The organism is Rothia similimucilaginosa (assembly GCF_029850875.1).
Lineage (GTDB): Bacteria > Actinomycetota > Actinomycetes > Actinomycetales > Micrococcaceae > Rothia.
The window spans coordinates 57,672-173,014 of record NZ_JAOVAM010000002.1; the positions used below are offsets into that span (position 1 = coordinate 57,672).

A 115,343-nucleotide genomic window follows, 5' to 3' on the forward strand; every position below is an offset into this window, starting at 1 on the left:
ACGGCAGATGGTCCGAGGTGGAGCACGTCATGGACGCCGTTCACCGTAAGTACTCGCAGGAAAGCCTCAAACCCGCCTCCGGAGTTGCCTCACCCCAACGGAAAGCTGAGCAAGAGTCTGAAGAAGGGAAAAGAGGCTGAGGGAAACCACCACGGAAAGGGCGGCACCCTCCGTAGAAGACCTTAAGTTGCTTTTGCCTAAAAAAGAATGCGCCAACCTCATCCGGCGCGGTACGATGGGAAGCATACGACGGGAAGAAGCGCTATCGCGCCAGCTGATACATCGGCTAACCCGGTTATGACCCGGTTGATACCGACGTCATCTTGAGCAGAGACACCTCAAAGGAGAAAACGATGGCACTGTCTGAGCGTGAACAGAAGGTTCTGGACCAGCTTGAAGAACTCATGAGCAATGAGGATCCGCACTTTGCCTCCTCCATGTCTTCAACCGGCAATACTGCGCCGGTTTTTAGTGCTCGCCATTTGGCTCTCGGCATTCTCTTCGTTCTCATCGGTCTGGGTATCATTATTGGCGCGGTCGCATCTAACATGATTTGGTTGGGTGTATTTGGCTTCCTCTTCGCGGCTGGTGGCGTGTACTTTGCAACTACCAGTAAGAAGACCCCGGTTGATTCCTTCCTCGGCGGTAAAGCAGAAGGCGCAGCGCGTGTACGTCAGCGTGAACAGAAGGAGCGGTCCTCCTTCATGAACCGACTGGAGGACCGTTGGGACGAACGCAACAACGGTAAGCTCTAACACTGATTTGTCTCAATAAATTTTTTTGCGGCTAAGTGTCCGTACTCTACTACACTCTCAAGACTTCGTAGGCGGAGGTAAGAATGCTCTTACCTCCGCTTTTTCTATGCCGGAACTAGTGAGAGATGTACGTATGAGGAATTGGGTAGAGGGAGCACACCAAATCCTGAAATCAGCCCCCGTCACTGAATCTGGGTATGGCAAATATGATGAGGGTGGAGCGCTGAGTGCATACGCCCGAACCTGTGTAGAAGCTGTGCACCAGCGTTAAAAATGCAGAAGAGAGCATAAAAACACTAAAAGATACTCTGCCGGGTGGGGTAGGTGGTGCAAAGTGGGGTAAAGTGGAGGAAGAAGCTGAAAAGTCAGTCCTATCGCCGTGCCCTCAAACACGCGGTGGAGGCGCTGGTTTGGCACACCCTACCACCGGCACCTGCAGGATTGTGGAACAGCCCCGCTCCCGCAGACTTCAGCACAACGGCACACATCGGGGAGGTGAAGTGAATGTTCCTAGGTACCTACTCACCACGAATGGACGCCAAAGGACGCATCATCCTTCCCGCCAAATTCCGTGAGGAACTCTCAGCAGGCCTCGTTCTGACCCGCGGTCAAGAACGATGCCTGTATGTTTTCCCCGCCGCAGAATTTGAACGTATCCACGAACGGATGCGCACCGCACCCCTGCCAGGACGAGCCGCCCGAGACTTCCTACGAGTTTTCCTCTCCGGAGCCTCAGACGAACTGCCCGACAAGCAGGGACGCATCACCATCCCTCCGATACTGCGCCAGTACGCAGGACTGACCGACAACCTCGTCGTCATCGGATCCGGTACCCGCGCAGAAATCTGGGATGCCGCAGTCTGGGAAGAATACCTCGCCCGCACCGAAGCTGAATTCGCCTCCCTCGACGAGGACCCATTCAGCCCGCTACTCTAACCAGCATTCTGCTGGTGTGACGGCTATTGCCCGGCATCTCTCTATCGCACCGCACCATTCTTCCGTAAGCTTTCCCGCAGGACAAATTCTCACAGGAGCACCCATGAGCGTAGAACACGCCCCCGAAACCGGTACGACCGACTCCGGTACTGCCGCCAAGGTCACCGGCGCATCCATTGAGAACCTCTCCCAGCGCGAAGCCAGCGAACGCCACGTACCCGTCATGCTGGACCGCTGCATTAACCTGCTTGCCCCCGGTGTCGAACGTGCTGTTGAGGAACGCGGCACCGCCTACGTCATTGACGGCACGCTCGGCATGGGTGGTCACTCCGAGGCACTGCTTGAACGCTTCGAAAACCTTGTGCTGATCGGTATTGACCGCGACCTGCAGGCACACGCTATCGCCGGTGAGCGTCTGGCACGCTTCGGTGACCGCTTCGTACCTGTTCACGCTGTCTACGACAAGATTGACTGCGCCATGGAAGCCGCTGGCGTGCAGGGCATCGATGGCATCCTGATGGACCTGGGGGTCTCCTCCATGCAACTGGACGAACGCACCCGAGGCTTCGCCTACTCCTACGACGCGCCCCTGGACATGCGCATGAACTCCGAAGACGAGCTCACCGCCCGCATCGTCGTCAACGAATACAGCGAAGATCAGCTGCGCCGCATTATCCGCAACTGGGGCGAAGAGAAGTTCGCATCGCGTATCGCCCGCGCCATCTGCACCGCCCGAGCCAACGCACCCCTGGAAACCACCGGTGAGCTCGTGCGTATCATCCAGAAGGCTGTGCCCGTCGCCGCGCAGCGCATCGGCGGCCACCCCGCCAAGCGCACCTTCCAGGCGTTGCGCATCGAAGTGAACCACGAACTGGAAGCCCTCGAACGCGCCGTACCGGCGGCCCTGGACGCGCTCAACCTCGGCGGCCGATTCGTCGCCATGAGCTACCACAGCCTCGAAGACAAGATCGTCAAGAGGGCACTGACCGCAGAAGCATCCTCCAAGGCACCCAAGGGCTTCCCGGTAGAGCTTGAAGAGCACAAGCCCACCGTCAAAATCATTACCCGAGGCGCCGAACCGCCTACCGACGAGGAAATCGAACAGAACTCTCGCGCCGCCAGTGCCAAGCTGCGCGCCGCCGAGAAGATCCGCATCCCCGCCAAGTAGAAGACAGAAAGCGAAGAAGAGTGAGCACCCAGCACGCATCCCCGCGCCCCACCCGCACCCAGGGCGCCCCGCGGAGTCGACGCGCCGGTTCCTCGCGCCCTGCCGCCGGTACCTCCGGCGCCGTTGGCTCTACCCGCGCATCCTCTACAGGTGGCTCCACCGGGGCGAGCCGCGCCTCCACCCGAGCTCACTCCGGTCGTACCCGCACCGCGCGTCTGGAGCCGGTCACCGCAGCCCAGCCGGTGGTTCGTCCCGCCAGCACCGCGGCTTCGCACGGCGGTAAGCGCACCTCGACGAATGCGAGCCGCGTGCCCTCGAGCGTGCGCGCGGCAGCCCGTACCGAGGAGACCCGTGAGGAGAAGCCGAAGTCGCGTCACCCGCTCTCGACCGTGCGCCGCCGAGCCCGTAAGCTCAGCCCACCCACCATGCTCGCTGTTTTTGCGGCAATTCCGCTGACCCTGATTTTTATTCTGCTGCTCAACGTGCTGATTGTGACCCGACAGTACGACATGGTGGATTTGCGCGCGCAGGAACAGCGCCTTGTGCAGGAGAACCAAGCGCTACAGCAGGAGATTGGTTTCAAAGAAGCCCCGCAGGATTTGGCGATACGCGCCAGTACCCTGGGTATGTTTGTCAGCTCTTCGCAGGCGACCCTGAACCTGAAGTCCTCCACGATTGAGGGCACCCCCGTCCCGGCTGCAAGCCCCACCGGCATTGGAGGATCCAAGCAGGAGAACCTGATTTCGCCGCCGGCAGCGGGTTCGAATGAAAGCTACGCCAAGGGCATTGTGGATGCTGACAAGTCTATTCAGCAGCGCCACGCTCAGGCGAGCGCCGCGGCAAAGACATCTGCAAGCGCCTCGGCAAGCCCCGCTCAGCAGGCTAATCCTGCACCTGCGAATAGCGCACCTGCCAGCCCGGCTGCTTCCGCCGCACCGAGCACTGCCCAGCAGCCCAGCCCTGCCGCTAGCCCCGCGGCAAGCCAACCCGCGCGATAACCCAACTGACCACAGGATGCGTAGCATCACCGATAGACTAGACCAGCGAAAGGACACACCGCATGAGCTTCGACGCGCGCCGTAATGCGAACGAATCTGCATCCGGTCAGCCGGACCTGACCCGCCGTGGCTTTGTAGCCGGCGCTGCTGCCACCTGCGCTCTGGGCGTCATCGGTGCAAATCTGTTTATCCGCCAGGGCTTTGATCCCGGTGCGGTGGCGAATGCGTCCCGTCAGAAGCGTCTGCGCTCACAGGTACTACCTGCTGTGCGCGGGCAGATTCTCGATATCAACGGCAATGTCATGGCGCGTACCGTGCAGCGCTATAACCTGACCGCTGACCAGAGTGCCGTGGCTACCTTCAAGCGTTACAACGAGGACCGCACCCAGAAGATTGAGGTCACCCCCAACCAGCTGGTGTACGAGATGGTAGATATTCTCAAGACCGTTGACCCAGGCGTTACCGACGAGTTCATCAAGTCCAAGCTGGACGGCACCTCCAAGTACTCGGTGATTAAGGCGAATATCACCCCGGAAATTTTCAACAAGATTGATGCCCTGGGCGCGCCCTTCATCTACGGTGAGGCGTTCTCCCAGCGCCTGTATCCCAACGGTAGTGTGGGTGGCTCCGTGGTCGGCAAGTACAACATTGTTGAAGAGGCTGACGGCAACGGTAAGGGCGGTACGGTATCTCGTAACTTCTCGGTGGGTATTGAACGTGTCTTCGAGAAGGAGCTTGCCGGTACCCCCGGTGAGCGTACCTACGAGATTAGTGCTGATGGTGTGCGTATCCCCGTGGCGAAGGAAGAGCAGCGCCTGGCGGTGGACGGTAAGAATATTCGTCTGACCATTAACCGTGATGTGCAGTATTTTGCGCAGCAGGTGGTACGTGCTCGCGCTGAGGAGCTGAAGGCTGAATGGTGTACCGCCATTGTTATGGATGTGCGTGACGGCTCCATTTTGGCTCTTGCTGATTCCTCCACGATGGACCCGGGTGCGGCAACCATTGAGGATGCGGCGGACATGACTCCGCGCGCTATTTCGCAGAACGTGGAGCCCGGTTCGACCGAGAAGATGCTGACTTCTTCGGCGCTGATTGAGCAGGGCCTGACGACTCCGACTAGCGTGTATGATGTGCCCGCGACCCTCACGATTGACGGCCAGACCTTCAAGGATGCGTTTGAGCACGGGGCGCAGCGGCGTACTTTCTCGGGCATTATTACTGATTCGATGAATACCGGTACGGTGCTGGTCGGTCAGAAGCTCAGCAAGGAAGAGCGCTACAACTGGTTGAAGAAGTACGGCGTCGGCGAGTTTACCGGCATTGAGCTGACCGGTGAGGAGCAGGGCCTGATTGCTGATTGGCGTGATTGGGATGGCCGTCAGCAGTACACTGTGCTGTTCGGTCAGGGTGTTGCGCAGACTCCGCTGCAGACCGCCATGATTTTCCAGGCGCTGGGCAATAAGGGCGTTCGTCTGAAGCCGCGCATTGTGGACGCAATTATTGACGCGGACGGCACCGAACATAAGCGTGCCGTGGAGCCTGGTGAACGCATGGTGAGCGAGCAGACTGCCGCCTCCTGCCTGACCCTCATGGAGAATATGGTGGAGCAGGGCCACGCCCGTCCGGCGAAGGTGACCGGCTACCGCGTGGGCGGTAAGACTGGTACCGCGGAAGCTCCGAGTGAGAAGGGCGGCTATGACGGCAACACGACCTCCTTTATTGGCGTGGCGCCGATTGAGAACCCGCAGTTCTTGGTGGCGGTGACCATGCAGCGTCCCGAGGGTAGCGTGGGTACGAACGGTACGACGGCTGAGTTCTCCAAGATTATGGAGAAGACCCTGCACACCTATAATGTGCCGCGTTCTACCGGTGAACCGGAGTTGATTCCGCTTTTTGCTGAGGATAGCCCCAATAAGACGAGCTAAAGGCGAGCGGGGGAGAGGTACCGGCAGCTGATTCGTGATGAAGAAGCTCCGATACTGAACACCTGTCGAAGCCTAAAGCCCGTAGAATATTGAATGACCCTGTGTGCCTTGAGCGCATTGACCATACAGAGCTCACCGCTTCGGACAGCGGGGAGGAAAGAAGGACGATGGATACCGCATCTCACGCACCCGGCCAGAACCTGCTGGGCGGCGACGCTCAGACTCTGCGCCCGAATTCTGTGCGCCCGGTGAGTTTGGCGCACCTTCGCGAACATCTGCAGGGCTTGGGTGCTCAGGTGACCTTCCAGCTGGCTAACGGCGTTCAGGGGTCTGAACCCGGTGAGTCCGTTGAGGTTACCGGTATCAGCATGGACTCCCGAGGCGTGCGCCCGCAGGACCTGTACGTGGCTCTGCCCGGTGCGAAGGTGCACGGTGCACAGTTCGCTGAGGCTGCGTTGAAGCTGGGAACTTCCGCTATTTTGACGGATACTGCCGGTGCGCAGCTGCTGGGTAAGGCGCCAGTGCCGCTCTTGGTGACTGAAAACCTGCGTGAGTACGTCGGTCCCTTGGCGGCGCTGATTTATGGTTCAGCGTCGTTCCCTGCTACTCACCGTTATGCGGTCACCGGTACGAACGGTAAGACCACCTCCACCTACATGCTGGAGTCGGTGTTCCGCACCGGCCTGGGTGTGAAGACCGGTCTGATTGGCACTATTCAGATTCTGATTGATGGTGTCTCGGTTCCTTCGAAGATGACCACCCCGGAGTCTCCTCACGTGCATTCTCTGCTGACGATTATGGGTCAGCAGCAGGTACGTTGCGCGGCGATGGAGGTGTCTTCGCACGCGATTGATTACCACCGTGTGGACGGTGTGAAGTATGCGGTTGCAGGCTTTACGAACCTGACTCAGGATCACCTGGATCTGCACGGCACCATGGAGCACTACTTCGATTCGAAGGCTCAATTGTTCACTCCCGAACGTGCCGAGCTGGCTGTGATTACTGCTGATGACCAGTGGGGTGAGAAGATGTTCTCCACCGCTTGTGAGCAGATGGGTGCGCAGCAGGTTCACCGTCTGGTGACTGCTCGCGGAGCCGGTCTGGCTGAGGTGCCCGCTGAGTTTGGTGCCCGCGATTGGGCTGTGGTGAAGGTTCAGCGTGAGGGCCTGGGCCACCGCTTCCACGTGGCTAATGGTGCCGGTGAGAGCGTTGAATGCTGCACCGGTCTGCCCGCTGACTTTAACGTTTCGAATGCGGCGCTGGCGGCGCTCATGGCGTACCTGGACACTGACTCCGCTGAGCGTGAGCGTCTGCTGCCCGAGCTGGCCTCCGGTGCAGCTCTGACCCCGGTGGTGCCGGGTCGTATGCAGCTGATTTCTTTGGCTCCGCACGCGATTGTGGACTTCGCTCACAACCCGGACGGTCTGACTCGCGCTCTGGAAGCGATGGGCCGCCCCGGTGAGGGTAAGGTCATGATTGTTTTCGGTGCGACCGGTGAACGTGACGAGCTCAAGCGCCCGATTATGGGTGCGATTGCGGCACAGCACGCAGATATTGTGATCGTGACTGATGATGACCCGCACGGTGAGGCACCCGAGCCGATTCGTGCCGCCATCGAGGAGGGTGCGCAGAGGGCTGAGAACCGCCGAGCCACCCAGATTCTGAATATCGCTCCGCGTGCCGCCGCTATTGACGCGGCAATTACCCTGGCGGGCGAGCACGATGCCATCCTGATTGCTGGCCGCGGCCACGAAACCGAACAGGATGTTGACGGCGTGGATATCGCTCTGGATGACCGTGTTGAAACTGCTCGCGCCCTGCGTGCGCACGGTTTCGAGATTCTGCCTGATTACCAGCTCATGCTCGATGAAAATGACTCTAAGACCGCTGAAGGTATGGTGAAGAATGATTAAGCTCAGCGCCGCCCAGATTATTGAAGCAACCGGCGGCACCGCTATCGGCTTGGATGGTCGTGAGGAGCAGGTGTTCGCAGACTTCGCCACTACCGACTCCCGTGAGGTACAGACAGGTACCCTGTTCGTGGCGAAGCCCGGCGCGGTCACTGACGGCCACAGGTTTATTCCAATGGCGTTTGAGAAGGGTGCGACCCTGGCACTGGTTGAGCGTGAAGTACTCGACGAGCAGGGTGTGCCGTACCCGAGTGTCCAGGTCCCGGATGTGGTGCTGGCGATGGGCGATTTGGCGCGCTACTCCATAGAGCAGATGCGCGCTCAGGGTGAGCTGACTGTTATCGGTATCACCGGTTCTGCCGGTAAGACCACCACCAAGGACCTTCTTGCCGCCATTTTCACCCCGGAGGGCCCGACCGTTGCCCCGGTCGGCTCCTACAACAGTGAGGTAGGCGTGCCCCTGACCGTTTTCCGGGCAGATGAGTCCACCCGCTACCTGGTCATTGAGATGGGCGCGGATCACGTGGGTAACATCGAGTACCTGGCGAATATTACGCACCCCGACCACGGCGCAATCCTGAAGGTTGGTACCGCGCACGCTGGCGAGTTCGGCGGAGTGGACAATATTGAACGCACTAAGGGTGAGCTGGCTGAGGGCGTTCAGCCGACCGGGTCCCTGGCTCTGAACGCTGATGATGAGCGCGTGCTACGCATGGCATCGCGTTCGGTTGCCCCCATTACTTACTTTGGCGTGGGCGAGAAGACCGAAGCGAACGGTCACCCCTACGAACGCTATGTTGCGGCGCTGAACCTGCGTACTACCGATGCCGGTTGCCCCGAGTTCACTCTGCGCCTGCCTGACGGTGGCGAGTACGAGATTTCCTCGCAGCTGATCGGTGAGCACCACGTGCACAACCTGCTGGCTGCGGCGACAATCGCCTACAACAGCGGCATTTCGGGTGAGAAGATTGCTCGCGCGCTCAACAAGGCGGCGGCAGCTTCGAAGTGGCGTATGGCTCGCACCGACCGTGCTGACGGCGTGACCGTCATTAACGACGCGTACAACGCGAACCCCGAGTCGATGGCGGCTGCACTGCGTACTCTGGCGCAGCTGGGCCGCACCATTGACCCGGTGACCGGTCAGCCGCACCGCACCTGGGCTGTTCTGGGTGCCATGCTGGAGCTCGGAGACGCCTCCGTGGAGGAACACGACCGCATCGGCCGCCTCGTGGTGCGCATCAATATTTCTAAGCTGATTGCTGTGGGTGACGAAACGAAGCCCACCTATAATGCGGCTCACCTGGAAGGCTCATGGGGTAATGAAGCGACCTGGGTTAAGACCCCGGAAGAAGCAGAGCAGATTCTGCGCGCCGAGGTTCGCTCCGGCGATATTGTGCTCTTTAAGTCCTCGAACGGTGCGAAGCTGGGCATTCTGGGCGACCGGGTTGCTTTCGCTGAGTACACCTTCGGCGCTGAGGAGGAGCAGACACCGACCTGGCTTTCTGCCGGTGACTTTGTTGAAACCACCGATTTGAGCGACCACCTTGCCGCTCATCTGGACGGCGCAGCTGACGCCGACCGTACGTCGGCTGAACAGACCACGAAGGAAGGGTAGCGCTTTATGATTACCGTGCTCATTGCTGGAATCTTTGGGTTCCTCATTTCCCTCACCGCGCTGCCGGTGTTCATTAAGAAGATGAAGTCTCTCAAGCTTGGCCAGCTGATTCGTGAGGAAGGACCGGCAGCTCACCAGCATAAGGCGGGTACCCCCACCATGGCGGGTCTGATTTTTATCCCCGCGGCGATTCTCGCCTACTTCTTGACCCTGGCGGTGAGTGCCCTGTTCTTCGGTACCACACCGGTACCGACCGCTACCGCGTGGCTGACCATTGCCTTCACCCTGGGTATGCTTGGCGTGGGCGCAGCGGACGACATCATGAAATTCCGTCACAAAGGCAATGAGGGCCTGACCGAGAAGCAGAAGACCATCGGTCTTCTGGGCGTGGCCCTGCCCTTCGCGTACTTGGCGTTCCAGTTCCCGAACGAGTCGGGTGCTCGCCCGGCGTCTACGGCTATCTCGTTTGTGCGTGACCTGCCCATTGATTTGTTTGCGGCGGGTGCGGTCTTTGGCAGCATCCTGATGGTTGCTTGGATTACCATCATTTCCCTGTCCGGCACGAACGCGGTGAACTTCACCGATGGTCTGGACGGCCTGGCCGGCGGCATCATGATGACTATTTTCTCCGGCTACCTGACCATAAGCATCTGGCAGTACGTGCACGCTTGCTCCGCTGGTGCTGGTACCGCCTGCTACGATGTGCGCGACCCTGGTTCGCTGGCGCTGATTGCCGCATCCCTGGTGGGTTCGCTGGCTGGCTTCCTCTGGTGGAATGTGTCGAAGGCGCAGATTTTCATGGGCGACTCCGGATCCCTGGCACTCGGTGGCGCTATGGTTGCTTTCGCATTGTTTACCCGCACCGAGCTGCTCCTGCTGGTTATCGCTCTGATTCCCGTGCTGGAAGTGTTCTCTGTGATCGTGCAGAAGTTCGTGTTCAAAACCAGCCGTAAGCGTTCGGTGGCAGCGGGGGAGAAGCCCCTGCACGCGCACCGTTACTTCCGTATGACTCCATTCCACCACCACATGGAGAAGGTCGGTGTCAACGGCAAATACTCAATTGATAAGAAGGGCATTGTCCCCGGTACCGTCAGCAGCGGCGAAGTGAACTCCGTGTTCCGCCTCTGGGTTATTAACGCCCTCTGCGTGCTCGTTGCTCTGGCGCTGTTCTTCGGTGACTGGTTCTCGCAGACGTCTGGAGTGATTCACTAATGTCAACTAACGAACAGCCGGTTGCCGCTCGCATCGAAGCGAACGCCGCCGCTATTGCGGTGAACCCGGTGTATGAGAATGAGCGACTCGCGGAGCTGACTCACTGGGGTTCTCCCTGGGCTAACCTGCGCGTGGTTGTGGTGGGTATGGGTACCAGCGGCGACGCCGTGACCGATGTGCTCGCCCAGTTGGGTGCACATATTGTTGTCATCGACGGGGTTGATACCCCGGAGAAGCGTGAACGCATTGACCTGTACGCTAACGCCTACGGCAATGTTGAGGGCCTGTTCGGCCCCGAGCACATGCGTGCACTGCCCCTGGTGGATGGTCAGGAACCCGAGCTTGTGGTGACCTCCCCGGGCGTGCGTCCCGACCACCCGGTCATGCTCGACGCGTATGAGCGTCGCATCCAGATTTGGGGCGATGTGGAGCTGGCGTGGCGCCTGAATGAGCGTAGCGACCGCCCGACCCCCAAGTGGCTGTGCCTGACCGGTACGAACGGTAAGACCACCACCGTGGGTATGGTGGATTCCATCCTGAATGCAGCCGGTAAGAAGTCTATTCAGGTGGGTAATGTCGGTATGCCCATCGTGTACGCCACTGCCGATGATGAACCCTATGAGTTCTTCGCCGTGGAACTCTCCAGCTTCCAGCTGCACTGGACCTACTCGATGTCCCCGTACGCTTCTGTGGTTCTGAACATTGCTGAGGATCACGTGGACTGGCACGGCTCCTTCGACGGCTATAAGGCTGATAAGGCTCGTGTGTACGAGCATACTCAGGTTGCTTGTATTTTCAACACCGATCACGTGGAAACCTTGCGCATGGTTGAGAATGCGGATGTTATTGAGGGTGCCCGCGCGATTGGATTCAGTTCTACTGAGATGCCCGCCGTATCGATGCTGGGACTGGCTGAGGATATCATGGTGGACCGCGCCTTCTTGAAGAACCGTTATAACGAGGCGTATGAGCTGGCGGTTCTGGAGGATTTGGCTCCGGCACCGGGTAAGATGCCGGCGAAGCACACCGTGGAGAACGCTCTGGCGGCTGCGGCGCTGTGCCGTGCGGCTGATATTGACCCGAAGGCTGTTGGTGCGGGCCTGCGTTCCTTCAAAACTGGTGCGCACCGTAACCAGCTGGTGGGCTACGCGAACGACATCATGTGGGTGAATGATTCGAAGGCTACGAACCCTCACGCTGCAAATGCGTCGATGAGCGGCTACCCGTCTCTGGTGTGGATTGCTGGTGGTCTGTCGAAGGGCGTTGAGTACGATGAGCTAATTGCTGCCCACGCTCAGCGCCTGAAGGCTGTGCTGATTATCGGTACTGACACTGCGGCGTTGAAGTCTGCGTTGGCGACTCATGCCCCGCAGGTTCCGACCTACAATATGACTGCCGCTGTGGCTGATTCTTCGGACGGAGTTACCGTGATGAATGCGGCCGTTGCGAAGGCTGCTGAGCTGGCGCATCCGGGGGATACTGTGCTGATGGCTCCCGCGTCTGCGTCGATGGACCAGTTCAAGAATTATGCGGTGCGCGGTGAGGCGTTTGCGAATGCTGTTGCCGCTCAGCTGGCAGACTCTTAGGACGTTGCCTGTAGGGGGTGTCTCGGGTGACCGGGGTGCTTTCTGCGGGTTCTTCTCGGGGGTGGGATGGTCATGGTGTCCCACCCCTGAACCTTTTTCGTGTATTCGCCACGACGGATCCGTGGCAGTTGAGGCCTATAGGAGGGCATGTGAGTACCAGCGCATCTTCGGCGCGTTCGGCTTCTTCGACGCGTTCGACAGCGAGTGGTCGTTGGGCGTCTTTGCGAGCCGGTTTGGAGGATTTCTCTGCGCCGTTCCGTGCTCGTGCCGATAGGCTGTATCGTCGTGGTTTGAAGGCTGACCTGTGGGATGTACCGGTGATGCTACTGGTGACCACCCTGGGTCTGGCTATTTTTGGCTGCATTATGGTGCTGTCGGCGTCGAGCGTCACCATGATTTCGCAGGGGCAGTCGCCGTTTTCACAGGTTTCCTCGCAGATCATGTTCTTGGTTCTTGGTGTGATCGCGATGGTGGGTATTACGCGTATCCCTGTTGGGTATTACCACAAGAAATTTGTGGTGAACGCGATGCTGATTTCCGCGTTGGTCATGCAGCTTGCTGTGGTGGTTGTTGGCGTTGAGGTGAACGGTAACCGTAACTGGCTGAAAATCCCCGGCGTTGTGCAGATTCAGCCATCGGAATTTTCGAAGCTGGCGATTATTATGTGGCTGGCATGGGTGTACAGCCGTCACGGCGATATTTCTCACAGCATTTGGCGTACTCTATTCCCCTCGATTTATGGTGTGGGCGCCCTGGTGCTGCTGATTATGCTCGGTGGCGATATGGGTACCGCCATGGTGTATGGCTTCATCTTTGTGGGCATGATGTGGCTGGCGGGTGCTTCTCGTAGCTCGTTGCTGAAGATTGGCGGCGCGTTTGCGATGCTGGCGCTGTTGGGTGTTTTCAGTAGCGCGAACCGTGTGGCTCGTATCTTCGGTATCTGGGGTTCGTGTACGAACGCTAACTGCGATCAGGCGAATTCTGGTGAGGTGGCGCTGGCAACCGGTGGTTTCCTCGGTGTTGGTCTGGGCCAGTCGCGTCAGAAGTATAACTACCTGGCTGAGGCGCATAATGACTATATTTTTGCCATTATTGGTGAGGAGCTGGGTCTGCTGGGCACTTTGGCAGTTCTGCTGCTGTATGTAGGTCTGGTGTACTGCGCAGTGCGTATTATGCTGCGCACTACTGACCCCCTGGTGCGTTTGGCTACGGGCGGCATCATGATTTGGTTGAGCTCTCAGGCGATTATCAATATGGCCATGGTGTCCCGTATTTTACCGGTGATTGGTGTGCCTCTGCCGTTTGTCTCCTATGGTGGTTCGTCGCTGTTGTCCTCGTTGCTTGCGGCGGGTTTGTTGTTGGCGTTTGCGTGGCAGACTCCGATGCGTGGCGCAGCGGCACCGTCGAATATTGAAACCCAGAGTGCGCGTGAGGTTCGTCGTGCGAATGCTGACTGGAAGCGTCGTACGCCGTTGCAGATTGTGCTGAATCAGGAGGAGGCAGCTCGTGCGGCTGCCGGTGGCCACCTACTGAAGGAACATAACCCGTTTGCGCTGATGTTTGGTCCGGAGAGTACGTTGCGCCGCTGGTTGGGTTTTGCGCCGGATCAGCAGCGTGAGTTGGCACGTATGGCTCGTGAGCAGGAGAAGAAGCGTATCCGTCAGGAGAAGGCTCGTATACACGAGGAGGAGGTTCGTCGTCGTCAGGAGGCGGCGCAGGCTCGTGAGGAAGCTACCCCTGTGAAGGCGGAGCAGAAGGCCGAGGCCCAGAAGCAGAAGGTCTCTCAGAAGCCTGCACCGACGAACCCAGCTCCGAAGAAGGCATCCGCTCAGCCTCGTACCGGTCAGCAGGCTCGTGTTGCGAGTGGGCTGCCCACGCAGGGTCGTCCCGCTCAGGCTCGCCTTGCTCAGAAGGCGACCGCTGCGAAGCCTGCAGACCAGATGCCCTCGGCTCCGAAGCAAGCTGCACCGAAGCAGGCTGTACAGCAGCGCTCCGCTCAGCCTCGTACCGCTCAGCAGCCTGTTGCTCAGAAGCGAGTGCAGCAGCCTCGTGGTGCTCAGCTCCGTAGCGCGCAGCACCGTCCGTCGGGTTTGCTGCCTGCGGGTCTGCAGCCGTTGCATCCTGAGGATCGTCAGCGTCGTGCCCAGCGACAGGGCAACCCTCGACAGGGTGCTCCGCGTCAGGCAACGCCGCGACAGGGCGCCCAGGCAAAGGGTGTTCCGAAGGATGACGCTCAGCAGGTGCAGCGTCCGGCTCAGGGCGCGGCTCGGAACTCGGCTCAGCGCGGCACCCGCAGGCAGAGTTAGCCTCTGCAGGGTGAAAGGCTCGCGGCCGGAGCATGCTGTTCGGGCTACTATTTGAGCCTCCACTTGCACTGAATAAGAGATAAAGCCCTCGCCGTTGAGTCATAGCTCGACGGCGGGGGCGCTCTATTGAACAGATGCGATAGCGTAAAATAATCCTGTATCGATGTGTTGGGAGAAAGATCTATGACGAAGAAGACGCGCTCTATAGTCTTCGCCGGTGGTGGCACCGCCGGTCATATTAATCCGATGCTCGCGATTGCGCGTGCGGTTCGTGATCTTGAGCCGAACGCTAAGATTCTGATGCTGGGCACTGCGGACAAGATGGAAGCCGAGCTGGTTCCGGCAGCTGGTTTCGATATTGAGTTTATTCCCCGTGCGGCGTTCCCCCGTAGCATCAACCGTGCAGCTTTTGCTTTCCCCGCTAAGTTCTTGGGTGGCCTGTCGAAGACCCGCCGCATCCTCAAGGATGTAGATGCGGATGTGGTCGTTGGCGTGGGTGGCTACGTGTGCCCGCCAGCGTATTTGTCGGCGTTGAGCACTAAGATTCCCGTGGTGATTCACGAGGCGAACGCGAAGCCCGGTTTGGCGAACCGCCTGGGTGGCACGTTCGCTAAGTTCACCGGTGTTGCATTCCCTAACACTCCTTTCCCGCGCGCAACCCTGGTAGGTATGCCGATGAAGGATGAGATTGCCTACCTGAACCGTGAGGCGCACCGTTCGAAGGCTCGCCGTAACCTGGGTCTGGACCCGCAGAAGCCTACCGTGATTGTCACCGGTGGTTCGCTGGGTGCGCAGAGCCTGAACAATGCGGTGGCGGCGTGCCGTGACCACTTTGCGGAGTGGGACTTCCAGATTCTGCATATTACCGGTAAGGGTAAGACTGTTCTGGATGAGAATGGTGAGCCGTTGAGTGAGCCGAATTACCGTCAGATTGAGTTCAGCAACGGCATGCAGGATGTGTACGCTGCCGCTGATCTTCTGCTGGTGCGTTCGGGCGCGGCGACTGTCAGTGAGGTTGCTGCAGTGGGTGTTCCCGCGATTTTTGTGCCGCTTCCCATTGGTAATGGTGAGCAGGCTCTGAATGCTCGTTCTCTGGTGGAGGCGTCTGCGGCTCTGCTGGTGAAGGATGCAGAGGTCACCGGTGAGTGGTTTGCCCGTGAGATTCCGGCTCTTATGGCGAATCCGGAGGAGTTGGAGCGCATGGGCGCTGCGGCGTATGAACTTGGTATCCGTGACGCGGCACGCGTTATGGCTGAAGCAGTATTGAAAGCAGCTGAGAAGTAATGACTGAATTGATGAATCTTGAGATGGTGCTGCCGGCACCGCTGAACCCGCCGTTCCCTGAGCGTGCGAAGATGAGCGAGTTGGGTCGTGTGCACTTCATCGGCATTGGTGGTGCGGGTATGAGCGCTATTGCCGTTTTGATGCTGCAGGCTGGTGTGACGGTGAGCGGATCTGACCGCGCCGAGTCGGCTACTGTTGAGTCTTTGCGTGCTGCGGGTGCTCGTGTGGCTGTTCCTCAGCAGGCTGAGAACATTGTGGATGTTGATACCGTGGTGATTTCTACTGCGATTCGTGAGGATAACCCGGAACTTGCTGCCGCTCGTGCGCAAGGTCTGCGTGTGCTGCATCGTTCTGAGGCGCTCGCCGCTGTGATGGGTGAGTCTCAGGTGGTTGCTGTTGCCGGTACTCACGGTAAGAGCACGACCAGCTCCATGATTTCTGTGATGTTTGATCAGCTGGGTGCACAGCCGTCCTTCGCGGTGGGTACTGTGATTACTGGTCGCGGCACGAACGCCCATCTAGGTACTCAGGGCCCCGAGTCGATTTTTGTGGCTGAGGCTGATGAATCGGACGGCTCGTTTGTGCGTTACCGCCCGGCTATTGCTGTGGTGACGAATGTTGAGCCGGACCATCTGGATTTCTATAAGACGGACGAGCGTGTCTTTGAGGCGTTCAACCGTTTTGTGGGTTCGCTGGCACCTAACGGTGTTGTGGTGACCTGCGCCGATGATGAGGGTGCGACGGCTTTGGCGGTTCATTCTCGTGCGGCGGGTGTTTCCGTTGTGACCTACGGTGAGTCTGAGGATGCTGACTTGCGCATTAGCGAGATTACCAGCGCGGGTTCTTCCTCTTCTTCGCACCTTTCCTGGTCTTTTGAGTGCCGCGGTGTGCGTTATGAAGGCCAGCAGAATCTTGCGCTGAAGGTGCCCGGTATTCATAACCAGCTGAACGCTTCGGCTGCTTTTGCTTCGGCGTTGATTTCTGGTTACGAGGCTGTTGATATTGCTCGTGCGCTGGCTGAGTTTGTGGGTGCTGACCGCCGCTTTACCCTGCGCGGTGAGGTTGCTGGTGTGAAGGTCTTTGATGATTACGCGCACCACCCGACTGAGGTTTTCCGTGCCCTGGAGACCGGTCGTACCGTGGCTGATGGTCATAGCCTGTACGTGATTTTCCAGCCGCACCTGTTCTCTCGTACTCGTGAGTTCGCGAAGGAGTTCGCGGAGGCCCTGTCGGTGGCTGACCGCGCTCATGTGCTGGATATTTACCCTGCTCGCGAGTTGCCGATTGAGGGGGTAACCAGTGAATTGATTACCGGTGCTGGTTTCTCTGAGGTTCGTTACGCTACCGCTGAGGGCGCTATTGAGGATATTGTGACCTGCGCTCAGGACGGCGATATTGTGATGACTGTGGGCGCTGGTGACGTGACCGCTTTGGGTGCGCGTCTGCTGGAGTCCTTGGGGATCCGTCACGGTGGCGAGTCGAAGAAGTCGGAGGCTTAGGCTGTGCCGATGAGTTCTGGTCTCTCTGCGGAGGGGCATTCCTCCTCGCGCGCGCCAAAGGCTCCGCGTTCGCGTGCTCGTCTGCGTGCTCAGCAAGTAGCTGAGAATGCGAAGACTGAGGTGGCACCGGTTGAGGCGGTACAGGCTAAGTCCGTGCCACCTCAGCAGGTGAAGGCTTCGGTAACAAAGGCTGAAGTGCCTCAGGCTGAACCTCAGCCGACTGGTGTTGCTCAGACTGATGTTACGAAGCCTACTGGGTCTGTAGCCTCCGAGGCTTCTGCACAGCCTGCTGTTGCGCAGTCTGCCGCTACTCAGTCTTCGAGTTCCGTTCGACACATGCCGCGTAAGCCTGTGCATAAGGCTTCAATGCAGAAGAATTCTGAATCTTCGGCGTCCAAGAGCGCTTCGGAGGTTCATTCTTCGGCGCAGTCTTTGAAGGATTCGGTGCGTTCGGCGCTGATGACCGGTCGTACCGTGTCTGAGGTGGAGCACGCTCCCGAGCTGTTTGATGTTGAGGCGTTTGAGGATTCTTCTTCGAAGAGCGGCTCTGCTCAGACTGCATCCTCGCAGTTGGTGAAGAGCGTAGATAGGGGTAGCGATAAGGACGCTGACAAGAAGTCGGCGTCCACCGCTGGCAAAGCATCTGCCGGTTCTGTTGAATCTCACGAAGAGTCTGTCGCTCAGAAGGCTGAAGAAAGCGCCGATAAGGCGGGGGAGAAGGCTGCCGAAGACCCTCGCCCCGCGAGCCGTTTTGGTCGTTGGCGTGCCGAGCGTGAGCAGCAGCGTGCAGCGGAGATTGAGAAGGAACGCGAGCGTGCGAGCCGTCAGGCTCACCGTGAGCGTCTGCGTCAGGATCCGGGCCTAGACGGTCTGCGTGCTGAGGAGCGCTCCCGTAAGGAGCGTGTGCCTCTGACTCGTGCCCGTAAGCTGCTGTACACCGCCTCGGTGCTGGCTATTATTGCGGTACTGTACGTGGTGCTGGTCTTCTTCTCGCCCCTGTTGGCGACTCAGAAGATTACAGTGCGCGGCACATCCCTGCTGGAAACCACTCAGGTGGAGCAGAAGCTGGGGCCTCTGCGCGGGGTTCCGCTCACTCGCATTGACGAGAAGAAGGTGCGTGAGCTGATTGGGCAGGATAACCTGCTTCGTAGCGTGCAGGTGGAGAGCCGTCCGCCGCATGAGCTGGTGGTGACCCTGAAGGAGCGTACCGCTGTTGCGGTTGTGAAGCAGGGAGATACGTACCATACTGTTGATAGCGATGGTGTGAGCCTGCTCGAGTCGGCGACTCAGCCCGATACTTCGGTGCCGCTGGTTCGTTTCAGCGGTGATGATCCGAAGACTTCGGACGAATTCCGCACCATTTCTACGGTGCTCTCGGCGATGCCCTCTGAACTTCTAGTTCAGGTTAAGGAAGCTGGTGCCACCTCAACCTCAAGTATCACTATAACCTTGAGGGATAATACTACGGTGCAGTGGGGAACCGCTGAAGAGAGCGAGTTGAAGGCAAAGGTCCTGCTCTCCCTGCGCCAGGCTATTGCCAAGCGTGCTCAGGAAGAGAAATCTTCCGAAGCACAGATGCAGAATGTGACCATCTACGATGTGTCTGCCCCGCGCGTACCGGTGACCCGATAGGGGAACCATTCAGGCGCTATATCCTCCCTTTTTGTGTTAAATCCACAAAAAGAGGGGGTAATTGCGCTTTGTGACTAGGAACCAGCAAAAACAGTTTGGTATCCTAGCAGATAAAGTCATTCTTTAGAGGAAACCTTTAGGCTTAGATTAAGCTGCGGGTCTTCCGAAGCTGGAACACGGAACAATCGAGGAATACATGGACGCTGGAACTCCCCAGAACTACTTGGCAGTCATCAAGGTCGTTGGTATCGGCGGCGGTGGCGTCAACGCAGTCAACCGCATGATTGAGGTTGGTCTGCGCGGCGTTGAGTTCATTGCTATCAACACTGACGCTCAGGCTCTGCTGATGTCCGATGCAGACGTTAAGCTGGACGTTGGTCGTGAGCTGACCCGCGGTCTTGGCGCGGGCGCAAACCCCGAGGTTGGCCGTCAGGCAGCCGAGGATCACGCGCAGGAAATTGAGGAAGTCCTCAAAGGCGCAGACATGGTCTTTGTGACCGCAGGTGAGGGCGGTGGCACCGGTACCGGTGGCGCACCCGTCGTGGCACGTATTGCCCGCTCCCTCGGCGCTCTGACCATTGGTGTGGTGACCCGCCCCTTCACCTTCGAAGGCCGTCGCCGCTCCAACCAGGCTGAGACCGGTATCGCTGCTCTGCGCGATGAGGTTGATACCCTGATCGTTATTCCGAACGACCGACTGCTGTCGATTTCGGATCGTAACGTCTCCATGCTGGACGCATTCAAGTCCGCTGACCAGGTTCTGCTCTCCGGTGTGCAGGGCATTACAGACCTGATTACCACCCCCGGCCTGATTAACCTTGACTTCGCTGACGTTAAATCCGTCATGCAGGGTGCAGGCTCGGCTCTGATGGGTATCGGCTCGGCATCCGGTGAGGACCGTGCCGTGAAGGCAGCTGAGCTGGCTATCGCTTCGCCGCTGCTGGAAGCATCCATCGACGGTGCACATGGCGTTCTGCTGTCCATTCAGGGTGGCTCAGACCTGGGTCTGTTCGAGATCAACGAGGCTGCACGCCTGGTTCAGGAAGTTGCTCACCCCGATGCAAACATCATCTTCGGTGCTGTTATTGACGACGCACTGGGCGATGAGGCTCGCGTGACCGTGATTGCTGCTGGCTTCGACGCAGTGAACCCGGAGACCAACTCCAACGCTTCCACTGCTGCAGTTACCCAGGCTCAGCGCACCCAGGCATCCTTCGGCGGTTCCACCGCTCCGGCTGCTAACGGCTACGGCTACAACACACCCGCTGCTGCTCCGGCTTCCACCGGCGCTGCTGGCTTCGACGTTGACCTTCCCTCAGTTGTGGAGGAAGCTCCGGCTCGCCGCGACACCCTGGACGTCCCTGACTTCCTGAAGTAGTCTGCCCGGCTGTGAACGCCTAAGCGTTGCACGGCTGAGAGTCCTATGAAGCTATAGGGGAGCTGAGAAACACGCACATTGTGCTGTTCTCGGCTCCCCTTTGCTATACCCGCCGTTATACCCGCTGACCTCTGATAAGGAATGGAAGATGAGCGATAATCCCAAACCTTCGTTACTTGCCTCTGCCGATACCCTCACCTTGGGCCCCTGGCGTGTGCGGGTAGGCTTCACCTCCCGCGCGGCGGGCAACCTGGGCCTGCACGTGGACGATGAGCTCGGTGGCGGTATGGACGCATCCCTGGTGCGTACCCTCAACCACCGTGCCGCCCTGGAGGAAGCGCTGGGTACCGACCCGTTCTTTTACCTGAACCAGGTGCACGGTGTGCAGATTGCCCGCCCGGAAGACTACGCGGTGGAATCCTACGCGCCCGGTGCCCCGCAGGAGCGTACCGCTAAGCGTGCCCGAGCGGTGCTGGAGAACTCCCCGGTCGCCGATGCCGCCATCAGCAGTGAGGGTGTGCCCCTGGCGATTATGGTGGCGGACTGCATACCGGTGGTGCTGGTGGGTGAGCGGGTCGCGAACTGGCAGCCGATTCTTGCGGTAGCCCATGCTGGCCGCCGCGGCCTGCTTGACGGTGTACTCCAGCAGACCGTGCAGCGGATGCGTCAGCTCGGCGCGGAGAAAATTATCGCGTGGCTGGGCCCGAGTATCTGCGGTAGCTGCTACGAGGTACCCGAAGATATGCGCGCCGAGTCCACTGAACTGATTCCGCAGGTGCATGCGGTGACCAGCCAGCAGACCCCCGGACTGGATCTGCCCGCCGGCGCCCGTGCGGTGCTGGAAGAGGCGGGCGTGCAGGTGAGCATGGACTGTGCGCGGTGCACGTTTGAGGAGCCTGAGGTGTATTCACATCGCGGGTTCACGAACCGCGGTGAGAAGCCGGGCCGCATCGCGGGTCTGGTGTGGGTTCAGAAGTTGGAAGAGCCCGCCGCGTAGAGACGCTGAAGGAGAGAAGATGCCTGAGATGAATGTAGAAGAACAGAACCTGCACTACACTCCCGAACGCGCCGAGCAACTACTGCAGAACTACCGTCGCGTGCTTGCGCGTATCCGCGCCGCGGAGCAGGACCGTAGCGCGGTGCGTACTGAGGCGAGCGCCTCAGTGCAGCTGGTGACGGTCACGAAGTTCTTCCCCGCCTCTGACGCAGCGGCGCTGCTGGATGGGGGAGTGGCCCTCTTCGGTGAGAACCGCGACCAGGAGGCGAGTACGAAGGCTCGCGAGCTTGCCGCCTACTGCGCCCAGCGTGAGGTGCAGCCCCCGCACTGGGCGTTTATTGGCCAGTTGCAGACGAATAAGGCGAAGTCTGTGGTCAAGTACGCCTCCAGCGTGCATTCAGTGGACCGCCCCTCCCTGGCGGACGCGCTGGCGAAGGCGTACACAAACCAGCTCGCGCGCTTCGAGGCGGGGGAGGCACCCGCACCCGCGGCGGCGGAGCAGGGTGCGCTGACCTGCCTGGTGCAGGTGTCCCTGGCAGAGGTTGCGACGGCTGGCCACGCCGCTGAGGGCGCGCGCGGTGGTACGAGCGCCTCTGAGCTGCTGGAGTTGGTGGAGCGCATCGAGAACCACGAGCATTTGCGCTGTGGTGGCGTGATGGCGGTGGCGCCGCTGGGAATGAACCCTGATGAGGCATTTGAGAAGCTCTACGGGCTGGCGTTGCTGGTGCGTGAGCAGGTGCCGCATGCGACCGAGATTTCTGCCGGTATGAGCGGGGATTTGGAGGCTGCGGTGCGTTGGGGCTCGACCTGCGTGCGCGTGGGTAGCGACATCATGGGTAAGCGCCCGGCGCTCTAGCCTCGCCCAAGCTACGCGCCGTGCGTTGCCTATCGCACTCTGGACTGCTTTCGGTACAAACTGCGGCATAATCATCGGTGCCCTTGACCGCCTGCGCGGGGCGTGCGCTGGTAATATATACATGCCGGTGCATGGCGTACCGTTACGCACACACCTTCTGATGACGCACTACGGCAGAACCTGTACACCACCAACGTGAAAGAACAGCGAGAGAATCATGGCGAAACAAAGCCGTCTGGCGGGTTTCCTCGGCCTGGAACGATACCAGAACGCTGAGACGACGCCGGAAGAATCCCCGCAGGCTGTGCAGGCTGACTCCCGCCGGGAGGCAAACGCCTCCGCAGGGCAGGCTGCTATAGCACAGAAGACCGACAGCTCTAACAGGCTCTCAGCACTGCCCGGCTCAGCACAGTACAGCGTTGCCGAGTCGCAGAGCGCAACCTACCACCTGCAGGACGAACCCCCCTATACTGAACAAGAAGTGTACCAGCAAGCTAATAGCTACGATGACGGTACAGAAACCGAGTATCTGGACGCAGAAGAAACTGCCGACGGACGAGCAACCGTAGATGCAGCGGCATACGCCACCGCTCATACACCTGAAACCACAGCTGATCTGGCGGAAACCGAGCAGACTTGGGACGACGTCAGCGCAGACAATTGGGAGGACACCCCGGTGCCGAATACCGAATACACCGAGCAGTACGCCGAGACGTACTCCAACGACGGCTACTACGACCAGGGCTACGAGCCCGAAGAAACCAACGGATACACCTACGGTTACGAGGAAGAAGAGGACGAATTGCGCCGTATCACCACTATCCACCCCCGCTCCTACAATGACGCAAAGATCATTGGTGAGGCATTCCGCGAGAACATCCCCGTGATTATGAACGTGGAAGAAATGCCTGACGCAGACGCAAAGCGCCTGGTGGACTTTGCATCCGGTCTGGCATTCGCGCTGGAAGGCCGCATTGAGCGCGTCACCGCTAAGGTGTTTCTGCTGACCCCCTCCAACCTGGAGGTTCTGGGCGTGGCTAATTCCGAGGTTCCCGCCGGCTTTGAGACCGACGGCGAATTCCCCTTCGACCAGGGCTAAGGACTGATAGATGGGTTATATTTTCGCCCTCATTACAATCGTTGTCTACGTTCTCTACATTGCGATGCTGTTGCGCATGCTCTTTGACTGGGTGCGCATGTTCGCTCCGGAGTGGCGACCCAAGGGCTTTGTGCTACTCTTCGCCAGCGGCGTGTACGCGGTGACGGACTGGCCGATGAACCAGCTGCGCCGCCTGATCCCGCCGGTTCGTGTGGGTAACGTTGCGTTGGATACCGGCTTCCTGATTTTGATTGTTGTGTTGTCTCTGCTGCTGAGCATTATGATGCGGATGACCGCGGTATTCTCCTAAACCGCTCCGTTGAGAGGTTAGAGAACAATGTTGTAGAGCCCCGCCTGCGCTCTAAACCCTGTGGGTTGGAATGCTGGCGGGGTTTTCTGTGCCTGTTTGCTGGATTGATTGCGGTGTCCCGCTCCGTGGCTGAGGTAGCTTTCCGTGACAGGTTACAAGCTGGGTTTGCGAGCTACATCAGATGATGAGAAATGCACCTGTCAGCAGATACTGAGCCTGATATGGCGGGGGATATGGGAGGACGCGTCACGTGGTGAATCCCACCCTTGTGCCGAGTACATATTTTGTTATTCAGCCGATATATAACCGGGCACAGAAACCAAAGAATAGTAGAATTGGTGCCAATGACTGCATCGCGGTATAGCCATACCACTGAACTATTGGGGTGGCGAATTCGCTGCACTTAATTCATCACCAACCCCGTAGAGATACTTAGAGGAGAAGCCCATGGCAATCACCCCCGAAGACCTGATCACTAAGAGCTTCAAGGTCGTGACCGAAGAGTCCGGTTACGACCGCAACGAGGTCGACGATTTCCTGGACGAGCTCGTTGTCGAACTGCGTGCACTCTACTCCGAGCGTGATACCCTCGAACGCCAGGTTGAGCAGCTCTCTGCAAACGCACCCGATTCCCCCGCAGCGGCTGTAGCACCCGCACAGTCTTCCGCGGCACCGTCTGGACCTCAGGATGCGGCGGCACTGCTCGCCATGGCACAGAAGGTTCACGACGACTACGTGGCACAGGGCGAAAAGGCTAAGGCGGAACTGCTCGAAGAAGCAGAGAAGAAGGCAGACGCTATGGTGAGCGAAGCTCAGCAGCAGCGCGAAGAGATTCTCTCTCGCCTCACCGACGAGAAGGAAGAGCTGGAGGTCGCTGTTGAGGCTCTGCGCGGCTTCGAGAGCCGCTACCGCTCCAAGCTGCTGCAGCACCTGGACGCACAGGTTCAGGAGCTCAAGAACCTCAAATCTATCGAGGCTTCCGCATAAAACAGCGTGTCTGAATAAGCTAACGACGCTTTGAGGCGTATGCCGCTCGGATTCTTTCTCTTCCACCGCTATTCACTGGGGGGATCGAGAGAACCGGGCGGTATTCTCATGTCCGCCCGGCACGACTCAAGAATCCAGCGTGCGAAGCGCGGGAGAGTACCCGCAAAATCACCACAGAATACTCGATGCACTACCCCGATTTGCTAAGCTAGAGGGGCACTATCGAACGCGAGCGCATCCCGCCTCCGCACCGCAGGGCCGCCACACCGTAGGCGCAGCAACCGGCACAGACTAGAGGAGAGCTATGACCAACATCCCCAAGACTGCTGAATCCTCAGTCTCACAGGTAGCCGATAACGCCGCCGAAGAAGCTACTGGTCACCGCGTGCGCATCCTTTCTGGACGCTCCGCGGGTATTCTCGCGCTCGTGCTTGCCGCCGTCGTGTTCGCTATCGATCAGGGCACGAAATACCTAGTCGTTACTCAGATGCAGTTGGGGGAACGCGTTACCGTCATTGACGGGTTGCTGTGGTGGTACTCGATTCGTAACTCTGGCGCCGCATTCAGCATGGGCGAGAACGTCACCTGGGCCTTCACTCTCGTCATGATTGCCGCCGCATCCGTGGTACTGTACCTGCTACGCCGCACCCGCGCCCTGTCCTGGACGCTCGCATTAGGTGGCCTGCTCGGCGGAATCTGCGGCAACCTTTTCGACCGTCTCTTCCGTGAGCCCGGCTTCGGCTCCGGCCACGTGGTCGATTTTATTTCCGTACCGAACTTCGCGATTTTCAATATTGCAGACTCCGCAATCTGCGTGTGCATGGCGTTCATCGTGCTGCTGAACTTCAAAGGTCTGAACCTCAACGGCACCCGCGTGCAGGCGCCCGCTGACGAAACCTCGGCTGACGAGGCTCTGGCTGGTGACAAGAACGCGGCTGAGAAGAACAGGGCAGCGAAGAGCGCCAAGTAGCTTTCCCTCCTCCGCTACATGGCTCGGCTACATCGTAGCCACATGCGCCTACAGACGTTTTCACACAGAGACGTTTTCACACAGCCCCTCCCACACAGACAACTAAAGCAAGCACCACCCGAAGGAGAGCCGCATGAGCGAAACTACCAACGCCACCGAAGAATCGGCACGTATCCGCGCCGAATTCACCGTTGAAGGCGCGCTTTCCGGTATGCGCCTGGACGCCGCGCTCGCCGGTGCCCTCGACGCGCCGCGCACCCGCACCTCCGGGTGGATTCGTGACGGCCACGTGACCGTGACCAACAACGGCAAGGCCGTGAAAATCGGCAAGTCCTACAAGCTGTCCGTAGGGGACGAAGTCGTCGTGGATGCACCCGCACCGCGTGATCTGGCGGACATCCGCCCCGAAAAGGTGGACGGCTTTCGCATCGTGCACCTGGACGACGACATCGTCGTGGTGGATAAACCTGCAGGCGTGGCGGCACATCCCTCACCGGGCTGGCACGGCCCCACCGTTATCTCCGCGCTCATGGGCGAGGGCATTTCGGTTGCTACTTCCGGCGCGGCAGAACGCCAGGGCATCGTGCATCGTCTGGACGTGGGCACCAGCGGCCTGATGGTCGTAGCCCGCAGCGAACGCGCCTACACCGCACTCAAGCGAGCCTTCAAGGAACGCACCGTGGACAAGGTCTACCACACCCTCGTGCAGGGCCTGCCCGACCCGCTGCACGGCACCATTGACGCACCCATTGGCCGCCACCCCGGCAACGAATGGAAGTTCGCCGTGGTCGAAGACGGACGCAACTCCATTACCCACTACGATGTGCTCGAAGCCTTCGGCCCCGCATCGCTGGTGGAGGTACACCTGGAAACCGGACGCACCCACCAGATTCGTGTCCACTTCTCTGCGTTGCGCCACCCCTGCTGCGGCGACCTCACCTACGGCGCCGACCCGCGCTTTAGCGCCGAACTGGGCCTGACCCGCCAGTGGCTACACGCGCACCGCCTGGGCTTCGATCACCCCGGCACCGGCGAGCGCGTAACCTTCAACAGCGAGTACCCGCTCGACCTGTCCTACGCGCTGACCGCTCTGCGCGAGGGTAAGGTTCAGCTCGGCTAGACAGTCGGCTAGCTATAGCCGCCCGCACGCCGCCGCACACAGCTTCACCTTCACCGCCCATCCTCCAGCCCATACCTCCAGGAGATTCCCGTGGCAACCAAAGAATTTACGCACCTGCACGTGCACACCGAGTACTCGATGCTCGACGGTGCCGCGCGCCTGGGCGACTTGTTCACCCACGCTAAAGAACTCGGCATGAAGTCCATGGCGACCAGTGACCACGGCTTCCTCTTTGGTGCCTTCGACTTCTGGCGCCAGGCTAAAGCGCACGACATTAAGCCCATCATTGGTGTGGAGGCGTACCTGACCCCCGGCACGCACCGCACCGACCGTTCGCGTGTGCGCTGGGGCGACGGTTCCCGCGACGACGTCTCCGGCGGTGGCGCGTACACCCATATGACGATGTGGGCTGAAACCACCGAGGGTATGCACAACCTGTTCCGTGCCTCCTCGATTGCTTCGCTGGAAGGTCAGCTGTACAAGCCGCGTATGGACCGTGAGGTGCTGCAGACCTACTCGAAGGGTCTAATTGCGACCACCGGTTGCCCCTCCGGTGAGGTTCAGACGCGCCTGCGCCTGGGTCAGTTTGATGAGGCAGTCCAGGCGGCGAGCGAATTCCGCGATATTTTCGGCAAGGACAACTTCTACTGCGAGGTCATGGACCACGGCCTGGACATTGAACGCAACGTCCAGGAGGATCTGCACCGCCTCGCCAAGAAGCTGAACCTGCCCTTCGTCGCAACCAACGACCTGCACTATACCCGCCAGGAAGACAACACGGCCCACGCGGCGCTGCTGTGCGTGCAGTCCGGCTCGACCCTTACCGACCCCAAGCGCTTCAAGTTCGACGCGGATAACTTCTACCTGCGCTCGGCAGAAGAGATGTACGCCCTGTTCGGTGACATTCCCGGCGCGTGTGAGAACACCCTGGAAATTGCCGAACGCTGCAACGTGGAGTTCAATACCAAGGCGAATTACATGCCGAACTTCCCCGTGCCCGAGGGCGAAAACGAGGAATCCTGGTTCGTGAAGGAGGTCGAGAAGGGCCTGCACTACCGCTTCCCGCAGGGCGTTCCCGACGCTGTGCGCAAGCAGGCAGAGTACGAGGTGGGGGTTATTACCTCCATGGGCTTCCCGGGCTACTTCCTCGTGGTCGCAGACTTTATCAACTGGGCGAAGCGCAACGGTATTCGCGTGGGTCCCGGCCGTGGTTCCGGTGCAGGCTCCATGGTCGCGTACGCGATGCGTATTACCGACCTGAACCCGCTCGACCACGACCTGATTTTCGAGCGATTCCTCAACCCCGACCGTGTCTCCATGCCCGACTTCGATGTGGATTTTGACGATCGTCGCCGCGGCGAAGTTATCGACTACGTGACCGAAAAGTACGGTGAAGAGAAGGTCGCACAGATTGTCACCTTCGGCACCATTAAGGCGAAGCAGGCGCTCAAGGACGCCTCCCGCGTGATGGACCAGCCGTACTCGGTTGGCGAGCGCCTCACCAAGGCGATGCCGCCGGATGTCATGGGCAAGAACATCGCCCTAGCGAATGTGTACAACGAAGAGGATAAGCGCTACGCCGAGGCGGCAGATTTGCGCGCCCTCATTGAGGACCCGGTCGATAAGATTTACGGCCAGGTATTCGAAACTGCGAAGGGCTTGGAGGGTCTGAAGCGCCAGTGGGGCGTGCACGCTGCGGGCGTGATCATGTCCAGCAAGGACCTCGTGGACGTGATCCCCGTGATGCGCCGCGAGGCCGACGGCCAGGTCATTACCCAGTTCGATTACCCCACCTGTGAGGGTCTGGGCCTGATTAAGATGGACTTCTTGGGTCTGCGTAACCTCACCATCATCTCTGATGCGGTGGAGAACATTAAGGCTAACCGAGGCATTGACCTGGACCTTGAGTCCCTCTCTCTGGATGACCCGGAATCGTACCGTCTGCTGGCGCGCGGCGACACTCTCGGCGTGTTTCAGCTCGATGGCGGCCCGATGCGCTCGCTGCTCAAGCTCATGGAGCCCGAGGAGTTCGAGCACATTTCGGCAGTCTTGGCGCTGTACCGTCCGGGCCCGATGGGTGCGAACTCGCACACCAATTATGCTCTGCGTAAGAACGGTAAGCAGGAGATTGAGCCGATCCACCCCGAGCTGGAAGAGCCGCTGAAGGATATTCTGGACACCACCTACGGCCTGATTGTGTATCAGGAACAGGTGATGGCGATTGCTCAGAAGGTTGCGAACTACACTCTGGGTGAGGCGGACTTGCTGCGCCGTGCGATGGGTAAGAAGAAGAAGGCGGAGCTGGATAAGCAGTACGCTACCTTCCACGACGGCATGATTTCTAACGGCTACTCTGAGGGAGCTATTAAGGCGCTCTGGGATATTCTGCTGCCGTTCTCCGACTACGCGTTCAACAAGGCACACACGGCTGCGTACGGTCTGGTGTCGTACTGGACGGCGTACCTGAAGGCGCATTACCCGCAGGAGTACATGGCTGCGCTGCTGACCAGCGTGGGCGACAACAAGGACAAGCTCGCGCTGTACCTGAATGAGTGCCGCGCCATGGACATTACCGTGCTCGCACCGGACGTGAACGAGTCCACCCTGACCTTCGCCCCTGTCGGTGACGATATTCGCTTCGGTATGGGCGCAATCCGTAACGTGGGCGCGAACGTGGTCGAAGGTATGATTGCCGCCCGCGAAGAGAAGGGCCGATACGAGTCCTTCAACGACTTCCTGAAGAAGGTGCCGCTGCAGGTGTGCAATAAGCGCACCATTGAGTCGCTTATTAAGGCGGGCGCTTTCGACGATTTGGGCCATACGCGCCGTTCGCTGTCCCTCATTCACGAGGCGGCGGTGGATGCGGCCGTGGTGGTCAAGCGTAAGGAAGCGGCGGGTCAGTTCGACCTCTTCGGTTCCCTCGGCATGGATGATGCTCTGGGTGATGAGCTGACCGTGACCATCCCGGAGGTACCGGATTGGGAGCGCCGCGAGAAGCTGAACTTTGAGCGTGACATGCTGGGCCTGTACGTTTCGGACCACCCGCTGCGTGGCCTGGAGCGTGCGCTCTCGGATGCCGCAAACCATTCGGTGCACGATATCATCGGTGAAGATTCGCACGTGCGCGACGGTGAAACCGTTACCATTGCGGGTATGCTCACCGGCGTTTCGCGCCGTATCGCCAAGTCCAGCGGTAACCAGTACGCCTCCGTGGAGCTGGAAGACCCCTCGGGCGCAACCATTACGGTGATGTTTTTCTCCCGCGCCTACGAGACGATGGGCGCCGCCCTGGCGGACGACCTCATCTGCTCGATTCGTGGCCGCGTTCAGCGCCGCGATGACGGCAGTGTGAACATGAGCGCGCAGGAACTGCAGATCCTGGAAATCAGCGATGACGGCCGCGCCGCACCCATCACCATTATGGTACCCGAGTACCTGGTGACCGAGGTGAACTTGAAGGAGCTGAAGGAGACCCTGCGCGACCATAAGGGCACCGCGGATGTGCGCATGCTTGTGCGTACCCGCGATAAGGAGCAGCTGGTGCTGCTGGATCCGAGTGTGCGCGTGGAACCGAACCCGAGCCTCTTCGGTGAGATTAAGACAATTTTCGGCCCGAGTTGTATTCGACGCTAACGGTAGAAGGTCCCCGCGAGGGGTAAGACTCAGAGTGGATTCTATATGACAGGGTCCACTCTGAGCGTATATTCACCCAAAACATACGGTGTACCCGCTGTATATCACGGTAGAATAGGTATAAATATTCTTGAGCGCTGTATACTCGGGTGCTATCGCCCAGCCAAGGAGAAAAGAATGTACTGCCCCTATTGCAAGCACACCGACTCGCGCGTAGTGGATTCCCGCACCACCGATGATGGCGCCGCAATTCGCCGCCGCCGCCAGTGCACCTCCTGCGCTCGCCGTTTCACGACCGTTGAAACCACCACCATTTCGGTGATTAAGCGTTCCGGCGTGACCGAGCCCTTCGACCGTTCGAAGATTGCCGCCGGTGTGCGTAAGGCATGCCAGGGCCGCCCCGTGGGTGAGGATGATTTGGCAAAGCTCGCCCAGGAAGTTGAAGAGCTGATTCGTGCCCGCGGCCTGGCGGAGATTAACGCGCACGAGGTGGGTCTGACCATCCTGGAGCCGCTGTCGAAGTTGGATGCGGTCGCCTACCTGCGTTTTGCGAGCGTGTACCAGGCGTTTGAGAATCTTGAAGACTTTGAGGAGGCGATTGCGCGTCTGCGTGAGGACCGCATCGCCCAGTAACTTTTTAGCCCAGTAACTTTTTAGTCCAGTAGCTAATGAGCCCAGCCGCTGCTATACGCGCGGTTGGCACACAGAAAGGGGCTGTTCCCGAGATAACTATCTCAGGAACAGCCCCTTTAGCTGTAGCTACACTTTACGCTTCGCCGCGGCGCTGACGCGGCCGCGGGTAAAACAGGAAGCAGCTCTTAAGCTTCGCCTCGACGCTTACGCTCAGGCAGCATACCGCCAGCCCATAGTGCCGCACCGACGATACCCGCGTTGTTACGCAGAGCAGCCATGACCATGGGGGTGCGGATGTGGTCCTCAAAGTAGGGCATGAACTTCTCCGGGTTCTTAGAGATGCCGCCGCCAATGATGAACAGGTCGGGGGAGAAGAGCATCTGAACATGGTCGAAGTAGCGGTACAGGCGCTTGCCGTACTTCTTCCAGGACAGGTCGTGCACCTCGCGGGCACGAGCGGAAGCCTGAGACTCGGCGTTGTGGCCATCCAGCTCCAGGTGGCCCAGTTCGGTGTTCGGGATCAAAACACCGTCATTGATGAGGGCGGAGCCAATGCCGGTGCCTAGGGTGATGACAGCGATTAGACCGTCACGGTTACGGCCCTGACCGTAGGTTGCCTCAGCCAGACCGGCTGCGTCAGCGTCGTTGAGACCGTAGACGGTGCGGCCGCCCAGTGCCTCGCTCATAACCTGCTCCAGGTCGGTGTTAATCCAGGAGTCATCTACGTTTGCTGCGGAGAAGACCATGCCGTTCTTCACTACTGCGGGGAAGTCGATGCCGACAGCGGACTCGGGATCCGGAGCCAGGTCACGGCCCTGCAACTCATCGACTACGCGGCGTACAACCTCAGCCACAGCGGCGGGGGTTGCGGGCTTGGGGGTGTCGATGCGGAAACGGTCCGAAACAAGGTCACCGGTGCGCAGGTCGACGATGCCGCCTTTAATACCGGTGCCTCCAATGTCCACACCAATCTGCAGGTCCTTGGGGGTAGGAGCGGGCAGGCCGTTGATGAGGCTGGGCTCAGCGTAGTTAGCCATAATTTCCTTTCTTTCCTTCGCCTGAGCGGAGAAACATATCTGCGCTATCGAGTAATAATGAATAGATGGTTCGCCAGGTTATCCCTAAAACTTAGATGTCTAAGACAACAACTTAGGGCAGGGTGAGGATGTCCGCGCCGTCAGCGGTCACCACGAGGGTGTGCTCGAATTGTGCGGTGCGCTTGCGGTCGCGGGTGACCACGGTCCAGTCGTCATCCCACAGGTCCCATTCGATGGTGCCGAGGGTCAGCATGGGCTCGATGGTGAAAATCATGCCCTCACGAATCTCAGTGTCGTAGGCGGGTGCCGCATCGTAGTGGGGGATGATGAGGCCCGAGTGGAACTCGCGACCCACACCGTGACCGGTGTAGTCGCGAACTACGCCGTAACCGAAACGTGCCGCATACTTCTCAATGACGCGACCAATCACGTTAATCTGGCGGCCCGGCTTCACAGCCTTAATCGCACGGTTCAGGGACTCTTCAGTGCGCTCAACCAGCAGGCGGGACTCTTCGTCCACGTTACCGATGAGCAGGGTCTTGTTGGTGTCACCGTGCATGCCGTCCAGGTATGCGGTGACGTCCAGATTGAGGATGTCGCCGTCCTCCAGCACGGTGGAGTCCGGGATGCCGTGGCAGATAACCTCATTCAGGGAGGTGCACACGGACTTGGGGTAGCCGCGGTAATCCACGGTGGAGGGGTACGCGCCGTGGTCGCAAATGTACTCGTGAACCAGCACGTCAATTTCGTCGGTGGTGGTGCCGGGTACGCAAATCTTGGAAGCTTCAACGATGGCGCCTGCCGCGATCTTGCCGGCGGCGCGAACCCGCTCAACTTCCTCGGGGGTGTACATGTTCGAGTCGTTACCCTCGTTGGCGGTGGGCTTACCCACGTACTCGGGGCGAACAATGTGCGAGGGGACCGGGCGCACGGGGGTGATGCGTCCGGCAGTCAGGCAACCGACGGGTGCTCGACCGGGCTCTGCGGGAAGATTATGCGAAGTATTCGTTTTGGTTGAAGACATAGTTTCATCTTACCGGGCGTGGGCGGGTTGTGTCCGTTGCCGGGGCTCTAAAAAGCGGCGGATACATAAGCCGTACCTTTTTCCCAGATTGTGAATAAAATTTCATGCAGCCTAGCGGCAAAACTGCGCGGAACGGAAGACAGGAGCGGAAGGCATGGGGCGGACGACCGTGGAAGAGGGGGGGGAAGCGCCGTGAGAAGCTCCGCCTGCCTCATTGCCACGAACCGATGCGCGTGAGAAGCTAGAAACACCAACCCCTCACCGTCAAAGGAGAACCCGTGAGCGAGACGAAAAACCGCCTGAGCGACGCAATCGTTTCGGCGGTCGAAAAGACCCTAAACTCCGCGACCGAAGCCACCAGCCCGCACCCCGAAGAGTACTGGTACAACCTGTCCACCGGCGAGGTGGAACGCGGCCAGCAGAGCGCCGTCACCTCCCTGTGGGGCCCCTTCAAAACCTACGAGGAGGCGGCACATGCCATGGACCGCACCCGTGAACGCAACGACGCCTGGGAAAAGGACGGCGGCTGGCTCTAAAGAACGAGCACCCTCAGCCTTACTCACTTGCTCAAGAGGCACGCCGACCAATAGACATAAAACGTGAGACGCGAAGACCCCCGCACCCGGAGCACCGGATACGGGGGTCTTTCTTCTCAAGCTTTTTCTTAAGCTAAAGCCTATTCAAAGGTGTGTTCAGCCGCCGGGAACTCACCCGAACGAACCTGCTCACGATAAGCACGCGCAGCTTCCTCCATGACCTGGCCAACCTGCGCAAACTGCTTCACAAAACGCGGCACGCGACCGGAGCGAACACCCATCATGTCCTGCCACACCAGCACCTGACCGGTTGTCACATTCGAGGCACCAATACCAATAGTCGGCACAGCGCCCACAGCTTCATCAACCAGCTGCGCGGTCTGGGCGGTTACCATCTCCATGAGCACGCAGAATGCACCAGCCTCAGCCAGCGCCACCGCATCCTCACGAACACGCTCAGACGCATCGCCGCGGCCCTGCACACGGAAACCACCCAGAGCATGCTCCGACTGCGGAGTGAAACCAACATGAGCCACCACCGGAATACCGGTATGAACCAGGGCACGAACCCACTCAGTCATCGAAGCATCCGCCTCAATCTTGACCGCGTGCGCGCCACCCTCCTTCATCAGGCGAACAGCGCTCGCCACCGCCTGCTGCGGAGACTGCTCATAAGAACCAAACGGCAGATCAGCAACCACCATGGCACGGGAAGCACCGCGAGAAACCGCCGCCACCAGCGGAATCATTTCGTCCAGAGTAATGGTCAGGGTCGATTCGTATCCGAGCACCACATTCGCCGCAGAATCGCCAACCAGCAGCATGTCGATGCCGGCACGGTCAAAAATCTCTGCCGTCAGGGCGTCGTAGCAGGTCAGCATGGAGAACTTCTGCCCGGTAGCCTTAGCCTGCGCCAGGTGAACGGTACGCACCTTCTTGATGGTGTCCAGGTCAAAAGGCTTCGATGTGCTAGCAGCAGCGGGAACAGCCGCTGAGGTAGCGGCAGGCTGTGCCGCGTAAGGCGAAGAGATCTCGGAAGAACGCTCAATAGTCATGCTGACTATTCTAACCCTGCACGGCTCCAACCTGGTGTACCGCTCGCCCCGAACCTAGTTCCAGATGAGGTTAATGTAGTAGGTCGAGAATGATGCAGCAACGTTCTTATTCATCAGCTCCGGAATAGCGGAAGAAGCATCACTAAACTCACGCGGCAAATCGCGCTGAATAAGCGCCTGCTGCACCAGCGCATCCCAATACAGCTGCGTAATCGAATAGGTGCAGACTTCCTTCACGACGTCCTCCGCGTAGGACTCCCACGCTGTCTTTGCCGCATCATTAGAGCCGAAGAAACCCTCGTAGCCGCCAGACAGACCCGTATCGCAGGCGCTCACCGCGTTCTTCGCGTACTGCAACCAGTAGCTGCGGCTCAACTCATCGGTAGTGTTGAAAGTAAATGCCTCATAGTCTGCCTTCAGCAGGGCGTAAGACGCCTGAACAGAACCGGCAAGCGGGGCGTGCGAAGAGAAGACAATAACGTCCAGAAGAGCAGCGATGTACTCCATCTGCACCTTCTCATACGCAATACCGGACGGCTGAACCGGACCAGAATGCATCTGCACCAGCGCCTCCACCGAGTTCAGGAAACGCTCAATGTCGGCGGTCGCCTTCACCATCAGATTCAGCAGACGCTGAACACACTGATAATCCTCAGCAATCTGCGAGAACAAACCGTAGGACAGGATGCCGCGCTGCGAAGCCGCCGCTACCAGAATCTGGCTCGTCAACCGCTTGCTCTCCGCCTCAGCCTTCGCAACAGTCAACAGCAGGGCACCGCAATACGCCAGGGCGCGACCATCCACCAGCTGGGGCTGCTGCTGATGTAATGGCAGAAGACGCTCATGAAGCTGACGGAAAATCGCACTCTGCGTCAGAGCCTTCTTGCCCCGCTCCTCAGTCTTCAACAGCACGGTGTCTGCCGAGAAATCACGCGGAACAAAACGGCGCGCATCCTCAGCGGTAAACGGCGAATAGGGGCGACCCATCACCGGCTGCAACAGCGACATCGTGGTAAACAGCGAAAAACGAGCCGCCACCGGCCCCAGCGAATCCGGGTAGTTCGGCGCATCCGGCGCGTTGACACGCTCCGTGCACAGAGTCAGCCAGGTCTGCTCCACCGCCCGATCAGAAGTAATGCCAGCACCCATACCCAGGATGCTCTCACCGAACGCCTCCGACGGAAGCTTACCGGGGTTCATGACACGCGCCTGCATGAGCGCCACAGCCAGCTCCACCGTATAGTTCGTGCGGCGCTTCTTACCCGCCTCGTCAAGGTTCTGGAACGGACGCACGCCCGCAATCTTCTGACCGCACGCCAGCGTATGCAGCTCCTTGCTCATCGCAAACTGCTGTGGGTTACGCTGCATCATCTTCGACACTTCGTAGGCGCTCTTATGGTTCAGCTTCTCACGGCGCTGAGCACCCTCAGCGGACAGCGCATCATACTTGCCGCGGCTTGCGTGAACATACCAGGCACGAAGTACCTGAAGCGGCAGGAAGAAGAAAGTGTACTTCCACGACCAACTAAAAATAATGACCGGAATAGCCGCGCTCGAACCCAAACGGCCCGTGTAACCGGTCCAGATGAACTCCACAAACGCACCAATCAGCGCCCACAACGCCAAAGTGCGAATCCTAAACGCCACACGGGAGGGGCGGTCCAGCAGGTAGGTCGTGCCGCCAGACTTGTTGTTCTTCATGACTGTCGGGCCAAAGACCGCAACCACAAAAAGGCAGACTAGGTACAACACCAAGAAAACAATGGGAGCGGCAATAAGTAGTAGCCACTCTAAACCGGTAGGGTCGGCAGCAACCATGCTGGTCGCCAGCGGAAGCTGCGCTAATGGAAACTGCGCCAACGGAAACTGCACAGTCGAGGGAAGAATAATGGAATGTGGCATACTCCCATTATCGCAAGGCGACACCGCTCCCCGTCCCGCGAACCCGTCATGTGCTGGGTATCTGAACAAAACCCACACCGCAGAAAAAGTGGGGGAGTGCCCCTCCTAGTATCGCCCAGAATCTGAGCTGCCGTGGCGCAGGAACAAGAATTTACATAAACGAAACCTCTCACCCGCCCGCCACACAGCAGAACCCGATAGGCTAGATAACAACAGGACATACGCCGGGGCAAGGAAGCGCCAGCACCGCTGGCACGTAACCCGGCGGAACCCCTGGAATCCCAAGGGATATGCAGGGCTTTCCGCACCACGGCAGTAAAATTTAGCGCGCCTCCGCCACCCGCAGACGGGTACCACGCGGATGCGCGCCCGCACCGAGAGGGCAACTCATGGACCGCCAACAGGAATTCGTACTGCGCACCATCGAAGAGCGCGACATCCGCTTCATCCGCCTCTGGTTTACCGACGTGGTCGGCACCCTCAAATCCGTTGCGCTCGCACCGGCTGAAGTAGAAAGCGCCTTCGATGAGGGCTTGGGCTTTGACGGCTCCTCGATTGAGGGTTTCTCCCGCATCTACGAATCCGACATGCTGCTGCAACCGGACCCCTCCACCTTCCAGATTCTGCCCTGGCGCGGCGAGGAAGACTACACCTCCCGCATGTTCTGTGACGTGCTTACCCCCGACGGCGAAGTCAGCGCCTCCGACACCCGCGGTGTGCTCAAGCGTGTGCTCAATAAGGCAGCGGAGATGGGCTTTACCTGCTACACCTCGCCCGAAATTGAGTTCTACTTGCTCGAATCCTCCAAGCTCGGCGCTGACGGGTTCCCCGTGCCCGTGGACTACGAATCCTACTTCGACCACACCCCCGGCGGCATCGTGCAGGACTTCCGCCGCAAGGCAGTGACCATGCTGGAAGAAGTCGGTATCTCCGTCGAATTCAGCCACCACGAAACCGGCCCGGGCCAGAACGAAATCGATCTGCGCCACGCCGACGCCCTGCAGACCGCCGATAACGTCATGACCTTCCGTACCGTCATCAAGGAAGTCGCCTACTCACGCGGCATGTACGCAACCTTCATGCCCAAGCCCTTCACGAAGTACGCCGGTAGCGGCATGCACACCCACTTCTCCCTCTTCGAAGGCGACACCAACGCATTTTTCGAAGCGGGTGCCGAATACCAGCTGTCCAAGACCGCACGCCACTTCATCGCCGGTGTGCTCAAGCATGCCCCTGAATTCACCGCGGTCACCAACCAGTTCATCAACTCCTACAAGCGCCTCTGGGGCGGCGGCGAGGCTCCCTCCTACGTCTCCTGGGGCCATAACAACCGCTCTGCCCTCGTGCGTGTGCCCCTGTACAAGCCGAACAAGATGCAGTCCGCACGCATCGAGTACCGCGGTCTGGACTCGGCATCGAACCCGTACCTCGCCTACGCGGTGATTCTTGCCGCCGGTTTGAAAGGTATCGAGAACGAGTACCCGCTCATGCCCGCCGTGACCGAGGACCTGGCCGCCATGACCAACGCCGAACGCCGCGCTATGGGTTACAACCCGCTGCCTGCTTCCCTGCGTGAAGCCATCAACATTACTGAAGAATCCGAATTCATGGCGGAGGTTCTGGGTGAGCAGGTCTTCGAACAGTTCCTACGCAATAAGCGTGCCGACTGGGATCAGTACCAGGCTCAGGTGACCCCCTACGAGCTCAAGTACAACCTTGGAATCCTCTAGCGGTTGGATCCTCTCACCTCCTCGTACGGTGAGTGAGCGCTGACAGCCTCAGGGCGGTACCCGCCACCGGTAACGCACCGGCGGGTACCGCCTACAGATATACCCATTGCACCTATCAGCTTTACCGTTCACCGCTGTTTTTAGCGGCCAAAATTTATACTCCCCACCCCACGGACCTACTCCCTACCCGTAGTTCTCTACCCATGGTTCTCACGCTATGACTGACAGATCCCACTACCCGGCCACCGGGCTCATCCGCATGATCGACCCTGCCAAAGAACCCAAACCGCTGACTGACATCGCTGCCGACGCACTCGGCGACGAGCAGCGAGCCGAAGCCAAACGCAAAGCCCAGCTGCGCCTGCGCACCCGCATGATCGCCACCGGCTTCCACGACCCCTCCAAGGCAGAGCGCTGGCTCAACGCGCCTGAACTGCAGCACGTCTCGCAGGATGCGCTCTTTGCCGGGCTGCGCCTTGCCCCCTCACCGGATATTGCCCTGCCCGCCCTTGTGCGCCTCATTGAGAAGCATCCAGCGGTTGCTGAGCGCGCCAACTGTAGCGAAGAAGAATTCGGCATGTACCGCCTGCTCGGTGCGTCCCAGGCGATTGGCGATTTTCTCTACCGCCGCCCCGAGCACATTGACTCGCTCTTCGACACGCAGGTGTACCCGGCTGAGAGCGCGCTGATTCGCTCCCAGCACCCGGCGTCGATTCTGCCGGAAACCGATGGGGAATTCCTGACCCCCATCGCACCGCTGGACACCCCCTACCGCCGCGATATCCTTACCGCCCTCGGCGCCGACCCCCACGCGGAGCGTCCGCGCGCTGCCGTCGAGCAGACCGGCAAAGACGGCTACGTGACCCTGCGCGTTGCCTACCGTGCCGCCCTGGCGCGTATCGCCCTCATTGATGTGTGCTGTGAAGACCCGGTTGAAATGATGCCCACCATTGGTCGTCACCTCGCTGATCTGGCTGCCGCCGCGCTGGAGGGCGCACTCGCTGTTGCACGCACGGAAGTTGCGGAGGGGCTGGGCCCTGGCTTGGCGGCTCCTCGCCGTGGCGAAGCCGTAAACGCCCTGGACTTGGCGATTATCGGCATGGGTAAGTGCGGTGCCCGCGAGCTGAACTACATCTCTGACGTTGACGTGGTGTACGTGGTTGCGCCCGTGGAACCCGCCGCCACGCCCAATACCGGGGCGGAGGGGGAGAGTGCCCCACTCAAGCTCACAGAGAACGAATGTTCCACCATCGGCACGGAACTCGTGCACGCCCTCACCCGCGCCATCATGGGCCCCGCACCCGAACCCGCCCTCTGGGAAGTCGACGCGAACCTGCGCCCCGAGGGTAAAGACGGCCCGCTCGTTCGCACCGTCGAATCCTACGTTCAGTACTACAAACGCTGGGCCGAAAACTGGGAGTTTCAGGCGCTGCTCAAGGCACGCCCCATTGCTGGTTCGGCGCAGCTGGGAGCCCGCTACGCCCGCGCAATCGACCCCTTTGTGTGGGAGTCCGCCGCCCGTGAATCTTTCGTAGAATCCGTGCAGGCGATGCGTGCCCGCGTGACTGATAATATTCCGGCCCATCAGGTGGGCCGTCAGATTAAGCTGGGCCCGGGTGGTCTGCGCGATATTGAGTTCACCGTGCAGCTGCTACAGCTCGTGCACGGTCGAACCGACCCCGCCGTGCGCACCAAGTCCACCGTGGATTCCCTGGCGGCGCTGACCGCTGTTAGCTACATTAGCCGCACTGACGCCGAAACGTTCAGCCGCGACTACAAGAAGCTACGCGTGCTGGAGCATCGCATCCAGCTGCAGCAGTTGCGCCGCACCCACCTGATGCCCGAGAAGGACGCCGAACAGCGCGCCCTGGCTCGTTCAATCCTGTCCCCGGAACGCAATGGCACGCTCTCCGCTGAACAGATGCTGAAAGCTTGGCAGAAAATTAAACGGAATGTCCGTTCTCTGCACGAGCGAATCTTTTTCCGCCCGCTACTCGCCGCCGTCTCCACTCTCAGCCGCGACGAAGTGGTACTCAGCGAACAGGCAGCACAGGACCGTCTTGCAGCCCTCGGCTACCGCGACCCGCGCGGCGCTATGCGCCACATCAAGGCACTCACCACGGGACTTTCCCGCAGTGCAGATATCCAGCGTCACCTCATGCCCGTGCTACTGGGCTGGTTCGCCCGCGGTGTGGACGCGGACGCCGGCCTGCTCGGATTTCGCATCGTCTCCGAATCACTCGGCAGCACCAGCTGGTACCTGCGTATGCTCCGTGACTCACCCGCAGCTGCTGAACGCCTCAGTCAACTGCTCTCCAGCTCGCGCCTTATGACCGACCTGCTGGAGGACGCCTCCGCCTCTATTGCCTGGCTGGATAAGGTAGCAGACCTCAAGCCGCTGGGGGAGGAAGCGCTCGCTTCTGAGGTGTCTTCTTTGCTGGCTCGTCACGCTGATGCGGTCGAGGCAATGCGCGCCGTGCGTTATATGCGTCGGCGTGAGACTCTGCGCACTGCCATGGGCTGGGCTCTTGGCATCGTTGACATTGAGGACACCTGCGCCGGTCTTGCTGCCATTGATGAGTGCACGATCGGTGCGGCGCTGCAGATTGCCCTGCGTGAGCTTCAGGTCACCCCGGAAGGAGCCGGACCTGCCGAAACTGAGGAGACAGCGGGGGAGAAGCTGCTCACCCGCATCGCCGTCATCGGTATGGGCCGCCTCGGCGGCGCCGAGAACGGCTTCGGCTCCGATGCGGACGTCATGTTCGTCCACGAACCCCTCGAGGGGGTCGACGAAGACGCCGCGCAGGAACAGGCGGCACGCATCGTCAACCGTACCCTGGCGCTCCTCAAGCAGCCGGTGAAGCCCGCCATTCGCGCCGAACGGCCCCTCGAAGTGGACGCCGACCTGCGCCCCGAAGGCAAGCAGGGCGCTATTGTGCGCTCGCTGGACTCCTACCGTTCCTACTACGAACGCTGGGCGGAAACCTGGGAATTCCAGGCGCTCACCCGCGCCCGCCCCATCGCCGGCAATGAGGAGCTCGGACGTGCCTTCGTGGAGCTCATCGACCCGTACCGCTACCCGGCAGCTTTCGCGCCCGAACAGGTGCAGCAGATTCGCCGTATGAAGGCGCGCGTTGAGAATGAACGCATGCCGCACGGTGCCGACCGCACCCGCCAGCTCAAGCTCGGCCGCGGCGGACTCTCCGACGTGGAATGGCTGGTCCAGCTCGTGCAGCTGCGCCACGCACATGCCGTGCCGGGGTTGCGCACCACCTCCACGCTGTCAGCATTGAATGCGGCGGTTGAGGCGGGACTGGTCGAGGCTGCGGATGCGGAAATCCTCAGCGGTGCCTGGCTGCTGGCCACGAAGATTCGCGGCGGCAACGTGCTACGTGGGGTGCGTCAGTCGGATACTTTGCCCTCAGGTCGTGATGATTTGGAGGCGATTGCTCGCTGGTGCGGATACCCCGCCGGCAGTGCACGCGCCCTTGAAGAGGACTACCTGCGCCAAACCCGTAACGCCCGCAAGGTCTACGAACGACTCTTTTTCGAAGAGCTCTAGAGTCTCTTGAAAACATGAGCCTGGCGTTTTCGCCGGTGCGGATTTCCGGTGTGGATTTCATAGGGGAGGGGTAGGGAACATGGTTCCCCGCCTCTCCTTTTCTTCGTTCTCTTTTGAAAAATTTTGTGGACGTTCAGCGGGCATCATGTGCCCGCCGCTAACCTCGCGGGACTAGTAACCACCCCAAAACTTCTAAAATGTGACTGGCACCATGAAAATAAATTTTGATTGCACTCCTCAAAAACGAAGCGAAACACCCCATTCTGCCCCGGAAACATGCGGAATACGGGGTAATCTACAAAGGATTTGGCAAACACTCAAAAACCCCGTATAGTATTTACCTGTCAGCACGACGGAGGAAAAAACTCCTCGGAATAATTCAAATTGAATACGCTGATATGCGGTTGTAGCTCAGTTGGTAGAGCACCACCTTGCCAAGGTGGATGTCGCGAGTTCAAGTCTCGTCAACCGCTCGTAAGGACTCCAAGAGTTCGAACGCGTTCCCTTGTGGAGCGTATGCGGTGAGGTGGTCGAGTGGTTAGGCAGCGGCCTGCAAAGCCGTGTACGCGGGTTCGAATCCCGTCCTCACCTCGCAACAAAACATTTGTTTTGTGAGCGCGATTGGCGCAGCGGTAGCGCGCTTCCCTGACACGGAAGAGGTCACTGGTTCGATCCCAGTATCGCGCACAGATAAAAGCCCTTAGCTTTCGAGCTAAGGGCTTTTGTGTTTAATTTTTTGGTTGAGGAGGGGCGGTGTTGCTCCGTTGCCCTGTGTATGTTCTGGAGGCGGTGCTGCGTATATTTCCTCCGTGGGGTCGCAGAGAACCTGCCCTCGCTTCACTTCGCGTACCCAAGCCCTGCACATGCGGAACCGAGGCTAAGTGTTTTACTTACGAGGCGGAGGGGCGGTGTCCTCCGTCGTGACATCAGGGTGCCGCCCCGGGCTCTCTCCACCGCGACGTAAGGAAGAGCGGAGAGCGTCCGGGGCGGCGGGCGCCCCTGTAGGAGCGAGGACGAACACCGCCTGTCCGCAACTAAACCGTATTCCCGGAATTAGTGCTTGATGGCGTCCAGCGCCTCACGCTGAGCCTTCGCAATGCGCTTCTCAGACACCGTGTAGGCGGTGCCAAGCTCCTGGGCGAAGAAGCTGACGCGCAGCTCCTCAATCATCCAGTTCACGCGGCGGAGCGCATCCGGCACGATGGTGCCTGTCGGTAGCGACTTAACTGCGTTATCGTAGGAGTCTTCCAGATCCTGCACAGTGAGCATGAGCTGGTTGTCGCGGTGCAGGTTCGGGCCGAGCTTCGTCAGGCGCACCTGGGCGGCCTTGAGGTAGCGGGGGATGTGAACCAGCTGGTCGTAGCCGGTCTTCGCCACGAATCCGGTGTAGACCAGGTTCTCCATCTGTGCCTTCACGTCGGAGACGGCGTGCATGGTCGTCAGCGAGGTTGCCTTCTTGATTGCCTTTTTCAGCGCGGTGGCCTCGGAGAGGATTTCGGCGACGAGCTTGGTGACGTCGAAGACCGTCTCAATGAGTTCGGCACGTACATGCTCGTAGAGTTCGCTGTATTCGGCGTGCGTGAAGATGGGGGTGTGCGGCACGAGATGGTCGAGTGCCGCGACGGTGCAGTCGCGAATGAGTTCGTCGATGGAGCCGTGCGGGTTCTGTGTGAAGACGATTTTCTCCTTGTGGGAGAGGTGTTCGCTCACGTAGCGTACGGGTGAGGGCACCTGCAGTTGGAGCAGGCGGATGATGCCGCGGCGCTGGGCGTGGAGCTGTTCGGCTTCGGTGGGGAAGATGCGCAGGCCTACGCTGGTTTCTTCGTCGACGAGGGCGGGGTAGCCGTTGACCGCTTGGGTGGCGATGATGCGCTGTACCTTGCGGGGAATCTCTCCGTTGGGGAAGAGGTCGGCGGGGAATTCGGTGAGGCCGCTGATTTCGCGTACCTGCGAGCCGTGTGCGTCAGCTGCCTGAGCGGTGGTGCTACCCTGAGCATTCTTCGCGCCCTTCTTGGCAGAAGCCGCGGAAGTACCTGAGCCACCCGAGCCGCCCTGGGCGAGCGCCACCATTTTTGCCATGGTGTCGTCGGATGCGCCGAGCGAGTCGGCGAGGGCGCCGCGAATCTCCTTGTGGAGCTGTTGCTGCAGGGCGCGTAGGTCCTTGCCTTCGCCCAGGATTTTGTTGCGTGCGTTGCGCACCTGGAATCCCATTTTCAGGTGTTCGGGCACGGCGTCCCAGTTGAAGGCTTCGGGCTCGACAACGACGCCGCGCAGGCGGCGTAGTACGAGTGCCAGGGAGGGGATGAGCTCGTCGGTGGCGGGGGAGTAGTCCTCTTCCAGAGCGGCGCAGGCGGCGCGTGCCACGTCGGGCGCGGGCACGAAGTTGCGTCGAATCGCCTTGGGGAGCGATTTGATGAGCGCGGTAACGAGTTCGTGGCGCAGGCCGGGGATCTGCCAGCGGAACGGTTCGGGGCTCAGCTGGTTGAGGAACAGGATGGGTACCTGAACTGCTACGCCGTCGCGCTTGGCGGCGTCGGTGCGTGCACCTCCGATGCCGGCGGTGGGGGCGTATTCGTAGCGCAGGTCGAGGGTCAGCTCGCCGCTGTCGGTGCGCTGCACCCACTGACGGGGGAACTGGGAGTCGTCGTAGTCGGCGGCCTCCTCGTTGATGAGCTTTTCCGGGTTGAAGTCCAGGTAGTTGTCGTCTTCGAGACGTGCCTGCTTCCACCACTTATCGAAGGCGCGAACGTCCGTCACGTGGGCGGGGATGCGTGCGTCGTAGAAGGCGAAGAGTACGGAGTCATCCACGCGCAGATCGCGGCGGCGCAGGCGCGCCTCAAGTTCTTCGACTTCGGCGAGGGCGCGCTGGTTGCGCAGGTAGAACTTGTGCTGGGTGCGCCATTGGCCTTCGACGATGGCGGACTGGATGAACAGTTCGCGGGCTGCGGCGGCGTCTACGCGAGCGTACTGCACGGGGCGGTCGGCGTAGATGGTCAGGCCGAAGAGGGTGCCCTTGGCATAGGCAACTGCCGCGCCGGAGCTAAGCGACCAGTGCGGTTCGGAGTATTGCACGCTGATGAGGTGCTTGCCGATTTCTTCGATCCACTGCGGGTCGATGGAGGCGTTGGTGCGTGCCCACAGGCGGGAGGTTTCGACGAGTTCGGCGGAGAGCACCCAGTCGGGGCTCTTTTTGAACAGGCCGGAGCCGGGGAAGATGGCGAACTTGGTGCCGCGTGCGCCGAGATATTCGCGGGGGCCGCGGTTGCGTCCCTTGGAGTCCTTTTCGCGTTCTTCCTTCACGCCCACGTGCGAGAGCAGGCCGGAGAGCAGGCTCTTATGGATGTCGATTTCATGGGCAGAAGCGTTGATGTCCCTGCCGCTGCTGGCGTGAATGTTGGCGGTGCGTCCCATTTCGCGTAGCTGGGCGAATAGGTCCTGCCATTCGCGGATGCGCAGGTAGTTGATGTATTCGCGGTGGCACATTTTGCGCAGTTGCGAGGAGGACAGCGCCGCCTGCTGCTCGTTGATGTAGTCCCAGAGCAGCAGGAAGGATAAGAAGTCGGAGGTGTCGTCGACGAAGCGGGCGTGCATGGCGTCTGCTTCGGCGCGTACGTCGGCGGGGCGTTCGCGCGGGTCCTGGATGGTCAGGGCGGCGGCGAGCACCATCATTTCCTTGGCGCAGTTGCGGCGGCTGCCTTCGATAATCATGCGGGCCAGGCGTGGGTCCACGGGGAACGCCGCCATGGCTCGGCCGATGGCGGTGAGGGTTGCGCTCTTGCCGCGGCCCTTGCGGGGGGCGCGGGGGCGTTCGGCGAGCGCGCCGAGTTCGCGAAGTAGGTTCACGCCGTCGTTGATGGAGCGGGATGCGGGCGGCTGCACGAACGGGAAGCGGGAGATGTCGCCGGGTTCGCGGACCACGCCGATTGCGATCATCTGCAGGATGACGGCGGCGAGGTTGGTGCGCAGAATTTCGGGGTCGGTGAACTCGGGGCGCGAGTTGAAGTCTTCTTCGGAGTAGAGACGGATTGCGATGCCGTCGCTGACTCGGCCGCATCGGCCGGAACGCTGGTTGGCGCTGGCCTGCGAGATACGTTCGATGGGCAGGCGCTGCACCTTGGTGCGTGCAGAGTATCGGGAGATGCGTGCGGTGCCGGTGTCGATGACGTACTTGATGCCGGGCACGGTCAGCGAGGTTTCGGCAACGTTCGTGGCGAGCACGATGCGCGGGCGCGATCCGGGGGAGAACACGCGGTGCTGTTCGGCGAGCGAGAGACGCGCGTACAGGGGCAGCACTTCGTAGTTCAGGCGCGGGGACTTGGCGACCATTGCCTCGATGGCGTCCTTGGCGTCGCGGATTTCGCGTTCACCGGAGAAGAAGATGAGGATGTCGCCGGGGGCTTCTTTGGACAGCTCTTTGATGGCGTCGAGGACGCCGTCGGTGGGGTCGTGGTCGTCTTCGATTTCGTCGTCTCCGAGGTAGTCTTCCTCATCGAGCGGGCGGTAGCGGATTTCCACGGGGTAGGTTCGGCCAGACACCTCGATGATGGGCGGCACGTCGTCGGGCAGGATTGCTTCGGCGATTTCGCGTTCTTCGGCGCTGAGGTTTTCGTCGACGATGCCCTTGCCCGGCACGTAACTCGGTGAGAAGTGGCGCGCGAAACGCTCCGGGTCGATGGTCGCGGAGGTGATGATGACCTTCAGATCCGGGCGCTGCGGCAGGATGCGCTTGATGTAGCCGAGGATGAAGTCAATGTTCAGGCTACGTTCGTGCGCCTCGTCAATGATGAGGGTGGAGTAGCGGCGCAGCAGCTTGTCGTTCTGAATTTCGGCGAGCAGAATGCCGTCGGTCATGAGCTTGATAGCGCTGTGTTCGCCCACTTCGGAGGTGAATCGCACCTGGTAGCCGACGGTTTTGCCGATTTTCTGGCCTAGTTCTTCGGCGATGCGTTCGGCGACGGAGCGTGCGGCGAGTCGGCGCGGCTGGGTGTGGCCGATGAGGCCTTTAGCGCCCAGGCCCAGGTCGAGGCACATTTTAGGAATCTGGGTGGTTTTACCGGAGCCTGTCTCACCCGCGATGATGACGACCTGGTTGTCGTGGATCGCGTTCATGATGTCTTCACGGCGTTCGCTGACGGGCAGCTCTTCGGGGTAGGTGATGACCTCGGGGATGAGCGGCTCGTAGCGGCGCGGTGCCGGGTGCTTTTGCTGGTTGCCCTTGTTGTCGCCCTGCGCACCGCCCTGCTTGCGGGTGCGGTTGTTGCCGCCTCCGCGTCGGTTGGAGCGGGAGGTGTTGGAGTTGCGTTCGGAGGCGCTGCGGGAGGAGTTCTTACGGTCTGCGTTACTCTTCTGGGCGCCGTTTTTGACCGCGTTGTTCTCAGTAGTTTTATCTGCGGTCTTGCCCGCGGCTTTTTCAGCGGTTTTTTCGGAGGATCGTATCTTTGCCGCGTGGATTGCTGCTGCCATGCTCGCCATGGTGGGGGCGATGCGGGGGGCCTTAAAAGTAGAAGTATCTGCGTGTTTCTTCGTGGATTTCTGCTCAGACATATCTTATCCAGTGTACTCGCCTTGCCCGCGGTGGGCTTGGGGTGTGCTTTGTTTGTCATATTTGGGTTTGTTCGTGGGAACCCCGGGTGGGGAGCGGTGGAATCATGACCCTAAAAAGACTAATTAAGATATAATAAATGACATCAAATGCCATCTAAGAAACTTATAATTATTCATCTGAATTTTATGCACTATAGATGCGAATTAACTGCGCTTCTTAACTTTTTTCGATAGTTTCGTTCAACTGCTACAGTGGTGAATAACACAGTAACGAAGGAGTGACTATGCCATCACCAAAGACGTACCCGGCAACACGTGCTGCAGTGTTGGATTGCTGCGAAGACGGACAGCATGAAGAAATTCACCACCGCTGCGAAGAACTCTTCCAAGCCCTCGTTCACGCGAGTCTGCGCACCCACTTCGATCGCCTCAGCGCCGAAGAAACCCTCTACCTGGTGACCGGCGACGGCGAGCGCGTACAGATTTCTCCCGAAATGTACGGACCCCTCACCTCCGTAGCGCGCGCATTCGCCGACCGTAAGGATGTCTGCGTGGTACGCCAGGACCGCCTGATGACCACACAGGAGGCGGCAGACTACCTGGGCGTATCTCGCCCGACCGTTGTTCGCCTGCTGGAGCGCGGAGATATTCCGTTCGAGCGCATTAATACGCACCGTCGCGTTGCTTTTGATGACCTCGAACGTTACCGCCTTAAGCACGAATACGTGAACCGCCGCGTTCGCTAAACCCGTATCTGGTCAATCACTGTCTGACCAATCACTCTGATGAGACAGCACGGTTCAGCCGGCACAGTTCAGACAGTATGGTTGAGCTGAATAGCGCGGTTGAGGAATAGCAGCATCTGCTGAACAATCTCGAGGCTAAAACAGCGCGAATCCCCGTGTTCGGCATCCGGAACCAGCACCAATTCGGTAGGTACCTGCCGCGTGCGCAGCGCCTGATACATCCGCACCGATTGCTGGTACGGCACACACGAATCACTGATACCGTGCACGAGCATGAGGGCAGTGGCACCGCCGCTCACTCCCTGTGCGGAGGCACCGTCGACCTTTTCCACTTGTTTCTGGGGGCGTACCGCATCAATAGGATGCGCGCGTTCCCAGTTCTTTTGGGTACGCTCGATGCAGACCCCTGGAACCGCCCGCTCACCCCTGGAAACGTCGATAGTAGACGCATCTGTGGGCACCGGGTAGGTGCTTCCCAGCAGTCGCCACTCGGCGCCATCGTCCTCGGGATGATCGAGGGCGTAGCCAGCCAGAGGGCGATCGGTGAAGATGGTCCTCAAATCGCTGACCCCGTAAAACGAAGCTGCCGCCCTCACCTGTGAACTATGGGACGGGTAGGCGCTCGCCGCCCTGCCTTCAAAATATTCGTCCTGCTCGGATGAGCTCGCAGAACCCCCAAATACAGAGTCACCGGCGGCGGAATCTCCCGTATGCGCAACCATCATGCTCAGGTGCCCGCCGGCGCTTCCACCTGCCACCGCAATGCGCTGCGGGTCGATACCGAACTCGTGCGCGTTGGCGCGGAAGAAACGCACCGCCTCCTTCACATCGTGCAGGGCGCCGGGGAAGAGCGCCTGATGCGAATACCGGTAGTTGATGGACGCAACCGCCCAGCCTGCCTGCTGAAAAGCGGCGCGCATGAGCGCCTGGGCATTGGGCTGCTCCCCGGAGGGGGTGCGCAGGATAGTGTCGCGTAGGGCCTGGTTGGTGCCGAAGCGCCAGGCGCCACCGTGGATCCACACGAGCAGCGGCGTGGGGGAAGAAGTCACGGCAGTTGAAGTTTCAGCAGCCGCGGGGAAAAAATCGTAGGCGAACGCCTCGCGAGTTACCGGGGACTGCGCACCGTAGTCGGGTAGCGAGTGGGCATCGTAAAAGCCCGCCTCGCGGTAAAAACCGGAGCGGTACTCGGTACTCTCAACGGTCGGCACACCCTCAGCAGGCAGTGCGCCCTCAGCGTTCAGTGCGCGCTCAATCTTCGGCGCGCTCTCAGAGTTCAACATAAATCAGCGCCGCGTTAGGGAACCAGTACAATCTTGCCGCGGGTGCGACCCGTTGCCACCAGGGCGTGAGCCTGCGCTGCCTGCGAAAAATTAAGCACCTGATCCACGTGCACCTTCAATAGACCCAAGGACATGAGGCGGGCAATCTCCTGCATCTGCGTGCGGTCCGGGTGAACCGTCAGCCACTGCGCCTCGAAGCCGCGCTCACGCGCAACATCCAGAGGGTCGGGGCTGGTCAGGGTGACAATACGGCCGCCAGGAACCAGCACCTCAAGCGAATCAAGGAAGGTCTGCTGACCGGTGGAATTGAGTACCACGTCCATGGTCTGACCCAGTACGGCACGGAAATCCTCGGTGCGGTAATCAATGGGCTGGGCACCCAACGAGTGCACAAACTCGTGGTTCGCCGCGGAGGCGGTCGCAAAAACCTGAGCGCCCGCCTGCGCCGCCAACTGAACGGCGAGGTGACCGACGCCTCCGGCACCGGCGTGAATGAGCACGCGCTCACCTTCCTTCAACCGCGCCACCTCGAAGAGCGCCTGGTATGCGGTCAGTGCCGCCAGGGGAGCGCCACCCAATTGTGCGCAGGGAACATCGGCGGGCACCTTCACCAACTGATGCGCCGGGGCGAGAACATACTCGGCGTACGCACCGGCGGGGGAGGGGAAAGAAACAAGACCAAATACGGCGTCGCCCACCTTGAAACCCGTATAGTCGCCGGCGGTAGCCACCACGGTGCCGGCAACATCCCAGCCGGGCACGAAGGGCTTGTACGACGGGTCTGCCAGCTGAGCGGCGGGACCCAAGCCCTTGCGAGTGGTCAGATCAATCGGGTTGACACCGGAGGCAACCGTCTTGATGAGCACGTGACCGCGCACCGGGGAGGGGATAGGCACGTTTGCTTCGTGCAGAACGCTTTCGTCACCCCATTCGGTGAGCTGAATCTGGCGCATGGTGGTCATCGGGTTACCTCCGCTGTCGTGGCTTGAAGCCGTGCTGATGTGCCTGGTGTGCGCGTTTCCCCATTCTCTCAAGGTGGTTAGCGTTGCCACAACAGGCAGGTGGGTAGTGTCCATCCTCTGAGGTTTAAGAGGGAGCTACCCGGCATGGCCGTTAAATAAAAAGGAGCCGATACCCGAACGATACGCCTCGGATACCGGCTCCCGTGTTCCCTCTCGAATAAGAACATCGTGCCCCTGAAAGGATTCGAACCTTCGACCCCCAGTACCGGAAACTGGTGCTCTAATCCGCTGAGCTACAGAGGCAACCCATCTATGGTATCAGATAAGCACTAGATAAAACGGTCAGGCACCTGCCAAGGCTTGCTAGAATAGTTTGTTATGACTCCTGAAGAACTCTCCGAAGCTATTGCGCTTGCCCTTGAAGAAACCATTTCCTCCGGCCAGCTGACCCTTGTGGAGGGCGCTGAACTGCCCGCCGTCCGAGTGGAGCGCCCCAAGTCCCGCGAACATGGTGACTGGGCAACCAACGTCGCTCTGCAGCTCGCTAAGAAGGTGGGCAAGAACCCGCGTGAGGCAGCAGCTCTTCTGGCAGAGAAGATTGGCGCCATCGCCGGTGTTGCATCTGTAGATATTGCTGGCCCCGGCTTCCTGAACATCACCCTGGACGCCGCAGCTGCTGGTGAGCTCGCCGCCACGATCGTTGAAGCTGGCGAAGCATACGGCCGTAGCGACAAGTTCGCCGGTAAGACCATCAACCTTGAGTTTGTCTCTGCGAACCCCACCGGCCCCATCCACCTGGGTGGTACCCGCTGGGCTGCCGTCGGTGATGCGCTCGCCCGCGTCCTTGAGGCTGAGGGCGCTAACGTCGTGCGCGAATACTACTTCAATGACCACGGCACCCAGATTGACCGTTTCGTGCGCTCCCTGATTGCCGCGGCCCGCGGTGAGGAGACCCCCGAGGACGGATATGCTGGCGCCTACATTGTTGATATTAAGGACCAGATTCTGGCTCAGCGCCCCGACGCGCTTGAGACTGAGAACCCCGAAGAAATCTTCCGCGAAATCGGTACTCACTTGATGTTCGATCAGATCAAGGAGTCCCTGGCGGCATTCGGCACCCACTTCGACGTGTTCTTCCATGAGAACTCCGTATTTGAAGGCGGCAAGGTGGACGCCCTGCTCGACACCATGCGCGAGAACGGTCAGCTCTTCCAGGCTGACGGCGCATGGTGGATGCGCACCACCGACTACGGTGACGACAAGGACCGCGTGGTCATTAAGTCTGACGGCAACCACGCCTACGTGGCGGGCGATATCGCCTACTACCAGGACAAGATGACCCGTGCAGAAAACCCCGCCGATGTGGCGATTTACATGCTTGGTGCTGACCACAACGGCTACGTGGGCCGTCTGAAGGCTATCGCACAGATTCTTGGCTACCGTGCCGACCAGATTGAGGTCATGATCGGTCAGCTGGTGAACCTGGTCAAGGACGGCAAGCCCGTCCGTATGTCCAAGCGTGCCGGCACTGTGGTCACCCTCGAGGACCTGGTCGAAGCCGTTGGCGTTGACGCGGCCCGCTACGAGCTGACCCGCTACTCGGTGGACACCCCCATCGACATTGACCTGGGCTTGCTGACTTCCAAGAGCAATGAGAACCCGGTCTACTACGTGCAGTACGCTCACGCACGTACCGCCGCTGTGGCACGTAACGCTGCAGAGGCTGGCGTGAAGGTTGAGGACGGCGTGGACACCTCCCTGCTCGACTCGGCTGCTGACGGTGAGCTGCTGGCTGTACTCGGTCAGTTCCCCGCTGCTGTGCGTGATGCCGCGAAGTTCTACGAGCCGCACCGCGTGAATCGCTACCTGGAGCAGCTCGCTTCGGCGTACCACAGCTGGTACGGTGTCTCCCGCGTCGCCCCCAAGGCTGATGAAGAGGTCACCGATTTGCACCGTACCCGCCTGCTGCTGAACAATGCAGCACAGCAGGTGCTGGCTAATGGCCTGAACCTGCTGGGTGTGAGCGCACCCGAGCGCATGTAATACTCTCGTTTCAACCCCCGATCCGGTGCCACCGGGGCGGGGGTTGAGCGTATGCCTGCAAAGATAGCTAAGAAAGAGACACGATGAGCGAAGCCCGCGCCCTCTACGCCCCCGAATGGCTCACCTACCCCGAGCACCCTGAGGCCCTGTCTCGTACCATTTGGACTGATTCTTTCACCCGCAATGAGCAGGGTGAACTCTGCATTGACGGCGTGACCGTCAGCGATCTGGTTGCTGAGCATGAAACCCCGCAGTACGTCTTCTCTGAAACGACTTTCCGCGCCCGCGCCCGCGCCTACCGCACCGCTTTTGAGCAGGCTTTCGCGGCACACGGTGCGCAGGTGAGCGTCTACTATGCCGGTAAGTCTTTCCTATCCACGGCGGTGGCAGGCTGGGCGACTGAGGAGGGGCTGTGCCTGGATACCGCCTCCGGTGGTGAGCTGGCGCTGGCTCTGCGTGCACAGGTGCCCGGGGTAAATATCGCCCTGCACGGCAATAACAAGTCGGAAGCTGAGATTGCCCGCGCAATCCGTACCGGCCTGGGTCGCGTGGTGGCTGATTCGGTGGACGAGCTCAAGCTCATTGAGCGTGTGTACGCAGAGCTTGCCGCCGAGCGTGTGGCTGAGGGCGAGGAGCCTTACGCCCCCGTTCCGGTGCTGATTCGCATTACTCCCGGCGTGCATGCCTCGACTCATGAGTCCATTGCGACCGCGCACGAGGACCAGAAGTTCGGTATGTCCCTGCAGCCTGGCACCGCCGCGCTTGCCGGTTTGGATGAAGAGGAATTGGAGTACTGGGGTGTTGAGGCGACCGATTCTTACGCAGCGCTGGCAGCCGCGATTTTGAACGCGACCGATTCCCTGGATTTCCGCGGTATTCACTGCCATATTGGTTCGCAGATTTTTGAGGCGGAGGGCTTCGAGCAGGCGGCTACTACCGCCCTGGAGTTTATGAACCGCCTCAACCGTGACCTGGGTGTGACCCTGCCGGAGCTGGACCTGGGCGGCGGCTACGGCATCGGCTACACTGAGGCGGATCACCCTCGCTCCATTACCGAGGTGACCGAGTCGATTGCCTCTTCCGTTGCGGCAACCTGCGAGCGTTTGGGCATGGTGATTCCGCACATGTCTTTTGAGCCGGGTCGTTCTATTTCTGGTCCTTCGGGTGCGACCCTGTATGCGGTGGGCACCATTAAGAACGTGAGCATTGAGGATGAGAACGGTGAGATTCGCGTGCGCCGCTACATTTCGGTGGACGGCGGTATGAGTGATAACGCCCGACCAGTGCTGTACGAATCGGATTATTCTGTGACCTTGGCGAATCGTGCCCCAGCGGGGGAGCAGGTGCTCTCTCGCGTGGTGGGTAAGCATTGTGAGTCTGGCGATGTGGTGGTTCGTTACTGCTACCTGCCTGCTGACCTGCAGGCTGGGGATATTCTGGCGGTTCCGGCGACCGGCGCGTACTGCTATGTGCTGGGTTCGAACTATAACTTCTTTACTCGTCCGCCGGTGATTGCGACCGCGCAGGGTCAGCCTTCGCGCGTGATGATTCGCCGTCAGCATGAGGAGGATATGTTGGCGCTGGATATGGGTTCGGATATCTAGAGCCCTTAGCTCAGAACCCCATAACCCCAGAGCCTCAGAAACCGTGAAGATTCCGTTTCTGCAGTGCGCGCCGTGAGGTGGCGATTGCGGGTGGTGTCTTCACGGTTTTGTGTGTTCAAAACTTTGCAGAAAATAAGGCTACCTCATAACTGTGAGGGATACCTCATCTCAGAGAGTAAAAGTCGCACCTTGAGGCTGCTGAGCTGTCCCCGGCTCTTGATAAAGTGGTTGTTGAGTGCGTGCTCTGCGCCGCATCCACGCCGTAGCCCGAAGAGATACCGGGGTGAACCCGGAACAGACCGTAGAAAGAGACTATCGTGGCTGAAAAGATCAAAGTAGCACTGCTTGGTGCCGGTAATGTCGGTTCCCAGGCTGCTCGCATCCTGGTCGAGGATAACGCCATCCTTGAAAAGCGCATTGGCGCGCCTGTGGAATTGATCGGTATTGCTGTGCGCGATACTAATGCATCCCGCCACTGGAACGCGGACCCCTCGCTGTACACCACTGACGCTGAATCTCTGATTGATGCAGCTGATGTAGTGATTGAGCTGACCGGTGGTATTGAGCCGGCTCGCACTCGTATTCTGCGTGCTCTGGAGGCTGGTAAGTCGGTGGTCTCCGGTAACAAGGCACTGCTGGCTAAGCACGGCGTGGAGCTGCAGGCGGCCGCTGATAAGTCCGGTGCTCAGCTTTCCTACGAGGCTGCTGTTGCGGGCGCTATCCCGATTCTGCGCCCCCTGCGCGACTCCCTGGCTGGTGACCGTGTGACCCGCGTTCTGGGCATTATGAACGGCACCACCAACTACATTCTTGACCAGATGGACACCACCGGCGCGTCCTTTGCGGATGCACTGGCTGAGGCTCAGAAGCTAGGCTACGCGGAAGCTGACCCTACTGCTGATGTTGAGGGCCACGATGCTGCGTCGAAGGCAGCGATTGTTGCTTCGCTGGCGTTCCACTCGACTTTCACTATTGATGATGTGCACACCGAGGGTATCACCTCCATCACCGCTGATGATGTTGCTGCCGCGGATGCTGACGGTTACGTCATCAAGCTGCTGGCTATTTGCGAACGTGAGGGCGCGGACGGCGCAAACATTCGCGTGAACCCGACCCTGATTCCTCGTCAGCACCCACTGGCGGGCGTGCACGGTGCGTTCAACGCTGTGTTCGTTGAGGCGGAGAACGCCGGCGAGCTGATGTTCTACGGTCCCGGCGCGGGTGGCGCTCCGACTGCTTCGGCTGTTCTGGGTGACTTCGTGTCCCTGGCTCGTCGTCTGGTGCTGGGTGGCCCCGGTGTTCCGGAGACTTCTCACGCTCAGCTGCACGCAACCAGCCTGGATAACGTGGTGTCTCGCTACTCGGTGGGTGTTCTGGTAGAGGACCGCTTGGGTGTTCTGGCGAACATTACCCGCATCCTGACTGAGCATGGTATTTCTATTGATTCTCTGCGTCAGTCTGCTCCGAAGGAGGGTGCGGCTCAGATTCGTATGGTGACTCACTCGGCCAAGGATTCCGATTTGCGTCGTGCGATTGCTGTGATTGACGCTCTGGATACTGTGTGTGAGGTGAACTCGGTCATCCGTGTGGAGTCCGAGAAGCACTAAGCGTCGAGAATTACTCAGCGCGAACTGATGTGTGGCAAGTGCTGCTCACTAAACGTGCGATGCTTGCGTGTAGAAGCATCGCTGACGAACTAACCCGCGTACCCGCTACCGCGCCGGACCTTGCAAGGTCCGGCGGGTGGGGCGCCAAGATTGAAGGAGAACCCAATGGCACACGTGTGGCAGGGCGTTATCAATGAGTACCGTGACCGTCTGCCTTTCGCAGACGATGTGAAGGCTGTGACCCTGGGTGAGGGTGGTACCCCGCTGATTCACGCGCCGGCACTGTCTGCTGAGACCGGTAACACCGTTTACCTGAAGTTTGAGGGTATGAACCCGACCGGTTCGTTCAAAGACCGAGGTATGACCAGCGCGATGACCGCCGCTAAGCGTGACGGTGCGAAGGCTGTTGTGTGTGCTTCGACCGGTAACACTTCGGCGTCGGCTGCAGCGTACGCGCTGCAGGCTGGTATGCGCTGTGCAGTGCTGGTTCCGGACGGCAAGATTTCGATGGGTAAGCTGTCTCAGGCTATTGCTCACGGTGCTGACATCATTCAGATTGACGGCAACTTCGATAACTGCTTGGAGATTGCTCGCAAGCTCAGCGAGAATTACCCGGTGTTCCTGGTGAACTCGGTCAACCCTTACCGTATTGAGGGTCAGAAGACCGGTTCGTTTGAGGTTGTTGACACCCTGGGTGACGCTCCTGATTATCACCTGCTGCCGGTTGGCAACGCGGGTAACATCACCGCGTACTGGAAGGGTTATAAGGAGTACTCGGAGTCTTACACCAACCGTGACGGTAAGGTTTTGGAGCCGGTTGCGACCAAGCGTCCGATTATGTGGGGTTTCCAGGCTGCTGGTGCTGCACCGATTGTTGCTGGTCACCCAATTGAGGCACCGGAGACCATTGCGACAGCGATTCGTATCGGTAACCCCGCATCGTGGGAGAAAGCTGAAGCTGCTCGTGACGAGTCTGGCGGCGTGATTGAGGCTGTCACCGATGAGGAGATTCTGGAGGCTCACCGCTGGTTGTCTGCCCGCGAGGGTGTCTTCGTGGAGCCGGCCTCGGCTGCCGGTGTTGCGGGTCTGCTGAAGAAGCACCGCGCAGGTGAAGCTCCCGAGGGTAAGACCATTGTGATTACCGTGACTGGTCACGGTCTGAAGGACCCGCAGTGGGCTCTTGAGGCTGTTAACGGTGTGAAGGTTGAGCCGACTAAGGCTCCCTTCGACGTGGTTGCTGTGGCAGATATTCTTGATTTGAACTAGTCTGTTCATATTACGATGTGCACTCCGTCCCGTGTTTGCGGGGCGGGGTGCACCTGCATGACAGCCCCTTTTTTTGTATCTTTCACTTATTCACTCATTACGTCACCGATCGCGAGGTTCTTCTCATGTCTTCCCTGCATATTTCTGATATTCCGGTGGGCGCGTCCGTTAAGGTTCGCGTTCCCGCTACGAGCGCTAACCTGGGGCCCGGCTATGACAGTATGGGTTTGGGTCTTGGCTTCTATGATGAGCTGGTTGTTGAGCGTATTGAGTCCGGCCTGGAGTTTGAGCTCAGCGGTGAGGGTAGCGCGGAGGTTCCTCGCGATGAGAGCCACCTGGTTTTGCAGGCGATGAAGGCTGGTTTTACTGCGGCTGGTTTGGATGAACTGCCCCCGGTGAAGCTGATTGCTGATAATAAGATTCCGCATTCTCGCGGTATGGGTTCTTCGGCATCGGCTATTGTGGCGGGTGTAGCTGCGGCAAGCGGCCTGCTGCCGGAAGAGCACCGTCTGAGCCGTGATCAGATGCTGCAGGTTGCCTCCGATATGGAGGGCCACCCGGATAACGTGGCTCCGGCGATTTACGGCAACCTGTCGGTGTCCTGGGGTGAGATGGGCAACTGGAAGTCCGTGATTATTCCGGTGCATCCTGATGTTCATCCTGTGGTGGCTGTGCCTGATTATGAGGTGTCGACGAAGCTTGCCCGTTCGCTGATTCCTGCGCAGATGCCCCACGTTGAGGCGGTGGCGAACTCGGCTCGTGCGGCGCTGCTGGTGCGTACCCTCTCCGATACTCCCGAGTACCTGATGGATGCGACCGTGGATTACCTGCATCAGGGGTACCGCGTAACTGCGATGGAGCCATCGGCTACGCTGGTTTCGTACCTGCGCGGTCAGGGTTTTGCGGCGGTTATTTCTGGTGCTGGCCCAACGGTTTTGACCTTTGCGCACGGTGACGAGCAGGTGCGACAGGTTCAGGAAGCGATTGCTGAGTTTGCGGCGACTCACCCTTGTAGCGCTATTGTGGATCGCCGCCTGAACTGGCGGGTTCTTCCCCTTGAAATTGATACTGAAGGTGTTATAGTTACTCAGTAGGACGTTATTAGTTCGTCCTATATTGAGGTTCGCCCGTCGTTCAATGTAGACCGTCGATACTATCCTTCGTAACGTACTTCCGTTTCCCCTGATGCCTCAGATGCTTTTTGTATCTGGGCGGGAACCGGCAAGGTTCGGGGGAATGCCTGTGGGATTCACGTCTTTCTTTATTCCTGACGCATAGGGAAGACTTTTCTGAGGGTTCGGTTTCGCGGCGGGTGCCCTTTCAAAGTGACCAATCCATCCTCTTCATCTCGTGTAGATGGTTTGTATAGATGATGGTTTGGGCTTACCCACATTTGTGATAGAGCGCCTTATCTTCCGTGTGTGCTCGCTGTGTCTGAATCAGCGGGTACGGTAAGAGACGCGAACCGCCTCCAGCGCGGTTCGAGGGAGTCGAAGGTGCAGACTGCTGTTTTCTTTCAGCAGTGTCTAAACCTTTGACCGCGCTATAGCGCCCGCCCGATCTTTATTCTGAAGATTTTCAGGGCTTATAACCAAAGGAATTGTAGTTGGCAAAGAATATTGTTGTCACCGATGAGTACGGTACGGCAGCTGCCGCACCGGAACTTGCAAACTTGAAGGTCGCGCAGCTGCGTGTCCTCGCCCAGCAGCTTGGCATCCGCGGCTATCTGAAGTTGAAGAAGGCTGAACTGGTTCAGGCTCTTGAGGAGCATCAGCGTGGTGGTGCCGTAGCCGCTCCTGTTGCGCCCAAGTCCGAAGCACCTAAGTCTGAAGCGCCCGCTAAAGCTGCTGAATCTGTACAGGCTCCCGCTGCTGAGAAAGCTAAAGAATCTAAGACTCGCCGTACTCGCCGCACTCGCGCCCAGAAGGACGCCGAGGCTAAGGCTGAGAAGACCGAAAACACTGAGGGCGCTGAAGCCCCCGCTGAGGGTGCTGAGAAGGCTGAAAAGTCTGAGAAGCGTACCCGTTCCTCCCGTTACGAGACTCCCGCTCAGAAGCGTGCGCGCGTTCGCCGTGCCGCTGAGGGTGAGGATACATCGGCTGAGAAATCCGAGAAGGCGGAGAAGCGTACCCGCCGCACTCGCACCCGTAAGGATGAGAATCCCGCTGAGGTTCCTCCGCTGGATGTGCGCGCTGAGCTGGCCGCTGAGCGTATTGGTGAGCGCTCGGAGCAGATTGACCTGTCTGGTAACTCTGCTGAGCTGAAGGCTACTACCGCTGACGGCACCGCGAGCCTGGAGAGCCTGAACGCTGCCCTGGACATGACTTTTGGTACCCCCGACGGTGAGAAGAACTCGAAGCGTACCCGCACTCGTGAGCGTCGTCGTGATCAGGATGGTGAGCGTATCGAGCGTCGCACTAAGCGTGAGCGTAGCGTAGAGCGTGTAGAGCGCAATACTGAGCGTAGTGAACGTGCCGAGCGTAAGGCTGCTGAGCGCGCAGAGCGCGCCGAGCGTCCTGAGCGCCGTTCCAAGCGTGACCGTCAGGCTGAGCGTGCTGAGAAGCAGGCTCGCCGCCGCGAGGAGAACGAGCCTCGCCTGAGCGAAGACGATGTGCTGGCACCGATTTCGGGTGTTCTGGACATTCTCGATAACTATGCTTTCGTGCGTACCACCGGCTACCTGCCCGGCACCAACGACGTATATGTCTCCCTGGCTCAGGTGAAGAAGTACAATCTGCGTAAGGGTGACCATGTGCTCGGCGCGATTCGCGTGCCGCGCGAGGGTGAGTCGAATAACCGCCAGCGCTTTAACGCGCTGGTTCAGGTTGAGGCGATTAACGGTCAGAGCGTTGAGGAAGCAGCGAACCGCCGCGTCTTCTCGAAGCTGACTCCGCTGTACCCCAAGGAGCGTCTGCGCCTGGAGACCACCCCGAAGAAGCTGGGCACCCGCGTGGTGGACCTGGTGTCCCCGATTGGTAAGGGCCAGCGTGGTCTGATTGTGTCCCCGCCGAAGGCCGGTAAGACCCTCATGCTGCAGTCCATTGCGAACGCAATTACCGTGAACAACCCGGACGTGTACCTGATGATGGTCCTGGTAGACGAGCGTCCTGAAGAAGTGACCGATATGCAGCGCACCGTTAAGGGTGAGGTTATTGCCTCGACCTTCGACCGCCCGGCTGAGGATCACACTACTGTGGCTGAGCTGGCTATTGAGCGTGCGAAGCGTATGGTGGAGCTCGGCTACGATGTGGTAGTGCTGCTGGACTCCATGACGCGCCTGGGCCGTGCATACAACCTGGCGGCTCCCGCATCCGGTCGTATCCTGTCCGGTGGTGTGGATTCTGCAGCGCTGTACCCGCCGAAGAAGTTCTTCGGTGCTGCCCGCAACATTGAAGAGGGTGGCTCGCTGACCATCCTGGCTACCGCCTTGGTTGAGACCGGCTCGAAGATGGATGAAGTGATCTTCGAAGAGTTCAAGGGTACCGGTAACATGGAGCTGCGCCTGTCCCGTCAGCTGGCGGATAAGCGTATCTTCCCGGCGGTTGATATTAACGCTTCTGGTACTCGCCGCGAGGAGAATCTGCTCTCCCCGGATGAGATTAAGATTATGTGGGGTCTGCGCCGTGCCCTGGCGGGCATGGAACCCGAGCAGGCTCTGGGTGTTCTGACCAACCAGCTGCGTAAGACTGAAAGCAACGTGGAGTTTCTTCTGACGGTTCAGAAGAACGGTCTGCGTCTGGTCGACTAAGGCTCGTACCTCACGCGCCCCGCCTCCAGATTGTGGGTGGGGCGCGTGAGACGTTCGTTTTGTGCATCCCCGTTGTGAGGGGTGCGAGATGTCTAGTGCCTGCCCGTGCGGCGTAAAGTGCGGGAGATGGAAGAGAGAACAGAATGTTTGAATCTATTCAGGTTCTGCTGGATGAGCACGCTGACCTGCAGAATCAGCTGGCCGACCCCGCTGTGCAGGCGAACCAGGGTAAGGCACGCCGTGTGGGCCGCCGTTACGCGGAGCTAACCGGTATCGTGACTGCGTACAACAAGTACACTTCGCTGAAGGACGACCTTGAGGCTGCCCGCGAGATGGCTGATGAGGATCCGGATTTTGCGGCGGAGATTCCCGGTCTGGAGGAGGAGCTGGAGGTTGCTCAGGAGAAGCTGCGCCGCCTGCTGATTCCGCGTGACCCGGATGATGGCCGTAACGTCATTCTTGAGGTGAAGGCTGGTGCCGGTGGTGACGAAGCGGCTCTGTTCGCTGGTGACCTGCTGCGCATGTACATGCGTTATGCGGAGAACAAGGGCTGGAAGACTGAGATTATTTCTTCGACTAGCACCGATGTTGGCGGCTACAAGGACGCTCAGATTGCTATTAAGGGCTCCTCGAATGAGCCTGCTGAGGGTGTGTGGGCACACCTGAAGTATGAGGGTGGCGTGCACCGTGTACAGCGTGTTCCGGCGACCGAGTCTCAGGGCCGTATTCATACTTCTGCGGCTGGTGTTCTGGTGTTCCCCGAGGTGGATGAGCCCGAGGAAATCGAGATTAACCAGAACGACCTGAAGATTGATGTGTACCGTTCGTCGGGCCCCGGTGGTCAGTCGGTGAACACCACTGACTCGGCGGTGCGTATTACTCACCTTCCGACCGGTATTGTAGTGGCGATGCAGAATGAGAAGTCTCAGCTGCAGAACCGTGAAGCTGCGATGCGCGTTCTGCGTGCGCGCCTGTTGGCTCACCAGCAGGAGCAGATTGATGCTGAGAACGCGGCACATCGTGCTTCGCAGGTGCGTACTATGGACCGTTCGGAGCGTATCCGTACGTACAACTTCCCGGAGAACCGCATTGCGGATCACCGCACCGGCTACAAGGCGTACAACCTGGATGCTGTGCTGAATGGTGACCTGGAGCCTGTGGTTCAGTCCGCTATTGAGATGGATGAGGCGCACCGCCTCGCTCAGGTGGGCCAGGAACAGAAGTAACCCTGTACAGAAGTAGTTCTGTGCAGAAGTAGATTCTGTATATAGGCTCTTGCCGATTCGCTGAATCGATGTGAGATGTTGGTGAGGGGCTCGCCGCTACGGCGGTGGAGCCCCTTAGCCATATGCTGTGACAGGTTTTGAACCGTTGAGAGACGAGAAGGAGAGCTCATGAAGGTGAATGTGTACGACCCGCGTGGGGAAGAACTCGCTCAGGTACTCACGCGCGCCACCGCGGTACTGGCGCAGGTGCCCAGCCCCCGAGTGGATGCTGAGCTACTCGCCGCATACCTGCTCTATGACGGCTCACGCTCGCGCCTGCAGCACGCTGCGCTGATGGGGGAAAGGCTCACTCCCGACCAGGTCGCAGAGTACGAGGCGCTGGTCGCCCGCCGCGCCTGCCGCGAACCGCTGCAACACATCACCGGCTCCGCTCCCTTCTACCGCCTAGAGCTGTCGGTCGGACCGGGCGTGTTCGTACCCCGCCCCGAGACCGAACTACTCGTCGAAGAAGCCCTCAAAGTGCTAAGCGCACGCACCGATTCGGCAACCGGTGCGCTGCGCATCGTCGACCTGTGTACCGGATCCGGCGCTATCGCCGCGGCAATCAAGAGCGAACTGCCGAACGCCCAGGTGTTCGCGGTGGAACTCTCCGAAGATGCCATCCCCTACACCCGTAAAAACCTGGAGCCGCTCGGTGTGCACCTGGTACAGGGGAACGCTCTCACCGCCCTGCCCGAACTTGCCGGAACCTTCAAGGCGGTACTTTCGAACCCTCCGTACATTCCGCCGGCGAACGTACCTGCCGACCCGGAAGCCGCCCTGCACGACCCGGACATGGCGCTGTACGGTGGGGGAGAGGACGGCATGCAGATACCCTCCGCGATTGCCGCCCGCGCCTTCGAGCTTCTTACACCCGGCGGTCTGTTCATCATGGAGCACGACGACACCCAGGAAGAAGCCGTCGCCGAGCTGTTGGCGCGCGTCGGCTTTGAGGGGTGCTACTCGGTGCGTGACCTGAATAATCGTCCGCGTCATAGCGTCGGTTATAAACCGCACCCACTAGAACCTTTAGACTAGTAAATGCACCACCTAGCCCGTACCGGGCTGCATGAAGGTAACGCGTCCCCCTCGGTAACCAGCTCAGAGCCAGTGAAATATGGCGAACCCCCGGAAGATTGCTTCCACATGGCGCGTTGTGGGTGCCGGTGTCTCGCCGCACCAAGAAAAACATGAGAGAATAAGACCCGTGACTGCAAAGCTGTACCCCGTAACGACTGAAACTGAGACCCGCGAGGCCATCGAGGCTGCCCGCGAGGCGCTGAAGGCACACGACACGATTGTGATGCCCACCGATACCGTCTACGGTATTGCCGCAGATGCTTTCTCGCATCAGGGCGTTGCCAAGCTGCTGGCAGATAAGGGCCGCGACCGCACCATGCCGCCGCCTGTGCTGATCTTTGATCTTGCTGCGCTCGCTGGCGTGGTCGACGACGTTCCGGATGATATTTATGACCTGGGTGGTCGATTCTGGCCTGGTGCGCTGACTATTATTCTTCACTCGTACCCGTCGCTGAGCTGGGACTTGGGTGAGACCTGCGGTACCGTTGCCGTACGTGTTCCCGATGATGAGTTCGCCCTGAAGCTACTGACTGAACACGGTCCGCTGGCGGTTTCGAGCGCAAACAAGACCGGTCAGGAAGCCGCACTGGACGCGCAGACCGCCTTGGAGTCCCTGGGTGAGGACGTTGCCGTGGTGATTGACGGTGGCGCTCGTCCTAAGCCGCTTGAATCTGAGCCGAATGAGGACGGCGTGGTTGTGGTGACTGAGCGTGAGCCGGCACCGTCCACGATTCTGGATTGCACCTCCTTCCCCTACGTGGTGGTTCGTGAGGGTGCAATTCCGGTGGAGGAATTGCGCGAAGTTGTTCCGACCATCCTGACTCGTGCGGAGGCTGACGAGCAGGCGGCTCGTAAGGCTGAGGAAGCTGGGTCTGCGTCGTCTGAGTCGACTTCTTCTGAGCGTGCTCTGGATGAGCAGGCTGACCTGGATGAGGCGTACGAGCAGTGGGACAGCACTCACACTGTGAGCGGTGAGCCTGCTCGTCGCGCTTCGGCACCGGCTGCCGGCTCTGTTGCTGCATCCCTGATGGGCGCTACTTCGGCGCTGTCTTCTGCATTCAGCACCAGCGTGGATCAGGAGCGTTCGCGCGGATACCGTGACAACACTCCGAAGCCGGTCCGTGCGGATGAGCCGCAGACTCACCCGGTTCCTGCTGATACTGCTCGCGCGTTGGTCTTTGGTGAGTCGAAGATTGAGACTGCCGCTAAGAGCACCCCCGCTCAGAGCGAGGCTAAGTCGGCAGAAACCAAGACTGAAGCTGCCAAGACTGAAGCTGCTACGACCGAGTCTGAGGTAAAGACCGAGCAGAAGGACATGCCGGAGAATCAGCTCTAAACTTCTGCACGTTGTAGAGCTCGGAGTGTAAGAATTCGGAGCATAAAACATATAGGGAACCCCGATATATCAATCAGATATATCGGGGTTCCCTATACGTTATGAGCCCTCTAGGCTGTGTGCCTCAGCTGTGTACCTCTAGGAGAGCACACGTGCTACCTAGTTCTTGTCGAAGCGGCGGTCCTTCTTCTTGCCCAGCGCGGTGTGGGCGTTGCGCAGTACTTCACGTACGCGCGGGGTGGGCAGAAGGTTGTTGTCGCGTGCCCAGGAATCGTCGATGCCCTGGCCGAACCACATGACCTCGACCTTGCGCACGGAACCAGCGAACTTGTCGTTCATCAGCTCGGAAACGGTGTAGCCTGCCTTGACGGCTGCGAGGCAGAGCCATTCGGGCAGGCGGTGCGGGTGGCGGCGACCAGCATCCACGGATGCGGAGGCGACGGTTGCGCCTTCCCAAGGCTGCAACACGATGGTGGGCAGCTTACCGGGGAAGGTGCCGAGCATGACCACGAATTCTGCGAGGGCATGAACGCTAGAGACCGGAGACTTGCCGGTGCCTGCACCCGCAACGGATGCCAAGGGGGAGGACGCCATCTTGGCGAAGAGCTCGGTGGTGCGTCGGCCGCGGCCCTGCACGCTAGTTGCGCGCAGGATGCACAGTTCAGGTGCGCTGTCGGGGTGCTCTTCGAGGAAGTAGTCCTGCAGATCGAGCAGTGCTTCTTCACCGAGTGCCTTGGAGAAGGAGTAGGCGCTAAATGGGTTGGTCTCTTCGGAATCATCCAGCACGAGCCGCGGGCCCTGTACCGCTGCGGAGGAGAGGTGGATGACGCGGCGTACGCCGGTGCGCTGTGCAGCGATTGCAATCACGGCGGGAAGCAGGGCGTTTGCGCCGATGAGAGGGGGCAGATCTTGCATATTGGGTGCTGCGAGGCCCGCTGCGTTGACGACGACCTGCGCGCCCGCGAAGGCTTCTGCGAGGGAGTCGATGATGCCTTCAAGCTGGTCTGCTTCGTCGATGATGCTGTCTACGTCAAGGGCTCGGGTTGCGAGTCGAGGTGCCTCAATGGGGTCGACGCTGATACCTTCTGTGTTCAGACGCGCGACGATGGAGGAACCAACGAAGCCGCTGGCACCAATGACTTTCCACTTGGATTCGGACATCTCTTTTACCTCTCACGAGCCCGCGAACGTTGCGGGGAAAAATGGGGTTATTTCAACTTTCCCATATTTGAACAGTTTATGGGGAATTTGTGGGGTTTTATTCGGTCTCTGGTCGTTTTTTCGCACGGGGTGCACAGCGCAAACACAGGCTGTGAAACTGATAGCTTGATGGATACTCAAAAGTGGGTGTGCGGGTACGTCCGCTATGCGGATAAATCAACTGAATTTGGTTGTTTATTTGTTATATAGGGCATCTTTTGGGATGACGGTTCACTCTCTAGTGGAGAGCGCGGGTAAAATGTTTTCTTTGAGTGATATATCCACACGATTGAATGCCGTGGGCGCGAGAAACACCAGAAGCGCCCAGCATGGGATGGCTTATCGCGTACCGGCTGATTCAGGCGCATCGCGCCGCGGAGGGAGAACTTATGGCAGAGAAGTACAGCAACATGACCGCTTTTGCCCAGCCTTCTTCCGAACAGTCTTCTTCTCATGATTCTTTGAACGAATATCCCCGCACGGTTGCCGTGGTGGTGACCTATAACCGTGAGGACCTGCTGCCGAAGACTCTCGCTGGTATCGCTTCTGGTGAGCGCGTACCTGCGGCGGTGGTGATTGTTGATAACGCTTCCACGGACGGTACTGCAGAGTATCTGCGGGCCCTGGATTATGAGCTGCCGGTGGACTGCATCCGCTTGGAGAGCAATATGGGCGGCGCTGGTGGTTTCGCAGTGGGTATTGACCGCGCCCTGGAACGCCATAACCCAGACCTGGTATGGGTTATGGACGATGACACCGAGCCGACCGAGAACACCCTGTCGGAGGCGGTTGCCGCCTGGCTGAACTATTCGCCGGTGCCTTCGCAGCGCCCCGCGGTGGTGGCATCTCGTGTGATGTGGACGAACGGTGAGGACCACCCGATGAATACTCCGCGCACTATGTTTGCGGCGGGGGAGCAGCGTCATGCTCGTGCGCAGGCGGTGGGGGCCCGCCCGATTCGTAGCGCCTCATTCGTGTCGATTCTGATGGATGCGCAGGCTATTCGCCGTAACGGTGGTTTGCCGATTGCTGAGTTCTTCATTTGGAATGATGACTTCGAGTTTTCGACTCGTCTGATTCATCACCGTGACGGCATTGCAGTGCCTTCCTCGGTGGCTAAGCACCACACGAAGACTTTTGGTACGACGAACGCTGACCCGGGTCCGCGTTTCTATAACGATGTGCGTAATAAGCTGTGGGTCTTTACCCGCTCGCGTACCCTAAACCCGCTGGAGAAGCTGCTCTATGGTGGCTCGTCGGCGCGTTTGTGGATTTCTACTGTTCTGCGTACTGATGATCGCCGCACCTACCTGGGGTATTTCCTCAATGGTGTGCGTGATGGTTTGCGTGCGCCTCGCCCGAATGCTCAGGTGCTTGAGGGCGTTTATCCGCTGACTTTCCCCGGCCGATACGGCGTGCCGGCTACTGTTAGCGCCATTGACTCTGAGAAGGCGCGTGGTTGCGTGAGCTCTGTCCCTGATTTTTCGGTGTTGATGAGCCTGTATGCGAAAGAGAACCCCGCTTACTTGGATCAAGCGTTAGAGTCGAATCTGCTGAACCAGACAGTGCGTCCTTCTGAGCTGGTTTTGGTGAAGGACGGCCCGCTGACCCCCGAGCTGGAGGCTGTGGTGGACCGCTGGGTTCAGCGCGCTGAGAATCTGGATTGCCCGCCGATTCAGGTGGTGGAGCTGGCTCAGAATGTTGGTTTGGCGGAGGCGCTGAACGCCGGTCTGCAGGCGTGTTCCTGTGAGCTGGTGGCTCGTGCTGATTCTGATGACCTGTCTGAGCCGACTCGTTTTGCGCGTCTAATTCCTGCCCTGGTGCAGGGCGGCTACACGGTGCTGGGCTCTGCCATGCTTGAGGTGAATGAGAGCAATACTGTGGTGGAGTCGACCCGCGAGGCGATTATTGATTCTGAGCGTCTGCTCAGCGCGATGGACTCGCGCAACCCGATTTATCACCCGTCTGTGGCGTTCGTGAAGAGCGCCGTGCAGCAGCTGGGCGGTTACGAGTTTGTACCCGGCGCTGAGGACTGGTGGCTGTGGATGCGTCTGCGCGATGCCGGCTACCGTCTGGGCAATATCTCCGATGCGCTGGTGCGTTACCGTGCGGGTGCGGGCGCGTACACGAAGCGCGGGGGAGTGGACGCCTGGTTGCAGGATGTGGCGATTCAGCGTCGACTGTACACCGGCCACGGTATTTCTAAGCTTCAGTGGGCTCAGAACATGGCGGTGCGTAGTGTGTACCGTTTTGTTCCTGAGCAGGCACGCCGTTCGGTGTTTCGTGCGTTGTCGTCTTTGACGGCTCGTGTTTCTTCTCGTTCTTCTGGTACCGCATCTGAAGGAGGCATGTAGTGGCTCAGTTGAAACCTCACGCTCATGTGCTGATGCGGAAGGCTGCTCAGCGCGGCACGATGGTGACGGAGGGTGACTCTGGCACGATGCTGGTGAACCGCCTGTATGAGCGTAAGCCGTGGTGGCTGATTGCGCAGGCGCTGCTTGATTCGAGCGCCTGGGTTTTGTCGGTTTTGTTCGCCTACATGCTCCGCTATAGTGTGTTGCTGAGTAACGGCTCGGTGTTCGATATTATTCACCCGGCGTCATTGACGATGACCGCTACGTTGGCTATGGTGTTGCACCTGGCTGTTGGCTTGGCGGGCGTAAAGATTTATAACGGCGTGTATTCGTACGGTTCGTTTGACGAGTCGTGGCGTGCCGGTGCGGCTGCTTTGAGTGCGGGCGCTGCGTTGACTGCTTTCTCCTTTGTGGATGAGCTGCTGGGTCTGCCGCATATTCCGCATAGTGTGCCTGCGATTGCGGGTGCGTTTTCGCTGATTATGATGGCTGGTGCCCGTATGGCGAAGCGTGTGTACACTGAGCGCGGTGCTGTGCGCGAGCTGACTGGTGAGCCCGTGATTGTGTACGGTGCCGGTTTTATTGGCGGCATGGTCATGGATTCGATGCTGCATGATGAGGAGGCGAAGCTTCGCCCGATTGCTGTCTTTGATGATGACCAGCTGAAGGCTGGTACCAAGTTCCATGGGATTTCGGTGATTACGACTTACCTCGAGTTGGAGCAGGTGATTCGTGAGTCGGGTACCCGTAAGATTCTGGTGACGATTTCGGATATGTCGGAGGATTACTTCGAGTCCTTCTGCAACCGCATGCGTAAGCTTAAGGTTGAGGTTCAGCGTATTAGTAGCGCGAATGCTCGCCTGATGGGTGAGCGTCTGATTACTGCGAGCGATAACGACCTGATGCGCGTGATTCGTGGCGAGATTAACTACGATATTGACCGCGATATTCTGCGTTCGTACTTGCACGGTAAGCGTGTGCTGGTCACGGGCGCAGGCGGCTCGATTGGTTCTGAGTTGTGCCGTCAGATTAGTGAGTTTAAACCTAAGACTCTCATGATGCTTGATCATGATGAGACTCTGCTGATGGAGACGAAGGTTTCGATTACTCACGAGTCGAGCCTGGATGATGACCGCATTATTCTGGCTGATATTCGTGAGGGTGATAACCTGCTGGAGATTTTCCGTGACCGTCGCCCCGAGGTGGTCTTCCACGCTGCGGCTTTGAAGCATGTGTCGGCGCTGGAGGCCTACCCGCAGGAGGCGTGGAAGACGAACTCCCTGGGCACTCTCAACGTGCTGCGTGCCGCGGAGGCGGTGGGCGTGAAGACCTTCGTAAACGTTTCGACCGATAAGGCTGCTGACCCGAAGACTGCGCTGGGCCAGTCCAAGCGTGTGGCGGAGCGTCTGACCGCGTACTTTGGCGAGAAGACCGGCAACACTTACGTGTCGGTTCGTTTCGGTAACGTGTTTGGTTCGCGCGGTTCGATTAAGCCGCTTTTTACGAAGCAGATCCTCTCAGGTGGTCCGATTACCCTGACGGATAAGCGCGCGACCCGTTACTTCATGCTGATTACCGATGCCTGCCTGCTGGTGATGCTTGCCGGTGCTATTGGTCGCCCGGGCGAGGTCATGGTGCTGGATATGGGTCAGCCGGTCAAGATTCTGGATGTTGCAAAGGCAATGCGCCAGGCGTATGAGCGGTATGACGTGGAGATCAAGGAGATAGGTCTTCGTAAGGGTGAGAAGCTAGATGAGGCTCTCTTCGGCGGTACCGAGAAGCTGGTACCCAGTGAGGAGAACCGGTATATTTCCCGGTCGAGTGCCCCGGCACTTAACCCTGATGAGCTCGATTATGAGCTGTGGATTCAGAACTATCGAGAGCACAGCGGCTATGAGCGTCATGGCCTGGAGCGTGCCCCGGATCCGCGTACTCTGGCGGATGCACAGACGTTCTAATCTTTATGGAATGACACCGGATGCTGTACTTGCATGGCGGGTGTGGTATCCGGTGTTTGCTCTTTGCGCGGCACTGGATTCTGTGAAGGCTAACCCCGCGTTGGTGAATAGTTTTATAGAATACGAAGTAAACATATACTGCACACACATCGTCCCTCAGCCGCGATTCTGGAGCTTGGTTCCAGCTTCGACGGCGCAATGCCTTGGAGCTGGTATGACCTCCTTTTCTGAGCTATTGAGTATTTTTGCTCTTGCTTTTGTTTTGGGTGCCCTTTTGCCGTTTGCGGTGCGCCCGATTTTGCACCGCAATAATATGGTGGATGTTCCTAATGAACGTTCTTCGCATACTGCTCCGACCTACCGCGGTATGGGTCTGGCGACTGCTGCGGCGACTCTGCTGGCGTTTGTGATGGCTACTATGTTCGGCTGGACATACCGTTCTTCTGAGTCTTTGCAACTGGCGGTGACGATTGCCGTGGCGATTTTGTGCGCTCTTGCTTTGGGCTGGCTGGAGGATATTCACGGCGTGAGTATTATGCGTCGTGCGGGCCTGCAACTGGTGATTGGTGTGCTGGTGAGCGTAAGCTTTGCGGCGGTGCAGGGCACGAACGTTCTGCTGCTGATTCTGGGCGCGATTTTTATTGCCGGATACATTAACGTGGCGAACTTTATGGACGGCATTAACGGCATTTCTGGTGCTCACGGTCTGGTGGCTGGTTTGGCTTATGCGCTGACCGGCTGGATGGTGAACCTGCCGTGGCTGGCTTTGGCTGGTGTGGCTGTTGCTGGTGCTTTTGCGGCGTTCCTGCCGTGGAACGTGCGCCCTGGTAAGAACGTGTTTTTGGGCGATGCGGGTTCTTATGTTTTGGGTGCGGCGCTGGGTGCGATGGCTGTGGGTGCGTGGTTTGCAGATGTTCCGTTCCTGCTGTCTTTTGCTCCGCTGGTGACCTACCTTGCGGATGCTGGTATTACTCTGTTCCGTCGTTTTATGGCGGGGGAGCAGTGGTACAAGCCGCACCGTACTCACACTTATCAGCGTCTGACGGATGTTGGTTTCAGTCACCTTGGTTCGACTGCTGTGGTGACGGGTACGACGATTCTGGTGTGGGTGCTGCTGGCGTTCGCATCTGACCTGTATGCTGCAGGATCTGTGGTGGCAACTGTGGGTGTGGTGATGGTGGCTCTTGCCGTGTTGGCGGTGTATCTGCGTATGCCGCAGCTCTTTGGCGGCGTGGCTCCTGCTTCTGCGATTGATTTGTCGAAGCATTTTGCATCGGCTCCTAAGACGAAGAAGACTGTTTCGGAGCCTGCTACTGGTTCGTTGACTTCTGCAACTGGTGTTCCGGCGACTCCTGAGAATGTGGAGCCGACCTTGTTGCATCCGGAGCCGATTATGCCCGATTCTGTGAAAGATCGTGCGGGTCAGTCCTCTTCTGCTCCCCTTTCTTCCACTCAGTCAAATCAGAACCGTGGGGAGAAACACTAATGGTTTTTGGACAGCCCAAATCTCAGGTTCCTGTTGAGCCTCTATGGAGGCGCTTGGTGGACGTTCTGTGGTATCCGCCGGCGGAACGTAGATGGCAGCAGAAACGCCGCCGAGAGCGTGCTCAAGCAGGTTTGACGGCCTCTTCTTTTGAGAGCCAGGAGCTTTCCTGGAAATTTTTGTTCTATAGGGTATCGGCTTACTCTCTGCTGGCTTGGTTGGGCGGTATGATGAGTGCATACCTGTTTGCGGGCCCTGTGGGCGCGCTAGGAATAACTTTGGGCTTTCTGATAATCTATATATGCTTCACTCTGGGCGTATTAGTTATGTTGGTTGCTCCCATTTTAGACTGGGGTGTACCCAAATCGCTGGTGGTGAGCTACCTTGTGAAGATTGCCCTACTTGGTCTGGTATTGATTTTTGTGCCGTTCCCCGAGAGTCTGAGGCACGGTTGGACTCTCGCAGGCGCATGTACCGGTGTGATTCTGTGGATTGTTATTGAAACGGTCAGCATCGCACGACTGAGAATTCTATACTTCGACACCGATCTAGAAGACCATGGTCGGTAACGCGATCGGTGTTTGAAAGGAAATACGTTTGGCCGAAGAGAAGAAATGGTGGGACGGAGATAAAAAGCTCCGCTCTACCGGAGACTTGGTATCTGACGGAGGTCTCTCCGGCGCAGTCATGTCGATTCTCTATCTGATCATCGGTGTAGCAGTGTGGGGAGGCATCGGTTACCTTGGTGACCTGGTCTTCTCCACTACCTGGCTGGTGTGGGTTGGTGTCTTGATTGGCGCCGTTGGAGGTTTGACCCTCGTCTTTACCCATATGACCAGGCAGAATAAAGACCGCTAGGTCATCGAACGCGGACCGCTAGGTCACACATTCATCCATGTAGTTAGCATGTCAGTCGTTTTATAGGCAGACATGGGCTCTTGATAGCCACTAGTAGCAAGAAAGGACTTGCTTTGATCGAGAACGGGTTGATCCTCGCGGAAGCCTATGTGCCGCCGACCCCCGAAGACATGCATCTGCCCCCCTTCTTCACCATTGGTGATTTCGCATTCGGTAAGCAGAACGTACTGATTCTGCTGTCCGTGGTGATTATCGCGGTATTCTTCCTCACCGCAGCACGTAAGCGCGCCATGGTTCCTGGCAAGACTCAGTTCATCGCTGAGTCTGGCTACATGTTTGCTCGTAACTCCCTCGGCAAGGAAACCCTGGGCGTACAGCACTACAAGCCTTTCGTGCCGATTCTCTTCGCCTCCTTCTTCTTTGTTTTGGTGAACAACCTCTTCGGTTCGATTCCGTTTGTTCAGCTGCCCTCCTTCTCCCACCCCGGTAGCGCCTACGCGCTGGCTGGCGTCGCATACCTGACCTGGGTTGGTGTTGGTATCAAGCGCAAGGGCCTGGGCGGCTTCTTCAAGGACATCACCATGCCGTCGGGTCTGCCGGTGTGGATTTACCCCATCCTGATCCCGATCGAGTTCTTCTCGAACCTGCTGATTCGTCCCGCAACTCACGCACTGCGTCTCTTTGCGACCATGTTCGGTGGTCACCTGGCGCTGATGGTTGCATCCAGCATGGTGACCTACATGGTTGAGACCCTGGGCGGCATCGGCTACCTGGCTGCTATTGCACCCGGTGCTCTGGGCATGTTCCTGTACTTCCTGGAATTCATGATTCAGTGCATCCAGGCTTATGTGTTCGCTCTGTTGCTGGCTGTGTACCTGCAGGGCTCGGTTTCCGAGGGGCACTAAACTCTCTAGTTTTTTAGATTTTCACGTTCGTCATTGGGCGTGAATAAAGCAACCCACACGTTCACTGTGCGGGCTATAACTCAAATCAAACTCTGTTCGGTTCGGGTATGTTCCCGGTCGAACACTGTTGAAAGGAAAAATAATGGTTGGTTCCATCACTGCGGTTGGCTACGGTCTGGCAGCTATTGGCGGCGGCATCGGCGTGGGTCTGATCTTCGCGGCATACATGACCAGCGTTGCTCGTCAGCCCGAGTCCCAGAAGACCCTGCAGCCCATGCTGTTCCTGGGCTTCGCACTGGTCGAGGCACTGGCAATTCTGGGCCTGGTTCTCGTCTTCATCAAGTAACCGGCTCTGCCACATCCTAAACGACCCATCCCATAGAACAGGATTCCCTCCATGATTTATCTGGCAAGCGATGGGGGAGCGGAGGCAACTTCGAACCCCTTGATTCCCGACGTCGGGGAAATTGTCATTACCCTCATCGGATTCCTGATCCTCTACTACATCGTTGCTAAGTACGTTGTCCCGGCGTTCGAGAAGATCTACCAGGACCGTAAGGAAGCAATCGAAGGTGGCCTTGCCAAGGCCGAGAAGGCACAGGCAGAGGCTGCAGCGGCTCGCGATGAGTACACCCAGCAGCTCGAAAGCGCTCGACTGGAGGCTCAGAAGATTCGTGAAGAGGCACGCGCAGAGGGCGAGGCAATTATTGCCGATGCTCGCGAGCGTGCAACCGCTGAGGCTCAGCGTATTAGCGATAATGCGGCAAAGGCTATCGAGGCAGAGCGTGCGGCAGCAGCAGTGTCCCTCCGTTCCGAGGTTGGCACTCTTGCTACGACCCTTGCCGGCAAGATTGTGGGCGAAGCCCTCAACGATGATGAGCGATCGGCCCGTGTGGTAGATCGTTTTCTTGCTGACCTTGAAACCGAGAAGCAGAACGCAGGTGCGGCTCGGTAATGGCAGGAGTATCTACTGAATCACTGAGCAAGGTGGAAGAGGTACTGGAAGCTCACGCTTCCCTGCAACCCCTGAACCTGGCGAGCGAGCTTTTCGCTGTGGTTGATGTTCTCGACCACAACGGCACCCTGCGCCGTGCTGTCACCGATTCTTCGCGTGATGCAGCAGCACGTCAGGGTATCGCTAACACCGTCTTCGGCGGCAAGATCTCTTCTCAGGCTATGGCTGTTCTCACCAATGCGGTGGCTCAGCGCTGGTCTGATGATGCTGATCTGGCGAATGCCCTGGAGTATGCAGCAGTACTCGCCGTGACCGCATCGGCTCAGTCTCGCGGTGGCGTGGACGCCCTGGACGAGGTACTCAACGAACTACTCACCTTTGTGCGTACCGTTGAATCCAACACTCAGGCGCAGGAAGCGCTGTCCGACCATCAGGCAAGCAAAGAAGCAAAGAAGAAGCTCGCCGTGGCGCTCGGTGGCCCCGCCACCACTGCCGAAGGTGTGCTTCTGCTCGAACGAGTTGGCTCCAACCCCCGCGGCCGTCACGCTGCACGGGTAGCCGATGAGTTCGCAGAAATCATCGTCACGCGACAGAACCGTTACATTGCGCGAGTAACTAGCGCGATTGCGCTGTCGCAGGTACAGCTTGAACGTCTCGGTCGTGCGCTCAACGCCGTGTACGGCCGTGAGCTGAAGCTCGACGTTTCGGTGGACCCCGCCGTTCTGGGTGGTCTGCGTGTTCAGGTGGGCGACGAGGTGATCGACGGTACCGTCGAGACCCGTATGTCCGATCTGGCTCGTGCCATCGGCTAGCGGCTCAAGCTAGCGACGCTGGACCGTTCGTCGCAACGGTGATTTAGAAGATACCTCGGGTAGCGGGTGCGTTGCATATGCCCCCTTCACAGAAACAGAAGCAGTGGCATTGCCCACCCGTTCAACCCGAATTGCAAGTTTCGGTTGGTTCCGTTATCGGAATGCAACCACAATGAGAGAGCAGGGACACAAGATGGCCGAACTGACCATCAATGCCGACGATGTCCGTAATGCGCTGAACGAGTTTGCAGCGTCTTATGAACCCGGCAATGCAGAACGTGTTGAGGTGGGTCGAGTTGTATCGGCCTCCGACGGTATCGCTCGTGTCGAGGGTCTTCCCTCGGTTATGGCGAATGAGCTGCTTCGTTTCGAAGACGGCACCCTCGGCCTCGCACAGAACCTGGATACCCGCAATATTGGTGTGATTGTCCTGGGCGACTTCACCGGTATTGAAGAGGGCCAGGTCGTACACCGCACCGGTGAGGTCCTCTCGGTGCCGGTTGGTGACGCGTACCTCGGTCGCGTTGTTGACCCCCTTGGTAACCCGATCGATGACCTTGGCCCCATTGAGTCCGAAGGCCGCCGCGCACTGGAGCTGCAGGCTCCCGGCGTGACCCAGCGTAAGTCGGTTCACGAGCCGCTGCAGACCGGTCTGAAGGCAATCGACTCGATGATTCCGATCGGTCGCGGTCAGCGTCAGCTGATCATTGGTGACCGCCAGACCGGTAAGACCGCTATCGCGATCGACACCATTCTGAACCAGAAGGACAACTGGGCTTCCGGTGACCCCGACAAGCAGGTTCGATGCATCTATGTGGCTGTTGGCCAGAAGGCATCCACCATTGCAGCTGTCCGCCACACCCTTGAGACTCGTGGCGCGCTGGAGTACACCACCATCGTGGCATCTCCTGCATCCGACGCAGCAGGCTTCAAGTACTTGGCACCCTACACCGGTTCGGCTATCGGCCAGCACTGGATGTACGGTGGCAAGCACGTCCTCATCATCTTCGACGACCTGTCGAAGCAGGCAGAAGCATACCGTGCTGTGTCCCTGTTGCTGCGCCGCCCGCCGGGACGTGAAGCATACCCCGGTGACGTCTTCTACCTGCACTCCCGTCTGCTGGAGCGCTGCGCTAAGCTCTCTGACGACCTCGGTGCTGGCTCGATGACCGGCTTCCCGATCATTGAGACCAAGGCAAACGATGTTTCCGCCTTCATTCCGACCAACGTCATCTCCATTACCGACGGCCAGATCTTCCTGCAGTCCGACCTGTTCAACGCTAACCAGCGTCCGGCAGTTGACGTAGGTATCTCCGTCTCCCGTGTTGGTGGTGCCGCACAGACCAAGGCTATGAAGAAGGTCTCTGGTACCCTGAAGCTGGAGCTGGCACAGTACCGTTCGATGGAAGCGTTCGCAATGTTTGCATCCGACCTGGACGACGCTACCAAGGCACAGCTGACCCGCGGTTCTCGCCTGACCGAGTTGCTACGTCAGCCGCAGTACACCCCGTACGCAGTTGAAGAGCAGGTTGTCTCCATTTGGGCTGGTACCTCCGGTCACCTCGATGACATTGAGGTTTCCGACGTGCTGCGCTTCGAAGAAGGCTTCATCGAGTACCTGCGTCACAAGACCTCGGTACTGACCGATATCGCTTCCTCCGGCAAACTTGAGGATGACACCGTTGCCGCGCTGAAGACTGCAGTTGCTGAATTCAAGCAGGGCTTCAAGTCTGAGGGTAGCAGCCACCTCGTCAACGCAGGTCACGAGGAACACAAGGCAGCTCACGATAGCGAAATCACTCAGGAAACCATCGGTTAGCGATTAGTCCTCGCCTTCTCCCCGCCTCAGCTATGAGGCTGGGGCGGGGCAGAAAGCAAGGAGAAAGGAAGCTCTATGGGAGCCCAGATTAGGGTTTACCGACAGAAGATTGCTTCGACGTCGTCTATGAAGAAAATCTTCAAGGCGATGGAGATGATCGCGACCTCCCGCATTAACAAGGCTCGTAATGCTGCTCAGGCAGCCGGCCCCTACGCAAACGCTCTGACCCGTGTGGTGACTGCGGTTGCGACTCAGCATGGTATCGAACACCCGCTGATTCATAAGCCGCACGAGTTCGGAACCTACGAACACCGCCGCTCCGCAATCCTGGTTATTACCAGCGACCGCGGCCTGGCTGGTTCGTACTCCTCGGCTATCCTGCGTCGTACTGAATCTCTGATTGAGAGGTTGCGCTCTAACGGCCAGGAGGTACAGCTGTACCTGGTCGGTCGTAAGGCAAAGGCTTACTTTGAGTTCCGTGAGCGCCCCTACGCCCGTGCGTGGGAGGGCCACACCGATGCACCTCGTGTTGAAACCGCCGTCGAAATTCGTGACGCGCTGCTCGAAGCCTACGACCTGCCCATCGAAGAGGGCGGCGTAGACGAACTGCACATCGTGTACACCGAGTTCAAATCGATGGTTGTTCAGGAACCTAAGATTCTGCGCCTGCTGCCCATCCACGTGGCTGACGCAAAGGCTATGGGCGAGGAAATCGTTCCCGACCAGGAACTGACCAAGGCTGAGTACGAGCAGGCGGCATCCTTCGAGTTCGAACCCTCCGCTGAGGAAGTACTCAACGAGCTGCTGCCGCGCTACGTTGCATCCCGTATCTTCTCCTGCCTCCTGCAGGCAGCAGCAAGTGAGCTGGCATCCCGCCAGCGCGCAATGAAGACCGCAGGTGACAACGCTGAGACGCTGATTACCAAGTACACCCGTTTGATGAACAACGCACGTCAGGCGGAAATTACTCAGGAGCTCTCTGAAATCGTGGGCGGCGCAGACGCCCTCGGCTCCTAGTATTGGTACGCCAACGAAGCCATCAACTGTCCAAACTTTCTAAGTAAGTGAGAAATATGACTGCCACCTACAACGAATCGGTCTCCGCACCGACTCAGGGCGCAACGGGTCGTATTGCCCGCGTCATCGGCCCCGTGGTCGACGTCGAGTTCCCCGCCGGTCAGGTCCCCGAGATTTACAACGCTCTGACCACCGAGCTGACCCTCGACGGTCGCACCCGCACCATCACCTTCGAGACCGCACAGCACCTGGGCGACTCAATCGTTCGCGCTATCTCCCTGCAGCAGACTGACGGCCTGGTCCGTGGTCAGGCTGTAGTCGATACCGGCGCACCGATCTCCGTCCCCGTTGGTGACGGCGTGAAGGGCCACATCTTCAATGTTCTCGGTGACGCACTCGACGTGCCGAACTCCGAGATCAAGGCTGACACCTACTGGCCGATTCACCGTGCCGCTCCCGGCTTCGCAGAGCTGGAAGGCTCCACCGAAATGCTGGAGACCGGTATTAAGTCCATCGACCTTCTGACCCCCTACATTAAGGGCGGTAAGATTGGTCTATTCGGTGGTGCAGGCGTGGGTAAGACCGTGCTGATCCAGGAAATGATTACCCGCGTGGCTCGTAACTTCGGTGGTACCTCCGTGTTCACCGGTGTTGGCGAGCGTACCCGTGAGGGTAACGACCTGTGGGTCGAAATGGAAGAAGCAGGCGTTCTGAAGGACACCGCTCTTGTATTCGGCCAGATGGATGAGCCCCCGGGAACCCGTCTGCGCGTGGCACTGACCGGTCTGACCATGGCGGAGTACTTCCGCGATGTTCAGAACCAGGACGTGCTGCTGTTCATCGACAACATCTTCCGTTTCACGCAGGCAGGTTCTGAGGTTTCCACCCTGCTGGGCCGCATGCCCTCCGCAGTGGGTTACCAGCCGAACCTGGCGGACGAAATGGGTCTGCTGCAGGAACGCATTACCTCCACCCGCGGTCACTCCATCACCTCCATGCAGGCAATTTACGTGCCTGCGGATGACTACACCGACCCGGCGCCGGCAACCACCTTCGCGCACCTGGATGCGACCACCGAGCTCTCTCGTGAAATCGCATCGCGCGGTCTGTACCCGGCAATTGACCCGCTGTCCTCCACCTCCCGAATTCTGGACGCACAGTACATCGGCCAGGAGCACTACGACACCGCAATTCGCGTGAAGGCTATTCTGCAGGAAAACAAGGAACTGCAGGACATCATCGCGATTCTGGGTGTGGACGAGCTCTCCGAGGAACAGAAGATTGTCGTGGCACGTGCACGTCGTATCGAGCAGTTCCTCTCCCAGAACACCTACACTGCAAAGCAGTTCACCGGTGTCGAGGGTTCGACCGTTCCGCTGAAGGACACCATCGAGTCCTTCCAGATGATCTGCAACGGCGATGTCGATCACATCCCCGAGCAGGCGTTCTACAACATTGGTGGTATGGACGACGTTATGCGCCGCTACGAGGAAATCAAGGCACAGACTGGAGCTAAGTAATCATGGCTCTGAAAGTTGAAGTTGTTTCCCGCGAACGCGTCGTGTGGACTGGCGAAGCGAAGTACGTTCGTGCACGCTCCGTTAGCGGTGACCTTGGTATCCTGCCGGGTATGATCCCCACCTGCACGCTGCTGGCACAGGACGGCGAGCTGCTCATTGAACCTATTGAGGGTGAGCCCATTAAGACCATCCTCAACGCAGGTTTCTTGACCGTCTCGAACGACCACGTGACCATCGCTGCAAAGCACACACATATCTAAAGCCGGTTCCCCACACGGGGAATTGACAGTGTGTACACCTCGCCGGTGTTCCTCCTCGACAGGGGAAGGGCACCGGCGATTGGTGTATACGGGACAGGTCATGTGCGCAAAAAGAGAGCGCGCAAAACAATAGCGTGCCTAGAAAGATGATGCGCACAGAAAGGGGGGGGCTCCCACGGTTGGGAGGCCCCCTCACTCTATGTGTAGCCGCCTAGCTAGAGCCGTTTAGAACAGGCGGTCAGCCGAATCGTCCACGCCGCGCATCGCATCGTAGTCCAGGCTCACGCAGCGGATACCGCGGTCCTCAGCCAGGGTACGAGCCTGCGGCTTAATCGTCTGTGCCGCAAACACGCCGCGCACCGGAGCCAGCAGCGGGTCACGGTTGAGCAGCTCCAGATAACGGGTAAGCTGCTCAACACCGTCAATATCGCCCACACGCTTAAGCTCAACCGCCACGGAGATGCCGTGCGCATCCTTCGCCATGATGTCTACCGGACCGATAGCGGTTGGGTACTCGCGGCGCACCAGCGAATAGCCATCACCGAGAGTGTGGATTTGCTCGGCAAGTAGACGCTGCAGGTCAGCCTCCACACCGTCCTTGATGAGGCCGGGGTCAACACCCAGGTCGGTGGCGTGCTCGTGCTCAATCTTGTAGATACGAATCATGAGGCGGTCATCGCTCTTAGCCGCCTGTACGGTCCACAGTTGCTGAACATCAGACTCCAGTTCCTCACGGATGCTCTGCGGAACGTCCTTGCGCTCAGCCACCAGCAGGGAGCAGGGAGGGCTCATCCAATTCAGGGGCTTGTAGGAACCACCGTCGGAGTGAATGAGGACGGAGCCGTCATTCTTGACCATTAGTAGGCGGGTAGCGCGGGGCAGGTGGGCGCGAAGGCGGCCCTCATAATCTACGGAGCATTCAGCAATGACAATACGCATCCGTCCACTCTAGCAGGTACGAGTGCTTGGCTCTAGCAGGTGAGGGTATGAGCTAGGGAACCTGAGCTCGATGCAGGTCGCGGCACAAAGCGGGGAGGAGTACTGCCTCCGGATGAGGAAGAGCGCATAGCGAACAGCGGCAGGGCTGGTAGGTAGAGATAGTTGAGTGGCGCGGTAGAATAGGGCTCATGGCACGTAAAAATCATCCCGGCAGGCGAGCATCCGGCACCACCAGCGATAAGTGGCACCGTCAAGCACCCGCAGGGCGTGATATTAGCAGGATTCTCGACCCTACGCCCCGACTAGAACGTGACCGATACGGTGACTGGCTGGTGCAATACATTCCAGCCGTCAACGCCCAAAAAACCTACACATGCCCCGAATGCTACCGCCCGATTCCACCCAGAACAGCGCATCTGGTGGTGTGGCAAGAAAGCCATAGGATGGGCCGTAGCCGCGCCATTGATGAGCGCAGACACTGGCATCAGCATTGCTGGCGCACCCGCCGCAAATAGGCTGAACACTGCACATAAGGTGCAGCCCAAGACCACATTCTCGAATCCAATTCTTGAAGGAACGCAATGAGCAACAACGCCGATACCACTCGCGAGCAGGAATTCGATCCCGCCCGCTATGTCTTCAGCACCGCTGCTGAACACACCCCCATTAAGGCACGTACTGTGCTTCCTGCGCGCCGCGAGAACTTCACCGTCACCACTGCGGATGGCAAGCGCCTCGTCGGTGAACTCGCACTGCCCGAAGGCGAAGTCAAAGCAACCCTGGTGACCTTCCATCCGTTGCCCACCCACGGCGGCTACATGGACTCGCACGTGTACAAGAAGGCGTCCTTCCGCCTGCCGGCGCTGTCGAATATTGCGGTGCTACGTTTCAACACTCGTGGTACTTCTTCGATTCGCGGCACTAGTGAAGGCGTCTTTGACGGCGGTTTTGCCGAGAAGAAGGACTTCGATGCAATCCTGAAGTTTGTACGTGAGCGTGCCCTGCCGAACCCCTGGCTGGTTGGCTGGTCCTTCGGCACTGAGTTGGTGCTCAAGTACGCGCCCGAATACGCGAACGAGTTCACCGGTGCTATTCTGCTCTCCCCGCCGCTGCACCGCGTGCACCCGGCTGAGCTGGACGAATGGAACAATATCTCGAACCCGCTGTACGCGCTGGTTCCTGAGCATGATGACTACCTGCAGCCTCCGGCGGCGCGTGAGCGTTTCGCGGCTGTACCGCGCACTCAGGTGATTCCCTTTGAGGGGTGCAAGCACCTGTGGGTGGGCGAGAAGTCCGTACAGCAGGTCCTCAACACCGTGGTCAGCATTGTGACCGGTGTACCCACCGAGCTGCCCACCGAATACAACGGCCCGGTGGCAGAAGAAATCACTGAGCTCTAAAGGATCGGCATAAAAATACGGCACAAAAATATCAAGGCGGTGGCTTTGGATAGAATATCCAAAGCCACCGCCTTTTGTCTTAAATGCTTGCTCGGCAGAAGAGCCGCGAGCGTGTAGAGAACCTAAAGGGAATCTACCGCTGGGAGGTGACTACAGTTGGTCCTGGCGAGGAATGAATACCTCACGGACCAGAATCAGCATGGAAGCCGCCACCGGAATAGCAATCAGTGCACCCAGCACGCCCCAGAGTGCGCCACCGGCAGCCACCGAAATAATCGCAACGCCGGCAGGAACCGATACAGCGCGAGCCATAATACGCGGAGAAATTAGATACGCCTCCACCTGCAAGTACAGGAAGTACGCCACCGCAAACCACAGCGCCAGGCTCCAGCCCTGAGTCAGCAGAATCATCGAGGTCAAAATCAGCGCAATCACGCCACCAACCAGCGGAATAAACGCCAGAATCATGACGACCAAAGCCATCAACTGCGGGAAGCTAAAGCCCACAAAAGTCATAATCAAGAACGCCACAAACGCGTTCAGCACAGCAACCAGAGCCTGACCCATCACGTAGTTACCCACCGACTCGGTAATCTTGTCGGTAATGTACTTGACGCGCACACGCTTGGACGACGGCGCCAGACGCACACCCCATGCCTTGATGGTGTCCATCGAGGTGAGGAAGTATAAAGACAGGAACAGCACAATAATCACGCCGGTCACGCTCTGCGCCAGGGTGGATCCAGCAGTAACCAGGCTCGACATGAAGCTATTGACCTGTGAAGAGGAGAACGTTGATTCCAAGAACTTCGGGACATTCTCATTCGCCCAGGTGCTGATGTTAAAACGCTGATCAAGCTCGTGGTACCAATCAGAATTAATCGTGTTCTGATAAATACCCGGCGCGTACTGAACAAACTTAGATGCCTGCTCGCTAATAATCGGGCCAATGGTCATGACCAGAGCGGTCACAGCGCCAGCAAAACCAGCAAGCACAGCAATCACGCCGATACCGCGCTTAATGCCCCAAGACTCCAGGCGGCGCACAATCGGGTCCAGACCCAGAGCAATGAAAATAGCACCGGTCACCCAACCCACCAGGGCACCCACATTGTTGAAAATGTAGTAGGCGAAGAGCGCTAGACCCACGCCCACGGTCATGAGGAAACCAAAAGCGACCGGGTTATGCATCATCGAGGTCTTGCCGTTGCCGACCACCTTGGGTGCGGGAGGTGCATCCTCAGAAGCGGCGGGGACCACCGGAATGGTATCCGTAGGGGGCATGGAAGCGCGGCGGCGGTTAGAACGCACCTGGCTAATGCTTTCGGTCAGCTCGCTGAAAGTCTCCGTTAGCTGATCAGTGAGGGAATCCTTTTTACGCGTCTCGGGGGACGATGTAGCCTCTGCGGGAGTTGCTGAGGCCTTCTTCTTGCTCATGGTCTTCCTTTCCGAATCATTCCGGGTATTTTTTCTCTACTGTGCCATTCTACCGGCTGGTTTACTTGGTTACGACGTCAACGGTGAATCCCAAAGATAGGGGAGCGCAAGTGTGAGAGTTATCTGTGCGCTGTTCAAGGATTAGTATAAGTGCTAGTCCCGGCATGAGCTCAGAGCGTAGGCGGCAGATAACTCTCGCTCGCAACGGCCCATTGTGGGGATAATAGAGGAAGGAACGCGTGAAGGATCTAGCCGGCACGCAACAATAGATCCCACACGCAACAATAGATACAGAACGTAAAGGAGCCCAGGATGAGCATCATTTTTGATCCGGCAGACCGCGGTACATCCCAGAACACGGTGCAGGGTAACCTTGCCCAGGGTGGTGCAGCACAGAACAGTGCAGCGCAGAAGATTCCCGCCTCCGTACGCAACGCGGTGGAACTGAACCCCAATGCGGTACAGTCTGCTGGCGAACAAGGTGGCGAGCAGACCCGCTCTGCTCCCACCTGGCGATACGAGGTCAACACCCCCGAAGAGTTCCAGAAGTTCGTGCAACTCTCCAGCCAGGGTGCCGTGATTTTTGCGCTCTACGCACCGCACTCGCCATCCTCCCTGCAGATGCTCGAAGGCGTGCAGAAGCTCGTTGACTCCGCCGCAGGTAGCATGATTTGCGCCGCCGTGGACGTCACCAAGCTCCCCGAAGTAGCCCAGGCATTCGGCGTGAGCGGCGTGCCCGCGGGCGTTGCTGTTCTGGCGGGTCGCCCGGCACCGATTTACACCGGGCCGGTCAGCACAGAAGACCTCGGCGATGTGCTCTCCCAGGTTCTGCAGCTTGCAGCACAGTACCAGCTACCCGGCGGTTTCGACCCGGTCGTTCCCGAAGATGAAATGCCCCTGCCGCCCCTGCACGCAGAAGCCGTTGCCGCCCTTGACCGCGGTGACTTGGAGGGCGCCCGCACCGCATACCGCAAGGCAATCACCGAGAACCCCGGCGATAAGGAAGCGAAGCTCGGCCTGGAACAGGTTGAACTGCTCTCACGAGTGAAGGACCTGGACATGGCAACCGAACGTGCGGCGGCCGCGGCAGACCCCATGAATATTGACGCGGCATTCAATGTAGCCGATCTGGATCTGGTGGGTGGCCACGTGGAAGATTCCTACAACCGTCTGCTGCGCCTATTTAGCGCAGTGGGCCCCGACGATAAGGCGCGTGTGCGTGAACGCCTCGTGCAGCTCTTCGACGTGGTGGGTGTATCTGACCCGCGCACCGTCAAAGCGCGTGCAGCACTGACCATGGCGCTGTTCTAAAAACAGCTGTCACCGGGGAAACGTCATGAGCCGGTCTAACCGGCTGAAACTTTGAATACGGACGGGCTATCGTCTACCCCTGTACTCGGGCTGTGGGATAGGCGGTAGCCCGCTCTGATTTTTGCGGTTTTTGGTGGTTTTATTGAAGGAGAGATTAGAAACCCCAACCTGACAGATAGCGCGCCAGGACGCTACAGATAGCACCCCGGAATGTCCATATACTGCACGACGGATACGTAATATGCGGGTTTTATAGCCAAAGCCTGTGGACCTTTTTACAAGAGTGATAGGGTGAAAACATGAACACTAGTCATTTTTCTCGAAACCCTGATTCGCATGAGCCAGGTTCGTCGCAGAACCCGGTACAAGAGACCGCAGTAGAGGCAGCCCCCGCCGCGGCAGTACCCCAGGCTATAGCCTCGGAAGCTGTACGCGTACCGGACACCCCTGCGGAGGCACTCCCAACCCCCGCAGCAGCTGTTCCCGCATCGGTAGCACCGCAGACTATACCTGCGGCTGGTGCTTGCCCCGCCATTGAAATCCGCGGCCTCACCAAGGCATTCGGCCAGAAGGTCGCCGTCGACCGTATCAACCTCGACATCCCCTCCGGATCCTTCTACGGACTGGTCGGCCGCAACGGTGCCGGTAAAACCACCACCATCTCCATGGTCACCGGTATGCTCATGCCCGATGAAGGCACCGCATACGTGCGTGGTATTGACATGTGGGCCGACCCGCTCAAAGCCAAAGCACACCTGGGCGTGCTGCCCGATGGCGTGCACCTCTTCGACAAGCTCACCGGTGAGCAGCTCATCACCTACTCCGGCTACCTGCACGGAATCGATAAGGAAACCGTCGCCTCCCGCGTCAAGGATCTGCTCACTGCAATGGACCTGACCGACGCTGCGGGCCGTGCCGTCGCCGACTACTCCGCCGGTATGACCAAGAAGATTGCGCTCGCCGCCGCTCTCGTTCACGCGCCCTCCGTGCTGATTCTCGATGAGCCCTTCGAAGCGGTCGACCCGGTTTCTGCCGCCAATATTCAGGACATTCTGCGTGGCTTCGTTGCCTCCGGCGGAACTGTCATTATCTCCTCGCACGTGATGGACCTTGTTCAGCGCCTGTGCGACCACGTAGCCGTCATGGACTCCGGTCGTATTCTCGCTGCCGGAACCGTCGACGAAGTACGCGCAGGCATTAGCCTTGAAGAACGATTCGTGCAGTTGGTCGGCGGCCGCACCTCCTCGGAAGGATTGTCATGGTTGGGCACCTCGTCTCACTAAAGTGGCAGTATGTGCTCGCTTCCTTCCGCCGTAGCATCTGGGCACTGATCGGCCTGATTTTTGCGGTGCTCTACACGGGAGGTATGCTCTTCAGCCTCGGTTCCGCATACGTGCTTGCTAATTCGAAGATCCCTGAATACGGTCAGCTCGGAGCCCTCCTTGTAGGTGCTGTTCTTGCCCTCGCCTGGGCTATCGTCCCTATCGTCTTTACCGGACTGGACGGCACCCTGGACGAGAGCCGATTCGTGCTCTTCCCCATCAAACCCTCCACCCTGCAGAAAGGCCAGTTCCTTGGCGGGTTCGTGGGTATCCCCGGTATTGCGAGCATTATTGCGGTGCTGCTGGGCGCTATCGCGTTTCTATCGCAGCCGCTTGCGCTCATCGTGTACCTCCTCTGCTGCGTGCTCGGCCTTGCGAACCTCATGGTGTGGGCACGTCTCGCAAACCGTCTGGGGATGGTGCTGAACGATAACCCGCGCATCGCCAATACCCTGATGATCATTGCTGTGCTACTGATGATGAGTGCCGGCTTTATCTTCGGCGGCACAATGATTTACCTGACCGAGCATTGGGATGAAGTGCTGCCCTACTTACCGTGGCTGGGTGTGACGCCTTTCGGGTCCGCGTTCGCGGTGCCCTACTTTATGACGACCGGCCATATGGGCGCCGCCCTTGGCTGCCTGGCCTTGACCCTTGTTTACCTGGCCGGCGGTTGGTGGTTGTGGGGTAAGAACCTTGCACGCTCCATGGCGAATGTGAGCGGTAGCGCCCACCATACGAGTGCAGCCGAAGTCGCCGCAGGTGATTTGGGTCTGTTCGCTCGCTTCCCCGCAACCCCGCGAGGTGTCGTAGCGGCACGAACCCTGCACTCATTCCTGAAAGATAACCGTCTGCAGATGCTGGCCGTCAGCACCGCCATGCTTTACCTGATACTAACTGTGGGTATGCCGCTGTTCCTGAGTTCTGTGGGGTCCGGTAAGACTCATGTTGAATTCTCCGGCAACGCGGCTGAAGCCTACCAGATTATCAATAGCGGCGTCATGCAGCTCTTCGGATTCTGGATGTACTTCTGCACCATCTTCACCGGCTACTACATGTGCTACCTCGTCTCATACGACAACACTGCATTCAGCTTGCACGTACTCTCCCCGCTGCGCGGTATTGATGACCGCATCGGTCGTCTCTGGGGCTACAGCATCTTGACGGTTCCGGTCGTGGTGGTGGTGATATTCGTCGCCTGTGTAGCAAATGGACACCTGGACCTCTTCCCCATTGTGCTGATGCACCAGCTGGGAGTGTTCGCCGCGGCGGCTGGCATGGGATGCGTGATGGATACCTTCATCAGTCCGCCGGTGGCGCCTCCCGGTGCTAACCCGTTCAAGAACCCGAAGAACACTGACGGCTTCGCTAAACAGTTGCTGCTGATGCTCTCTATACTTCTGGTGATGCTCAGCGCACTACCCGGCGGTATCTCCGTTGTCCTGTATATTTTCCGCACGCAGGATATGCTGACCCTCGTCTACGGTGGCGTAATTCAGCTGCTGATTGGTGCCGCCCTGCTCGTGGGTGGCGTGGTGTGGGGCGGTCACCGCTACGACAAGGTCAGCTCCAAGATGCTGGAGCGCGTGGCACGCTTCTAAGTGAACTAACAAGAGTTGAAGCTCCAGCACATCAGGAATAAACGAGAATGGTTCCGTGTTAGGTACTAAGCCTGGCACGGAACCCCTTTTCTGCACCGCCCGAACTTCTAGCGGAAAGAAGCTCACCGTAATAACTAAGAGCCTATGGCCGAGCTGTGGTCTGCCTCCATATTGACCGCCCGTGGGCTCAGCACCTCCCAACTGCTACTAAAATAGAGAAGGCGCCGATCGTCCAACCGAGCGGCGGCGCCCATCACCCTATGTATCCCGCCTCATTATCAAGGAGAAACATGAGCTCGATCGAAGGCATCGAAGACCCCTTTGGCCCCGGAACCGCAGGCGGCACCGCCCTGCTCGAACGCGAAGAAACCCAGCTTTCTGAGCCCGGCGACCACGAGCGCTTCTCCCACTACGTACGCAAGGAAAAGATCCTCGAATCGGCGCTGACCGGTGAACCCGTGCGCGCCCTCTGCGGCAAAATGTGGGTACCCGGCCGTGACCCGCAGAAGTTCCCCGTCTGCCCCCAGTGCAAGGAAATCTACGAAGGCCTCGCACCAGGCAACGACGGAGGCAACGGCTCCGGCGAATAATACGCGCCAGATAAATACACCTCAGGCAATACGCCTGAATACATACGATTGAATAACACGCAGCAGCGAGACTCAACGGACCAACACCGTCCATGAGACTTTGCTGACGAGCACAAAATTCTTGCACCACAACCCGGCAACAGCCCGTGGATGTGGTGCTAGAATTTAACCTCGCTGTTTCCGGACCGACAGACGCCCACCACCTCCACACGTGGGAGAAGAGTCAGCGGATGGAACCAGCAGATGCAGACGAGGAAGAAGGAGAGAATGAGCGCACCCGCAGAGGAACCCACACTATTCGACAGTATGGCGAAGCCGAAGCTCTCCCCGGCATATCCCGACCGCGCCCCCTGGGGTACCTCCGTCAGCCTGCGCGCCTGGCAGGCAGAAGCCATGCAGAAGTACTTCGAAACCAACCCCCGCGACTTCATGGCAGTCGCAACCCCCGGCGCGGGTAAAACCACGTTTGCGTTGACCCTCGCCAAGGAACTATTCAACCGCGGTACGGTCCGCCAGCTTATTGTTGTGGCGCCGACCGACCACCTGAAAAAGCAGTGGGCAGACGCTGCCGCGAAGGTCGGTATTCCCATTGACCCGAACTTCAAGAACGCAGATGTAACCATCAGCCGCCACTACAAGGGTGTGGCGCTGACCTACGCGCAGGTGGCAAATAAGCCGCAGCTGCACGCTCGCAACACCGAGGCGACGAAAACCCTCGTGATTTTTGATGAGATTCACCACGCAGGTGATTCGCTGTCCTGGGGTGACGGCCTGCGTGAAGCGTTCGACGATGCGACCCGCCGCGTGGCGCTCACGGGTACCCCGTTCCGCTCGGATACCTCCCCGATTCCGTTCGTCACCTACGAGGTCGACAATGACGGTATCCGCCGCTCCAAGGCAGATTACTCCTACGGTTACGGCCCCGCGTTGAAGGACCACGTGGTGCGCCCGGTCATCTTCATGGCCTACTCGGGGCAGATGCGTTGGCGCACCTCCGCCGGTGAGGAAATGGCGGCAAACCTTGGTGAAGGATTCACCAAGGATATCACCTCCCAAGCGTGGCGAACCGCCCTTGACCCCAACGGCGAATGGATCCCGACCGTGCTCGCGGCAGCCGACAAGCGCCTGACCGAGGTGCGCCGCACCGTGCCCGACGCCGGTGCACTCGTCATCGCTACCGACCACGCGGACGCTAAAGCCTACGCCGAACAGATCCAGAAAATCACCGGCGAATACCCCGCCGTGATCCTCTCTGACGATCGTGAAGCCTCCGCAAAAATTGACGAATTCCGTGAAGGCATGCAACGCTGGATGGTTGCGGTGCGCATGGTGTCCGAAGGCGTGGACGTGCCCCGCCTCGCCGTGGGTGTGTATGCCACCAGCACCAGTACCCCGCTATTCTTCGCGCAGGCGATTGGTCGTTTCGTGCGTGCCCGCAAGCGCGGCGAAACCGCCTCCGTGTTCCTGCCGTCCGTGCCGCAGCTGATGATGCTCGCCAACGACATGGAAGTGGAACGTGACCACGCCCTTGACCGCGGAGCACCCCAGGAAATCGACCCCATGGTTGAGGGTCTGGACGACCACCTGCTCGAAGAAGCAAACCGCGAGGAGCGTGCCTCCGAGCAGCTGGCACGCGGCAAGTTCGAGGCGCTCGGCTCCGAGGCATCCTTTCACGGTGTGCTGTTCGACGGCGCCGAGTTCGCATCTGGTGATTTGGCGGTCGGTAGCGAGGAGGAGCAAGACTTCCTGGGTATTCCGGGTCTGCTAGATGCCGAACAGGTCGGTACGCTGCTGCGAGCGCATCAGCGTGAGCATGCGGCACGTCGCCCGGCCACTGCCGCACCTTCGGTGGTGGATCACCGCCAACTGAAGGCGCTGCGAAATAAGCTGGCGAAGAATGTGGCGGCGTGGTCGATTCGTTCGGGGCAGCCGCACGGCGTGATTCATAATGAGCTGCGTAAGATTTGTGGCGGCCCGGCGGTGGCGCAGGCTTCTGCTGAGCAGATTCAGGCGCGTATCGATAAGCTGTCGGACTGGTTCGTTGGTCGACGCTAGAATGTGAATAGAACGTACGGAAAGCCCCGCAAGTGTGTGTGCTCGCGGGGCTTTTTCATGCCCGGAAATGCCTGGTTGAGCGAAGTTATGGCGTGATGAGTTGAGAATGTTTTTCGGGTTCTATACCCCAGAAAATGAATATTGTACACAGTATACAAAGGTGTAAATTATTCACCCATCTGAAATCCCATGAAAGAAAACCTCATGCCACACAACGCACACCCCACCCGGCGCACCATCCTCACTGGCGCAGCATGGGCACTGCCCATCATTGTGGCTTCCGCCCTAGTACCCGCATACGCAGCCAATGGCGCACAAACCCACACCTCCCCCCGCCCATGATCAAAGGACAGGTAAACGGTCCCAAGACCTTCACCGTCCCGGTGGGCATACGCGAACTCAGCTTCACCGCACCGCTGCCCGGATCCAGCTATGCATTAACCCGGTCTGCGGTCTGGAATGGGTACGCGGCAGCTTGGCTGACTAAGTAGCCGCGGCTACTCGAGTTGTATCGTTCGATGAGTCGTGGGCACACTAAGTCATAGGCACGCTAGAGGCGGGGAGCCTGGGATAGCACATCCCAAGACTCCCCGCCTCTGCATATTCTGCGTCTCTATATATTCAACGCCGCCTGAAATGACGAGTTACCTACAGTGATAGTGGAGGTTAGAGAACCTCAACCACCTCAACGCCCTCATCTTCAAGCTCGGCAACCACGTCGTCGAGCTTGTCCTCGTGCACGGGCGCGGTCAGGTCAACCAATACGCGAGTCTCGTATCCTGCATCGACCGCATCGCGAGCGGTTGCCGACACGCAATAATCGGTCGCGATACCAACAATATCGACGAACTCGATACCGTGCTCATCCAGCCACTCCGACAGGGGAGTCTGCGGGCCTCCCTCGGACGCGTCTACACCGGGTTCGTGCTCGCCGGTTGCGACCTCATCCTCGGGTGCCAGAAGGCCCTCAAACCCCGAGTAAGCTGCCTCGAAGCGGCCCTTACGGAAGTACGCCTCAATATAGTCGGTGTCCAGATTCTCATGAATCTGTGAGCCTTCGCTCTTCGCGACGCAGTGCACCGGCCAGGAGTCCACAAAGTCCGGGGTGTCGGAGAAGTGTGAACCCGGATCAATATGCCAATCCTGGGTGGCAACAATCGCGTCATAGCGGTGGTGATTGTTCTCCACATACTCGCTAATCAGCGCGGCAATATCCGCGCCGCGCTCAGTAGCGAGGGTGCCGCCGGCGCAGAAATCGTTCTGCACGTCAACAATAATCAGTGCCTTAGACATGTCTGTCCTTTACAAGTAGGGAAGGTCTTCACTCTGATTCGCCAGGTGAAAACAGTATCTCAGAAGGATGGTTTAGATGAACTCGGTCGGAATGATCGGCTCACCCTCCGAGAGGCGGTGGGCAGCTTCCGGAAGCTCAGCCAGGGAGGCTGCGTGGCGGGCGGTTGCGCGGCGCACGCCTTCCTCACCGGTGAAGCCGGGCAGCAGTTCGCCGTTGCGAACGAAGTCCACCATGAGCGGGCGGGTGTCTTCGAGCAGGCTCGGGTCCTCGTGGGTGCCCAGAACCTCGGCGGTCGCAATGCCCATGCCGTTGAGTCGGCGGGCCGCACGCTTGGCACCACCGATAGAAGCCTTGCCAGCCGAGGCCTTAGCGACCGGCTGCATTTCACCAGCGGCGTTCTCACGCTCGACGACCTTGTACACCATGGAGGAAGTCGGCGCACCGGAACCGGTGACCAGCTTGGTACCCACGCCGTAGGAGTCCACGGGTGCTGCCGCCAGGGATGCGATAGCGTACTCGTCCAGGTCGCTGGTGACGGTGATCTTGGTGTGGGTATTGCCGAGCGAGTCGAGCAGTTCACGCACGCGTGCCGCGGTAGCGACCAGGTCGCCGGAATCCAGACGCACACCCCCGAGCTCTTCGCCAGCGAGTTCCACGCCGAGGCGGACTGCCTCGTCCACGTTGTAGGTGTCGACGAGCAGGGTGGTGCGGGCACCGAGGGAACGCAGCTGTGCCTCGAATGCTTCACGTTCGCTGTCGTGCAGCAGGGTGAAAGCGTGGGCGCTGGTGCCGATGGTGTGCAGGCCGTAGCGCAGACCAGCCTCCAGGTTGGAGGTGCCCACGAAGCCGGCGATAACGGCGGCACGTGCAGCGGAGACGGCGGCGCGTTCGTGGGCGCGGCGCGAACCCATTTCGAGGCAGGGTCGGTTGCCTGCGGCTGCGCTCATGCGGGAGGCTGCACTCGCCACGGCGGAGTCAAAGTTCAGGATGGACAGCAGGTACGTTTCGAGGACGCACGCTTCGGCGAAGGTACCTTCGACCTGCAGGACGGGGGAGTGGGGGAAGAACGCTTCGCCTTCTGCATAGCCGCGGATCTCGCCGCTGAAGGTGAAAGATTCGAGGTAGGAGAGGGTTTCTTTGTTGACGATGTTGCGGGAGGAGAGGAAGGAGAGTTCTTCGTCGTTGAAGTGGAAGTCTGCGAGGCCTTCGAGGAATCGGCCGGTGCCTGCGAGGATACCGTAGCGGCGGCCTGCGGGTAGGCGGCGGGTGAAGACTTCGAAGGTGCACTTACGGTTGGCTGCGCCCGATGCGAGTGCCGCCTGGAGCATGGTCAGTTCGTAGTGATCGGTGAGAAGAGAGGTAGTAGCCATGTGTTTATTGTAGAGGGGAATTAGGGTATTTTTCCTCTTGAGTCGGCGTGTCAATCACTACATAAAGTATTCTTGACTCTAAGTACTGTAGTATGACAAATTACCAGCACTCTGTGTGTGAACAACGCAGTCTAAACACCGCAGTAGCGCAGGACGAACACAGGGGCAACACATACCCGCCCGTATAATCAAAGGGAACCGGCCGCAAAGGAAACCAATGAACACTACCGCCGTGACCCTCTCCACCGGAACCCTTGAAGAGACCGACCTCGACACCGCCCTGGAAAACATCCTCGCCACAGACATCCCCTGGAAAGTCATCGTCTGGAACGACCCCGTCAATCTCATGACCTACGTGTCCTACGTCTTCCGCGGTCACTTTGGCTATTCCCGCGCCCGCGCCGAAGAGCTCATGCTGCAGGTGCACAACAACGGCAAGGCAATCGTCTTCACCGGCTCACGCGAAGACGCCGAAAAACACACCCAGGCAATGCACGCCTGGGGCCTGCTGGCAACCTTCGAGAAAGTAGAAAACTAATGGCGCGACCCTTCCGCCGCACCCCCGGAGGCTACACCGCCTCCTTCGAACCCGCTGAACGCGACCTGATCCGCGAACTCGCCGAAGACGTGCGCGCACTACTGCGCCCGGCAGACACCACCGCTGACGGTAGCACCGTCGACCCGCTGGAGGCGCTGGTCGGCATCACCGAAAAGCCCACCCTCCCCGCCGACAGCGCAGTAGCGCGCCTGCTACCGGCCGCAAGCAACGACGACGAGACCGCCATCGAATACCGCCGCTACACCGAACGCGACCTGCGCGAAACCAAACGCGCAAACCTCGCCATGCTCGCATTCGACATCGAATCCAGGGACCTGAGCCTGAACGAGGAACATGCCCGTGCCTGGGCTGCCGCGCTCGGCGATATTCGTCTAGTGCTCGCCGACCGCCTCTACATCGTGGACGAAGACACCGCAGAAGACATTGCGGCGTTTACCGACCCTTCCGAGATTGAGACCCAGGAAGAGTACATGGCTGTGGTGTATAACTTCGTCTCCTGGGTTCAGGACTCGCTCATGCTCGCCATGATCGACGGGCTGGATGACAAAGAAACACCCGGTCGAGCATGTGGCGAGACAACCGAGCAAGAATAGAGCGAATTTTTCGAGTTACCCCTCAAACTATCGTCATATACAACCACTTAATGGTGGTTCTCGACTCATCTAACCGCTCAACGGACTAAAAGGGTAACCTTAGCGAGTTAGCATAGAACGTGGTACCCGACCGATAACGAAGTGTAGGTGACACATGAGTGACAGCATCGACGCGACCAATCCCTACCGTGCCCGCACCCCCTGGGGTAGCCCTGCGCCCGTAGGCCCCACGGCTGCGGCACCCATCGGCGTCTTCGACTCTGGTGTCGGCGGACTCACCGTGGCACGCGCCATCATGGACCAGTTGCCTCACGAACGCATTATCTACGTCGGCGACACCGCTCACGGACCCTACGGCCCCCTCAAAATCGCAGAAGTACGCGCCAACGCGCTACGCATCATGGACGAACTCGTCGACTCAGGCGTGAAAATGCTCGTCATCGCCTGCAATACCGCCTCCGCAGCGGTGCTCCGCGACGCCCGCGAACGCTACACCCGCCAGTACGGCATCCCCGTCATTGAGGTGATTCAGCCCGCCGCCCGCCGTGCGCTCGCCGCAACCCGCAACCGTAAGATCGGTGTGATTGCGACGGAGGCGACCGTCACCTCCCGCGCCTACGAGGATACTTTCGCGATTACCCCGAACCTTGAGGTGTACTCGGTAGCATGCCCGCGCTTCGTAGAGTTCGTGGAGAAGGGTATTACCTCCGGCCCCGAGCTGCTGGAGACCGCCCGCCAGTACCTGCAGCCGCTCAAGGACGCCGGCGTGGACACCCTCGTGCTCGGCTGTACCCACTACCCGTTGCTAACCGGTGTGATTTCCTACATTATGGGTGAGGACGTCAGCCTGGTTTCCTCCGCGGATGAGACCGCGAAGGACGTGTACCGCGAACTGCTCAACCACGCCATTGAAAGCCCGGTCCCCGAGGAAAACCCGCACCACGAATTCCTCGCCACCGGCGAATCTGAGACGTTCTCGCACCTGGCGCGCCGATTCCTCGGCCCTGAGGTCACCAACGTGCGCCACACCAGCTCGGTTGCGGAACGCTACCCGACCGGCTCGCTGGCTGCACTCACTCCCGAAATGCTTACGGCACACCGCAACATCAACATCAACGAATCGGCAGATCCTGCAGAGGCGGCACGCATCTCCGTGGGCACCGAATTTTCTGGCACCATCCCTAAGGACGACACCTCATGCGTCTAACCGTTATCGGTTGCACGGGCTCCTTCCCCGGCCCCGTCTCACCGGCTAGTTGCTATATGCTCACCGCCACGGACTTCGCAGGTCGAACCTGGCGCATCATCATGGACATGGGCAACGGCTCACTCGGCATGCTCCAGCACCATATCGATCTGAGCGATATCGACGCGATTCTGATTTCGCACCTGCACCCGGACCACTGCATTGACCTGTCCGGTCTGCACGTGGCGGTCAAGTGGGATCCGCGCGGCTGGCCTAAGGGCCGTATTCCGCTGTACGGTCCCGCCGCAATTAACGAGTACCTTTCTGCGACTCACGGCCTGGACCCGGACCCGGGCATGAGCACCGAATTCGAGTACCACACCTGGACTGAGGGCGAGACCGTGCAGATAGGGCCCTTCCGTGTGGAGCCGTTCCGTGTGGTTCACCCCTCGAAGGACCCGTACGCCCTGCGTATCACCTGCAACGACCGCGAGGGCCACACCGTGTTCTCGTACTCGGGCGATACCGACCTGTGCGAGGGCCTGGTTAAGGCTGCGCGCGGCGCTGACCTGTTCCTCTGTGAGGCGGCATACCAGGAGGGTCGCGATGATGCCCTGCGCGGTATTCACCTGACTGGCAAGCGTGCCGGTGAGGCTGCCACGGAGGCGGGTGTGCGTAACCTGCTGCTGACCCACCTACCCGTGTGGAACGACCCGGATATCGCCTACGCGGAGGCGCGCAGTGCCTTCTCCGGCCCGGTCGGCATTGCCGAAATGGCGGCAAGCTACCGCATCTACCCGCGCCCGACGGAGGCTCACCCGGTCACGTCCACCCTGAATGTGGTCGAGGTGCTTGATCCGCCGCTGAATACCGCGATTGCTCTCCCTAAGCCAGAGCTAGATTAGGCGAAGCCCGAACTGGACTAGACCAAACCCGAGCTAGGCTAAAACGAGCTGGACTAGTGCAAACTGTGCTCAGTCCCGCCCACTTTTTGACATAGAATCAACAGACAGACATAAATCCCGCAGACAGATTCAAGGAGAACCCATGACTGCTACCCGCCAAGACGGCCGCGCCCTCAACGAGCTGCGCCCCATCACCATCACCCGCGGTTGGTCCCGCAACGCTGAGGGCTCCGCGCTCATCGAGTTCGGCAACACCCGCGTGCTGTGCACCGCATCCTTCACCGAGGGTGTGCCTCGCTGGCTCAAAGGTGAAGGTAAGGGCTGGGTGACCGCCGAGTACGCGATGTTGCCGCGCGCCACCAACACCCGTTCTTCTCGCGAGTCGCTCAAGGGCCGCGTGGGCGGCCGCACCCACGAAATTTCTCGCCTGATTGGTCGCTCCCTGCGCGCCGTCATCAACATGGATGAGCTGGGCGAGAACACTATTGTGCTCGACTGTGATGTTCTGCAGGCTGATGGCGGCACCCGCACCGCCTCCATCACCGGCGCATATGTGGCACTGGCTGACGCTATTTCTTGGGCGAAGGAACAGAAGATTCTGCCTGCTAAGGCGAACCCGCTGATTGATTCGGTATCCGCAATTTCGGTGGGCATTATTGACGGCACCCCCATGCTGGATTTGCCCTACACCGAGGACGTACGCGCAGAGACCGACATGAACGTGGTCGTTACCGGCAGCGGCAAGTTCGTTGAGGTGCAGGGCACCGCCGAGGGGGCACCCTTCGATCGCGACGAACTCAACAGCCTGCTCGACCTGGCGCTGGAAGGCACTGCAGAGCTGGCTCAGATTCAGCGTGAAGCACTAGCACACTAACCCGTCCCGGTAACTAGTTCCGTCGATAAGGAGAAACTATGGCAGACGCAAAGATTGTTCTGGCAAGCCACAATAAGGGCAAGCTCAAGGAACTGCGCGAAATTCTGCGCGGACGCATTGATGGCCTGGACGTTAATACCCAGGTGGTTGACGCCTCCAGCGTGAACGCACCCGATGTTCCCGAGACCGGCGTGACCTTCGCTGAGAACTCCCTGCTGAAGGCACGCGCTGTTGCCGAGGCAACTGGCCTGGTCGCTATTGCTGACGATTCCGGCCTGTCGGTGGATGTGCTCAACGGCGCCCCCGGTATTTTCTCGGCACGCTGGGCGGGTAACCACGGTGATGACACCGCGAACCTGAACCTGCTGCTGGCTCAGCTGAGCGATATTCCTGCCGAGCACCGCGGTGCGAAGTTCTGCTGTGCGGCGTCAGTCGCCTCCCCGAACGGTTTTGAGGCGGTCGAGTACGGCGAGCTGCCTGGCGAGTTGCTGACTGCACCGGCTGGGAAGGGCGGCTTCGGCTACGACCCGATTCTGCGCCCCGTGGAGCTGAACGGCGAGAACGCCCTGTATGAGGGCCAGTACGCTGGCAAGTCGTGCGCTGAGATTCCCGCAGAGATTAAGAATTCGATTAGCCACCGTGCGCGTGCTTTTGAGGCGCTAATTCCTCAGATTGCTGCGGCGCTGGCTTCCTAAAACCGTCGCTGAGGTGCCAGAGTGTACTCGCTGTGCCGGTCTCACTGCGCTGGCCTGATGGGTGAAAACGCGGGGCTGGGTGCGATTTTTTTACGCATCCCTCCAAAATCCCCCACAGGGATACCAATTAAAGGCACAATAGTGTGAGAAGCTTTACCTCAAGGTTAGTGACACCAAAGAAACTCGTCTGCTGAAGGTACCTTCGGCAGACGAGTTTTGCTATTGAAGAGCCTTTCAATGCTGCATCTGCCCCGATGCTTGCTGTCACCGACCGTGGTAGAAAAACCTGCAGCGAAAGAGACACACCGATGCTCATCCTTCTTCTGCTGATGGCATTCGCCCTTGCCGCCGGATGCTGGGCGTACTCCTACGTGTGGCGCGGACTGAACCGCCGCGTCATTGCCGCCGTGAAGGTGGTCGACCCGATGATTACGCTCGGCCCGTACATCATGGCGGCGTGGGCGGCGTTCATGGCTCTCATCGCCACGAACATCTGGGTGATCGGAACCCTGCACACCGTGCTGACGATTATTTTCTGGGTGATTGCCGTAGGTTGCCTCGGCTGGGCTGGATTCTGGCTGCTCATGCACTGCCTGGGCGGGCAGACCCCGGGCAAACGCCCGATGTGGTGGCGTGAAGCAGTTGCCGCGAAGTTCGCCTGGCGCAACCTCTCGCGGATGCCCGCCTACCTGGGTGCTCGCACCAGCATCCTGCCGGTGGAGAACCCGCACCTGACCAAACCGTATTCGGGGTCTTGGACTCGCCCGCTCGGTGCGACCATGCCCGGGTACAGCTCTAACGGTGAGTTTATTGAGGGCTTTGATGAATTCGGTCGGAAGATGCCGCATATCTACCCCGTAGGTCCTGAACCGACGATTTTGGAGATGGCGCGCTGGGGTAAATCGGTCAGCTCCGATCAGCTGTTGACAACGTTCCTGCCGACCGCTCCGTTTGAGCGTCTGCGTCTGCCCGGTACCATGACGGGCCCCTTCACCTTTGCGGGGGAGGTGCCGCACGGTGCGGTCACCAAGTGGCCTCGCCGCAGCGGTGCGAATCGTGCCTTCGGCTCTTACGCTCGTCTGGGCGAAATCACCGAGCGTAAGGTGGAGCTGCTGGTCGACCACCGCATCATTGTGGCACTGCAAACCACCCGCGAAAGCTACGAACGCCGCCACAGCTGGATGCTCGCCTTCACCGACATCGCAGACGGTGACTTCACGATGGACGCCGACGAGAACGGCAACCTGCGCATTACCTTCGGCATGGTCACCGAAGGCTACGAGACTCCGTGGGTCTTCACCAGCACCCTGAAAGACAGCCCGCCTCTGCGCCGCAAGGTACACCACGCCATGAGGGAACGCCGTGTGCTCAAGCAGAGCAGCGGCGAGCTGATGGACTGGCACTTCGTGCCGAAGCTCAGCGAGTTCCCGCATGGCCCGGTCACGAATGAGCTTCCCGAAGAGTTCTACTTCAAGTCCAATATCATGGTCACGAACCGTCACGAGAGCTCCTCGCGTGCCTCAGGTGAAGCACACTAGGGGAGTGCCTCTGCTATGAGGCGATCAGGATGGAAATGCACAGGCTGGAAGCGCCCAGACTGAATACCTCAAAAAGTTCACCCTAAAAATAAAATTCAGATACCCACAGATACTCACACACCGGCTGCTACTCCAGGGGGGGGAGTGGTAGCCGGTGCTTCTCTGTGTTCCTTCTCTGCGTTCCCAGTTTCTCGGCAGAGCCTCATGACGGTGTAGGGCCTAATGACGGGGCAGACAGAAAGCAACAACAAGCCACGATAGAATAGAAACTTAGAGCACTATGAGTACAAGCCCGGGGCATTTTCTCCCTTTCGCGAGCTTGCCGTGCTGAAAACATCTGCAGAGCATATTTGCAGAGAGCATCTGCAGGGAACACCTACAGAGAACACACAGTCATCACTTGCCGAAAGGATTCCCGTGGCGTCTTCGAACTACACCGCCCGCCACCTCTCCGTGTTGGAAGGTCTGGAAGCTGTACGCAAACGCCCGGGCATGTACATTGGCTCCACCGACTCCCGCGGCCTGATGCACTGCCTTTGGGAGATTATCGACAACTCGGTGGATGAGGCGCTCGCCGGTTTCGGTCAGTCCATTCAGGTCATTCTGTACCGTGACGGTTCGGTTGAGGTGCGCGATGATGGCCGCGGTATCCCCACCGATATTGAGCCGCGCACCGGCCTGTCCGGTGTGGAGGTCGTGTTCACTAAGCTGCACGCCGGCGGTAAGTTTGGCGGCGGCTCCTATAACGCCTCCGGTGGTTTGCACGGTGTGGGCGCTTCTGTGGTGAACGCGCTGTCTTCCCGCCTGGATGTGCAGGTGGACCGTGGCTCGAAGACCTACCAGATGTCCTTCCGCCACGGCATTCCCGGTCACTTCGAGTCCGGTCGCACCCCCAAGCCCGAAGATCCGTTCACTACCGCAACCGAGGGTACTGACGCCCTGCAGATTGTGGGTCGCGCTAAGCGCGGGGTGACCGGCACCCGTGTGCGCTATTGGGCTGACCCGCAGATTTTCACCCCCGATGCTAAGTTCAGCTACGAGGACTTGGCTGCTCGTGCGCGCCAGACCGCGTTCCTTATTCCGGGTCTGCGTATTTGCATCCGCGATGAGCGCCGCCTGCCTGGCACCCCCGGCGAGTTGGAGCCCCACGAGGAAGTTTTCCAGTACGATGGCGGCATTAGCGAGTTCGTCGAGTTCTTGGCTCATGATGAGCGTATTACCGACACCTGGCGTTTTAGCGGCAGTGGCTCTTTCACCGAGACCGTGCCCGTGCTGGGTGAGGATGGCCGCTCACAGCTGACCGATGTGGAGCGCGATTGTGAAGTGGACGTTGCGCTGCGCTGGGGTATTGGCTATGAGACGACGGTCCGTAGCTTCGTGAACATTATTGCCACCCCCAAAGGTGGTACTCACACTACCGGTTTTGAGCAGGGACTGCTGCGCGTGATGCGCAAGCACCTTGCCGATAACGCACGCAAGTACAAGGCGGGTAACGACAAGATTGAGAAGGACGACGTGCTCGCCGGCTTGACCGCCGTGCTGACCGTGCGTCTTGCTGAGCCGCAGTTTGAGGGTCAGACCAAGGAAATTCTGGGTACCCCGGCGGTCCGCCAAATCGTGTCGAAGGTCGTGGGGGATGCCCTGAAGGCTCGCCTGGAGTCGACCGCTCGTGCGGAGAAGGCTCAGGCGACCGCTCTGTGCGAGAAGGTTGTCTCTGAGATGAAAACCCGCGTCTCGGCGCGCATCCATAAGGAAACTCAGCGCCGTAAGACCGCACTGGAGTCTTCATCTATGCCCACTAAGCTGGTGGATTGCCGTTCGACCAATGTTGAGCATTCTGAGCTGTTCATTGTGGAGGGTGACTCGGCGTTGGGTACTGCGCGTCTGGCGCGTTCTTCCTCGTATCAGGCTCTGCTACCGATTCGCGGTAAGATCCTGAACACTCAGCGTGCTTCGGTGACTGATGTGCTCGCGAATGCTGAGTGCGCGGCGCTGATTCAGGTTATCGGTGCGGGCTCGGGTCGTACTTTTGACCTGGACTCTGCTCGCTACGGGAAGGTTATTATGATGACCGATGCGGACGTGGACGGTGCCCACATTCGTACCCTGCTGCTGACCCTGTTCTACCGTTACATGCGTCCGCTGATTGAGGCCGGTCGCGTGTACGCTGCGGTTCCGCCTCTGCATCGTGTAGAGGTGGTGCGCCGCGGCAAGCCGAACGAGATGGTGTACACCTACTCGGAGAAGCAGCTGCACGAGCTTCTGGAATCTTTGCAGGAGCAGGATGTGTCTTATAAGGAACCCATCCAGCGTTATAAGGGTCTGGGTGAGATGGATGCCGATCAGCTGGCTGAGACGACGATGGATCCGCGCCATCGCATGTTGCGCCGTATTCGCATTGAGGATGCGGAGGCTGCCGAGCGTGCGTTCTCCTTGTTGATGGGTTCTGAGGTGGCTCCGCGTAAGGAATTCATCATTGCGGGTGCTCATCAGCTGGATACTGAGAGTATTGATATGTAGCTTGCGGTGTACCTTACGGGGTAGTGGCGGCTGGCGTGTCACATTCTATGATTTTTCCATGATAATAATCACAATATTTCTTGGAAATCTCAGTAAAATTGGTATAACTTGGGCAAGTTTAAGCTTTGAGTGCTACTTGGATTACCTGTCACAATCCGGGAATCTGTCACCAAAATTTTGCAAAAGTGATATAAAACTGCAAAGTTTCACCCTAGTTCCGAAAGTACCTTCCAACCCCGCAAGGCACTATCGTGTTTCGTCCCTCAATCCATCCGCACGCCGAGGGATAACGTTCAAGGTACCTTTAGAGAAACGTCAAACAATAAACGTCCATACTATGCACAGTCTACTCACAGCTCCCAAGGAAAACCCTGTACCTTAGAAGCATGAGAGACACTGTGTCAGTAACTCTCGTATGCCCTCCATTGGTGGGGGACTACCCGAAATCTGGCACAAACACACATTAAGTACACACATAGTAAGGACCTATCAATGGATCCCCTTGATTTTGGTAGGTGGCAGTTCGGTATTACCACCGTCTACCACTTCTTCATGGTTCCGCTGACTCTGGGTCTGGGCCTTGTGGTGACCTACCTGTACATTCGCTACGTTCGTACCAAGAAGGACGAATACAAGCGCATGACGAAGTTCTGGGGCAAGCTGTACCTCATTAATTTCGCTATGGGTGTGGCCACCGGTCTGGTTCAGGAATTCCAGTTCGGCATGGCGTGGAGCGAATACTCCCGCTTCGTCGGCGACGTCTTCGGCGCTCCGCTGGCAATGGAAGGCCTCTTCGCCTTCTTCGTTGAGTCTACCTTCCTCGGTCTGTGGATCTTCGGTTGGGACCGACTCAAGCCTGCTGTACACGCATTCTCGCTGTTCATGGCAGTCCTCGGATCCTGGATTTCTGCATTCTTCATTCTGGTTGCAAACTCCTGGATGCAGCACCCCGTCGGTGCAGAAATGATTGAAGGTCGTCCCCGTATGACCGATATTGGCGCAGTGCTGATGAACCCCCTCGCATGGGTAACCTTCTCTCACGTCATCACCTCCGCTATTCAGGTTGCTGGTGGCTTCCTGGTTGGTATCGCATGGTACAAGCTGTGGCGTCGCCGCAAGGACGGCATCGACAAGGTCGTTGACGGCAAGGTCGTTGTTGGTGAGTCCGACAAGGGTGCACGTGACAAGGCTGATTTCCAGGTTTGGTTCAAGTCCCTGCGCCTGGGCGCTGTTGTGGGTCTCCTCGCCTTCGCAGGTATCGGTGCGTCCGGTCACCTGCAGGCACAGATGATGATTCACGAGCAGCCCATGAAGATGGCTGCTGCAGAAGCTGCGTGCCACGACGGCACCTCCTTCTCCGTTCTGACCGTCGGTGAACTCGGCGCTCAGAGCTGTGACAAGATCAACACCATCATCGAGGTCCCCGGCGTGCTGTCCTTCCTGGCACACGACAACTTCGACACCCCGGTGAAGGGTATTCAGACCCTGCTGCCCGAATACGAAGCTAAGTTCGGCACTAACCTGCCCAACAACCCGCTCTACGGTGAGCGTGCAGGTCAGAAGATCGACTACCTGCCCTCCCTCGAGGTCTCCTACTGGGGCTTCCGCGGCATGATTGGTCTGGGTGCGGTTGTACTGCCCTTCTACCTCTACGCACTGTGGGTAACCCGTAAGAAGGGTGTGGGCACCGTTCCCGAGTCCAAGCTGCTCAAGAACGTTGCAGTCTGGTCTATCATGGCCCCCTTCTTCGCTATCTCCCTCGGCTGGATCTTCACCGAAATGGGCCGCCAGCCCTTCGTTGTGGCTCCGAACCTTCAGGGTGACCCCTCGATTCACCTGTTCACCGCAGCAGCTATCTCCCCGGGTGTTTCCGGTGAAGAAATCCTCTTCTCCCTGCTCACCCTGGGTCTGCTCTACGGTGTGCTGATGGTGGTTGAGGTTTACCTGCTCATCAAGTACGTCAAGGCCGGTGTGGTGGCAGCAATGCCCGAGCTGGTTCAGTCGCACCACGAGGACGAGTCCAACGACAAGTCTAAGCGCGATGTGCTGGAGTTCGCCTACTAGGCGGGTAAGGATTGATTCACCATGAACTTTGATTTCAATATCTTTGCCGGTCAGCCTGGCTTGCCCACCCTCTGGTTTGTTGCCATTGGTGTTTTCTTCATCATGTACCTGATTCTGGATGGTTTCGACCTGGGCGTCGGTATGCTGATGGGTTCCAAGTTCACTAAGAACGAGAAGGAACGTCGTCTGCTACTGAACACCATCGGCCCTGTCTGGGACGGTAACGAGGTGTGGATTGTGTCCGGCGGTGCAGCTCTGTTCGCGGCATTCCCCATCTGGTACGCAGCCCTCTTCTCGGCTCTATATATCCCCCTGACCCTCGCGCTGGTCTTCCTGATTCTGCGCGTGGTCGCAATTGAATACCGCGGGAAGAAGAACGACGAGAAGTGGATCCGTAACTGGAACATTGCTCTGTCCGTCTCCTCCTTCGGTATCGCACTGCTCGTTGGTGCTCTGCTTGGTCTGACCTCCATGGGCCTGCCCATCAACGAGAATGGCGACCGTGTCGGCGGCGCCTTCGCATGGGTCTCCCTGCCGGTTCTGCTCGGCGGTCTGGGCTTCGTGGGCTTCTCCCTGGTTCAGGGCCTTGCCTTCATCGCCCTGAAGACTGACGGTGACATCCGCGACCGTGCCCGCAACACCCTGGTACGCTGGGCTCCTGTCCTGCTGCTGCCGATTGTTGCATGGGTTCTGGCACTGGACTTCACCACCGGTAACGGCATCTCCTGGCTGTTCACCATCCTGGCTGTGGTTGCTGTTCTGATTGCTTGGATCTCCGCAAAGGGTGGCCGTGAGGGTCGCGCTTTTGCTGGTCTGTCCGTGTTCCTCGCATTCGGCGCGCTGGCAATCTTCACCGCAATGTACCCGAACGTTCTGCCCTCCACCCTGGACCCGGCATACTCGCTCACCATTGCGAACGCATCCAGCTCCGAGTACACCCTGGGCGTTATGACCTTCGTGACCTGCCTCGGTCTGCCGGTCGTCTTCGTCTACCAGGCATGGACCTACTGGGTCTTCCGTAAGCGTCTGCACGTGGATCACATCCCCGAGGCTCACGACGCTACCGAACTGGCTGAACTGCCGACCAAGTAGCATATAGCTGATTGAAGGATCCCCCGAATTTCTCTTCTGAGAAGTTCGGGGGATTTTTCTATGCCCGCAGAGGATGCAGTTCTTGGTAGATGAGTGGGCGCGCAAAAATTTTTGGTGCACCCCCCCGAAATTCGCGCGCAACAGGGAGCAGGAAGTGTAATATGGCTAACAACTCACTCTGATGAAAGGTGTTCAACGATGAAGTCCCGCAACCGCCGCTCCACCGCACCCACCCCTCGCGCCAATATGGGCCGCCGACTGCTCACCGCGGGTGCCCTGCTCTGCATCGGCGTGCTCCCGCTGAGCGCATGCTCGCTCTTCGAGCCGCCGCTGGAACGCGACGAAAGTGTCCACGCCATCTTTGACGCGGAACAGGACATCGTGAAGATGCCCCTGGACGATTACCTCTACGGCGAGCGCACTCACTACGAATACACGGCCTTTCAGATTGCCATGAAGCAGTGCTTCGCCGAACACGGGCAGAACTACACCATCCAGGCTCCCTACTCTGAGGGTGCGCCCCGCGGAGAGATGGGGCGAAAGTACGGTCCCTGGAACGTCGAGTACGCCCAGAAGTACGGTTTTCAGAAGCGTGACCCCAACGCTGCCGAGCCCATCTCCTATAACTCGGGAGAGACCATGAGCCCCGAGGACAAGCTTCGCACCGAATGCTACCCCAAGGCCCGTGAGACCCTGGACGCCGCGGTGCCCGAAGGTAAGAGGCCCGAGAAGGAAGGGCAGTCCACATACAGTCGTATCTCCACTGAGGCGGGTAACGCCGTTTACGGTAGTAAACTGCACCGCGAGCTCGAAGAGAAGTGGAAGCAGTGCGTCTCTGACCGCGGCCTCACCCCGCGTTCGGCAGGCTCCGTCGCCGAGGAAACCCCGCTGACTGAGCAGCTGAGCAAGAACGGCGGTTTCAACGAGCCCGCCTCCGAAGAAGAGATCCGTATCGCCACCATCCAGGCCGAATGTAACCAGCAGGTCGGCATGAGCCAGCAGCTCTACGACTTGGAAGCCCAGTACCAGATGCCGCTCATCCGTAAGCACCAGTCACAGCTTGAACAGGAACGCCAAGCCGACCGCGACCGCGACGAGAAGTTCAAGCAGTACGTTCAGGAGCACCAGTAAACCGGGACGCTAAAAGACAACGCAACGAAAGATAGCGTAGCAAAAGACAGCGCAGAGAAATAGACAGCGCAAAAACAGTTCAGAAAGACACCGCCATGACCACTCATTCACAGAACCAAAACAGCGGGCACCGCTTCAGCGAGCGCATCGCCCGACCCCGCGTGCTCCTGCTGCTGGCAATCCTCGCCATCGGCTCGCTCATGCTGTCCTTCTACCTGGGCACCCGCTACGCCGCAACAGGCCCCGACCCGACCGTGCAGGCGAAAACCGTGATTCCGGTCTGGGCGAAGGTCGAAGAACGCACCGTCAGCGAGGGACTCGCCATTGCCGGAACCACCAAAGCTGGAGAGACCGCCCCGATTAGCGCACGCACCAACGGTGAGCCGGTGCTCGTCTACCAGAACCAGAAGCCCGGTAACGTGCTCAAAGCCGGTGACTTCATCGGCATTATCGGTGCCGACCCCGTCTTCGTGCTGGACGGGCCGCTACCGCTGTACCGCGACCTGAACCTGGGCGATAACGGCGACGACGTGCTCGCCTTCCAGAAAGCACTGAACTCCGCCGGGTACTCCACCGCGCAGAGCGGCACCGTCACCGAAGACACCCTCGACGCCGTCACGCGCCTGCACCGCGCGCACCTGACCGGCGTGCCCAGTGAGGGAGTCACCAGTATTGCCCGCAGCAACTACGCGATCCTGCCCGGCGGTAGCCGCACCGTCACCGCAGTTGCCGCGGTCGGCCAGCTCATTAACGACGGAACCCCCATCGCGAGCGTAGAAACCAGTGAACCCTACGTGGAATCTAGCGTTGAGCTCTCCGTTGCCAATAAGCTCAAGGTTGGCGACCGCATTAGCTTGCGCACCTCCACCGGTAGCGTGGAAGGCACCATCACCAGCATTGGTGAACTGCAGAACGACCCCTCAAAAGGCGCGGTGAAGAGCGTGCGATTCAATGCCGATGACCCGAGTAAGCTTACTCCGGGTCAGAGTGCCTCCATCACCAGCAAGGGCAACACCTCAACCACTCTCGCCGTGCCCACCACTGCGGTACGCCAGGACTCCCAGGGCACCTACGTGCTTGTTGAAAAGGATGGAAGCTCCACCTCGACCAGCAAAGAGGCGCCCGCCACCGAACGAATCAACGTTGAGGTTCTACGCACCGCCGGCGGATACGCCGCAATCAACGCGAACCTCAGCGCGGGACAGAAGGTGCTTGTCTCATGAGCCGCCGAAATAGAATCCCCGAGCGAGCCCCCGACGCCATGACAGCCCCGCGCATCAGGGGAGATGCAGCCGAGCACGACGTTGCGCTAGACACGATGCCCAACACCGCGCCCGCTATCGAAATGCGCGGCATTACCCGTATCTTCGAGGGGAGCGAACGACCCGTCCTTGACCACCTCGACCTGGTGGTCGAACGCGGCGAATTCCTCGCCATTATCGGACCCTCCGGATCCGGTAAATCCACCCTGCTCAACGCCATTGGCCTGCTTGACACTCCCACCAGCGGAACCTACAGCCTCTTTGGCAAAAACACGGAAGGACTCAGCGACAGAGAACGCGACGAAATCCGCCGAGACCACCTCGGCTTCATCTTCCAATCCTCGAACATGCTGCTGGACGAAACCAGCATGACCAACGCCTCCATGGGCCTGCGCGTGCAGGGCGTACCCTACAGTGAGCGCCTGCAACGCACCGAAGAAACCCTAGAATTTCTGGGGCTGAGCGACCGCGCCAGCATCCGCACCCGGTACCTGTCCGGCGGCGAAAAGCAGCGTTGCGCCATTGCCCGTGCCCTCGCCACGCGCCCGCCGCTGATTCTTGCCGACGAGCCCACCGGCAACCTGGACAGCCACAATAGCGCCAAGGTCATTGAGATTCTGCAGCGCATTAACGCGACCGGCTGTACCGTGCTGGTTATTACCCACGACCCGGAGGTTGCCGCCGCCGCCCGCCGTGTGATTCGCATTGAGGATGGGCGGCTACACGAGCAGAGCCGTGCCGATTCGGCTACGGTGCCGGTTGCCGAGGCTGTGCCGGTTGCAGCGGACACCCCTGCAGAAGCCACCGTAGATGCTCCCGTTAGCCTCGCACCGGGGGAGAAGCCCGCCTCCCACCGTCGCGGAAGCTTCCTCACTGATGACAGCATCGAGGCAATTTCCGCGCTCACCTCACGACCGCTACGCACCCTGCTGCTGGGCCTGTCCTTTGCGCTGGGCGTGGGCGGACTCATCAGCGCCTCCGGCATGAGCGAATCCGCCAGCTACCAGGTGAATCAGCGGCTGCTCGGCTCCGAACAATCCACGCTCTACATCAGTGACAGGGATAATGACCAGAACGTGCTCGGAACCTACCGGCAGGGCGAATCCGCGCAGAATGTTGCCGACCGTATTAGCGCGCTGGACTACGTGAAGAACACAGGATTCGTCAGCAGCGTGGCACCCGCCGACGTGCGAATCACCCGATTCAGCCCCTACGAGGACGAACCCAAAACGGCGATTGGCCTCAGCTCCACCTCGAAGACCAGGCTTGAGCAAATCGGTGCCCGCATGAACCCCGAAACTCTGCGTGCGCTCGAACAGATGAACTCGACCCTCACCCGGGAGAACGTTGCCGACCGTGAGCGTGCCGAGCAGCTCTCCGGCGCCATCGTTTCGGTTTCTGCTGCCCGCGCCCTCGGCATTATTCCCGAAGATAAGGCGGCAGATAACGCCACAACTGAGCCCAGACCCGGTGAGCTGCCCACCGTCGAGTACGGCATTAAACTCGGTGGGCTACCGCAGGTAGCACCAGGTGTGAGCATCTGGGTGGACGGTCAGCTGATGCCGGTCATCGGCCTCTTCGACCCCGGCAATAGCGGCTACGAATTCAGGAACACGGTCATTGTCTCGCCCGGTAAGCTACAACGCACCGGACGCGGCCAGGTGACCTACATTGCCGAAACTGAACGAGGTTACGGTAAAGCAGTTGCCAAGGCCATTCCGCTGACCCTCAAACCTGCTGAACCCAGCCAAATCAATGTGGAAACCCCCTCCGACCTGCAGAGCCTACGCGCGTCCATCGCCTCGGATCTGGGCCTGTACGTGGGTGTGCTCTCCGGGATTCTGCTGGTGCTCGCCTCCCTCTCGGCGGCAACCGCCATGTACCTGTCCGTGCAATCGCGCACCGCAGAAATTGCACTACGCCGCGCCATCGGATCGAGTAAATGGCTGATTGCCCGCATCTTCCTCATGGAGGGGGTCATGCTCGGTGTGCTCGGCGGCTCCATTGGTGCCTGCTCCGGCATGATTGCGACCATCATGCTTTCACTCGTGCAGGGCTGGCAGGCGATTCTCTCCCCGGGATTCGTGGTGCTCGGCGTGGGAGTTGGTGCCCTCACCGGTCTGGTGTCTTCGGCGTACCCGGCGTGGGTGGCATCCCGTAAGAGCCCCGCCGACGCGATGCGCGGCTAGAGTTAGCGCTGGGCGGGGGGGCAGTCAAATATCCGAAACCTGACTGGTCAAATAGGTATTAGATAGCCCAGCCCTTAAACTGATGGGAGGTAAAAACAGCAGAAGACTAGGTCAAAGGACAACACGTGAGTCGAACGCACACACCGCGTCATGCTGACAAACATCAGAATACTGAGGCACCAGAGGTGACCGCGGGAAAGCGCAACGACCGCGCTGACCGTCGCCCGCCCCTGGGCCCTGACGCCCGTAAAACCCTCAGCACCTTCGGTGTTATCACCGCCGTGCACACCCTCGCGACGGTGCTTTTCAGCGCCGCCCTGGCTGTGATTATTGCCCGCGCAGCCCACGCCGGTTTTGCCGCTGTTGCCGCCGAGCATGCACACCTCAAAGAGACCAGCGCGCCGGATGTGTACCGCGCCTACGTCGAATTCGCTGGTTCCGCGCAGGCGCAGCTGGAGGCGCACGGTGGCTGGCTGCTCGGCCTCGGTGGGCTCTTCGGTGACGCAGACACCATTACCCCCGGCCTGATTGCGGTTGCCGTCATTGCGCTGCTCGTCCGCTCGGGTACCGACTACCTGCTGGCTGTGAGCGCGCAGCGTGCCGCCTCCGGAGCGAAGTCTCAGATTCGTTCCGCCCTGCTCAAGCGAGTGCTCGCCACTGGTGGCGCAGACACCCCCGAGGGTACTGGCGCGACCGCTGTGTTGCTTTCCCGCGGCCTGAACGCCCTGGATGACTACTACACCAAGACGCTGACCGCGTTTGTTTCCACCGCGATTGTGCCGTTCATGCTCTGGGTCGTGGTGGCGTCCCTGGACTGGATGAGTGCAATGGTGCTGGCGTGCACCCTGCCGCTCATTCCGGTGTTCATGATCCTGATTGGTAAGAACACCCGCGACGAAACCGCAGAAGCTCAGGCTGAACTGCACCGACTCTCCGACCATATTCTGGAGCTGGTGCGCGGCCTGCCCGTCATTATCGGTCTGGGTCGTGAACGCGCACAGACGCGCGCCATGAACGCTCTCGGCCAGCGTTACCGTGAACGCACCATGCAGACCTTGCGTAGCGCCTTCATGTCTTCGCTGGCACTGGAGCTTATCACCACCATTTCGGTGGCGCTGATTGCTGTGCTGATTGGTGTGCGACTGGTCAACGGCACCTTGGGCCTGGACACCGCAATTCTCGTGCTGCTGTTGGCTCCCGAATGCTACCAACCGCTGCGTGATGTGGGTGCCGCCTACCACCAGTCGGAGGATGGCGTTGCCGCACTGCGTAGCGCTCAGAAGATTATTGATGCGCCCCTGCCCGCAGCTGTAGCAGACAGTGCTGCAACTGAGAGTAAAGAGGCTCAGCCTTCCACCATCTCTGTTGAGGACTTGTCGGTGAACTACCCGGCGCGTCCTGCGGTGCTGACTAACCTGTCCCTGAACTTGGACCGTCACGTTGCCACTGCCCAGGGTGAAACTGCCCAGGGTGAGCGCGGTGCGGTTATCGGTGTGATGGGTGAGTCCGGTTGCGGTAAGTCGACCCTGCTGAACGTGTTTTCCGGTGCCGTGCGTGAGGGTCTGGTGCCCACCGGCTCGGAGGAGCCCGTGCACCTGACCGGTAGCGTGACCGGTCTGGGAACGACCCTGGTCATTCCGCAGTCGCCGGTCTTCACCGCACCCACTGTGCAGACCGAAATGGCTCTCTACGCGCTGAGTGCTACCGAGGCGGAGCGTGAGCGTGCAGCGGCTCTGCTCGGTGAAGCGATGCACTCCAAGAAGCTGTCCGTTACCGATGCCGAGTCCGAGCTGCTGGTTGGCCCGCTGGCTCAGCTGGGCATGGAGAAGCTCACCGCCCTTGAGCCCGGTGCCCTCAGTGCAGGTCAGGCACGCCGCCTCGCCGTGGCACGCACCCTGGCTCGGGCCGAGGCTATCTACCGTGCCGGCGGTGAGCAGGCCGTGCTGACCGTCCTGGTGGATGAGCCGACCGCGCACCTGGACGCCTACTCGGCATACCTGGTGACCCGCGCTCTGCACCGCCTGGCGGAACTTGGCGCAACCGTGCTGATTGTGACCCATGAGCAGGAGCTCGCCGCCGGCTGCGACACCCTCGTTCGTGCCGTGCAGACCCCCCAGGGCTACACCTGGACCGCTGAGGCGAATACCGCCCGCAGTGCGGTTCCTGCGCAAGCCCCCGCGCACCTGCTCAAGGATCGGGAAGAGTACGAGGCTGAAAGCAGCGCCCCGGTGGGCGCCTCCGCAGCTGTCGAGGCCGAGGAAGTCGAGCCTGCCGGCCTGTTCGCAAGCCTGCGCACACTGAAGGAACTGACGGGTATTGGTGTTCGCGCCGCAACTGGCCCGGTGATCATGGCTGCGATTACTTCCCTGATGGCGGCGGCACTGACCGCGCTGTCCGGCTGGCTGATTGTTCGCGCCGCCGAGGGTCCGGCAATGATGTACCTAATGGTCGCCATTGTGGGCGTGCGCTTCTTCGGCCTGGGTCGTGCCTGTGCCCGCTATGCTGAGCGTCTGATGACCCACTCAAAGGTTCTTGCCGCCGCAAATATTCTGCGTCTGCGCGCCTGGGTTGGCGCATGGCAGAGCGTGAGTAGCGTGCGTGCCCTGCTGCGTGGTGACGCGCTGCTCGAACGCCTCGTAGGCGGTATTGATGAGCTGCGTGACGGCGTGCCGCGCGTTATTATTCCGCCGGCTGCGCACCTGCTGGTCATGACTGCGGCGCTGATTACGACCGCGTGCATCCTGCCGCAGGCTCTGATCCCGGTCCTGCTTGCCGTGCTGGTCAGCACTTTTGTGGCTCCGTGGATTGTGCTTCGCGCCGATGCCCGTGCGGAAGCGCTGGCTCGCCGCTCCACCGCGCAGATGCTGCGCCTGGGTACCGGCATGCTCTCGGCCGCTGAGGACCTGCGCGCTAACGGCGTGGCAACCACCGCTGAAAAGGCTAACAGTGCCCTGGACGCTGAGAACTTGTCCGCCCTGCAGAAGGGCTCGACCGCTCAGGGTGTGGGCCGTACCCTCGTGACTCTGAGCTGGTTCGGTGCGGCTCTGGCGAGCGCAATCATTGCGTACCCGCTGGCTGTTGACGGCACCGTGCGTGCCCCCGAAGCGGCGATCGTGGTGCTGCTGTGCACCGGCATGCTGGAAAGCTCCCTGGGCCATGTTGAGGCGGTCCGCTCTTGGCCTGCGTTCAGCCGTCTGCTCGCGACGATTGCCCCGAGCGTGCGCGACGTATCCCTGGAGGGCATTGTTGCCGTCTCGACCCTGAAGCGTTTCGTACCGACCGAGGCTGAGGTAGACACCCACGTTCTGCCGCGTCGTGCTGAGCGTCTGCGTGCCCGCGCGGAGGCCGAGATGGAGGAACTGCTGGAAGCAGACCGTCAGCGTGCGCACCGCTTTGACCGCCCCGAATCTGCGGCTAACGCTCAAGCGGAATCTAAGGCTGGCTCACCGCGCCCGCCGAAGCCTGGCGAACCCACCCTGGTCAGCTGCGGTACTCAGCAGGACCTCGGCGTGAAGGTCACCGAACCCGCCCTGAGCCTGCAGGACGCAGCTGCTCGCTGGCCCGGTATGGATCACCCGGTCTTCACCGACCTGAACATGAACGCCCGCGCGGGCTCCTGGACTGCGGTGACCGGCCCCTCCGGTTCCGGTAAGTCTACGGTGCTTGCAACCGTTCTGGGCTTCTTGCCGCTGGAGTCCGGCCGTGTGCTGGCTTCCGGTGAGGTCCTGGAAGGTGAGCAGCTGCGCGGCTACGCGGCGTGGTGCCCGCAGGCGGCTCACATTTTTGAGTCGACTCTTGAAGGTAACCTAATGCTGGCTCGTGACCGTTCGGATCGCCCGAGCGAGGAAGAGCTGATTGAGGTTCTGCGCCGTGTGGGTCTGGGTGAGTGGTTTGACGCTCTGCCTCAGGGCCTGCGCACCCCTGTGGGTGCTGGCGGTTCCTTCCTCTCCGGCGGTCAGCGTCAGCGTCTGGCGGTAGCTCGTGCTCTGTTGGTGAACTCGCCGGTGCTGCTGCTGGATGAGCCGACGGCACACCTGGACGCTGAATCTGCCCGCGCGCTGATGGCTGACCTGGATGCGGCGACCCGCTCTAGCTCCGTGGCTACGGTTCTGGTGTCGCACCGTCCTGAGGATATTGCCCGCTGCGATGAGGTGGTTCGTCTCTAAACGCCTCTGACGCAGGCACCACGTGCGGATTGCCCACGAAGAAAGGCCCCGGTACATGATGTACCGGGGCCTTTTTGCGCGTTCATATTTCCGCACAGATAGGTCCGGGCGGGGGGGGCTAGACCCAACTGAGTATCTGTGCGCTTAACCGCAACAGCATGATGGTTACAACGATAATGAGCACATGGCGAATGAATCGCTCGCCCAGGTGAATTGCGGTGCGGGCACCAACTCAGCTTCGCGCCATATTGGTGCATCCCATGGCGATTCCAAGGAGCCAGTGAATTGAGCCCCGCGGAATGAAGTAGGGAAGCGCGCCTAGAAGAGCTTTTCAGCCTCCGGGCTAACCGCCATCGCAGCAGAAACAGCCGCATAGTTCGGGCCCACAATGCCGATGCTCTGAGTGAGCATCACACCGGAACCATCACGGGCACCGTGCTCGGTCGGCAGGGAACGAGCCACACCACCGGAGGACGCCGCCTTCGCCGGGCCCACACCCACCCACGCCAGAGCCAGCTGACTCTCACCGGTGAGGAAACGGTGCGCACGCACACCACCGGTCGCGCGGCCCTTCTGCGGATACTCGCTCAGGGCGGTGACCTTGGCACTCGCCAACCCATCCTTGCCGTTGGTGACAGTCACGACCTCCGCCGCGTCGCCGGGCGCGGTCACGCCCAGGGCGATGAGGCGGTCGTCCTCGGCAAGCTTGATGCCTGCGATACCGCCGCCGGTGCGTCCCTGCGGGCGGACCTTTGCTGCGTCGAAGGTCAGTAGCTTCGCGTCGCGAGTGACGAAGGTGAGTACCGCATCGTCGGTGGGGCAGGGAGCGGCGGCTACGATTTCGTCGCCGTCCTTGAGCTTCATGATGTCCCACTCGGTCTGGTTCAGCGGGTAATCCGGGTTGACTCGCTTAATCACGCCGCCCGCGGTTGCCATCGCCAGAACCGTATTCAGCGGTGCCAGGGCAACCAGCTTCTCACCCTTGGCGAGCTGAACCAGCTCGGTTGCCTTCACTGCCGACGCTATGGAGGGGGTGCCACCGTTCTCGTCCAGCACCGCAATGTCCATGACGGACAGACGCACCATGCGTCCTGCGGAGGTCACGGCACCGATCTCACCGCGCGCGGTGGTCGGCACAATCGAGGTGAACACGTCGTGCTTGAAACGCTTGCCGGGATCCACGAGCGCCTCACGGATGGGCTTGCCGGGGGTTCGTCCCATCATACCGGAGGCCGAAAGCAACACCCAGCAGGGCTCATCCGCGATTTCGAGGGCGAGGCCGAGGCTCTTCTTCGCCTTGGATTGTGCGGTGACTGCCTCAATAGCGACCTGCATGTCGTCCTTGGTTTTAAGCTGGGTGCGGCGGTCGGTGCCGTAGCGTTCGGCGACCTCGGTGAGCTCGTCGGAGACCAGTTCGCGCAGCGCCGCATCGGAGCCGAGGATACGCTGCAATTCCGCGATTTCCTGCTGCAGGGTTTCGCGCTCTGCTTCCAGCTCCAGGCGGGAGTACTTGGTGAGCTGGCGCAGGCGCAGCTCCAGAATATGGTTCGCCTGGGTGTCGGTCAGGTCGAAGACGACCTTCAGCTTTTCGCGGGCCTGAGCGGTCTCATCAGACTCACGAATGATCTGGATGACCTCGTCAATGTCGAGGATTGCCACGAGCAGGCCTTCCACCAGGTGCAGGCGGTCGGTGCGCTTGCCCAGGCGGAATTCGGTGCGGCGGCGGACCACGTTCAGACGGTGGTCAATGTACACGCGCATCAGGTCGAGCAGGCCGAGGGTCTGCGGCTGACCGTCCACGAGCGCGACGTTGTTAATACCGAAGGAGTCCTCGAGCGGGGTGTGCTTATAGAGGGCGGCGAGCACCGCCTCCGGGTTAAAACCGTTCTTGATTTCGATGACGAGGCGCAGACCGTTGGTGCGGTCGGTCAGGTCGACCACGTCGGAGATGCCGGTGAGCTTCTTGGAGT

83 protein-coding genes, 4 tRNA genes and 1 pseudogene (2 of these 88 cut by a window edge) are annotated in these 115,343 nt (G+C 59.4%); 74 read left to right on the forward strand and 14 right to left on the reverse strand.

Annotated elements, in window-relative coordinates; all coding sequences use genetic code 11:
* The 24 genes and pseudogenes from dinB to nrdR form a co-directional block, all read left to right on the forward strand.
* Positions 1 to 140: the final stretch of a DNA polymerase IV gene (dinB, locus tag QFX05_RS01870; RefSeq protein WP_279740441.1), read on the forward strand. It extends 1,285 nt beyond the left edge of the window; only the last 140 of its 1,425 coding nucleotides appear in the window; its start codon lies beyond the left edge, outside the window; its stop codon occupies positions 138 to 140.
* A gap of 213 nt (positions 141 to 353) precedes the next feature.
* Complete coding sequence (locus QFX05_RS01875) at positions 354 to 755, forward strand: DUF3040 domain-containing protein (protein ID WP_279740443.1); 402 nt, start codon at positions 354 to 356, stop codon at positions 753 to 755.
* Between the two features lie 504 nt (positions 756 to 1,259).
* Complete coding sequence (gene mraZ, locus QFX05_RS01880) at positions 1,260 to 1,691, forward strand: division/cell wall cluster transcriptional repressor MraZ (RefSeq protein ID WP_279740445.1); 432 nt, start codon at positions 1,260 to 1,262, stop codon at positions 1,689 to 1,691.
* Between the two features lie 103 nt (positions 1,692 to 1,794).
* Positions 1,795 to 2,859 (forward strand): 16S rRNA (cytosine(1402)-N(4))-methyltransferase RsmH, encoded by a 1,065-nt coding sequence (gene rsmH, locus QFX05_RS01885; RefSeq protein WP_279740447.1) that lies wholly within the window; start codon positions 1,795 to 1,797, stop codon positions 2,857 to 2,859.
* A 20-nt stretch (positions 2,860 to 2,879) separates the two neighbouring features.
* On the forward strand, positions 2,880 to 3,857 hold the full coding sequence (locus tag QFX05_RS01890) for an amino acid ABC transporter ATPase (RefSeq protein WP_279740449.1): 978 nt from the start codon (positions 2,880 to 2,882) through the stop codon (positions 3,855 to 3,857).
* Positions 3,858 to 3,919: 62 nt separating this feature from the next.
* On the forward strand, positions 3,920 to 5,785 hold the full coding sequence (locus tag QFX05_RS01895) for a peptidoglycan D,D-transpeptidase FtsI family protein (RefSeq protein WP_279740451.1): 1,866 nt from the start codon (positions 3,920 to 3,922) through the stop codon (positions 5,783 to 5,785).
* A gap of 167 nt (positions 5,786 to 5,952) precedes the next feature.
* A complete protein-coding gene (locus QFX05_RS01900) occupies positions 5,953 to 7,698 on the forward strand; it encodes a Mur ligase family protein (RefSeq protein WP_279740453.1) in 1,746 nt (581 codons plus the stop codon).
* The gene (locus QFX05_RS01905) at positions 7,691 to 9,310 is read left to right on the forward strand and encodes a UDP-N-acetylmuramoyl-tripeptide--D-alanyl-D-alanine ligase (protein WP_279740455.1); all 1,620 of its coding nucleotides are present in this window, start codon (positions 7,691 to 7,693) and stop codon (positions 9,308 to 9,310) included. The genes QFX05_RS01900 and QFX05_RS01905 overlap by 8 nt, the downstream gene beginning before the upstream one ends.
* A gap of 6 nt (positions 9,311 to 9,316) precedes the next feature.
* Complete coding sequence (gene mraY, locus QFX05_RS01910; RefSeq protein WP_279740457.1) at positions 9,317 to 10,522, forward strand: phospho-N-acetylmuramoyl-pentapeptide-transferase; 1,206 nt, start codon at positions 9,317 to 9,319, stop codon at positions 10,520 to 10,522.
* A complete protein-coding gene (gene murD, locus QFX05_RS01915; protein WP_279740459.1) occupies positions 10,522 to 12,108 on the forward strand; it encodes a UDP-N-acetylmuramoyl-L-alanine--D-glutamate ligase in 1,587 nt (528 codons plus the stop codon). The genes mraY and murD overlap by 1 nt, the downstream gene beginning before the upstream one ends.
* A gap of 149 nt (positions 12,109 to 12,257) precedes the next feature.
* Positions 12,258 to 14,414: an FtsW/RodA/SpoVE family cell cycle protein gene (locus tag QFX05_RS01920; RefSeq protein WP_279740460.1), complete on the forward strand. Its 2,157-nt coding sequence runs from the start codon at positions 12,258 to 12,260 to the stop codon at positions 14,412 to 14,414.
* A 183-nt stretch (positions 14,415 to 14,597) separates the two neighbouring features.
* Entirely contained in the window at positions 14,598 to 15,698 is a 1,101-nt protein-coding gene (gene murG, locus QFX05_RS01925; RefSeq protein ID WP_279740463.1) for an undecaprenyldiphospho-muramoylpentapeptide beta-N-acetylglucosaminyltransferase, read from the forward strand.
* Positions 15,698 to 17,197 (forward strand): UDP-N-acetylmuramate--L-alanine ligase, encoded by a 1,500-nt coding sequence (gene murC / locus QFX05_RS01930; protein ID WP_279740464.1) that lies wholly within the window; start codon positions 15,698 to 15,700, stop codon positions 17,195 to 17,197. The genes murG and murC overlap by 1 nt, the downstream gene beginning before the upstream one ends.
* A gap of 9 nt (positions 17,198 to 17,206) precedes the next feature.
* A complete protein-coding gene (locus QFX05_RS01935) occupies positions 17,207 to 18,829 on the forward strand; it encodes a cell division protein FtsQ/DivIB (protein WP_279740466.1) in 1,623 nt (540 codons plus the stop codon).
* A 196-nt stretch (positions 18,830 to 19,025) separates the two neighbouring features.
* A complete protein-coding gene (gene ftsZ / locus QFX05_RS01940; RefSeq protein WP_279740468.1) occupies positions 19,026 to 20,207 on the forward strand; it encodes a cell division protein FtsZ in 1,182 nt (393 codons plus the stop codon).
* Positions 20,208 to 20,355: 148 nt separating this feature from the next.
* Entirely contained in the window at positions 20,356 to 21,204 is an 849-nt protein-coding gene (locus QFX05_RS01945; protein WP_279740470.1) for a polyphenol oxidase family protein, read from the forward strand.
* A 19-nt stretch (positions 21,205 to 21,223) separates the two neighbouring features.
* Entirely contained in the window at positions 21,224 to 22,060 is an 837-nt protein-coding gene (locus tag QFX05_RS01950) for a YggS family pyridoxal phosphate-dependent enzyme (protein WP_279740472.1), read from the forward strand.
* Between the two features lie 787 nt (positions 22,061 to 22,847).
* Positions 22,848 to 23,159: pseudogene (locus QFX05_RS01955) on the forward strand (cell division protein SepF); the annotation flags it as partial.
* A 10-nt stretch (positions 23,160 to 23,169) separates the two neighbouring features.
* A complete protein-coding gene (locus QFX05_RS01960; RefSeq protein WP_279740473.1) occupies positions 23,170 to 23,469 on the forward strand; it encodes a YggT family protein in 300 nt (99 codons plus the stop codon).
* 447 nt (positions 23,470 to 23,916) lie between these two features.
* The gene (locus QFX05_RS01965) at positions 23,917 to 24,456 is read left to right on the forward strand and encodes a DivIVA domain-containing protein (protein WP_254756137.1); all 540 of its coding nucleotides are present in this window, start codon (positions 23,917 to 23,919) and stop codon (positions 24,454 to 24,456) included.
* Between the two features lie 304 nt (positions 24,457 to 24,760).
* Entirely contained in the window at positions 24,761 to 25,426 is a 666-nt protein-coding gene (gene lspA / locus QFX05_RS01970) for a signal peptidase II (RefSeq protein ID WP_279740475.1), read from the forward strand.
* 133 nt (positions 25,427 to 25,559) lie between these two features.
* A complete protein-coding gene (locus QFX05_RS01975; RefSeq protein WP_254756133.1) occupies positions 25,560 to 26,546 on the forward strand; it encodes an RluA family pseudouridine synthase in 987 nt (328 codons plus the stop codon).
* Positions 26,547 to 26,636: 90 nt separating this feature from the next.
* On the forward strand, positions 26,637 to 30,179 hold the full coding sequence (gene dnaE, locus QFX05_RS01980) for a DNA polymerase III subunit alpha (protein ID WP_279740477.1): 3,543 nt from the start codon (positions 26,637 to 26,639) through the stop codon (positions 30,177 to 30,179).
* A gap of 177 nt (positions 30,180 to 30,356) precedes the next feature.
* A complete protein-coding gene (gene nrdR, locus QFX05_RS01985) occupies positions 30,357 to 30,812 on the forward strand; it encodes a transcriptional regulator NrdR (RefSeq protein WP_005506525.1) in 456 nt (151 codons plus the stop codon).
* Positions 30,813 to 30,997: 185 nt separating this feature from the next.
* Here the strand turns inward: nrdR and ppgK are convergent, their stop codons facing one another.
* Together ppgK and map are read right to left on the reverse strand one after the other, a co-directional pair.
* The gene (gene ppgK / locus QFX05_RS01990) at positions 30,998 to 31,849 is read right to left on the reverse strand and encodes a polyphosphate--glucose phosphotransferase (RefSeq protein ID WP_279740482.1); all 852 of its coding nucleotides are present in this window, start codon (positions 31,847 to 31,849) and stop codon (positions 30,998 to 31,000) included.
* A 112-nt stretch (positions 31,850 to 31,961) separates the two neighbouring features.
* Positions 31,962 to 32,873: a type I methionyl aminopeptidase gene (gene map / locus QFX05_RS01995; RefSeq protein WP_279740483.1), complete on the reverse strand. Its 912-nt coding sequence runs from the start codon at positions 32,871 to 32,873 to the stop codon at positions 31,962 to 31,964.
* 278 nt (positions 32,874 to 33,151) lie between these two features.
* Between map and QFX05_RS08345 the strand changes: the two genes are divergently transcribed.
* Complete coding sequence (locus tag QFX05_RS08345; protein ID WP_348539259.1) at positions 33,152 to 33,409, forward strand: hypothetical protein; 258 nt, start codon at positions 33,152 to 33,154, stop codon at positions 33,407 to 33,409.
* Between the two features lie 140 nt (positions 33,410 to 33,549).
* Here the strand turns inward: QFX05_RS08345 and panB are convergent, their stop codons facing one another.
* Together panB and QFX05_RS02010 are read right to left on the reverse strand one after the other, a co-directional pair.
* Positions 33,550 to 34,464 carry a 3-methyl-2-oxobutanoate hydroxymethyltransferase gene (gene panB, locus QFX05_RS02005; RefSeq protein ID WP_279740485.1) on the reverse strand — a complete coding sequence of 305 codons (915 nt, stop codon included), beginning with the start codon at positions 34,462 to 34,464 and terminating at the stop codon, positions 33,550 to 33,552.
* A 54-nt stretch (positions 34,465 to 34,518) separates the two neighbouring features.
* Positions 34,519 to 36,366: a geranylgeranyl pyrophosphate synthase gene (locus QFX05_RS02010; protein WP_279740487.1), complete on the reverse strand. Its 1,848-nt coding sequence runs from the start codon at positions 36,364 to 36,366 to the stop codon at positions 34,519 to 34,521.
* A gap of 389 nt (positions 36,367 to 36,755) precedes the next feature.
* Here QFX05_RS02010 and glnA point away from each other — a divergent pair, with 389 nt between their 5' ends.
* The 5 genes from glnA to QFX05_RS02035 all read left to right on the forward strand — a co-directional run bounded on the left by glnA (position 36,756) and on the right by QFX05_RS02035 (position 42,345).
* Entirely contained in the window at positions 36,756 to 38,096 is a 1,341-nt protein-coding gene (gene glnA / locus QFX05_RS02015; RefSeq protein WP_279740488.1) for a type I glutamate--ammonia ligase, read from the forward strand.
* 217 nt (positions 38,097 to 38,313) lie between these two features.
* Positions 38,314 to 41,658, forward strand: a complete 3,345-nt coding sequence (locus QFX05_RS02020; protein WP_279740490.1) for a bifunctional [glutamine synthetase] adenylyltransferase/[glutamine synthetase]-adenylyl-L-tyrosine phosphorylase — start codon at positions 38,314 to 38,316, stop codon at positions 41,656 to 41,658.
* 400 nt (positions 41,659 to 42,058) lie between these two features.
* A tRNA-Gly gene (locus QFX05_RS02025) sits at positions 42,059 to 42,131 on the forward strand.
* 47 nt (positions 42,132 to 42,178) lie between these two features.
* Positions 42,179 to 42,249: transfer RNA gene (locus tag QFX05_RS02030), tRNA-Cys, on the forward strand.
* Between the two features lie 24 nt (positions 42,250 to 42,273).
* Positions 42,274 to 42,345, forward strand: a tRNA-Val gene (locus tag QFX05_RS02035).
* A 366-nt stretch (positions 42,346 to 42,711) separates the two neighbouring features.
* Here the strand turns inward: QFX05_RS02035 and hrpA are convergent.
* Positions 42,712 to 47,202 carry an ATP-dependent RNA helicase HrpA gene (gene hrpA, locus QFX05_RS02040; protein WP_279740492.1) on the reverse strand — a complete coding sequence of 1,497 codons (4,491 nt, stop codon included), beginning with the start codon at positions 47,200 to 47,202 and terminating at the stop codon, positions 42,712 to 42,714.
* Between the two features lie 284 nt (positions 47,203 to 47,486).
* On the opposite strand from hrpA, the gene QFX05_RS02045 reads away from it, so the two are divergent.
* Positions 47,487 to 47,948, forward strand: coding sequence for a helix-turn-helix domain-containing protein (locus QFX05_RS02045; RefSeq protein ID WP_279740493.1), 462 nt, complete (start codon positions 47,487 to 47,489; stop codon positions 47,946 to 47,948).
* Between the two features lie 68 nt (positions 47,949 to 48,016).
* Here QFX05_RS02045 and QFX05_RS02050 read toward each other — a convergent pair whose 3' ends face one another.
* The 3 genes from QFX05_RS02050 to QFX05_RS02060 form a co-directional block, all read right to left on the reverse strand.
* Complete coding sequence (locus QFX05_RS02050) at positions 48,017 to 49,228, reverse strand: alpha/beta hydrolase (RefSeq protein WP_279740495.1); 1,212 nt, start codon at positions 49,226 to 49,228, stop codon at positions 48,017 to 48,019.
* A 14-nt stretch (positions 49,229 to 49,242) separates the two neighbouring features.
* Positions 49,243 to 50,190, reverse strand: a complete 948-nt coding sequence (locus QFX05_RS02055; RefSeq protein WP_279740496.1) for an NADP-dependent oxidoreductase — start codon at positions 50,188 to 50,190, stop codon at positions 49,243 to 49,245.
* A 229-nt stretch (positions 50,191 to 50,419) separates the two neighbouring features.
* Positions 50,420 to 50,493 (reverse strand) — tRNA-Arg (locus tag QFX05_RS02060).
* 75 nt (positions 50,494 to 50,568) lie between these two features.
* On the opposite strand from QFX05_RS02060, the gene argS reads away from it, so the two are divergent.
* The 9 genes from argS to QFX05_RS02105 all read left to right on the forward strand — a co-directional run bounded on the left by argS (position 50,569) and on the right by QFX05_RS02105 (position 64,139).
* The gene (gene argS / locus QFX05_RS02065) at positions 50,569 to 52,233 is read left to right on the forward strand and encodes an arginine--tRNA ligase (RefSeq protein WP_279740499.1); all 1,665 of its coding nucleotides are present in this window, start codon (positions 50,569 to 50,571) and stop codon (positions 52,231 to 52,233) included.
* 83 nt (positions 52,234 to 52,316) lie between these two features.
* Positions 52,317 to 53,837: a diaminopimelate decarboxylase family protein gene (locus tag QFX05_RS02070; protein WP_279740500.1), complete on the forward strand. Its 1,521-nt coding sequence runs from the start codon at positions 52,317 to 52,319 to the stop codon at positions 53,835 to 53,837.
* A gap of 317 nt (positions 53,838 to 54,154) precedes the next feature.
* Positions 54,155 to 55,444: a homoserine dehydrogenase gene (locus tag QFX05_RS02075; RefSeq protein ID WP_279740501.1), complete on the forward strand. Its 1,290-nt coding sequence runs from the start codon at positions 54,155 to 54,157 to the stop codon at positions 55,442 to 55,444.
* Positions 55,445 to 55,609: 165 nt separating this feature from the next.
* Positions 55,610 to 56,710, forward strand: a complete 1,101-nt coding sequence (thrC, locus tag QFX05_RS02080; RefSeq protein ID WP_279740502.1) for a threonine synthase — start codon at positions 55,610 to 55,612, stop codon at positions 56,708 to 56,710.
* Between the two features lie 125 nt (positions 56,711 to 56,835).
* Positions 56,836 to 57,804 carry a homoserine kinase gene (gene thrB, locus QFX05_RS02085; RefSeq protein WP_279740504.1) on the forward strand — a complete coding sequence of 323 codons (969 nt, stop codon included), beginning with the start codon at positions 56,836 to 56,838 and terminating at the stop codon, positions 57,802 to 57,804.
* A 512-nt stretch (positions 57,805 to 58,316) separates the two neighbouring features.
* On the forward strand, positions 58,317 to 60,458 hold the full coding sequence (gene rho, locus QFX05_RS02090) for a transcription termination factor Rho (protein WP_279740506.1): 2,142 nt from the start codon (positions 58,317 to 58,319) through the stop codon (positions 60,456 to 60,458).
* Between the two features lie 143 nt (positions 60,459 to 60,601).
* Positions 60,602 to 61,684 (forward strand): peptide chain release factor 1, encoded by a 1,083-nt coding sequence (gene prfA / locus QFX05_RS02095; protein WP_049337341.1) that lies wholly within the window; start codon positions 60,602 to 60,604, stop codon positions 61,682 to 61,684.
* Between the two features lie 168 nt (positions 61,685 to 61,852).
* Positions 61,853 to 62,761: a peptide chain release factor N(5)-glutamine methyltransferase gene (gene prmC, locus QFX05_RS02100; protein ID WP_279740508.1), complete on the forward strand. Its 909-nt coding sequence runs from the start codon at positions 61,853 to 61,855 to the stop codon at positions 62,759 to 62,761.
* A gap of 169 nt (positions 62,762 to 62,930) precedes the next feature.
* Positions 62,931 to 64,139: an L-threonylcarbamoyladenylate synthase gene (locus QFX05_RS02105; protein ID WP_279740510.1), complete on the forward strand. Its 1,209-nt coding sequence runs from the start codon at positions 62,931 to 62,933 to the stop codon at positions 64,137 to 64,139.
* Positions 64,140 to 64,298: 159 nt separating this feature from the next.
* Here the strand turns inward: QFX05_RS02105 and QFX05_RS02110 are convergent, their stop codons facing one another.
* Positions 64,299 to 65,300: an NAD-dependent epimerase/dehydratase family protein gene (locus QFX05_RS02110; protein ID WP_279740512.1), complete on the reverse strand. Its 1,002-nt coding sequence runs from the start codon at positions 65,298 to 65,300 to the stop codon at positions 64,299 to 64,301.
* Between the two features lie 428 nt (positions 65,301 to 65,728).
* Here QFX05_RS02110 and QFX05_RS02115 point away from each other — a divergent pair, with 428 nt between their 5' ends.
* The 13 genes from QFX05_RS02115 (at position 65,729) to QFX05_RS02175 (ending at position 79,280) form a co-directional block, all read left to right on the forward strand.
* Positions 65,729 to 67,693 carry a glycosyltransferase family 2 protein gene (locus tag QFX05_RS02115; RefSeq protein ID WP_279740514.1) on the forward strand — a complete coding sequence of 655 codons (1,965 nt, stop codon included), beginning with the start codon at positions 65,729 to 65,731 and terminating at the stop codon, positions 67,691 to 67,693.
* The gene (locus QFX05_RS02120; RefSeq protein WP_279740516.1) at positions 67,693 to 69,651 is read left to right on the forward strand and encodes a polysaccharide biosynthesis protein; all 1,959 of its coding nucleotides are present in this window, start codon (positions 67,693 to 67,695) and stop codon (positions 69,649 to 69,651) included. The genes QFX05_RS02115 and QFX05_RS02120 overlap by 1 nt, the downstream gene beginning before the upstream one ends.
* A 214-nt stretch (positions 69,652 to 69,865) precedes the next feature.
* Complete coding sequence (locus tag QFX05_RS02125; protein ID WP_279740517.1) at positions 69,866 to 71,137, forward strand: MraY family glycosyltransferase; 1,272 nt, start codon at positions 69,866 to 69,868, stop codon at positions 71,135 to 71,137.
* A 56-nt stretch (positions 71,138 to 71,193) separates the two neighbouring features.
* A complete protein-coding gene (locus QFX05_RS02130; protein WP_279740519.1) occupies positions 71,194 to 71,703 on the forward strand; it encodes a hypothetical protein in 510 nt (169 codons plus the stop codon).
* 28 nt (positions 71,704 to 71,731) lie between these two features.
* The gene (locus QFX05_RS02135; protein ID WP_279740520.1) at positions 71,732 to 71,992 is read left to right on the forward strand and encodes a hypothetical protein; all 261 of its coding nucleotides are present in this window, start codon (positions 71,732 to 71,734) and stop codon (positions 71,990 to 71,992) included.
* A 113-nt stretch (positions 71,993 to 72,105) separates the two neighbouring features.
* Complete coding sequence (atpB, locus tag QFX05_RS02140; protein WP_005507804.1) at positions 72,106 to 72,897, forward strand: F0F1 ATP synthase subunit A; 792 nt, start codon at positions 72,106 to 72,108, stop codon at positions 72,895 to 72,897.
* A 142-nt stretch (positions 72,898 to 73,039) separates the two neighbouring features.
* Entirely contained in the window at positions 73,040 to 73,243 is a 204-nt protein-coding gene (gene atpE / locus QFX05_RS02145) for an ATP synthase F0 subunit C (protein WP_005506461.1), read from the forward strand.
* Between the two features lie 51 nt (positions 73,244 to 73,294).
* Positions 73,295 to 73,852: a F0F1 ATP synthase subunit B gene (locus QFX05_RS02150; RefSeq protein ID WP_005506460.1), complete on the forward strand. Its 558-nt coding sequence runs from the start codon at positions 73,295 to 73,297 to the stop codon at positions 73,850 to 73,852.
* A complete protein-coding gene (locus QFX05_RS02155) occupies positions 73,852 to 74,664 on the forward strand; it encodes a F0F1 ATP synthase subunit delta (protein ID WP_279740525.1) in 813 nt (270 codons plus the stop codon). Before QFX05_RS02150 ends, QFX05_RS02155 begins: the two co-directional genes overlap by 1 nt.
* A gap of 193 nt (positions 74,665 to 74,857) precedes the next feature.
* Complete coding sequence (atpA, locus tag QFX05_RS02160; RefSeq protein ID WP_279740527.1) at positions 74,858 to 76,483, forward strand: F0F1 ATP synthase subunit alpha; 1,626 nt, start codon at positions 74,858 to 74,860, stop codon at positions 76,481 to 76,483.
* Positions 76,484 to 76,558: 75 nt separating this feature from the next.
* A complete protein-coding gene (locus QFX05_RS02165) occupies positions 76,559 to 77,500 on the forward strand; it encodes a F0F1 ATP synthase subunit gamma (protein ID WP_279740528.1) in 942 nt (313 codons plus the stop codon).
* Between the two features lie 56 nt (positions 77,501 to 77,556).
* Entirely contained in the window at positions 77,557 to 79,020 is a 1,464-nt protein-coding gene (atpD, locus tag QFX05_RS02170) for a F0F1 ATP synthase subunit beta (RefSeq protein ID WP_005507810.1), read from the forward strand.
* Between the two features lie 2 nt (positions 79,021 to 79,022).
* Positions 79,023 to 79,280 carry a F0F1 ATP synthase subunit epsilon gene (locus QFX05_RS02175; RefSeq protein ID WP_279740530.1) on the forward strand — a complete coding sequence of 86 codons (258 nt, stop codon included), beginning with the start codon at positions 79,023 to 79,025 and terminating at the stop codon, positions 79,278 to 79,280.
* A gap of 225 nt (positions 79,281 to 79,505) precedes the next feature.
* Here the strand turns inward: QFX05_RS02175 and nucS are convergent, their stop codons facing one another.
* Positions 79,506 to 80,219 carry an endonuclease NucS gene (gene nucS, locus QFX05_RS02180; RefSeq protein ID WP_279740532.1) on the reverse strand — a complete coding sequence of 238 codons (714 nt, stop codon included), beginning with the start codon at positions 80,217 to 80,219 and terminating at the stop codon, positions 79,506 to 79,508.
* 581 nt (positions 80,220 to 80,800) lie between these two features.
* Here nucS and QFX05_RS02185 point away from each other — a divergent pair.
* Positions 80,801 to 81,619, forward strand: a complete 819-nt coding sequence (locus QFX05_RS02185) for an alpha/beta hydrolase (RefSeq protein ID WP_279740534.1) — start codon at positions 80,801 to 80,803, stop codon at positions 81,617 to 81,619.
* Positions 81,620 to 81,769: 150 nt separating this feature from the next.
* Here the strand turns inward: QFX05_RS02185 and QFX05_RS02190 are convergent, their stop codons facing one another.
* The gene (locus QFX05_RS02190; RefSeq protein ID WP_279740536.1) at positions 81,770 to 83,056 is read right to left on the reverse strand and encodes an AI-2E family transporter; all 1,287 of its coding nucleotides are present in this window, start codon (positions 83,054 to 83,056) and stop codon (positions 81,770 to 81,772) included.
* A 312-nt stretch (positions 83,057 to 83,368) separates the two neighbouring features.
* Between QFX05_RS02190 and QFX05_RS02195 the strand changes: the two genes are divergently transcribed.
* From QFX05_RS02195 to QFX05_RS02220, 6 genes are all read left to right on the forward strand, one after another.
* Positions 83,369 to 84,367 carry a co-chaperone YbbN gene (locus tag QFX05_RS02195; protein WP_279740538.1) on the forward strand — a complete coding sequence of 333 codons (999 nt, stop codon included), beginning with the start codon at positions 83,369 to 83,371 and terminating at the stop codon, positions 84,365 to 84,367.
* Positions 84,368 to 84,666: 299 nt separating this feature from the next.
* Complete coding sequence (locus QFX05_RS02200; RefSeq protein ID WP_279740540.1) at positions 84,667 to 85,650, forward strand: ABC transporter ATP-binding protein; 984 nt, start codon at positions 84,667 to 84,669, stop codon at positions 85,648 to 85,650.
* Entirely contained in the window at positions 85,626 to 87,290 is a 1,665-nt protein-coding gene (locus tag QFX05_RS02205; RefSeq protein ID WP_279740542.1) for a transporter, read from the forward strand. Before QFX05_RS02200 ends, QFX05_RS02205 begins: the two co-directional genes overlap by 25 nt.
* Before the next feature lie 290 nt (positions 87,291 to 87,580).
* The gene (locus QFX05_RS02210) at positions 87,581 to 87,880 is read left to right on the forward strand and encodes a DUF3039 domain-containing protein (RefSeq protein ID WP_279740544.1); all 300 of its coding nucleotides are present in this window, start codon (positions 87,581 to 87,583) and stop codon (positions 87,878 to 87,880) included.
* A gap of 267 nt (positions 87,881 to 88,147) precedes the next feature.
* Complete coding sequence (locus QFX05_RS02215) at positions 88,148 to 89,935, forward strand: DEAD/DEAH box helicase (protein ID WP_279740545.1); 1,788 nt, start codon at positions 88,148 to 88,150, stop codon at positions 89,933 to 89,935.
* 204 nt (positions 89,936 to 90,139) lie between these two features.
* A complete protein-coding gene (locus QFX05_RS02220) occupies positions 90,140 to 90,277 on the forward strand; it encodes a hypothetical protein (RefSeq protein ID WP_279740547.1) in 138 nt (45 codons plus the stop codon).
* Positions 90,278 to 90,601: 324 nt separating this feature from the next.
* Here QFX05_RS02220 and QFX05_RS02225 read toward each other — a convergent pair whose 3' ends face one another.
* Together QFX05_RS02225 and QFX05_RS02230 are read right to left on the reverse strand one after the other, a co-directional pair.
* Entirely contained in the window at positions 90,602 to 91,228 is a 627-nt protein-coding gene (locus tag QFX05_RS02225) for an isochorismatase family protein (RefSeq protein ID WP_279740549.1), read from the reverse strand.
* 72 nt (positions 91,229 to 91,300) lie between these two features.
* The gene (locus tag QFX05_RS02230; RefSeq protein ID WP_279740551.1) at positions 91,301 to 92,599 is read right to left on the reverse strand and encodes a nicotinate phosphoribosyltransferase; all 1,299 of its coding nucleotides are present in this window, start codon (positions 92,597 to 92,599) and stop codon (positions 91,301 to 91,303) included.
* Positions 92,600 to 92,816: 217 nt separating this feature from the next.
* On the opposite strand from QFX05_RS02230, the gene clpS reads away from it, so the two are divergent.
* The 14 genes from clpS to QFX05_RS02300 all read left to right on the forward strand — a co-directional run bounded on the left by clpS (position 92,817) and on the right by QFX05_RS02300 (position 113,373).
* The gene (gene clpS / locus QFX05_RS02235) at positions 92,817 to 93,137 is read left to right on the forward strand and encodes an ATP-dependent Clp protease adapter ClpS (RefSeq protein WP_279740553.1); all 321 of its coding nucleotides are present in this window, start codon (positions 92,817 to 92,819) and stop codon (positions 93,135 to 93,137) included.
* Positions 93,137 to 93,751 (forward strand): DUF2017 domain-containing protein, encoded by a 615-nt coding sequence (locus QFX05_RS02240; RefSeq protein WP_279740555.1) that lies wholly within the window; start codon positions 93,137 to 93,139, stop codon positions 93,749 to 93,751. The genes clpS and QFX05_RS02240 overlap by 1 nt, the downstream gene beginning before the upstream one ends.
* Before the next feature lie 154 nt (positions 93,752 to 93,905).
* The gene (murI, locus tag QFX05_RS02245; RefSeq protein WP_279740557.1) at positions 93,906 to 94,958 is read left to right on the forward strand and encodes a glutamate racemase; all 1,053 of its coding nucleotides are present in this window, start codon (positions 93,906 to 93,908) and stop codon (positions 94,956 to 94,958) included.
* Positions 94,949 to 95,842, forward strand: a complete 894-nt coding sequence (locus QFX05_RS02250; protein WP_279740558.1) for an MBL fold metallo-hydrolase — start codon at positions 94,949 to 94,951, stop codon at positions 95,840 to 95,842. Before murI ends, QFX05_RS02250 begins: the two co-directional genes overlap by 10 nt.
* Before the next feature lie 142 nt (positions 95,843 to 95,984).
* Positions 95,985 to 96,716 (forward strand): ribonuclease PH, encoded by a 732-nt coding sequence (gene rph / locus QFX05_RS02255; protein ID WP_279740559.1) that lies wholly within the window; start codon positions 95,985 to 95,987, stop codon positions 96,714 to 96,716.
* Positions 96,717 to 96,754: 38 nt separating this feature from the next.
* Positions 96,755 to 97,411: a non-canonical purine NTP pyrophosphatase gene (locus QFX05_RS02260; RefSeq protein WP_279740560.1), complete on the forward strand. Its 657-nt coding sequence runs from the start codon at positions 96,755 to 96,757 to the stop codon at positions 97,409 to 97,411.
* 308 nt (positions 97,412 to 97,719) lie between these two features.
* On the forward strand, positions 97,720 to 98,949 hold the full coding sequence (locus QFX05_RS02265) for an RDD family protein (RefSeq protein ID WP_279740562.1): 1,230 nt from the start codon (positions 97,720 to 97,722) through the stop codon (positions 98,947 to 98,949).
* A 417-nt stretch (positions 98,950 to 99,366) separates the two neighbouring features.
* Positions 99,367 to 101,469 (forward strand): DNA gyrase/topoisomerase IV subunit B, encoded by a 2,103-nt coding sequence (locus QFX05_RS02270; RefSeq protein ID WP_279740564.1) that lies wholly within the window; start codon positions 99,367 to 99,369, stop codon positions 101,467 to 101,469.
* 492 nt (positions 101,470 to 101,961) lie between these two features.
* Entirely contained in the window at positions 101,962 to 103,533 is a 1,572-nt protein-coding gene (locus QFX05_RS02275) for a cytochrome ubiquinol oxidase subunit I (RefSeq protein ID WP_279740565.1), read from the forward strand.
* Positions 103,534 to 103,554: 21 nt separating this feature from the next.
* On the forward strand, positions 103,555 to 104,625 hold the full coding sequence (gene cydB, locus QFX05_RS02280) for a cytochrome d ubiquinol oxidase subunit II (protein WP_279740566.1): 1,071 nt from the start codon (positions 103,555 to 103,557) through the stop codon (positions 104,623 to 104,625).
* Between the two features lie 198 nt (positions 104,626 to 104,823).
* Entirely contained in the window at positions 104,824 to 105,756 is a 933-nt protein-coding gene (locus tag QFX05_RS02285; RefSeq protein ID WP_279740567.1) for a multidrug transporter, read from the forward strand.
* 95 nt (positions 105,757 to 105,851) lie between these two features.
* Positions 105,852 to 106,979, forward strand: a complete 1,128-nt coding sequence (locus tag QFX05_RS02290) for an efflux RND transporter periplasmic adaptor subunit (RefSeq protein ID WP_279740568.1) — start codon at positions 105,852 to 105,854, stop codon at positions 106,977 to 106,979.
* Complete coding sequence (locus QFX05_RS02295) at positions 106,976 to 109,207, forward strand: ABC transporter ATP-binding protein/permease (protein ID WP_279740571.1); 2,232 nt, start codon at positions 106,976 to 106,978, stop codon at positions 109,205 to 109,207. The genes QFX05_RS02290 and QFX05_RS02295 overlap by 4 nt, the downstream gene beginning before the upstream one ends.
* Before the next feature lie 185 nt (positions 109,208 to 109,392).
* A complete protein-coding gene (locus tag QFX05_RS02300; RefSeq protein ID WP_279740573.1) occupies positions 109,393 to 113,373 on the forward strand; it encodes an ATP-binding cassette domain-containing protein in 3,981 nt (1,326 codons plus the stop codon).
* Between the two features lie 318 nt (positions 113,374 to 113,691).
* On the opposite strand, the gene QFX05_RS02305 is transcribed toward QFX05_RS02300, so the two are convergent.
* Positions 113,692 to 115,343, reverse strand: partial view of a DNA gyrase/topoisomerase IV subunit A gene (locus QFX05_RS02305; protein ID WP_279740575.1) — the 3' portion only. 874 nt of this gene lie beyond the right edge of the window; the window shows 1,652 of its 2,526 coding nt (coding positions 875–2,526); its start codon lies off the right edge, out of view; it ends in the stop codon at positions 113,692 to 113,694.

Bases quoted from the DNA above. Each gene is read 5' to 3' on its own strand.
- QFX05_RS01960 (WP_279740473.1), top strand. From the start codon at position 23,170: ATGGGTTATATTTTCGCCCTCATTACAATCGTTGTCTACGTTCTCTAC.
- QFX05_RS02185 (WP_279740534.1), top strand. From the start codon at position 80,801: ATGAGCAACAACGCCGATACCACTCGCGAGCAGGAATTCGATCCCGCC.
- QFX05_RS02195 (WP_279740538.1), top strand. From the start codon at position 83,369: ATGAGCATCATTTTTGATCCGGCAGACCGCGGTACATCCCAGAACACG.
- QFX05_RS02200 (WP_279740540.1), top strand. From the start codon at position 84,667: ATGAACACTAGTCATTTTTCTCGAAACCCTGATTCGCATGAGCCAGGT.
- QFX05_RS02285 (WP_279740567.1), top strand. From the start codon at position 104,824: ATGAAGTCCCGCAACCGCCGCTCCACCGCACCCACCCCTCGCGCCAAT.
- QFX05_RS02020 (WP_279740490.1), top strand. From the start codon at position 38,314: ATGACTGACAGATCCCACTACCCGGCCACCGGGCTCATCCGCATGATC.
- QFX05_RS02240 (WP_279740555.1), top strand. From the start codon at position 93,137: ATGGCGCGACCCTTCCGCCGCACCCCCGGAGGCTACACCGCCTCCTTC.
- QFX05_RS02070 (WP_279740500.1), top strand. From the start codon at position 52,317: ATGAGCGAAGCCCGCGCCCTCTACGCCCCCGAATGGCTCACCTACCCC.
- murI (WP_279740557.1), top strand. From the start codon at position 93,906: ATGAGTGACAGCATCGACGCGACCAATCCCTACCGTGCCCGCACCCCC.
- hrpA (WP_279740492.1), bottom strand. From the start codon at position 47,202: ATGTCTGAGCAGAAATCCACGAAGAAACACGCAGATACTTCTACTTTT.
- QFX05_RS02215 (WP_279740545.1), top strand. From the start codon at position 88,148: ATGAGCGCACCCGCAGAGGAACCCACACTATTCGACAGTATGGCGAAG.
- QFX05_RS01875 (WP_279740443.1), top strand. From the start codon at position 354: ATGGCACTGTCTGAGCGTGAACAGAAGGTTCTGGACCAGCTTGAAGAA.
- glnA (WP_279740488.1), top strand. From the start codon at position 36,756: ATGGACCGCCAACAGGAATTCGTACTGCGCACCATCGAAGAGCGCGAC.
- atpD (WP_005507810.1), top strand. From the start codon at position 77,557: ATGACTGCCACCTACAACGAATCGGTCTCCGCACCGACTCAGGGCGCA.
- QFX05_RS02250 (WP_279740558.1), top strand. From the start codon at position 94,949: ATGCGTCTAACCGTTATCGGTTGCACGGGCTCCTTCCCCGGCCCCGTC.
- rph (WP_279740559.1), top strand. From the start codon at position 95,985: ATGACTGCTACCCGCCAAGACGGCCGCGCCCTCAACGAGCTGCGCCCC.
- rsmH (WP_279740447.1), top strand. From the start codon at position 1,795: ATGAGCGTAGAACACGCCCCCGAAACCGGTACGACCGACTCCGGTACT.
- QFX05_RS02175 (WP_279740530.1), top strand. From the start codon at position 79,023: ATGGCTCTGAAAGTTGAAGTTGTTTCCCGCGAACGCGTCGTGTGGACT.
- panB (WP_279740485.1), bottom strand. From the start codon at position 34,464: ATGACTATTGAGCGTTCTTCCGAGATCTCTTCGCCTTACGCGGCACAG.
- QFX05_RS02205 (WP_279740542.1), top strand. From the start codon at position 85,626: ATGGTTGGGCACCTCGTCTCACTAAAGTGGCAGTATGTGCTCGCTTCC.
- prfA (WP_049337341.1), top strand. From the start codon at position 60,602: ATGTTTGAATCTATTCAGGTTCTGCTGGATGAGCACGCTGACCTGCAG.
- clpS (WP_279740553.1), top strand. From the start codon at position 92,817: ATGAACACTACCGCCGTGACCCTCTCCACCGGAACCCTTGAAGAGACC.
- QFX05_RS02210 (WP_279740544.1), top strand. From the start codon at position 87,581: ATGAGCTCGATCGAAGGCATCGAAGACCCCTTTGGCCCCGGAACCGCA.
- QFX05_RS01950 (WP_279740472.1), top strand. From the start codon at position 21,224: ATGCCTGAGATGAATGTAGAAGAACAGAACCTGCACTACACTCCCGAA.
- atpE (WP_005506461.1), top strand. From the start codon at position 73,040: ATGGTTGGTTCCATCACTGCGGTTGGCTACGGTCTGGCAGCTATTGGC.
- QFX05_RS02225 (WP_279740549.1), bottom strand. From the start codon at position 91,228: ATGTCTAAGGCACTGATTATTGTTGACGTGCAGAACGATTTCTGCGCC.
- murD (WP_279740459.1), top strand. From the start codon at position 10,522: ATGTCAACTAACGAACAGCCGGTTGCCGCTCGCATCGAAGCGAACGCC.
- QFX05_RS02010 (WP_279740487.1), bottom strand. From the start codon at position 36,366: ATGCCACATTCCATTATTCTTCCCTCGACTGTGCAGTTTCCGTTGGCG.
- QFX05_RS02230 (WP_279740551.1), bottom strand. From the start codon at position 92,599: ATGGCTACTACCTCTCTTCTCACCGATCACTACGAACTGACCATGCTC.
- QFX05_RS01975 (WP_254756133.1), top strand. From the start codon at position 25,560: ATGAGCGAAACTACCAACGCCACCGAAGAATCGGCACGTATCCGCGCC.
- ftsZ (WP_279740468.1), top strand. From the start codon at position 19,026: ATGGACGCTGGAACTCCCCAGAACTACTTGGCAGTCATCAAGGTCGTT.
- atpA (WP_279740527.1), top strand. From the start codon at position 74,858: ATGGCCGAACTGACCATCAATGCCGACGATGTCCGTAATGCGCTGAAC.
- QFX05_RS02155 (WP_279740525.1), top strand. From the start codon at position 73,852: ATGGCAGGAGTATCTACTGAATCACTGAGCAAGGTGGAAGAGGTACTG.
- QFX05_RS02165 (WP_279740528.1), top strand. From the start codon at position 76,559: ATGGGAGCCCAGATTAGGGTTTACCGACAGAAGATTGCTTCGACGTCG.
- mraZ (WP_279740445.1), top strand. From the start codon at position 1,260: ATGTTCCTAGGTACCTACTCACCACGAATGGACGCCAAAGGACGCATC.
- nrdR (WP_005506525.1), top strand. From the start codon at position 30,357: ATGTACTGCCCCTATTGCAAGCACACCGACTCGCGCGTAGTGGATTCC.
- QFX05_RS01945 (WP_279740470.1), top strand. From the start codon at position 20,356: ATGAGCGATAATCCCAAACCTTCGTTACTTGCCTCTGCCGATACCCTC.
- argS (WP_279740499.1), top strand. From the start codon at position 50,569: ATGACTCCTGAAGAACTCTCCGAAGCTATTGCGCTTGCCCTTGAAGAA.
- nucS (WP_279740532.1), bottom strand. From the start codon at position 80,219: ATGCGTATTGTCATTGCTGAATGCTCCGTAGATTATGAGGGCCGCCTT.
- prmC (WP_279740508.1), top strand. From the start codon at position 61,853: ATGAAGGTGAATGTGTACGACCCGCGTGGGGAAGAACTCGCTCAGGTA.
- QFX05_RS02115 (WP_279740514.1), top strand. From the start codon at position 65,729: ATGGCAGAGAAGTACAGCAACATGACCGCTTTTGCCCAGCCTTCTTCC.
- QFX05_RS02260 (WP_279740560.1), top strand. From the start codon at position 96,755: ATGGCAGACGCAAAGATTGTTCTGGCAAGCCACAATAAGGGCAAGCTC.
- mraY (WP_279740457.1), top strand. From the start codon at position 9,317: ATGATTACCGTGCTCATTGCTGGAATCTTTGGGTTCCTCATTTCCCTC.
- QFX05_RS01905 (WP_279740455.1), top strand. From the start codon at position 7,691: ATGATTAAGCTCAGCGCCGCCCAGATTATTGAAGCAACCGGCGGCACC.
- ppgK (WP_279740482.1), bottom strand. From the start codon at position 31,849: ATGGCTAACTACGCTGAGCCCAGCCTCATCAACGGCCTGCCCGCTCCT.
- thrC (WP_279740502.1), top strand. From the start codon at position 55,610: ATGGCACACGTGTGGCAGGGCGTTATCAATGAGTACCGTGACCGTCTG.
- cydB (WP_279740566.1), top strand. From the start codon at position 103,555: ATGAACTTTGATTTCAATATCTTTGCCGGTCAGCCTGGCTTGCCCACC.
- QFX05_RS02125 (WP_279740517.1), top strand. From the start codon at position 69,866: ATGACCTCCTTTTCTGAGCTATTGAGTATTTTTGCTCTTGCTTTTGTT.
- lspA (WP_279740475.1), top strand. From the start codon at position 24,761: ATGACCAACATCCCCAAGACTGCTGAATCCTCAGTCTCACAGGTAGCC.
- QFX05_RS02220 (WP_279740547.1), top strand. From the start codon at position 90,140: ATGCCACACAACGCACACCCCACCCGGCGCACCATCCTCACTGGCGCA.
- QFX05_RS02050 (WP_279740495.1), bottom strand. From the start codon at position 49,228: ATGTTGAACTCTGAGAGCGCGCCGAAGATTGAGCGCGCACTGAACGCT.
- QFX05_RS01895 (WP_279740451.1), top strand. From the start codon at position 3,920: ATGAGCTTCGACGCGCGCCGTAATGCGAACGAATCTGCATCCGGTCAG.
- QFX05_RS01935 (WP_279740466.1), top strand. From the start codon at position 17,207: ATGAGTTCTGGTCTCTCTGCGGAGGGGCATTCCTCCTCGCGCGCGCCA.
- QFX05_RS01900 (WP_279740453.1), top strand. From the start codon at position 5,953: ATGGATACCGCATCTCACGCACCCGGCCAGAACCTGCTGGGCGGCGAC.
- QFX05_RS02110 (WP_279740512.1), bottom strand. From the start codon at position 65,300: ATGTCCGAATCCAAGTGGAAAGTCATTGGTGCCAGCGGCTTCGTTGGT.
- map (WP_279740483.1), bottom strand. From the start codon at position 32,873: ATGTCTTCAACCAAAACGAATACTTCGCATAATCTTCCCGCAGAGCCC.
- murG (WP_279740463.1), top strand. From the start codon at position 14,598: ATGACGAAGAAGACGCGCTCTATAGTCTTCGCCGGTGGTGGCACCGCC.
- murC (WP_279740464.1), top strand. From the start codon at position 15,698: ATGACTGAATTGATGAATCTTGAGATGGTGCTGCCGGCACCGCTGAAC.
- QFX05_RS02275 (WP_279740565.1), top strand. From the start codon at position 101,962: ATGGATCCCCTTGATTTTGGTAGGTGGCAGTTCGGTATTACCACCGTC.
- QFX05_RS02295 (WP_279740571.1), top strand. From the start codon at position 106,976: ATGAGCCGCCGAAATAGAATCCCCGAGCGAGCCCCCGACGCCATGACA.
- QFX05_RS02045 (WP_279740493.1), top strand. From the start codon at position 47,487: ATGCCATCACCAAAGACGTACCCGGCAACACGTGCTGCAGTGTTGGAT.
- QFX05_RS02055 (WP_279740496.1), bottom strand. From the start codon at position 50,190: ATGACCACCATGCGCCAGATTCAGCTCACCGAATGGGGTGACGAAAGC.
- QFX05_RS02265 (WP_279740562.1), top strand. From the start codon at position 97,720: ATGCTCATCCTTCTTCTGCTGATGGCATTCGCCCTTGCCGCCGGATGC.
- QFX05_RS01965 (WP_254756137.1), top strand. From the start codon at position 23,917: ATGGCAATCACCCCCGAAGACCTGATCACTAAGAGCTTCAAGGTCGTG.
- thrB (WP_279740504.1), top strand. From the start codon at position 56,836: ATGTCTTCCCTGCATATTTCTGATATTCCGGTGGGCGCGTCCGTTAAG.
- QFX05_RS02150 (WP_005506460.1), top strand. From the start codon at position 73,295: ATGATTTATCTGGCAAGCGATGGGGGAGCGGAGGCAACTTCGAACCCC.
- QFX05_RS02190 (WP_279740536.1), bottom strand. From the start codon at position 83,056: ATGAGCAAGAAGAAGGCCTCAGCAACTCCCGCAGAGGCTACATCGTCC.
- QFX05_RS02290 (WP_279740568.1), top strand. From the start codon at position 105,852: ATGACCACTCATTCACAGAACCAAAACAGCGGGCACCGCTTCAGCGAG.